Origin of the sequence: Massilia forsythiae (assembly GCF_012849555.1) — a bacterium.
GTDB lineage: Bacteria > Pseudomonadota > Gammaproteobacteria > Burkholderiales > Burkholderiaceae_D > Telluria > Telluria forsythiae.
This window is the reverse complement of sequence record NZ_CP051685.1, coordinates 1,493,254-1,608,596: the sequence shown is the minus strand read 5'-3', so window position 1 is coordinate 1,608,596 and position 115,343 is coordinate 1,493,254. Positions and strand designations below refer to the sequence as shown.

The following is a 115,343-nucleotide window of genomic DNA, read 5'->3' as shown; positions in this document are numbered from 1 at the left end:
TGATCCGCACCCTGGAAGCGCTGGGCGCGCAGGTGCGCTGGGCGTCGTGCAACATCTATTCGACCCAGGACCACGCCGCCGCCGCCATCGCCGCGGTCGGCACGCCGGTGTTCGCGATCAAGGGCGAGACCCTGGACGAGTACTGGGAATATACCCACCGCATCTTCGAATGGCCGGGTAATGAGCATGCCAACATGATCCTGGACGACGGCGGCGATGCGACCCTGCTGCTGCACCTGGGTGTGCGTGCCGAGAAGGACATCGCCGTTCTGGACAAGCCGGGTTCGGAAGAAGAGATCTGCCTGTTCAACGCGATCAAGGGCCGCCTGGCCGTCGATCCGCAGTGGTATTCGAAGCGCCTGCCGGAAATCAAGGGCGTGACCGAGGAAACCACCACCGGCGTGCACCGCCTGTACCAGATGCACCAGGACGGCAAGCTGGCCTTCCCGGCGATCAACGTCAACGACTCCGTCACCAAGTCGAAGTTCGACAACCTGTACGGCTGCCGCGAATCGCTGGTGGACGGCATCAAGCGCGCCACCGACGTCATGGTGGCCGGCAAGATCGCCGTCATCGCCGGCTACGGCGACGTCGGCAAGGGTTCGGCGCAGGCGATGCGCGCGCTGTCGGCGCAAGTCTGGGTCACCGAGATCGACCCGATCTGCGCACTGCAGGCGGCCATGGAAGGCTACCGCGTGGTGACCATGGATTACGCGGCCGAGCATGGCGACATCTTCGTCACCTGCACCGGCAACTACCACGTGATCACCGAAGAGCACATGAAGCGCATGAAGGACCAGGCGATCGTGTGCAACATCGGCCACTTCGACAACGAAATCGAAGTCGCCGCGCTCAAGAAGTACGAGTGGGAAAACATCAAGCCGCAGGTCGACCACGTGATCTTCCCGGATGGCAAGCGCATCATCCTGCTGGCTGAAGGCCGCTTGGTGAACCTGGGTTGCGGTACCGGCCACCCGTCGTACGTGATGAGCTCGTCGTTCGCGAACCAGACCATCGCCCAGATCGAACTGTTCGCCAATACCGGCAACTACCCGGTCGGCGTGTACACGCTGCCGAAGCACCTGGACGAAAAAGTGGCGCGCCTGCAGCTCAAGAAGCTGAACGCCAAGCTGACCGAGCTGACCGACGAGCAAGCCGCCTATATTTCGGTGAGCAAGGCCGGTCCGTATAAGCCGGATCATTACCGTTATTAATCTGGTAATATTTTCGGTTCGTTGGCAGCGCAAGGCGGCGGCATCGCGTCCGCCTTGCGCTGCCGTTCCGGACCATCTTGCGCGGTCCGGTCCAGCCGGCCTGAGCCGGCGTTCCGCCCGGGACGCCGCCGTGAGGGCCGCCGGACCGGCTCGCCTTCACGAAAGATCCACATGCGCTTGCTCGTTACCTGGTTGATCAATGCCGTCGCCCTGATGGCGCTGCCTTACCTGATGCATTCCGTTACCGTCACCAATGTCGGCGCCGCCCTGGTCGCGGCGCTGGTGCTCGGCCTGGTGAACACCCTGATCCGTCCGCTGCTGGTCGTGCTGACCCTGCCGGTGACGGTGGTGTCGCTCGGACTGTTCATCCTGGTGATCAATGCGCTGCTGTTCTGGCTGGTGGCCCAACTGGTCGCGGGTTTCCACGTCGCCGGATTCTGGTCGGCCTTCCTGGCGGCCATCCTGTACAGCATCATTTCGTGGGCGCTTTCCACCTTAATACTGAAAAAAGATGGCGACTCCTGACATCAGCATCGAGTTTTTCCCGCCCAAGACGCCCGAGGGCGCGGAAAAATTACGCACGGCGCGCCAGCAGCTGGCGACGCTCAATCCCAAGTATTTTTCGGTGACCTTCGGCGCCGGCGGCAGCACCCAGCAGGGCACGCTGTCCACCGTGCTCGACATCCAGGCCGAAGGTTTCCAGGGGGCGCCGCACCTGTCGTGCGTGGGCGCCACCCGCGACTCGATCCGTGCCATTCTGCGCGAACTGCATGCGCACGGCATCCGCCGCATCGTCGCCCTGCGCGGCGATCTACCCAGCGGCTATGGCGGCGCCGGCGAATTGCGCTATGCCAGCGACCTGGTCGAATTCATCCGCTTGGAAACCGGCGACTGGTTCCATATCGAGGTCGCGGCTTACCCGGAAATGCATCCGCAGGCGCGCTCGCCGCAGGACGACCTGCAGAACTTCGCGCGCAAGGTGCAGGCCGGCGCGAATGCCGCCATTACCCAGTACTTCTACAACCCGGACGCCTATTTCCAGTTTCTGGACAACGCGGCCAGGATGGGCGTGGACGTGCCGGTCGTGGCCGGCATCATGCCGATCACCAACTACACGCAGCTGATGCGCTTTTCCGAGATGTGCGGCGCCGAAATCCCGCGCTGGATCCGCCTGAAACTGGCCAGCTTCGGCGACGACAGCGCCTCGATCAAGGCCTTCGGCCTGGACGTGGTCAGCAGCCTGTGCGAACGCCTGCTGGCGGGCGGCGCGCCGGGCCTGCATTTCTACAGCATGAACCAGGCGGCGGCCACCACCGCCATCTGCCGGCGCCTGCAGGGTGCCTGACGCATCCGGCCGCGTTGCTGCATCAAGCGGCGCGGTTCAGGTGACGGAACTGGTTTCCGTCACGATCACGTCCAGCGGCACATCGTGCGTCCCGTGCGTGAACACCGCCTGCTGGTTGCTGTAGGCAATCCCGAGCGTATGCGGCCGCGGCGTGGTCTCCAGCGTGCGGTCGTAATAGCCGCCGCCATAACCGAGCCGGTAGTTTTCCGCATTGAATCCCAGGCACGGGATCAAGAGGGCAGGGGGGCGCCCGACGAAGCGCAGCGCGGCCGGCACCTGCACCCCCATCCGGTCCGGGATCATCGCTTCGCCGGGCGTCCATTCCACGAACGCCAGCGGCGCATCGCGCTCCATCACCACCGGCAGGCACAGGCGCAGGCCGGCCCGGTGCAGTTCGGCATAGGCGGCGCGCAAGTCCGGTTCGCCGGCCAGCGGCCAGTACACGCCGAGGCCGTCGACCTGGCGCAGCCGCCACCAGGCCAGCACCTGGGCGCCGATATGCGCATCCCATTGGACCTTGATTGCGGGCTCGAGCACCCCACGTGCCGACTTGAGCGCCTTGCGCAGCGCCGCCTTGGCCGCTTGCCGGCTGGCGGCATCGGCGCCGGCTTCCTGTGACAATTGTTTCGCGCCCGCCACGCTTGCCCTGGAGTCTGGCAGGCCGTCGGGACCGCATGGTATTCTTGATTCGCCGGTCATGGATGATATGAAGCGTACATTGAAAGTTGGTTTGATGTTCCCATCGAAATTGTTTGCCGGCGCCGGCCGGGTCGTCACCGGCATGGCCGCCAGCCTGCTGGCGATCGGCGCCGCACCCGGCGTTGCCGCCCAGCCGGCGTCGGCCGTGGTTCCCGCCGCTGCTGCCCCCGCCGCTGCGACCCCCGCCGCTGCCGCCGTCCCCGTAAATGCCGCCACTGCCGGCGTTCCCGCCGCCGTCGCCGCAGCGCCAGTCACCGCGTCCGGCGTCGCCGTTCTGGCTGCGACGCCCAGCGACATCCTGCGCGAGCAGGACGACTTGTTTGCGCAACTGCGCGAGGCAGCGCGCCAGAACGATGCCAGCCGCGCCATCGCGCTGGCCGACCGCCTGCCGAACTACGCGATCGCCTCGTATGTCGACTATTATCGGCTGAAACCGCGCCTGGGCGACGCCACCAACGAGGAAGTGCTGGCCTTCCTGAAGCGCTACCAGGGCAGCGCCATCGCCGACCGCCTGCGCAACGACTGGCTGCTCGAACTCGGGAGAAAGCGCGACTGGTTCAATTTCGACCGCGAACTGCCGCAATTCGTCCTCAACGACGATTACCAGGTGAAATGCTACGCATTGCTGTCGCGCGCCAGCAGGGGCCAGAACGTGGCGGCCGAGGCGCGCGTCCTGCTCGACAACCCGCCGCAGTACGGCGAAGCCTGCAACGCCCTGGTAGGCCAGCTGGTGCAGTCCGGGCAGTTCAACAATGCCGATACGTTGGCGCAGCTGCGCCTGGCAGGCGAAATGCACGCCACCGGTCCGGCCAAGCGCTCTGCGCTGCTGCTGGGCGCGTCCGACACGCGCGCCGCCCAGGCCGTCGACGTGCCGGCGGTGGCGATGGCGCGCGGCCTGGGCGACAGCCGTGCCGAGCATGAAATCTACCTGGTGGCGATCGGCCGCATGGCGCGCACCAGCATGAAGCTGGCGACGGTGGCGCTGAACAAGAACCTGTCCAAGCTGTCCGCCGAAGAACAGGCGATCGGCTGGTCGAACGTGGCGCTGGCCGCATCCCTGACGCTGGCGCCGGACGCCTGGGATTACTGGCAGCGCGCCGCCGGGGCGCCCCTGTCGCCGTTCCAGGCCGAATGGAAGACCCGCATCGCGCTGCGCCGCGGCGACTGGAAAACGGTGCGCGCCACCATCGACGCCATGCGTCCGGCCCAGCGCGAGGCGCCGGCCTGGCTGTACTGGATGGGACGCGCGCTGCAGGCCGAGGGCCGCCAGGAAGATGCGCAAGCGCTGTTCCGCCGCATCGCCAGCCAGAACAGTTTTTATGGACAGCTGGCGATGGAAGAGCTGGGCATGCAGATCAGCATTCCCGCCAGCGCCGCGGCGCCGAATCCGGCCGAACTGGCGGGAGCGGCGGCCGACCCGGGTTTCAAGCGCGCCCTGAAATTCTTTTCCATGCGCATGCGCTTCGAAGGCACGCGCGAGTGGAACTGGGCGCTGCGCGACTTGTCCGAGCGCCAGTTGCTGGCGGCCGCCGAGTACGCGCGCCAGAACGACATCCTCGACCGCATGGTGAACACCTCGGAGCGCACGCGCACCGAGTTCGACTATACCCAGCGCTTCCCGGCGCCGCACAACGACATCCTGCACCCGACCGCGCAAAGCCTCGGGCTGGACCGGGCCTGGGTGTATGGCCTGATCCGCCAGGAATCGCGCTTCATCACCGACGCCCGCTCCGGGGTCGGGGCGTCCGGCCTGATGCAGGTGATGCCGTCCACCGGCAAGTGGGTGGCGGAAAAGATCGGCCTGGTCGACTACGGACACGGCATGCTCAACGATATCCGCACCAACATCCTGCTCGGCACCAATTACCTGAACATGGTGCTGAACAATGCCGAGGGCTCGCAGGTGCTGGCCACGGCCGCCTACAATGCCGGCCCGGGCCGCTCGCGTACCTGGCGCGGCTTGCTCAACGCGCCCATGGAGGGCGCCGTGTTCGTCGAGACCATTCCGTTCGAGGAAACCCGCAACTACGTGCGCAACGTGATGTCGAACGCGACGAACTATGCCGCGTTGTTCGACAAGCGTCCGCAGTCGCTCAAGGCCCGCCTGGGGACGATCACGCCGCGCGCCAGCGCCACTGGCCTGCCTTGAGGAGAGCGAGCATGCACGAACCGACCGTGGTCCTGATCGGGGGAACCGGCTTCATCGGCAGCCACCTGGCGGCGCGCCTGTCACAGCATTCGGTGAACGTCGTGGTGGCGGCGCGCCACCAGGAGCGCGCCATGCACCTGATGCCGCTGCCCGGTATCGACATCGTCCAGGCCGACGTCCACGACGACGAAGCGCTGCGGCGACTGCTGGCGCGGCCCGGCATCGACGCCGTCATCAACCTGGTCGGCGTCCTGTATGCGCGCCGCGCCAGCCCCTACGGCCCGGAATTCCGGCGCGCCCACGTCGAGCTGCCGCGCCGCATCGCGGCCGCCTGCGCCGCCGCCGGCATCCCGCGCACCCTGCACATGAGCGCGCTGGGCGCCGATGCCGCCGGACCGTCGATGTACCAGCGCTCCAAGGCCGACGGCGAAGCGGCGGCACGCAGCCGGCCCGAGGTCGCGGCCACCATCTTCCGTCCTTCGGTGGTGTTCGGCGAAGACGACAATTTCTTGAACATGTTCGCGCGCCTGCAGCGCCACCTGCCGCTGGTGCCGCTGGCCAGCGCCGGTGCGCGCTTCCAGCCGGTGTACGTCGGCGATGTCGCCGAGGCCTTCGTACGTGCGCTGCTGGATCCCCACACGCGCGGCAAGACGTATGAACTGGGCGGCCCGCGCACCTATACGCTGGGCGAACTGGTGCAATTGGCCGGACGCTACAGCGGCCACGAGCGGCGCGTGCTTCCCTTGCCGGATGCCCTGGCGCGCTTGCAGGCCATGTTCTTCGAGCTGTTGCCCGGCACGCCGCTGATCAGCCGCGACAACCTCGACTCGATGCGTGTGGATAATGTTGTCAATCCGACACAATCAGCCGATCCGGCGCATCAAGCCTTGACAGCGGAAGCGCTCGGAATCAAGCTCACGGCGCTCGAAGCGGTGGCGCCGCAATACCTGGCGCCGCCCGGCGGCCTCGATGTCCTGCGCGCACGCGCCGGACGCTGAGCCGCGCATCCCTTTGCCCACGCCATCGTCCACCTACTTGCCACCCTAGCCACGCCATGCAGACAATCGAACTCGACCCGACGCTCACCCAGACCCTCGACCAGGCGCGCCAGGCCGGCCTGACCCTGGTCATCGGCAACAAGAATTATTCGTCGTGGTCGATGCGGCCGTGGGTGGCGGCGGTGGCGTCCGGCATCCCGTTCACCGAGGTGCGCGTGCTGCTGGATCAGCCGGAAACCTCGGCCAACATCGCGCGCTACTCGGCCGCCGGCCGGGTGCCGGTGCTGCTGGCCGGTGAGATGACGATCTGGGACAGCCTGGCGATCTGCGAGTACCTGGCCGAGCAATTCCCGGATAAACACCTGTGGCCGCAGGACGTGGCTGCGCGCGCGCTGGCGCGTTCGGTGGTGGCCGAGATGCATTCCGGCTATCCGGACCTGCGCACCGCGATGTCGATGAACATCAAGGCGCGCCTGCCGGGCCGCGGGCGCACGCCGGGCGCCCAGGCCGACATCGGCCGCATCTGCGAGGTCTGGGAAGAGTGCCTGGCGCGCTTCGGCCACCACAACTTCCTGTTCGGCGACTTTTGCATCGCCGACGCCTATTTCGCGCCGGTGGTGACGCGCTTTAAAACCTATGGCGTGGCGCTGGCGCCGGCACTGCAGGCGTATTGCGAGCGCGTGCTGGCGCACCCGGCGGTGGCGCGCTGGGTCGACGAAGCGATGCAGGAAACCGAGATCGCCGCCGGCCACGAAGACCAGATGCCGGACTGACGCGCGTGGCAGCGATGCGATCGTACATCGTCGGCGGCGCGGTCCGCGACGACTTGCTGGGATTGCCGGTCAAGGACCGTGACTGGGTCGTGGTCGGCGCCACGCCCGAGCAGATGGTCGCGCAGGGTTTTCGTCCGGTCGGCAAGGATTTTCCGGTGTTCCTGCATCCGCACACGCAGGAAGAGTATGCACTGGCACGCACCGAGCGCAAGACCGCGCCCGGCTACCACGGCTTCGTGTTCCATACCGCGCCCGAGGTCACGCTGGAAGACGACCTGGTGCGGCGCGACCTGACCATCAACGCCATGGCGCGCGCCGAGGACGGCGGCATCGTCGACCCGTACGGCGGCTTGCGGGATCTGCAGGACAAGGTTTTCCGTCACGTCTCCGAGGCATTTGCCGAAGACCCGGTGCGTATCCTGCGCCTGGCGCGCTTCGCCGCGCGCTTCGCCGAATTCACGGTCGCCGCGCCGACCATGGCGCTGATGCGCGCGATGGTCGAGGCGGGAGAGGTCGACGCGCTGGTGCCGGAACGGGTATGGCAGGAACTGGCGCGCGGCTTGATGGAACGCACGCCGTCGCGCATGCTGGCGGTGCTGCGCGATTGCGGCGCGCTGGCGCGCATCCTGCCCGAGCTGGATGCGTCGTCGGACGCGCCGCGGCATGCGCACATCGCCGGCGGCACCCATGTGGCTGGCGCCCGCATGGCGGGCGTGATCGACCGGGCCGCCGCACGTGAGCTGTCCTTGCCGACGCGTTTCGCCGCGCTGATGCAGGCCCTGGATGCCGAGCCGATCCAGGCCGCCTGCAAGCGCCTGCGCGTGCCCAGCGATTGCCGCGATCTCGCCGTGATGACGGCGCGCGAACGCGACACGCTGGCGAACGCGCTGGCATTGCCTGCGGAGAACCTGGTTACCCTGTTCGAACGCTGCGACGGCTTCCGCAAGCCGGAACGTTTTGCGCAGATGCTGCTGGCCGCCGCATGTGAGGCGGCGCAGCCGTCGCACGCGCATGCCTATCCGCAAGGGTCGTACCTGCTGCGCGCCCTGGACGCGGCGCGCGCCGTGAATGCCGGCGAGGTGGCGGCCCGTTGCGCCGACGACAAGGCGAAGATCCCACACGCCGTGCATGCGGCGCGGGTGGCGGCGGTCGAGGCTATCCTGGACGCCATCCGCGACTGAAAGCGGTCCGTGAGCGCTTTGACTCGCCTACCTGGTGCTTTCTACCGGCTCGGCGGGCACCATGTCATCCAATGATTGCGCAAAAAAGACGCTTTCGCCGCAACCTGCACGCATATCCGATCAAGCACAGCCGTCATCCGGGTAATCCATTACAATGACGCGATTGGTGCAGTGCACAAAACAGGTTCGCAAATGACGCAGGACAATCCACTCCGCCGCTGGCTGCACAACCTGGCCGGCAAGAACGGACGCCAGCCGGTCCTGGTCAAGGTACTGGGCGAGCGCGACCGGCGCCGCGTGCTGCGCCACTTCATGGCGCTCGACACCAGCGATCGCCTGCTGCGCTTCGGCAGCATGCTGCCCGACGCCCAGGTCGAAGCCTATGTGGCCAAGCTCGATTTCGCCAACGACATCGTGTTCGGCGTGATCGACCGGCCATTTCACCTGGTCGGCGTCGGCCATCTCGCCTTCAGCGCGCGCGATGCCCATCCCGGCAGCGTGCGCGATACCGACAAGGAAAAGGTCGCGGAGTTCGGCGTGTCGGTGTCGAAGAGCGCGCGCGGGCAGGGCGTCGGCACGCGCCTGTTCGAGCGCGCCGCGATCCACTGCCGCAATGTCGACGTCGATACCCTGTACATGCAATGCCTGGCCTCGAATCGCACCATGATGCATATCGCCCGCAAGGCCGGCATGGAAATCAAGCGCGAATACGGCGAAGCCGACGCCCACCTGCACCTGCCGCCGCCCAGCCCGTCGAGCGTGCTGGCCGAGGCGCTGGAAGAGCAGATCGCCAAGATCGACTACACGGTCAAGGCGAATGCGCGGGCGGCGTTCAAGTTGTTTTCGACGAAGAAGTGACGTTCCGCGAAAACATGCGCGCCGTCGTCCCCGCGAAGGCGGGGACCCATGCTGAGTAAAACGCAGTGGTAACGCTGAGCATTCCGCTACAGTGACCATGCATGGGTCCCCGCCTGCGCGGGGACGACGCTAGGGCATGCGCGCCAGCAGTGCTTCGATCGTCTCCAGCCCCGGCGGCGTCGCGCCGGCGGCCAGGCAGGCCGCCGCGCCGGCTGCGACCGCGAAGCGCAGGTGCGCCAGGCCGTCGCGCCCGGGCGCATGCAGCATGCTCCAGGCCAGCGCCGCTATGCTGGCGTCGCCGGCGCCGACCGTGTCGGCCACCTCGATGCGCGGCGCCGCCACCGACCAGCTTTCCCGTGCCAGGTGCAGCGAAGCGCCGGCCGCGCCCTTGGTGTACAGGTAGCAGGCATCCGGGTTCCAGGCGCGCAGGCGGGCGAAGGCGGCATCGGCGTCATCCGTGCGGAACAGGCCGGTCAAGTCTTCTTCCGATACCTTGATCACGTCGGCCAGCGCCGTCATGCAGCGCAGCGTGGCGTCGTAGCGCTCGTCCATCAAATTGCGGAAATTCGGGTCGTAGCTGATGCGCACGCCCTGCGCCTTGAGCGATTCGGCCAGGGCCACCAGCTTGCCGGCCAGCGGCTGGCGCGCCAGGCTGATGCCGCCGAAGTGCGCCCAGCGGCAGGCCGCGCGCCAGCCGTCCGGCAGGGTATGCGCGTCGAAATGCAGGTCGGCGCTGTCGTCGCCGATGAAGAAATAGCTGGGCGGATCGAGCCGGTGCACGATCGCCAGCAGCGGCGATTTGTCCACGCGCTGCAGCAGGCGCAGGTCGAGGCCGGCGGCGCGGCTTGCCTGCCACAACTGGTCGCCGAACACGTCGCGGCTGACCGCGCCGGCGAAGCCGCTCGGCGTGCCCAATCTCGCCATGGCGCGCGCCACGTTCCAGGTCGAGCCGCCGACCAGGCTGGTCCAGCGCGTCGCGCCTGCACCCGCCGCGCCGGGGTCGACGATCATGTCGGTCAGCGCCTCGCCGGCCGCCACGAACGCCGGAAATTCGCCGGCGGCGCCGTTCTCCGGCGCGCCGCTGCCTGCTGCTTGCTCCATCATTGCCTCGTCCATCGATCACTCGCGTTCATGGATACGTTCACTGGTCGATCACGTTCAGCACCTCGTAGCAGGCGCCCATCGTGTGGTAGTCGACCTTGCCGGCCGGGCTTTTTTCGTCGGTCAGCTTGGCATTGTCCGGCGCCAGGATGCGGTACCAGGCGCCATGATCGTGGTCGACGAAGTGGTTCCAGCTGTAGGTCCACAGCCGGTCGTACCAGTCCCAGTACGCCTTGTCTCCGGTGCGCGCGCCCAGCAGGGCGGCCGCCGCCAGGCTTTCGGCCTGCACCCAGAAATACTTGTCGGCGTCGCAGATGCTGCCATCCGGCGCGAAGCCGTAGTGGATGCCGCCGTGGCGCTCGTCCCAGGCGCTGGACAAGGCCGCGTCGAACAATGCGCGTGCACGCGGCAGCAGCCAGCCGGCATCGTTCTGCAGATGGTCCTTGTGGCGCTCCATGATCAGGAGCAGCTTGGCCCATTCGGTCAGGTGGCCCGGCTGGTAGCCCCAGGGGCGGAAGATGTTGGTCTTGTCGTCGCGGTTGTAGTCGGGGTCGACCGACCAGTCGGCGTGGTAGTGTTCCCACACCAGGTTGCCGTACAGGGCGGCCTGGCGCACCGTGATGTTGTGCGCCAGCGTCTCGGCGCGCTGCAGGTAGCGCACGTCGGCGGTCGCCTCGAAGGCGGCCAGCAAGGCTTCGCAGGCGTGCATGTTGGCGTTCTGGCCGCGGTAGGACGACAACTGCGACCAGTCGGCGCTGGCCTCGTCGGCGTACAGGCCATGCTGCGCTTCCCAGAAATGGCGTTCCATCAGGTCGACTGTTTCGTCGATCCAGGCGCGCGCCTCGTCCACGCCGGCCATCAGCGCATGCGCGTAGGCCAGCAGCACGAAGGCCAGGCCGTAGCAGTGGTTGGTGGCGTCCAGCACGCGCTTTTCGCCTTGCGGCCAATCCAGCAGCCAGGCGTAGCCGCCGCTGGACGGGTCGCGGTGCGCTTCGCGCAGGAAGCGCAGGCCGTGCAGCATGCGTTCGCGGTCGGCCTGTTCACCGAATTGGCGCCAGGCCATGGCGAAGTTGAACACGAAGCGCGTGCTGCTGACCAGGTGGCGCGTGCGGGCGTCGTAGACGCTGCCGTCGTCCTTGTAGAAGTGATAGAAGCCGCCGCTGGGGTCGACGCAGCGCGGGTCGTAGAAGGCGCGGGTATGGCGGATGTGGCGCAGCAGGAAGTCGCGCGATCGGAAATCTGGAAGCATGTTCAACGTCTCTGTAGGGTTGTCGCCGGCCTCGATGGGAGCGGCGTCGTTAAAAACTCATTTGCGCGGCCGGAAATCCTCGCACACGGTGCTGGCGCGCACCACCAGCTCGACCGGCGCCACCTTTTCCAGCGCCGGCTCCTGGGCGCCGCGCAGCAGCAGCTCGACGCCGAGCGCGCCCAGTTGCTTCTTGTCGACGCGCAGCGTGGTCAGGGGGCGGTGGCCCAGCACCGCGCTGGCGATGTCGTCGAAGCCGGCGATGGACAGGTCGTACGGCACGCTCAGGCCGGCTGCCAGCGCGCAGCGCATCGCCACCAGGGCGGCGGCGTCGTTGTAGCAGAACACCGCGTCCGGCGGATGGGGCAGCGACAGCAGCGACTGCATCGCTTCCTGGGCGCCGGTCTCGAAGTCGACGCCGTCGGGCAGGCTGACGTCCAGTCTCGGATCGGCCAGCATGCCGGCCTCGAACAGCGCCTGGCGGTAGCCGCGGTTGCGCTCGCGCACGCTGTAGTGGCTGAGCGAGCCGGAGATCATGGCGATGCGCTCGCGTCCCAGTTGGACCAGGTGCCGGGTGGCGAGGTAGCCGCCCATGTGGTTGTCCGGATTGACGGAACTGTAGCCGCGCAGCTTCATGTCGATCAGCACCAGCGGCTTGCCGCTGGCGCGCAGCGCGGCCAGCAGTTCCGGTTCGAAGAAGCCGGCGCACACGATCGCATCCGGCGCATGCATGCGCAGCTGGTCGTTGACGCCGTCGGCCGGCCCCACCGCCATGAACGACAGCACGATGCCCTGCTTGCGGCAGGCTTCCTCGGCGCCGTGCAGCACCGGCGAATAGAACGGGCTGCTGGCGGCGGTGTTGTGCTGGCGGTGCAGCAGAAAGGCCAGGCGGCGGATGCGCTTGCGGCGCAGCTTGCAAAAGTCGTAGCCGAGCTCGCGTGCGGCGCTCAGCACCATCTGGCGCGTGTGTTCGGTGAGGCCGGGCTCGTTCTTGAGGGCGCGCGAGATGGTGCCGGTGGACACGCCGGCGTGCTTGGCCAGGTCGCGGATGGTGACCGGCGCAGGGTAGTCGGGATTCACGCTGTCTCCGATATTGTTGTGGTCGATGCGCATCGTCAGTGCTGTCGGCGCATGGCAGGCGGTCGTTGCCGCCTTTTTATTGTGCAGTCTTGCATATCGCCATGACAACGGTCAAACCCGTGTTTGCACTTTCGAGCAAGTTTAGCCGGCTTTACTAAACAGCTTATTACGGGTATTGTCCAGAGTGCCACGAAATCGATTTCATGAGCAGGACGGATGAGGATGGCAACTGTTTAGTGGCGCTCGCTAAACTTGGCCAGGAAACAATCCTCCATTTGACCCTGTCAAACTGCTTATGCACAATATTTCGAATAAAAAAGTTGTAATTACACAAAAATTATCAGGAGACACCATGGAACGCGTTTCATCGCCGGCGCTCGCGCCGCTCGACCATGCCCAGCCGGCCAACACCGCCTTTCCGCTGACCGTCGTCACCATCCTGTTCTTCATGTGGGGTCTGCTGACTTCGCTGAACGACGTGCTGATCCCGCACCTGAAGTCGATCTACACGCTGACCTACGTGCAGGCGATGCTGGTGCAGTTCTGTTTCTTCGGCGCCTACGCCATCGTGTCGCTGCCGGCCGGCATGCTGATCCGGCGCATCGGCTACAAGCACGGCGCCGTGACGGGTCTCGCCATCGCCGCGGGCGGCTGCGCGCTGTTCTATCCGGCGGCCACCAGCGGCTACGGCCTGTTCCTGTTCGCCTTCTTCGTGCTGGCCGGCGGCATCACCATCCTGCAGGTGGCGGCCAACCCGTACGTGACGGTGCTGGGTGCGCCGGCCACCGCGTCCAGCCGCCTGAACCTGACGCAAGCCTTCAATTCGCTCGGCACCACGCTGGCGCCGGCGCTGGGCGGCCTCTTGATCCTGTCCGGCACCGTGCTCGGCGCCGACGAACTGGCGCGCCTGCCGGCCGCGCAACAAGTGGTCTACCAGGCGCACCAGGCGGCGGCGGTGCAGGGGCCGTACCTGGTCCTGGCGGCGGCGCTGCTGGGCCTGGCCGTGCTGTTCGCGCTGGTGCGCCTGCCGGCGATCCGCGACGGCGCCGCCGGCGCGGCCGCGGCGGCCGGTTCGCTGTTGCAGCACAAGCACCTGGTGCTGGGCGCGGTCTGCATCTTCGTCTACGTGGGCGCCGAGGTCAGCATCGGCAGCTTCCTGATCAACTTCCTGGGCGAGGCGCGCATCGCCGGCCTGGCGCACGCCGACGCCGCCCTGTACGTCAGCTACTACTGGGGCGGCGCCATGATCGGCCGCTTCGTCGGCTCGCTGGTGATGCGCCGCGTCAGCCCGGGCCGCGCGCTGGCCTGCAACGCCGCGCTGGCGATCCTGCTGGTGCTCACCGCCACCTTCGGCAGCGGCCGCACCGCCATGTGGGCGCTGCTGGCGGTCGGCCTGTGCAATTCGATCATGTTCCCGACCATCTTCAGCATGGCGCTGCACCGCCTCGGTCCGCTGACCGGCCAGGCGTCCGGCGTGCTGTGCATGGCCATCGTCGGCGGCGCCATCGTGCCGTTCGTGCAGGGCGCGCTGGCCGATGCGCTCGGCCTGCAGCCGTCGTTCCTGGTACCGGCCGCGTGCTACGCCTTCGTGCTGTACTTCGGCGCCAGGTATGCGCGCCTGTACTCGCACGGCCCGGCCGCCTGACCGTTTCAACGCCGCCGCGCTCGGGCCATGCCGGCCGCGCGGCGGTTCCACGCCATACCGCCACCACCATCCCAGAACTCGATAGAGAGAGGCACCGTTCCATGCGTTTCCGCCACCAGCACGTCCTGACTTCCGCCGCCGCCGCCATCGCCATGGCCTTCCCCCTGCTCGCCGCCGCCGCGCCCGCCACCCCGCCGGAACCGGCGCAGAAACCCTGGCTCGACCGCGCCCTGGGCGCCGACCAGCGCGCCCAGCTGGCCGTCAAGGCCATGACCCAGGAAGAAAAGCTGCGCTGGGTATTCGCCTACTTCGGCCACGACTTCAACGGCAAGGCAAAGATCGCGGAAGCGCTGCCGCAATCGGCCGGCTACATCCCCGGCACCCCGCGCCTGGGCCTGCCGGCGCTGTTCGAGACCGACGCCGGCCTGGGCGTGGCCTCGCAGGGCGGTCCCAAGGTGCGCGAGCGCACCTCGCTGCCGTCGGGCCTGATGACGGCGTCGAGCTGGGACCCGAAGGTGGCCTACGCCGGCGGCGCCATGATCGGTGCCGAGGCGCGCGCCTCCGGCTTCAACGTGATGCTGGCCGGCGGCGTCAACCTGCTGCGCGAACCGCGCAACGGCCGCAACTTCGAATACGCCGGCGAAGACCCGCTGCTGGCCGGCACCATGGTCGGCAATGCCATCAAGGGCATCGAGTCGAACCACGTGATCTCGACCCTGAAGCACTTCGCGCTGAACGACCAGGAAACCGGCCGCAACGAACTCGATGCGCGCATCGACAAGGCGGCGCACCGCATGTCCGACCTGCTGGCGATGGAAATCGCACTGGAGCAGTCGGACGCCGGTTCGGTGATGTGCTCGTACAACCGGGTGAATGGTCCCTACGCCTGCGAGAACGGCTACCTGCTCAACGACGTGCTGAAGCGCGACTGGGGTTTCAAGGGTTTCGTGATGTCCGACTGGGGCGCCACCCACAGCACCGTGGCTGCCGCGAACAACGGCCTGGACCAGCAGTCCGGCCATGAGTTCGACAAGTCGCCGTACTTCGGCGGCGCGCTGCAGGAAGCGGTCAAAACCGGCGCGGTATCGCAGGCGCGCCTGGACGACATGGTCACGCGCATCGTGCGCACCATGTTCGCCAAGGGCGTGGTCGACCACCCGGTCAAGGAGGGCGGCGCCATCGACGCCGCCAGGAACGTCGCGGTCAGCCGCGCCACCGCGGAAGAGGGCATGGTGCTGCTGAAGAACGACGGCCGCGTGCTGCCGCTGGCGAAGACGGTGCGCACCATCGCCGTCATCGGTGGCCATGCGGACGTCGGCGTGCTGTCCGGCGGCGGTTCCTCGCAGGTGTATCCGGTGGGCGGCATGGCGGTGAAGGGCTTGCTGCCGGCGACCTGGCCGGGCCCGGTGGTGTACCACCCGTCCTCGCCGCTGCGCGCGATCCAGGCGCTGGCGCCGAACGCGAAAGTGGTCTACGACGACGGCACGGATAAAGCGCGCGCCGCACGCGTGGCGGCCCAGGCCGACGTGGCGCTGGTGTTCGCCACCCAGTGGATCGGCGAAGCCAACGATGCCGAATCGCTGGCGCTGCCGGACCGCCAGGACGACCTGATCGCGCAGGTGGCCGGCGCCAACGCGAAAACCGTGGTGGTGCTGGAAAACGGCAGCCCGGTGGCCATGCCGTGGCTGAACAAGGTGCCGGCGGTGCTGGAAGCCTGGTACCCGGGCAGCGGCGGCGGCGACGCCATCGCCAACATCCTGTTCGGCGCGGTGAACCCGTCCGGCCACCTGCCGGCCACGTTCCCGGTCTCGGAGCAGCAGCTGCCGCGGCCGAAGCTGGACGGCGACCCCAAGCAGCCGGAAATGCAGTTCGCCATCGACTACACCGAGGGCGCCACGGTCGGCTACAAATGGTTCGACCAGAAGGGCATCAAGCCGCTGTTCGCGTTCGGCCACGGCCTGTCGTACACGACGTTTGCCTATTCCGGCCTGGGCGCGCAGATGAAGGATGGCCGCCTGCACGTGCGTTTCAAGGTGACCAACACCGGCAGCGTGGCCGGCAAGGACGTGCCGCAGGTGTACGCGTCGCCGCTGGGCGCCAGGTGGGAAGCGCCGAAGCGCCTGGCCGGCTGGGACAAGGTCGCGCTGCAGCCGGGCGAATCGAAGGAAGTCGAGGTGACGGTCGAGCCGCGCGTGCTGGGCATGTTCGACGAAGCCTCGCGCACCTGGCGCATTACCAAAGGCAAGGTCAAGCTGATGCTGGCCGAGGACGCCGCCGGCACCAACGCCAGCAGCGTGACGGTCGACGTGCCGGCCGCCACCCTCGATGCGCGCGGACGCCTGCAGGCCGGCCGCTGATCCATCCTTTTATTCTGGAGCGAACATGAAACACGGGATCGTTTTCGCTGTAACCCCTGCTGTAAAACCTGCTGTAACCTCTGCTGTGAAACCTGCCGCCTTCAAGCCGGCGATCGCGCTGGCGGCGGCCGTCATGGCGGGCGCGCTGGCGGCGGGCAGCGCCGGTGCGGCGCAAAGCGCGCCGCAAGGCATGGCCGCCGCGCCCGACGCCGCCTTCGTCGTCGTGCAAGGCACGCATTTCGTGCGCAACGGCCAGCGCTACTACGTGGCCGGCACTAACCTCTGGTACGGCGGCTACCTGGGCGCGCCGAGCGGCGTCGGCCAGCGCGCGCGCCTGGTCAAGGAACTGGACCGCCTGCAGGCGCTCGGCATCAACAACGTGCGCGTGCTGGCGGTGTCCGAAAAGACCGACATGAAGAGCGCGGTCAGCCCGGCCACGACGAGTGCGCCCGGCCAGTACGACGAGGAATTACTGAAAGGGCTGGATTTCCTGCTGGCCGAACTGGGCAAGCGCGACATGACCGCGGTGCTATACCTGAACAACTTCTGGCAGTGGTCGGGTGGCATGACCCAGTACCTGAACTGGTTCACGGGCAGCGCGGCGCACGACCCCAACGTGAGCAAGGACTACGAGCGCTTCATGGCGGAGAATGCGCGCTTCTACGGCAATGCGAATGCCCAGTCCGAGTACCGGCGCGTGATCGCGCGCATCGTCAAGCGCGTCAACAGCGTCACCGGCAAGGCTTACCGCGACGACCCGGCGCTGATGGCCTGGCAGCTGGCCAACGAGCCGCGTCCCGGCAACGCCAAGGCCGGCAAGGAGCAAAAGGCGGCCTACGTGCGCTGGATCGCCGAGACCGCCGGCTATATCCGCTCGCTCGATGGCAAGCACATGGTCAGCAGCGGCAGCGAAGGCCTGGCCGGTTCGGCCGAGGATGGCCAGCTGTACCTGGACGCGCACCGCACGCCGAACATCGCCTACCTCACGTACCACCTGTGGCCGAAGAACTGGGGCTGGTTCGATTCGAAGCAGCCCGATAAAACCTGGGCCGGCATGATGGACAAGAGCCTGCGCTACCTGAACGTCCACGTCGACTACGCCAAGACCCTGGGCAAGCCGATCGTGCTGGAAGAATTCGGCATGGACCGCGACGGCGCCTCGTTCGACATCGCCGCGCCGACCACGGTGCGCGACCGCTTCTACGGCGAAGTCTTCAAGCTGGTGCAGCAGCGCGCCGCCGCCGGCGACCCGATCGCCGGCTGGAATTTCTGGGCCTGGGGCGGCGCCGGGCGTGCGGCGAATGCCGATTACTGGTGGAAGCCGGGCAACGACTTCGTCGGCGATCCGCCGCAGGAAGAGCAGGGCCTGTATTCGGTGTTCGACAGCGACGCCAGCACCCTCAAACTGATCCAGGCATCGGCCCAGCGCCTGCGCGCCATCGGAGGCAAGCCATGACGGCGAAACGCAGGCTGCACGGCGCTCTGGCCGGGGCGCTGGCCGCCGCACAGCTGGCCTGCATCGGCCTGGCCGCCCCCGGCGCCGCCTGGGCGCAACAGGCCGGCGGCCTGGCCGCCACGCCGCAGATGGGCTGGAACAGCTGGAACAAATTCGCCTGCAACATCGACGAGAAGCTGATCCGCGAGACCGCCGACGCCATGGTCAAGCTCGGCCTCAAGGATGTGGGCTACCAGTACATCAACATCGACGATTGCTGGCACGGCAGCCGCGATGCCGACGGCAACATGCGCCCGGACCCGCAGCGCTTCCCGTCCGGCATGAAAGCGCTGGCCGACTACGTGCACGCGCGCGGCCTGAAGCTCGGCATCTATTCGGACGTCGGTGCCACCACCTGCGGCGGCCGGCCCGGCAGCCGCGGCCACGAATACCAGGATGCGCGCAGCTACGCCGCCTGGGGCATCGACTACGTCAAGTACGACTGGTGCGACAGCAAGGGCTTGAATGCGGTCGGCGCCTACACCACCATGCGCGACGCCATCAAGGCGTCCGGCCGCCCGATGCTGCTCAGCATCTGCGAATGGGGCGAGAACAAGCCGTGGGAATGGGCGCAGGACGTGGGCCAGTCGTGGCGCACCACCGGCGACATCTACCCATGCTGGGATTGCGAGATGAACCATGGTTCCTGGTCCGCCTTGGGGGTGCTGCGCATCCTCGACAAGCAGGCCGGCCTGCGCAAGTACGCCGGTCCCGGCCACTGGAACGATATGGACATGCTCGAAGTCGGCATGGGCATGACCGAAGACGAGGACCGCGCCCACTTCTCGCTGTGGGCCATGCTGAATTCCCCGCTCATCCTCGGCAACGATCTGCGTTCGATGCCGGCCCCGGTACAGGGCATCATCGGCCGGCGCGAGGTCATCGCCATCAACCAGGACCCGCTCGGGGTGCAGGCGCTGCGCTTTTATAACCAGGGGCAGGTCGAGCTGTGGGCCAAGCCGCTGGCGGGCGACGAGTGGGCCGTGATGATCCTGAACCGCGGCGAGGCGCCGCTGCCGTACCGCTGGGACTGGAAGCAGCACCGCATCAGCGACGATCTGAGCAAGCGCGAGGTCGATTTCAATAAAGACACCTGGCGCTGGCAGGATGCCTGGACCGGCAAGCGCGGCGATACGGATAAGCGCCTGGACGTGACGGTGCCGGCGCACGGCGTGGTGCTGTTGCGCCTCAAAAAGGCATAGCGGAATGAGTACCGGCAAACGCCACGCCGCAGGCGCCCGCTTACCGTCCGGACGGCGTTTGGCGCGCGCGGCGCTGGCGCTGCTGGCCGGCGCGGCCGCCATGGCGGCAGCCGCTGCGGCCCTTGCTGCAGCAGCCGATGCCGCTGCGCCAAGCGCCGCCATGGCCAGCATGCGCGCCGACGACGCGCGCGTGCTGCGCATGGGCCGCACTGTCGCCGCCGGGGATGGCGCGTTGCGCTTCGGCTATCCCGGCGTGACGCTGACCGTCGAATTCGAGGGCACCCGCCTGGCGGCCGATCTCGCCGGCGGCGCCGGCAGCCTGCTCGACGTGCGCGTCGACGGCGGCACCCCGTTCACGCTGCGTCCCGGCACCCGGCGGCGCAGCGTGGCGCTGGTCGAACATGCGGCGCCGGGACGGCACCGGGTCGAGCTGCTGCACCGCACCGAGACCTGGCTCGGCGTGGTGACGGTGGCGCGCTTCGCCACCGACGGCCGCTTTCACGCACCGCCGCCGCTGCCCGCGCGCAGCATGCTGGTGCTGGGCGACTCCGTCACCTGCGGCGCCGACATGGAGCGCGGCCCGGGCGACAAGAACGACCCGAGCTGGTGGAACGCCGGCGCTTCCTACGGCATGCTGCTTGGACACGCCCTGGGCGCCCGGGTGCAGCTGGTGTGCCATGGCGGGCGCGGGCTGCTGCGCAGCTGGAACGGCAACACCGACGAATACCAGTTGCCGGCCTTTTACGAACTGGCGATTGCCGACGCCGCCGCACCGGCGCCGTGGCAACAAGCCGATGACCGGGCCGATCTGATCCTGGTGGCGATCGGTACCAACGATTTCAACCAGGGCATTCCCGAGCGCGAAGCCTGGGTCGGCGCCTACGCCGCCTTCGTGCGCCGCCTGCTGCGCGACCATCCGCAGGCGCAGGTCGCGCTCACCGAAGGCGCCATCCTGGACGGCGAAAAAAAGGCGGCGCTCACTGCCTACCTGCGCGAGACGGTGGAACGGGTGGCGGACGCGCGCGTGCACGCGATCCCGTCGCTGCACCATCCGGGCGATGCGCAGGATGCGCATCCGACCACGCCCCAGCACGCGGCCATGGCGCGCGAACTGGCGCCGCACCTGCGCCGCCTGGCCGGCTGGTAAACGGTATAAACAATAAAAAACACCCCGGCGCGGCCATCGCGCCGGGGTGTCGGCCGTGCATCAGTGGGCGGCATCCGGCTATCGGCCAAGCGCTGCGCTTGCCGGCGGATGTCCTCACACCAGCGGCAGCGCCGTGGTTTCCTTGATGCGCTGCAGGGCGAAGCTCGACTTCACGTCCAGCACTGCCGGATGGCGCAGCAGCGTGCTCATCATGAAGCGCGAGAAATGTTCCATGTCTTCCACATGCACGCGCAGCAGGAAATCCATTTCTCCGGTCATCGCATAGCAGGCCACGACTTCGGGCCAGGCCGATACCGCTTGCGCGAACTCGAAGCGCGGCGAGGTCGCCGGCACGCGCGCGTTCGGCGCGCCTTCGCTGTGCTTTTCCAGGCGTACGTTCACATAGGCCAGCAGGCCGAGACCGAGCTTGTCGGGGTCGAGCAGCGCCACGTACTGGCGGATGACGCCGGCTTCCTCGAGCCGCTTGATGCGGCGCAGGCAGGGAGAAGGAGACAGGCTGACGCGTTCGGCCACGTCCTGGTTGGACAGGCGCCCATCCGATTGCAGGATGGACAGGATTTTGCGGTCGGTTTTGTCCAGTTCGATTTTTGACATGAATTCCTCTTGACGATCCGGTGTGCCGCAATTTTATTGCGCAAATCGCGACGTGTGGGGAATTGATTGAAATTTACTGCTTGGTGGGGAGGTCTATACTGGCTCGCATAACGACGCGATACGCGCAAGATAAGACAACGGAGACATGCAATGAACGCACCCCTGGACCCGAGCCAGCTGGAACCGGCACAGCCGCAGCACGACATCACCCTCGACGACAAATGGACGCTCGAGCGCGGCCGCGCCTTCATGACCGGCACGCAGGCGCTGATCCGCCTGCCGATGCTGCAGCGCGAGCGCGATGTCAAGGCCGGCCTGAACACCGCCGGCTACATCAGCGGCTACCGCGGCTCGCCGGTCACGCAGGTCGACCAGACCGCCTGGAAAGCGAAAAAGCACCTGGAAGCGCACCACGTGCACTTTCACCCAGGCATGAACGAAGATCTGGCCGCCACCGCGGTGTGGGGCACCCAGCAGACCAATTTGTTCAAGGACGCCAAATACGACGGCGTGTTCGCCATGTGGTACGGCAAGGGGCCGGGCGTGGACCGTTGCGGCGATGTGTTCAAGCACGGCAACAATGCGGGTTCCGCCAAGCATGGTGGCGTGATCGTGCTGGCCGGCGACGACCATGCCGCCAAGTCCTCGTCCACCGCGCACCAGTCGGACCACATCCTGCACCACGTCGGCATGCCGGTGCTGTTCCCGTCGTCGGTGCAGGAATACATCGACTACGGCCTGCACGCCTGGGCCATGAGCCGCTACAGCGGCCTGTGGGTATCGATGAAGTGCGTCACCGACATCATCGAATCCGGCGCCGTGGTCGACCTCGACCCGGACCGGGTGCAGACGATCATCCCGGCCGACTTCGAGATGCCGCCGGGCGGCCTGAACATCCGCTGGCCGGACGCCGTGCTGGACCAGGAAGTGCGGATGAACAACTATAAATGGTACGCGGCGCTGGCCTACGCGCGCGCCAACAAGCTGAACAAGATCATCTGGGACAGCCCGGCGCCCAAGATCGGCATCATCACCGCCGGCAAGAGTTATCTCGACACGCGCCAGGCGCTGGCCGACCTCGGCATCGACGAGCAGGCGGCGCGCGAGATCGGCTTGCGTGTCTATAAAGTCGGCATGACCTGGCCGCTGGACTCGGTCGGCGTGCACGAATTCGCGCGCGGCCTGGACGAGATCCTGGTGGTCGAGGAAAAGCGGCAGGTGCTGGAATACGCGCTCAAGGAAGAGCTGTACAACCTGCCGGACGGCGAGCGCCCGCGCGTGGTCGGTAAATTCGACGACAGCGGCGAATGGAGCGTCAAGAGCCGTTCCGGCCAGGGCGACTGGCTGCTGCCCGGCACCTACGAACTGAACCCGGCCCAGATCGCGCGGGCCATCGCCTCGCGCATCTCGCATTACTGCGCCGGCCATCCGGTGGCCGAACGCGTGCGCGAACGCATCGCCTTCCTCGAAGCCAAGGAACTGGTGCTGAAGAGCATTCCGGCCAAGGCCAATCCGGACACCGACCGCATCCCCTATTTTTGCTCCGGTTGCCCGCACAACAGCTCGACCAAGGTGCCGGAAGGCTCGCGCGCGCTGGCCGGCATCGGCTGCCATTACATGGTGCTGTGGATGGACCGCGAGACCTCGACCTTTACCCACATGGGCGCGGAAGGCACGACCTGGATCGGGCAAGCGCCGTTCACCGACGAAAAGCACGTGTTCGCCAACCTGGGCGACGGCACCTATTTCCATTCCGGCGTGCTGGCGATCCGCGCCTCGGTGGCGGCCAGGGTCAACATCACCTATAAAATCCTGTACAACGATGCCGTCGCGATGACCGGCGGCCAGACCCACGACGGTCCGCTCGATCCGGGCAAAATCAGCCGCCAGCTGGCGGCCGAGGGCGTCAAGCCCATCGTCGTCGTCACCGACGAACCGGATAAATATCCGGCCGATTATCCGTGGGCCGAGGGCGTGACCGTGCGCCACCGCGCCGACCTGATGGACGTGCAGAGGGAGCTGCGCGAGGTCTCCGGCGTGTCGGCCATGATCTACGACCAGACCTGCGCCTCCGAGAAGCGCCGCCGTCGTAAGGCGAGCGCGAACGGAGCGCTTGCCGGCGGATATCCCGACCCGGCCAAGCGCGCCGTGATCAACGAGGCCGTGTGCGAGGGCTGCGGCGATTGCTCCAAGCAATCGAACTGCCTGTCGGTGGAACCGCTGGAAACGGAACTGGGACGCAAGCGCCAGATCAACCAGTCGTCCTGCAACAAGGATTTTTCCTGCGTCAGCGGGTTTTGCCCGAGCTTCGTCACGGTCGAGGGCGGCGCGCTCAAGAAGCCGAAGAAACCGGCTGCCACGCAAGCCGCGCCGCCGGCGCTGCCGATGCCGCGCATCCCGGCGACGATGGAACCGTTCGGCATCCTGGTGACCGGCATCGGCGGCACCGGCGTGGTGACGGTCGGCCAGATCCTGGCGGTGGCCGCCCACGTCGAAGGCAAGGGCGCGCTGGTACTGGACATGAGCGGCCTGGCGCAGAAGGGCGGCCCGGTGATGTCGCACGTGCGCCTGGCGGACAGGCAGCAAGACCTGCACTCGACCCGCGTCGGCACCGGCAGCGCCGACCTGGTGATCGGCTGCGACCAGATCGTCACCGCCAGCCGCGACGCGCTGTCGCGCATGGGAGAAGGGCGCACCTGGGCCGTGGTGAACGCCAGCGGCGCCACCACCGCCGCCTTCATCAAGAACCCGGACTGGCAATTCCCGGCCGAAGGCTCGCGCGGCGCCATCGTGCAGGCCTGCGGTGCCGGCAACGTCGACTTCATCGACGCCGGCCAGATCGCCACCGGCCTGATGGGCGACGCCATCGCCACCAACATGTTCATGCTGGGCTATGCGTTCCAGAAGGGCCACGTGCCGCTGCGGGAAGCCTCGATCATGAAGGCGATCGAGTTGAACGCGGTGTCGGTGGCCTTCAACAAGGCCGCCTTCGAGTGGGGCCGCACGGCGGCGCACGACCCGGCCGCGGTGGCGCGCCTGACCACGCCGGCCAAGGTGATCGAGTTCAAGCGGCCGCAAGGACTGGACGACCTGATCAAGCGCCGCGTGGAACTGTTGAGCGCTTATCAGAATGCGGATTACGCCGCCGATTACCGCCGCTTCGTCGACGGGGTGCGCGCCATGGAAGGCCGGCTCGGCCAGGGCACGCGCCTGACCGAGGCGGTGGCGCACTACCTGTACAAGCTGATGGCCTACAAGGACGAATACGAAGTGGCGCGCCTGTACACCGATCCGGCCTTCATGGACAAGATCGACGCCATGTTCGAAGGCGACACCACCATCAAGTTCCACCTGGCGCCGCCGCTGTTCGCCAGGAAGGACAAGGACGGCCACCTGGTGAAGCAGGAATTCGGCCCGTGGATGATGAAGGCCTTCAAGGTGCTGGCCAAAATGAAGGGCTTGCGCGGCACCGCGTTCGATCCGTTCGGCCACAGCGCCGAGCGCAAGACCGAACGCGCATTGATCGGCGAATACCGCCGTACGGTCGAGTCGCTGCTGCCGGGCCTGAGCGCGGACCGGCTGGCGCAGGCGGTGGCGATCGCCAGCATCCCGGAAGACATCCGCGGCTACGGCCATGTGAAGGAACGCCACCTGGCGGCGGCCAAGCGCAAGGAAGCGGATTTATTGGCCGCCTTCCACGCGCCGGGAGCGACGCCGCACGCCGCCTGACGGCGCCCCTGTCGCGCCGTTCCAACTGTTACAGTTGGTTGCATTTCGGGCCAAGGCGAGGTCTATAATCGATTGCATGACCTCGCCATTCGCCATCTCGCCGTTCGCCAGCGGTCGTGCGACCGCCGTTTCCCGCCTGGCCGCCTGCGCCGCCGCCGTCCTGCTGAGCGCCTGTGGCGGCGGTGGGGGCGGCTCGTCCGGCAGTGCGTCCGCCGTCGGCACCACGCCGGTCGCCACGACCACGCCGGCCACACCCAGCACGCCGGGCACCACCACGCGCACCCCGGACATCATCCCGACCGATTTCACGAATTACCAGAACCTGTGCGCGGCGCCGCGCACCGGTGTCGACAGCAATGGCCTGACCTACCCGGACCGCCAGGGCACGCTGCTGGACGAGCTGAAATTCCTGCGCGGCTGGGCCGACCGCTACTACCTCTGGTACAACGAAATCCCGAACGATTTCTATATGGCGGATTTCACCAATACGCTGGATTATTTCGCCAAGCTGAAGACCCCGGCCCTGACCGCGTCCGGCAAGCCCAAGGACCAGTTCCATTTCACCTACACCACGGCCGAGTGGAACGCGCTCAGCACGGCCGGCGAGGAAGTCGGCTATGGCGTCACCTGGTCGCGCAGCAGCACCACCGCCCCGCGTACCTGGCTGGCGACGATCGTCGAGCCGGGTTCGCCGGCCGCTGCCGCCGGCATCCGGCGCGGCGACATGCTGACCGCGGTGGACGGCATCGACTTCGTCAACACCAGCGACAAGCCGGGCGTGGCCGCGATCAACGCCGGCCTGTTCCCCGAGCACGCCGGCGAGACCCACAAATTGAGCATCCAGCGCGCCGGCGCCACCTTCGACGTCACCATCAACGCCAGCGTGGTCAGCAGCGCCTCGGTAAAGAGCGCCAAGGTGATCGACACCGCCACCGGCAAGATCGGCTACCTGAGTTTCGAAGACCACAACGCGGTGGCCGAGAAACAGCTGATCGACACGTTCACGACGTTCCGCAACCAGGGCGTGACCGACCTGGTGCTCGACATGCGCTACAACGGCGGCGGCCTGCTCTACATCGCCAGCGAGCTGGGCTACATGATCGCCGGCCCGTCGTCGGCCAGCAAGACGTTCGAGCGTCCGGTGTACAACAGCAAGACCGCGCCGCAGTCGGCGATCCCGTTCCGCAACACGGCCTACGGTTTCGCCTCGCCGAACCCGGTACCGGCAGGGCAGGCGCTGCCTTACCTGAACCTGAAGCACGTCACCGTGCTGACCACGGCGGGCACCTGCTCGGCCAGCGAAGCGGTGATCAACGGCCTGCGCGGCATCGACGTCGACGTCACCATCATCGGCGCCGCCACCTGCGGCAAGCCCTACGGTTTCACGCCGGTCGACAATTGCGGCACCACCTATTTCTCGATCGAGTTCCAGGGCGTCAACGCCAAGGGCTTCGGCGACTACGCCGACGGTTTCGCGCCGACCTGCACCGTGGCCGACGATTTGTCGCACGCGATCGGCGACACCGGCGAGGGCTTGCTGGCCGCGGCGCTGGCCTACCGCACCGGCAACACCTGCCCGACCTCGCGCGCGCGCGCCGTGCCGATGGAACTGGTGCGCTCGCAGGCGAAGGAAATCGCGGTGCTGCCGCGGGTGCGCCAGTAATGTTGCAGTAGCAGTGCGTTACCATGTGAACGGCGCATGCGTATAGCCGTCGTCCCCGCGCAGGCGGGGACCCATGCTGAGCATCAAAAGCCAATACGTCGAAAGCAACGTGAATGCCTTCAAGACGCTGACCCTGGATCCTCAACATGGGTTCCCGCCTGCGCGGGAACGACGGATTCTTTTCACCTGCAGTCTATAATTTCCGGCTCGTATCTTCCCCACCTGCCGGAGCTTCCCCGATGATTCGTTCTGCGTTACTGCTGGCCCTGCTGTCCGCCATTCCCCTGTCGCACGCCGCCCCCGACCTGGTCACCGCGTCGGAGCGCTCCGGCTTCACCGCCACCGGCCGCTACGACGAAGTCGTCAAGCTGTGCGGCGCTTTCCAGCAAGCCTATCCGAAGCAGGTGAAATGCTTCCAGTTCGGCACGACCCCGGAAGGGCGGCCGATGCTGGCGCTGGCGGTGAACGCCGACGGCGTGTTCACGCCCGCGCAGGCGGCCAGGCGCGGCCTGCCGGTGACGCTGATCCAGGGCGGCATCCACGCCGGCGAGATCGACGGCAAGGATGCCGGCTTCCTGGCGCTGCGCGAAATGCTGGAAGGCCGCGTGGCGCCGGGCGTGCTGGGCAAGCAGGTCTTCCTGTTCGTGCCGGTGTTCAACGTCGACGGCCACGAGCGCTTCGCCAAGTGGAACCGTCCCAACCAGCGCGGCCCGGTCGAGATGGGCTGGCGCACCACCGCCCAGAATTTCAACCTGAACCGCGACTACGTGAAAGCCGACGCGCCCGAGATGCAGGCGATGCTGGCCCTGGTCAACGCCTGGGACCCGCTCACCTACGTCGACCTGCACGTCACCGACGGCGCCATGTTCCAGCACGACGTCTCGATCCAGGTCGAGCCGGTGTATTCGGGCGATGCGGCATTCCGCCAGGCCGGCCTGGCGCTGCGCGCCGGCGTGATCGGCGACATCACCAAGCAGGGTTCGTCGCCGCAGTCCTATTACATGTCGTTCAAGGAGACCGACGATCCGGCCTCCGGCTTCGTCGACAGCGTGTCCGAGCCGCGCTTCTCGACCGGCTATTTTCAATTGCGCAACCGCATGGCGATGCTGGTCGAGACCCATTCCTGGAAGGATTACCCGACCCGCGTGCGCGTGACCCACAATGCCGTGGTGTCGGTGCTGCAGCAGGTGGCCCGGCACGGCCAGCAATGGCAGCAGGCGGCGCGCGACGCCGACGACCGGGCCCGGCATTTGGCCGGCCAGCCGGTGGCGCTGACCTATCGCACCACGGACAAGACCACGATGGTCGATTTCCAGGGCTATGCCTATACGCGCACCCTGTCCGACGTGTCCGGCATGCTGATGACGCGCTACGACGAAAGCAAGCCGCAGGTGTGGCACGTGCCGCTGCGCGACGAGGTCGTGGAAGACCTGCGCGTGAACGCGCCGGGCGCCGGCTACGTGGTGCCGGCGGCCTATGCGCAGATGGTGTCCGCCAAGCTGGTCCAGCACGGCATCGCCTACCGCACGCTGGACAAGGCGGTCGGCGCCGCCGATGTCGAAACCTTCCGCGCCGACAAGGCGACGTTCGCGCCTGGTTCCTTCGAATCGCACCAGCGCCTGACGGTACAGGGCAGCTGGAAACAGGAAGCGCGGGCGCTGGCCAAGGGCGCGCTGTTCGTGCCGATCGCGCAACCCAAGGCGCGCCTGGTGATGGCGCTGTTCGAGCCGCAGGCGCCGGATTCGCTGCTGGCCTGGGGCGAATTCAACAACGCCTTCGAGCGCAAGGAGTACATGGAAGAGTACGTGGCCGAGGATGTCGCGCGCGCGCAGATGGCGCGCGATCCGGCGCTGGCCGCCGAGTTCCGCCGCAAGGTCGAGACCGACGCCGCGTTCGCCAAGAACCCGCATGCGCGCCTGGAATTCTTTGCGCGCCGCCATGCTTCGTGGGACGAGCGCCTCAACCTGTATCCGGTGATGCGCGCCAACACGGCATTCTGATCGCCTGGCGCCGCGCGTCTGGTCCGCGCCGGCGTCCGATGGCTGCAACGCCGCACAGCACGGCGGCGGCGCCGGATCGCGCCATCGCAAACCCGCATCGGTTCCGCTGCGCAGCCGCCCAGGGCGGCGCTAGACTGTGTCCATGGTGCGCCGGCGCCGCGTGCATGCCGCATCGACGGCATGCCGCGGATGGCCGGCGCGGCCGCGTCGCTTCGACGCATCGATGGCGCAGCGTCACCTCTTCCCATGCATCGTCTTGCCGATTGGCGCAGCGAATATGTCCGGGATGTCCGGCAAGCCTGGGCGGCGGCGCTGGTGCTGCTGTTTCCGTTGCCGAGCCTGGTGTCCGGCTTCGGGATCGGCCTGGCCGGCTTCCTGTTCCTCGCCACCGCCCTGTGCTGGTGGCGCGCCGGCTGGCGCCTGCTGCGCGCGCACTGGCCACGCACGCGCTGGGTGCTGCTGGCTTTCCTGGTCCATTTCGCCCTGGCCGCGCTGCTGGCGCTCGCCCGCGGCGAGGGCGCCGCGGCGCTGGAGACGCCGGCGCGCATGTGCCTGATGGCGGCCGCCATGCTGGTGGTGCAGGTGGCGCGCCCGGCGCTGCGCGCGCTGTGGCTGGGCGCGGCCGGCGGCGCGCTGGGCGGCCTGGCCTTCGCCGGCTGGCAACGCTTCGCGCCCGGCTGGGCGCAGCCCGGCGGCCTGATGGATCCGAGCATGTTCGGCGACCTGTCGCTGTGCCTGGCCCTGCTGGCGCTGGCCGGCGCCGCCCATGCCGGCACGCCGCTGCTGCGCCGCATCGCCATGGCCGGCGTGGCGGCCGGGCTGGCGGCGTCGCTGCTGGCCGGCAGCGGCGACGCGCGGCCGGCGCTGGCCGCCAGTCCGGCGCCGACGCACCTGCACAACGACGCGCTGCAGGCGCTGGTCACGCGCGGCGTGCCGGGGCTGCTGGCCTGGAGCGCGACCCTGCTGGCGCCGCTGGCTTTTTTCGCGGGACGGCTGCGCCGGACGCGCAGGGGCGGCGCGCAGCGGGCGGCGGCTGTGGCCGGGCTGTCGCTGGTGCTGGCCTACGCCGGTTTCAGCCTGGCGGAGGCGATTTTCCGGTCGATGCAGGCCAGCCTGTTCTACGCATTGACGGTATTCCTGCTGATGGGCTGGTGCCTGAGCAGCGAATACGTCCATCCGGCGCCGGACGAGGGCGCTGCGGCGCGCGTCCGGGGTGCGGGCCTGCGCACGGCGCCGCCGACGGCACGCCGGCGCTAAGAACCTATCTCAGTAGGGAACCGGTCGTTGCTGACGCGCTTGACAAGCGGGTGCTGCGTTGCTCGTCGTTGCATGGCTCGCCATGCGCCTCCTCGTGCCTTGCCCGCGCTTGCCAAGCATCGCCTACGCGCATGTCGTCATCAACTTCCCTCTCCCTACTGGGATAGGTTCTAAGCGGCGTACCAACTGATCTTGCACAACCCCGCGCGATTGCGCTGCAACCGCCGAGCAGCGCGGCGGCTCTGAGTTCATGTGCAGCAGCGCGAGGACAGCGATGAACGGACAGGCGAAGCGATATCCGGCGCAATATCCAGAGCGATATCCGGAACGATACCCGGACCGGCGCCACGTGCGCCGGCCGGCATCATGAATGCGGCCGCCGGCGCGCGCAGCAGCTGCTGCGTCGTCTGCTATCACGACCGGCCGGAACGGATCGAACGGCTGCTGGCCAGCGTCACCACCGGCAGGCCGGGCATGCTGGTGTATGTGATCGACAATTCGCGCACCGATGCCCTGCGTTCGCTGGCGCAGCGCTTCGGCGCGCTGTACCGGCACCAGCCGGACAATCCCGGCTATGCGCGCGCGCACAACGGCGCCTTGCGCGCCGCGGCGGACGCCGGCAGCAGCTACCACCTGGTGCTCAATCCGGACATCCAGCTGCCGCTGGACGGCATCGGCAAGCTGCTGGCCTACATGGAGCAGCATCCCGAGGCGGGCCTGGTGGCGCCGCGCGTGCATTATCCGGACGGCAGCCTGCAGCCGCTGTGCAAGCTGCTGCCGCATCCGCTCGAACTGCTGGTGCGCCGTTTCTTTCCGCTGCTGCACCGCTCCAGCGGGCGGCGGGCACGCTACGAACTGCACGGCAGCGGTTACAGCCGGGTGATGGAGGTGCCGGCCTTGTCCGGCTGCTGCATGCTGATGCGGGTCGAGACGGTGCTGCGCGCCGGCCTGTTCGACGAGCGCTTCTTCCTGTACTTCGAGGATGTCGACCTGTCGCGCCGCATCGGGCGCATCGCGCGCACCGTGTTCGTGCCGCACGTGGCCATCGTGCACGACGACGCGCGCGGTTCGTACCGCAGCTGGCGCCTGTTCTGGCACCACCTGGTGTCGGCCGCGCGCTATTTCAACAAGTGGGGCTGGCTGCGCGACGAGGAGCGCGACCGCATCAATGCGCAGGCGCTGCGCGCCTACGACCAGGCGCGCGGCCGGGCGCAGGGCGCCGGCGCGCCCGGCACCGATTTGGCGCCATGAGCGGCCCCATGCGCAGTGTCAGCAGCGCTGCAGCGGACGGCGCGCGTACCAGCCGAACAGCAGGATCAGCAGGTAGCACACGGCCGGCACCGCCAGGGAAATGCGCAGGCCGGAAGCGTCGGCCACGTAGCCGGTCAGCAGCGGCACGATGGCGCCGCCGACGATGGCCATGCAGATCAGGCCCGAGCCGTCGGCGGCGCGCTCGCCCAGGCCTTCCGAGGCCAGCGTGAAAATGGTGGGAAACATGATGGAATTGACCAGGCCAATGGCCAGCAAGCTCCAGCCCGAGACGGCGCCGCTGCCGGTGCCGGCGACCAGCAGCAGCAGCGCGGCGATGGCGCCGACCGCGGCCAGCACCTTGCCCGGCGAGCACACGCGCAGCACGTAGGCGCCCAGGAAGCGCCCGACCATGGCGCCGCCCCAGTACAGCGGCACGTGCTTGCCGGCAGCTTCCGCGCCCAGTCCCAGCACGTCCGATTGCATCAGGTAGTTCACGATCAGCGAGCCGACCGCGACTTCGGCGCCGACGTACAGGAAGATGCACAGTGCGCCGAAGGCGAAGCGCGGCTGGCGCAGCAGTTGCAGGGCGTCCAGCAAATCGCCCTGGCCGCCGGTGTGTTCGGCCAGGCGGTTGCGGTTCATCCAGACCAGGCCGGCGACGATGGCCAGCGCGATCGCCAGGCCGATATAGGTATGCACCACCACTTGGCTCTCGGCGGCGCGGTAGGCGGCCAGCTCGGCCGCGTTCAAGGCAGTCTGGTCGACGTGGGCGAGCGAGCCCAGGATCAGGATCGCGCCGACGTAGGGGAACACCGTGGTGCCGAGCGAATTGAAGGCTTGCGCGAAGGTCAGGCGGCTGGACGCGGTGGCGGGCGCACCCAGCATCGAGATCAGCGGGTTGGCCACCACCTGCACGATGGTGATGCCGGCGGCCAGCACGAACAGCGCCAGCAGGAAGGTGGCGAACATGCCGGACGACGAGGCCGGGATGAACAGCAGGCAGCCGAGCGTCATGGTCAGCAAACCGGCCACGGCGGTGCGCATGTAGCCGAAGCGGCGCACGATGGCGGCGGCCGGCAGCGAGACGATGAAATAGGCAGCGAAGAAGGCCGATTGCACCAGCATGGCCTGGGCATAGCTGAGGGTGAACAGATCCTTCAGCTTGGGAATGATCACGTCGTTCAGGCTGGTGATGCCGCCGAAGATGAAGAACAGCGCGAACACGAACACGCGCAGGCTGGCGACGTTCGCGGGCGTGGAAGAGGCGGCGCCGGCAGGGGCGGCGGATTGGCCGATTTGCATGAAAGGTCCAGGTAAGTGACGCGATGAGTCGGCCCGGCCAGGCGAACTGCCGAGTCAAGTAGCAATATTACATCGGTTTACCTGGAAAAAGGCAGCTGGTGCCGGGCTCGACACGAAAAATGGAATCGTTTCCATTGCGTCGATGAAACTGAACTACAAAAAGTCGTGCGCTGTTACCGGCAGGCGCACCTTGCATGCGCGGCGCCTGCCGGAAAAGCCCGTGCTTACACGGCTTGCAGCGGAATCGTGCCCGATGGCGTGGACGGCGTCGAGCACGGTTCCTCGTCGAAGGCGATGTCGCCGTCCGGGTTGGCGATGCCGTCGGTGGTCAAGCCCGTGAAACCGAACAGGTCGCGGTCCATCAGGTGCGACGGCACCACCGTCGACAGGGCGGAAAAGATGTTCTCGACGCGGCCCGGGTGCTTCTTTTCCCAGTCGCGCATCAAGGCCTTGATCTGTTTTCTCTGCAGGTTTTCCTGCGAGCCGCACAGGTCGCACGGAATGATCGGGAAGCCTTTCACTTCGGCGTAGCGCTCGGTGTCCGCTTCCTTCACGTAGGCGAGCGGGCGGATCACCATGTGCTTGCCGTCGTCGGACACCAGCTTGGCCGGCATGCCCTTGATCTTCGCGCCGAAGAACATGTTCAGGAAAAAGGTTTCGAGAATATCGTCGCGGTGGTGGCCGAGGGCGATCTTGTTGCAGCCGAGCTCGTCGGCAACGCGGTACAGGATGCCGCGCCGCAGCCTGGAGCAGAGCGAGCACGTGGTCTTGCCTTCCGGGATCAGGCGCTTGACGATGCTGTAGGTGTCCTGGTTCTCGATGTGGTAGGGCACGCCCAGCTTGTCCAGGTAGGCCGGCAATACCTCGGGCGGGAAATTCGGCTGCTTCTGGTCGAGGTTGACGGCCACCAGCTCGAACCCGATCGGTGCGCGCTCGCGCAGCGTCATCAGGATGTCGAGCAGGGCGTAGCTGTCCTTGCCGCCGGACAGGCAGACCATCACCTTGTCGCCATCCTCGATCATGTTGAAATCGCCGATCGCCTGGCCGACCAGGCGGCACAGGCGTTTATGGAGCTTGTTGTTCTCGTAGGCGCGCTTGTCGCCTTGCTTGTCGCCCGATCCGGCCGAGGCGGCCACTGCAACCTCGTCCAGCGCATCGGCGCGCGCCATCGTCACTTCGTTCATGCTTCATCCTTGATCTGGAATACTTCGACGCCGACGCCTTCGCAGTCGGGATACACGTCCGGCTTCATGGTCGACACGCTCGCGGCGCGCACGCGCGGGTGCGCCAGCATCGCCTTGACCACGTCGTCGCACAGGGTTTCCTGCAGCTGCACGTGGCCCTGCGCCATGCGCCTGGCGATGGTGTCGCGCATGAAGTCGTAGTCGACCACTTCGTGCAACTGGTCGTCCTTGGGGGTCGACTGCGCCAGCGGAATGTACAGGTCGACATTGATCAGGACGCGTTGCTCGCCCTTCTTCTCGAAGTCGTGCACGCCGATGTTGATCATGACTTCGTAATTGCGCAGGAACAGCCGGCGGCAATCGCGCAGCTGCGGGTGGGACAGGGCGGACAACATAGGAAACTCCAGGAGACTACTGATTGGTTAAAAACATCACGTCGCGCCGCAGCGGCACCAGGTGCTGGCCGCCGTCGACCAGCAGCGTGGTGCCGGTCAGCGCCGTGGCGCCGGCCGCGTAGCAGACCGCATCGACGATGTCCTGCGGGGTGGACGAGCGGCCCAGCGGCGTCGCCGTGTGCGCCTGTGCAAAGCCGTCCTCGGTCTGGTCGCCCGAGACCATGGTGATGCCGGGCGCCACGCCGACCACGCGCAGCCGCGGCGCCAGCGCCTGGGCCAGCAGCGTGGTGGCGGTGTGCAGCGCCGCCTTCGACAGCGTGTACGACAAAAAATCCGGGTTCAAATTGTACAGTTTCTGGTCCAGCAGGTTGACGACCACGGCCCGGCCATCCGGTGCGGTCAGGGCGTGCAGTTCCTGCGCAAGCAGCAGCGGCGCCGCCACGTTGCACTGCATGTGCGTCGCCAGCAGGCCCGGTGAAAAATCGTCGGGCTTGTCGTATTCGAACAACGAGGCGTTGTTGACGATGCAATCCAGGCGGCCCAACGACTGCAGCACGCGCGCCGGCATGGCGCGCACCGCGGCGCCGTCGGACAGGTCGGCGTGCACGGCCACGGCGCGCCGGCCCAGCGCGTGGATGGCATCCGCCACCTCGTGCGCTTCCTGCTCGGAACGGCGGTAATGGACGGCGACGTCCCAGCCGGCCTGCGCCATGCCGAGCGCGATGGCGCGGCCGATACGGCGGCCGGCGCCGGTCACCAGCGCCACCCGCGCGCCTTGTGGATGATGGGTCGAAGTCGTGTCTGTCATGTCGTCTGGGTTGCGCCTGGGCCGGGAGCGGCGCCAATCTTCGCTACAATGGCCGGATGTCCCTACCCGCACCGAACAGCGACGCGCTGGCCGCGTCCACTGCCCTGCAGCGCCTCATCGCTGCCGAGATCGCCGAACAAGGCGGCGCCATTCCTTTCTCGCGCTTCATGGAGCTGGCGCTGTATGCGCCCGGCCTGGGCTACTACAGCGGCGGCGCGGCCAAGCTCGGCAAGGATGGCGATTTCACCACCGCGCCCGAGATCAGCCCGCTGTACGGCGCCACGCTGGCGCGCGCGGCCGCCGCTATTATGGCGCAAAGTGGTCCCGACATCATCGAATTCGGGGCCGGCACCGGCAAGCTGGCGCACGACGTGCTGGGCGCGCTGGACGCCCTGGGCGTCGCGGTCGAGAGTTATACCATCATCGAATTGTCGGGCGAATTGCGCGCGCGCCAGCAGCAGGCGCTGGCCGCCTTCCCGCAGGTGCGCTGGGTCGACGCCTTGCCGAACGGCTTTCGCGGCGTGGTGCTGGCCAACGAAGTGCTGGACGCGATGCCGGTCGAACTGGCGGTCAAGGACGGCACGCAATGGCGCCGGCGCATGGTCACCGTCGCCGACGGCGCCTTCGCCTTCGTCGACCGCGAAGCGGATGCCGCGCTGCTGGAACAGGTGGCGCGCCAGGTGCCGGGCGCGGACGATTTGCAGGATGGCTACCTGACCGAGTTGCACCCGGTCGCGTCCGGCTTCATGCGCTCGCTGGCCGGCGTGTTCGATGGCGGCAAGGGCGCCGCCATTCTGGTCGACTACGGTTTTCCGGCGCACGAATACTATTTCGACGAGCGCAGCGGCGGCACCCTGATGTGCCATTACCGCCACCATGCGCACCCCGATCCGTTCTATCTGCCCGGCTTGCAGGACATCACCGCGCACGTCGACTTCACCGCGATGGCGTTGGCCGCCCAGGGCGCCGGGCTGGACGTGCTGGCCTACATGAGCCAGGCCCACTTCCTGCTAGCGGCCGGCATCGGCAGCCTGCTGCTGGAAACCGACCCCGAGGATGCGCTGCGCTACCTGCCGCAATCGAAGGCCGTGCAAAAACTGGTGTCGCCGGCCGAGATGGGAGAATTGTTCAAGGTGCTGGTGGTCGGACGCGGCGTCGCGCTCGATCCGGCCATCGGACAAGCGGACCGCAGCCACCGTCTGTAGCATATTGGCATCTTGCATCCAGGATACAAACCCGGCTATGCTGTATCCGGCATGGCGCATGGAAAGGCTGTCGGGACAGGGCATCCACGCGTCGCGATTGCGCTACTATTGAGTGATCGACAAGCCGGCGGCGCCCTGGGCCACGCCGGCAATCCGCGCTGACAGACTGCATCCCCCATGGCCAAGATCCACACCCACTATGACAACCTGAAAGTGTCGCGCCACGCGCCGCAGGAAGTCATTCGCGCGGCCTACAAGGCCTTGAGCCAGAAATACCATCCGGATAAAAACCAGGGCGACGAGCGGGCGGCGCGCATCATGGCGATCGTCAACACCGCCTACAACATCCTGTCGGACCCGGTACGACGCAAGGAACACGACGACTGGATCGCCTCGGAAGAGTGGGAAGTCGAATGGCTGGAAAGCACCCATGGCGACGAGGGGCGCGAACGCACGCGCGCCGATGCGCAATGGGAACCGCGCCAGGTGGCGCCGCCGCCGCGCTGGCGTTTCATTCGCCAGCCGCAATGGTGGGGCGGCATGCTGGCCTGTTTCGCCGGCGGCGCGGCGCTGGTATTCTTCCTGCTCGATCCGCCCAGGGTATTGCCGTCGGCGCTGGCCTGGGGCGGCAAGCCGCCGGCCGCATCGATCAGCGAGAGTACCGACCGCGCCAGCCAGGCACCGGCCGGCCAGCGCGTCGATGCCGGCGCCGACGGCTGGGCGCGCCCGGCCGGCCAATCCGACGCGCCGCCGGATGTCAAAGCGCTGGCCGTGACCCAGCTGGTGGTGCCGCAGCGCGCCCCGGATTGCGATACCGACCTGCAGAGCCAGCTGTCGCCGAACGGCGATCCGTGGCCGGCCCAGTCCGGCTACATCGACGGTTATCCGATCGGCAACCAGGGCGAAGAGATGCAGGTGCTGGTCGACAACAGCGGCAATCCTTCTCCGGTGCTGGTCAAGCTCTACGACCTCGACCGGCACTCCAACGTCCGTCACGCCTACGTGTCCGGCCGTACCAAGTTCCTGATCGACCGCCTGGCGGCCGGCAAGTACGAGGTGCGCTACCAAAACATCCTGGTCGGCGGCGCCCGCGCCGACTGCACCGGCGGCCGCCATTTGTCGCTGAACGAGACTGCGGCGCACGACGCCGGCGGCTGAATCGCACTGGCATGCACCGGCGCGAAACCGGTGTGGTTTTTCGCGACAATTTGCTGAAAAACAGTTTCCGGCAATCAAGTATTTTGTTCGCTGGGCGTAATATACTCGGAAGACATTGCGGGCCGATGCAGCCCGCGGAGCCAACGCAGGCAGAAAAGGCGCACCGGGATATGAACGAACTCGAGGGACTCAACGCACTGATCGTCGAGCCGCACGCCGGCATGCGCGCGATGATCCACAACATGCTGGCGATGTGCGGCTTGACCAGGGTCGACCATGCCGGCAGTTCCAACCAGGCGGTCAAGCACATCGGCGGCAAACACTACGACCTGATCCTGTGCGAATACGCGCTCGAAGGTGGCCAGGACGGCCAGCAATTGCTGGAAGACGTGCGCCACCACAAGCTGATGCGCCTGTCGACCATGTTCTTCATGGTCACGGCCGAAGGCGATTACGGCAAGGTCGTCAGCGCCGCAGAACTCGGTCCCACCGACTATATCCTGAAACCGTTCACGGCCGACCGCCTGCTCGAGCGCATCGCGCGTGCGCTCGACAAGAGAAGCGTGTTCCTGCCGGTGTACCAGTTGATGGAAGCCGGCAACCAGCGCGACGCCATCGATGCCTGCCTGGACGGGGAAGCGCGCCATGTGCGCTACCTGACCGACTTCATGCGCCTGCGCGCCGAGTTGCACATGTTCCTGGGCGAACCGGAGCAGGCCGAGCCGATCTACCGCAAGCTGATCGAGACCAAGGCCATCGCCTGGGCGCGCCTGGGATTGGCCAAGACGCTGTTCCTGCGCGAGCGCTACGGCGACGCCCAGGACATCCTGGAAAACCTGGTCGACACGAATAAAAACTTCGTCGACGCCTACGACTGGCTGGCGCGCACCCACGAGGCGGTCGGCGCGCTGGACAAGGCGCAGGCGGTGCTGACCGAGGCGGTGGGCGTGTCGCCGCACGCGGTGCGGCGCCTGCGCAAGCTGGGAGAAACCGCGCTCGAAGCGGGCGACAACGACACCGCCGAAAAGATCCTGAAGCAGGTCGTGAGCAAGGCCAAATACTCGGAGTTCCGCGATCCGCAAGACCACGTGCGCCTGGTGCAGAGCCTGGTACGCAAGGGCGATCCGGTGCAGGCCGCGGCCGTGATCCGCGACCTCGACAAATCGATGGCGTTCCAGAAGCACACCGGCGTGTGCAGCGCGATCGCCTCCAGCATGGTGCATGAGTACACCGGCAACGAGGCGCGCCTGAACGAAGCCTTGAGCACGGCACTGGCCGGCAGCCGCGACGCGCCCGAGCTGCGCGCCGAACTCAAGCTGGAGCTGGCGCGGGTGGCGATCGAGAACCGCATGGAAGAGGGCGCCGCCGAGGTGGTGCGCGAAGTCATGCGCAATGCCGGCAACAACGCGGCCATGGCGCGCGCGATGGCGGTGTTCGAAAACGCCGGGCACAAGGAACTGGCGCAGAAGCTGGCCGTGGAGAGCCGCCAGCAGGTGGTCGACCTGGTCGCCGGCGGCGCCGCGCGCGCGCGCGAAGGCGATTTCAAGGGCGCGGTAACGCTGATGCAGGAAGCGGCGAATCAATTGCCGGACAACCCGCAGGTGGTGTTCAACGCCGCCCTGGCGGTGCTGAAATGCCTGGACCACGGCGGCTGGGACGAGCGCCTCGGCCAGCAGGCGCTCGGGTATATCGCCGGGGTGCGGCGCCTGGACCCGGTCAACGCCAAGCTGCCGGCGCTGGCGGCGCTGCACCGGCAGATCCTCGACAAGTACGGCAAGGGACCGCGCCGCGTGCACGGCGCGCTCCCGGGCGGCGCCTTCGCTATCGTCGCCGGTGCGGCGCGATGAGCGCGGCCCTGCCGTTCATGCCGGGCGCTACGCCGGGCGTCGCCACGCCGGGCGTCGCCACGCCGGGCGTCGCCACGCCGGGTTTCGCTGCGCCGGGCGCCGCTCCGGAAGGCCGGCGCGTGCGCACCGCGCTGCTGAACAAGGTGTGCGGCGAAGAAGACATGTTCGCCCTCGGCAGCGCGGTCGCGCGCGTGGTCAGCATGGCGTCGTCGGACGACCAGGGCACCCACGATCTGGCCTATTACGTGCTGTCCGACGTGGCGCTGACCCAGCGCATCCTGCGCCTGGCGAATACCGTCAAGTACCGTGCCGGGTCCGGCACCGCGGTCACGACCATTTCGCGCGCCATTGCGCTGCTCGGCTTCGACAACGTCAAGACCACGGCGTTGGCGATGCTGCTGGTCGACACCCTGGGCTGCAGCGAGCACGTCTACAGCGTGCGCGCTGAACTGGAAATCGCCCTGTGCGCCAGCCTGGTTGGCCGCGAGATGGCGCGCCACAGCTTTTATCAGGGCGCCGAGGAAGCGGCGATCGGGGCGCTGTTCAAGAACCTGGGGCCGTTGCTGGTGGCGTCCCACGAGCACGAGCGCTACCGCGAGATCGCGGCGCTGGCCGCCAGCGGCAAGCACACGCTGGCGCAGTCGGCGCAGATGATCCTCGGCTGCAGCTACGACGCCCTGTCGGAAGCGGTGCTGGACGAATGGAAGATCCCGGACGTGATCGCGCGCGCCCAGCGGCCAATGCCGGAGGGGCCGTTGAAGCTGGCGCTGAACCGCGCCGAGTGGATGCGCCAGGTGGCCTCGTTCAGCCTGGATGCGGCGCGCCTGCTGGCGCACGGCGCCGCTGCCGCCGGCGGCGCGGCAGTCCAGGCCTTGCTGGCGCGCTACGGCGGCGCGCTGAACCTGGATGGCGGCCAGCTCGACGAGTTGCTGGGGGTAGCGGCACGCGAACTGGCCGGCCTGTTGCAGAGCATGAACCTGGCGCCGCTGGCGCGCCCGCAGCCGGCAGCGGCGGAGCAAGAAACGGGCGGCCTGCCCGGCGTGCTGCTGCTGGCCGCGCTCGGCGCCGGGGAAGAGCAGGGCGCCTGGCCGAGCGGCAAGCCGCGCAACGCGCGCGCATTGCTGCTGGCAGGGGTGCAGGACGTGACCCAGATGCGCGCCGCCCACCAGGGCGGTGCGCACCAGGGGCAGGTAACGACCTGGTGCGCGCCGTGCTGGAAACGCTGTACACGGCGCTGGGTTTCCGTTTCGCCACGGTGGCGCTGAAAGACGTCAAGGGCGGCCAGTACCGCGCCCGCGCGGCCTTCGGCGCCGACCAGGCGCGGCGCCAGGCCGGCTTCGCCTTCCCGCTACCGTCGCGGCGCGACCTGTTCCACCTGGCCATGGAAAACGACGCCGACCTGATGATCGCCGATGCCGCCGGTCCCAAGATCCGCGACCTGCTGCCGGCATGGCACCGCGAACTGCTGCCGGATGCCAGGAGTTTCATCGTGCTGCCGCTGGTGCTGGGCAAGGTGCAACTGGGTCTGTTCTATGCCGACCGCACCGAGACGGCGCCGGAGGGCGTGCCGCCGGACGAGACCGCCCTGATCAAGGCGCTCAAGGGGCAGGTGCTGGCGGCGCTGCGTAGCGGGAGCTGACGCTTCCATACGGCGGCGGCAGGGCAGGACGCGGACTGGCCCGTTCGCGCCAATCGCGCTTTTTGCGGATCTTTTTTAAATTTCTTGCAGTTCCTGAAAAAACGCCCTTGCGGACTTGCAGTCGGGTCGCTACAATCACGCCCCGAAGCAACGACACAATGTGATCTAGATCAGCAAGCAAGTAGTAATAGCGGATCTAGTTGACAGAAGTTTGTTCCTGCTTCACACTCTGCGGTTCTTCGCGGGTGGGGTGGCCGAGTGGTTAAAGGCAGCAGACTGTAAATCTGCCCTCTCTGAGTACGCTGGTTCGAATCCAGCCCCCACCACCAATTAGCGTGGATCGTGAAGTCGAATCGAATAGAAGTGAGTTGAAGAAGTGCCTCGTGCGGGTGTAGCTCAATGGTAGAGCTGAAGCCTTCCAAGCTTATGACGAGGGTTCGATTCCCTTCACCCGCTCCAGTTTCACATCAGCCCTTGTAGCTCAGTGGTAGAGCACTCCCTTGGTAAGGGAGAGGCCACGTGTTCAATCCACGTCAAGGGCACCAGAATTCAAAACGGCAGTCGCAGCACTTGACCGTCAGGCGTGCCTGGTAATTTCAAACATCGTTAGGTTCTTAGGAGTCAAGAATGGCAAAAGGTAAATTCGAACGGACCAAGCCGCACGTCAACGTCGGCACCATCGGTCACGTTGACCACGGCAAAACCACCCTGACGGCGGCGATCGCTACCGTCCTGTCGAAGAAATTCGGCGGCGAAGCCAAGGCCTACGACCAGATCGACGCGGCTCCGGAAGAAAAAGCACGCGGCATCACCATCAATACCGCCCACGTCGAGTACGAGACCGCAGCGCGCCACTACGCGCACGTCGACTGCCCGGGCCACGCCGACTACATCAAGAACATGATCACCGGTGCCGCCCAGATGGACGGCGCGATCCTGGTGTGCTCGGCCGCCGACGGCCCGATGCCGCAGACCCGCGAGCACATCCTGCTGGCGCGTCAGGTTGGCGTTCCGTACATCATCGTGTTCCTGAACAAGTGCGACCTGGTCGACGACGCGGAACTGCTGGAACTGGTCGAAATGGAAGTGCGCGAGCTGCTCTCGAAGTACGAGTTCCCGGGCGACGACCTGCCGATCATCAAGGGTTCGGCACGTATGGCGCTGGAAGGCGCAGCCGGCGAAATGGGCGAAGAGTGCATCATCCGCCTGGCCGAAGCACTGGACACCTACATCCCGACCCCGGAACGTGCCGTCGACGGTACCTTCCTGATGCCGGTGGAAGACGTGTTCTCGATCTCGGGCCGCGGCACCGTGGTGACCGGCCGTGTCGAGCGTGGCGTGATCAAGGTCGGCGAAGAGATCGAGATCGTCGGTATCGTCGACACCGTCAAGACCACCTGCACCGGCGTGGAAATGTTCCGCAAGCTGCTGGACCAGGGCCAAGCCGGCGACAACGTCGGTCTGCTGCTGCGCGGCACCAAGCGTGAAGACGTCCAGCGCGGCCAGGTCCTGGCCAAGCCGGGCTCGATCAAGCCACACAACCACTTCACCGGCGAGATCTACGTTCTGTCGAAAGACGAAGGCGGCCGTCACACCCCGTTCTTCAACAACTACCGTCCGCAGTTCTACTTCCGTACGACTGACGTGACCGGTTCGATCGAACTGCCGGCCGACAAGGAAATGGTCATGCCGGGCGACAACGTGTCGATCACCGTCAAGCTGATCAGCCCGATCGCGATGGAAGAAGGCCTGCGTTTCGCGATCCGTGAAGGCGGCCGTACCGTCGGCGCCGGCGTGGTTGCCAAGATCATCGCCTAATAAGTAGTACCCGGCCCGTCCTGCCAAGGATGGGCCGCTCCGGGTGGAGCGATTCTGTTCTGCCCAACATCAAGTATTGCGCGAGGTGCACACCTGGCGTATAATGCTCGATTCAACTAGTAGTTGTTGTAGGGGAGTAGCTCAATTGGCAGAGCGTCGGTCTCCAAAACCGAAGGTCGCGGGTTCGATTCCCTCCTCCCCTGCCATCGAATTCGGTGCCAGGCACCCGAAAGTAAAATAAGTATGTCTAATCAATCCGTGCAGACCGTCAGCACCTCGAACGACAAGTTCAAGGTCGCGCTGGCAGTGGTCGCCACGATTGCAGGCGTGGTCGGCTTTTTCATCCTGAAAAGCCAGAACAAACCAACACTGATGTGCGCAGGCGCACTCGTGGCTGGTTTGGTCATTGCCGTCCTGCTGCTGTGGAATTCCACGACCGGGCGTGACTTCCTGAGCTTCGCGAAAGAGTCGGTGCGCGAGACGAAGAAGGTTGTTTGGCCCACCCGCAAGGAAGCGACCCAGATCACCGCCGTGGTGTTCGTGTTCGTTCTGGTGATGGCAATTTTCCTGTGGGGCACGGATAAGATTCTCGAATTCCTGATGTACGACGTGATCCTGGGGTGGAAACAATAATGAGCGATAACGTACAAGATAACGTGCCGGGCGATGCTCCGGCACAAGACGCTGGTGCGCCCCTGAGTGTCCCGGTCAGCAACAAGCGCTGGTACGTCGTGCATGTCTACTCGGGCATGGAAAAGAGTGTGATGCGCGGCCTGACCGACCGCATCGAACGCGGCGGCATGCAAGAGCAGTTCGGCAAGATCCTGGTCCCGACCGAAGAAGTGGTCGAAGTCAAGAATGGCAGCAAATCGGTCACCGAGCGCCGTTTCTTCCCGGGTTATGTGCTGGTCGAGATGGAAATGACCGACGAGACCTGGCACCTCGTGAAGAACACGCCGAAAGTCACCGGTTTCATCGGCGGCAAGAGCAACAAGCCGACCCCGATCCCGGCGCGCGAGATCGACAAGATCATGCAGCAAGTCCAGGAAGGCGTCGAAAAGCCGCGTCCCAAGGTGCTGTACGAAGTGGGCGAGCAGGTGCGGATCAAGGAAGGCCCGTTCACCGACTTCAACGGCAGCGTCGAGGAAGTGAACTACGAAAAATCGAAGGTGCGTGTTTCAGTCACCATCTTCGGCCGCGCGACTCCGGTGGAACTGGAGTTCGGGCAGGTGGAAAAAGTCTAAAACGCCCGATCGGAGCGTCGCAGCAGCAAGGCGGAATCCGGCAAGAGGAGCCCCGCCGGGAGAGTGATGGCACTATCGGGCGGGGCGCTACCACTCAATCGAGATTAGGAGCCAGACATGGCAAAGAAAATCGTCGGTTTTATCAAGCTGCAAGTGGCGGCTGGTAAAGCAAATCCTTCCCCTCCGATCGGCCCGGCACTCGGCCAGCGCGGTCTGAACATCATGGAATTCTGCAAGGCGTTCAACGCCAAGACCCAGGGCATGGAACCGGGCATGCCGATTCCGGTGGTGATCACCGCCTTCGCGGACAAGTCCTTCACCTTCGAGATGAAGACCCCGCCGGCAACCTACCTGATCAAGAAGCTGGCTGGCGTGACCAAGGGTTCGCCGAAGCCGCATACCGACAAGGTCGGCACCCTGACCCGTGCCCAGGCTGAAGAAATCGCAAAAACCAAGCAGCCTGACCTGACCGCTGCCGACATGGATGCCGCCGTGCGCGTCATCGCCGGCTCGGCTCGTTCGATGGGCATCACCGTGGAGGGCATCTAATCATGGCCAAGCTGTCCAAGCGCGTCAAAGAAATGAAAGCCAAAGTGGACCGTAACAAGGTCTACGCCTTCGACAACGCCGTGTCGATCGTCAAGGAATTCGCCACCGCCAAGTTCAACGAGTCGATCGACGTCGCCGTGCAGCTGGGCGTGGATCCGAAGAAGTCGGACCAGGTCGTGCGCGGCTCCGTGGTGCTGCCGGCCGGTACCGGCAAGACCGTGCGCGTCGCCGTGTTCGCCCAGGGCGACAAGGCCGAGCAGGCGAAAGCCGCCGGCGCCGACATCGTCGGCATGGAAGACCTGGCAGAGCGCGTCAAGGCCGGCGACATGCCGTTCGACATCGTGATCGCTTCGCCGGACACCATGCGTATCGTCGGTACCCTGGGCCAGATCCTGGGCCCGCGCGGCCTGATGCCGAACCCGAAGGTCGGCACCGTGACCCCGGACGTGGCTGGCGCCGTCAAGAACGCCAAGGCCGGTCAGGTCCAGTACCGCACCGACAAGGCCGGTATCGTGCACGCCACCATCGGCCGCAAGTCGTTCTCGGACGAACAGCTCAAGACCAACCTGGTCGCGCTGATCGACGCCCTGAACAAGGCCAAACCGGCCACCTCGAAGGGCGTGTACCTGCGCAAGGTCGCTCTGTCGTCGACCATGGGCGCCGGCGTCCGCGTCGACCAGGGTACCCTGGCTGCTTGATGTAATTAAAGTCCCTGTTTTATAGCAGGGCAGATCTTTGGGCTGGCAGCCTCGGCTGCCAGGCAATCAAAGACCGTTGGGCCGAGTGCAGAGGTTGGGCACGAGGTTAATAGATCACACCCAACGCAGATGGCGAACCCGCACAAGTTTTGTAGTCGATGCTGCGTAGTTTAATCAGTTGACTTCTTGACTTCGGACGCCGTGTTCGAACCGATGTGGAGGATTTCCTTCCCATCATTTAAGGAGATTGACCGTGGGTCTTAATCTGAATGACAAAAAGGTCGTCGTCGAAGAAGTTTCCGCAAAAGTAGCAACTGCGCAAACCATCGTCGTCGCCGAGTACCGTGGCATCCAGGTTAGTAACTTGACGAAACTCCGTGCAACCGCTCGTTCGCAGGGCGTCTACCTGCGTGTTCTGAAGAACACGCTGGCACGTCGCGCTGTGGAAGGCACCCAGTTCGCGCCGCTGGCCGACACCATGGTTGGTCCGCTGATCTACTCGATCTCGGACGACGCCGTGGCTGCCGCCAAAGTGATCGCCGACTTCGCCAAGACCAACGACAAGTTGGTGGTGAAGGGTGGTAACTACGCAGGCAAGAACCTGGATGTCGCCGGCGTTACCGCCCTGGCAAGCATCCCGAGCCGCGAAGTCCTCATCGCCCAGCTGCTGGGTGTCATGCAGGCGCCGGTTTCCGGCTTTGCACGTGTTCTGGCTGCAGTCGCAGCACAAAAAGGCGAAGGTTCGGCAGCTCCGGCTGAAGAAACCGCCGCAGCTGAATAAGCTGCAGCCTTTTTTTTCAAGAACTAATCTACATATACAAATATCTGGAGTTTCAAATGGCAATTAGCAAAGAAGAGTTCCTGGACGCAGTTGGCGCAATGTCGGTCATGGAACTGAACGACCTGGTCAAGGCATTCGAAGAAAAGTTCGGCGTGTCGGCAGCTGCAATGTCGGCACCGGCAGCCGGTGGCGGCGCTGCCGCTCCGGCCGCTGAAGAGCAGACCGAGTTCAACGTGGTCCTGACCGAAGTCGGCGCCAACAAGGTCGGCGTCATCAAGGCCGTCCGCGAAATCACCGGCCTGGGCCTGAAGGAAGCCAAAGACGTCGTCGACGGCGCACCGAAGACCGTCAAGGAAGCCCTGCCGAAAGCCGACGCAGAAGCTGCCAAGAAGAAGCTGGAAGACGCTGGCGCCAAGGCCGAGCTCAAGTAATACATATGCAACGGGCGCCGGCAACGGTGCTCCGCGCCGGAGTCAAAGCTTGCAAATCCCCGCCGCAGGGTGGGGTATGCGGCTTTGGCTCTTTTGTCGTCCCTGCAACACAATCGGCACCATCCCTGCAGCAGTAGCCGCAGTCGCAGTACAGCACGCAGTACGGCTTTATCGTAACACAGCAATATCATTTGTTCTTTTCACATCGTCGGAGAGCGGCGAGTGTTGAGGCCTTGCATGTGGTGGCGGTACCACTAGCAATCCCTGAATTCTCATCCTTTCTGTCACTCACGGAGTGTCCATGCACTACTCATTTACTGAGAAGAAGCGCATTCGCAAGTCCTTCGCGAAGCGCGCCAACGTTCACAACGTTCCCTATCTCCTGGCCACTCAGCTCGAGTCCTACGAGAACTTCCTGCAGGCGGACGCGGGTCCCACCGTCCGCAAGAACGAAGGCCTGCAATCCGCTTTCTCCTCGATTTTCCCGATCGTGTCGCACAATGGCTTTGCGCGCCTCGAGTTCCTCTCGTACGTGCTGGGCGACCCCGCGTTTGACGTCAAGGAATGCCAACTGCGCGGCCTGACCTTCGCGTCGCCGCTGCGCGCCAAGGTGCGCCTGGTGATCCTGGACAAGGAATCGCCGACCAAGCCGGTCGTCAAGGAAATGAAAGAGCAGGAAGTGTACATGGGCGAACTGCCGCTCATGACCGCCAACGGCTCGTTCGTCATCAACGGCACCGAGCGCGTGATCGTGTCCCAGCTGCACCGTTCGCCGGGCGTGTTCTTCGAGCACGACCGCGGCAAGACGCACTCGTCGGGCAAGCTGCTGTTCTCGGCACGTATCATTCCTTACCGCGGCTCGTGGCTGGACTTCGAGTTCGACCCGAAGGACGTGCTGTTCTTCCGCGTCGACCGCCGCCGCAAGATGCCGGTGACGATCTTGCTGAAGGCCATCGGCATGACGCCGGAACAGATCCTGGCGAACTTCTTTGTGTTCGACAATTTCAACCTGCGCAACGAAGGCGCGGAACTGGAATTCGTGGCCGAGCGCCTGCGCGGCGAAGTCGCGCGCTTCGACATCGTCGATCCGAAGTCGGGCAAGACCATCGTCACCAAGGACAAGCGCGTCAACGCCAAGAACGTGCGTGACATCGAAAGCGCCGGCATCACCTATATTTCGGTACCGGAAGACTACCTGGTCGGCCGCGTGCTGGCCACCAACGTGGTCGATACCGACACCGGCGAGATCATCGCCAACGCCAACGACGAGCTGACCGACGAGCTGCTGGGCAAGCTGCGCGATGCCAGCATCGACGCCATCCAGACCCTGTACACCAACGACCTGGACCAGGGCGCCTATATCTCGCAGACCCTGCGCACCGACGACACCGCCGACCAGACCGCCGCGCGCGTGGCGATCTACCGCATGATGCGTCCTGGCGAGCCGCCGACCGAAGAGTCGGTGGAAGCGCTGTTCAACGGCCTGTTCTACATGCCGGAACGCTACGACCTGTCGGCAGTCGGCCGCATGAAGTTCAACCGCCGCATCGGCCGTGACGAACTGACCGGCGACATGACCCTGTCGAACGAAGACATCCTGGCCGTGATCAAGATCCTGGTCGAGCTGCGCAATGGCCGCGGCGAAGTCGACGACATCGACCACCTGGGCAACCGCCGCGTGCGTTGCGTGGGCGAACTGGCCGAAAACCAGTTCCGCGCCGGCCTGGTGCGCGTCGAGCGCGCTGTCAAGGAACGCCTGGGCCAGGCCGAAGCCGACAACCTGATGCCGCACGATTTGATCAATTCGAAGCCGATCTCGGCAGCGATCCGCGAATTCTTCGGTTCGTCGCAGCTGTCGCAGTTCATGGACCAGACCAACCCGCTGTCGGAAATCACCCACAAGCGCCGTGTTTCGGCCCTGGGCCCGGGCGGCCTGACGCGCGAACGCGCCGGCTTCGAAGTCCGTGACGTGCACCCGACCCACTACGGCCGCGTGTGCCCGATCGAAACGCCGGAAGGCCCGAACATCGGCCTGATCAACTCGCTGGCACTGTATGCCCGCCTGAACGAATACGGCTTCCTGGAAACCCCGTACCGCAAGGTCGACGATTCCAAGGTCACCGACAAGATCGAATACCTCTCGGCGATCGAAGAGGGCCGCTACATCATCGCCCAGGCGAACGCGACCATCAACGCGGAAGGCCAGCTGAGCGACGAACTGGTGTCGGCGCGCGAAGCCGGCGAAACGATCCTGGTATCGCCGGAGCGCATCCAGTACATGGACGTGGCCCCGGGCCAGGTGGTGTCGGTGGCAGCGTCGCTGATCCCGTTCCTCGAGCACGACGACGCGAACCGTGCACTGATGGGCGCCAACATGCAGCGCCAGGCGGTGCCTTGCCTGCGTCCGGAAAAAGCCTTCGTCGGTACCGGCATCGAGCGCACCGTCGCGGTCGACTCGGGCACCACCGTGCAAGCTACCCGTGGCGGCCTGGTCGACTACGTCGATGCCGGCCGTGTGGTGATCCGTGTCAACGACGACGAGGCGCAAGCCGGTGAAGTCGGCGTCGACATCTACAACCTGATCAAGTACACCCGTTCCAACCAGAACACCAACATCAACCAGCGTCCGATCGTGCAGGTGGGCGACCGCGTCGCACGCGGCGACGTCATCGCCGACGGCGCATCGACCGACCTGGGCGAACTGGCCCTGGGCCAGAACATGCTGGTGGCGTTCATGCCGTGGAACGGCTTGAACTTCGAGGACTCGATCCTCATCTCGGAAAATGTCGTCAAGGACGACCGCTATACCTCGATCCACATCGAGGAACTGTCGGTGGTGGCACGCGACACCAAGCTGGGACCGGAAGAAATCACCCGCGACATCTCGAACCTGGCGGAAAACCAGCTGGCGCGCCTGGACGAGTCGGGCATCGTCTACATCGGCGCCGAAGTGCAGGCCGGCGACGTGCTGGTCGGTAAGGTCACCCCGAAGGGCGAAACCCAGCTGACTCCGGAAGAGAAGCTGCTGCGCGCGATCTTCGGCGAAAAAGCCTCGGACGTGAAAGACACCTCGCTGCGCGTGCCGTCGGGCATGGTCGGTACCGTGATCGACGTGCAAGTGTTCACCCGCGAAGGCATCGTGCGCGACAAGCGCGCCCAGCAGATCATCGACGACGAGCTGAAGCGCTTCCGCCTGGACCTGAACGACCAGCTGCGCATCGTCGAAGGCGACGCGTTCCAGCGCCTGGAGCGTCTGCTGGTCGGTAAAGTCGTCAACGGCGGTCCGAAGAAGCTGTCGAAGGGCGCCGCGATCACCGCCGAGTACCTGGCCGACCTGGACAAGTTCCACTGGTTCGACATCCGCCCGGCCGACGACGAGACCGCCAACGCGCTGGAAGGCATGAAGGAGTCGATCAACGAGAAGCGCCACCAGTTCGACCTGGCCTTCGAAGAGAAGCGCAAGAAGCTGACGCAGGGCGACGAGCTGCAGCCGGGCGTGCAGAAGATGGTCAAGGTCTACCTGGCCGTCAAGCGCCGCCTGCAGTCGGGCGACAAGATGGCGGGCCGCCACGGCAACAAGGGTGTGGTCTCGCGTATCGTGCCGGTGGAAGACATGCCGTTCATGGCCGACGGTACCCCGGCCGACGTGGTGCTGAACCCGCTGGGCGTGCCGTCGCGTATGAACGTCGGTCAGATCCTGGAAACCCACCTGGGTTGGGCAGCGAAGGGCCTGGGCCTGCGCCTGGGCGAGATGATCAAGGCCAAGGCCGAGACCGAACAGCTGCGCGCCTTCCTGGGCAAGATCTACAACGAGACCGGCAAGAAGGAAGACCTGGACAACTTCAGCGACGAGGAAATCGTCTCGCTGGCGAACAACCTCAAGAACGGCGTGCCGTTCGCGACCCCGGTGTTCGACGGTGCGCACGAGCAGGAAATCCGCCGCATGCTGGACCTGGCCTTCCCCGACCCGATCGCGACCCACCTGGGCATGACCCCGTCGAAGAACCAGGTGACCATGCACGACGGCCGCACCGGCGAAGCCTTCGAGCGCAAGGTCACGGTAGGCTACATGCACATGCTGAAGCTGCACCACCTGGTCGACGACAAGATGCACGCGCGTTCGACCGGCCCGTACTCGCTGGTGACGCAGCAGCCGCTGGGCGGTAAAGCCCAGTTCGGCGGCCAGCGCTTCGGTGAGATGGAGGTGTGGGCACTTGAAGCCTACGGCGCGTCCTACGTGCTGCAGGAAATGCTGACCGTGAAGTCGGACGACGTGAATGGCCGTACCAAGGTGTACGAGAACCTGGTCAAGGGCGACCACGTGATCGACGCCGGCATGCCGGAATCGTTCAACGTGCTGGTCAAGGAAATCCGTTCGCTGGGTATCGATATCGACCTCGAGCGCAGCTAAGACGGCAAATCGGTAAAATGGCAGGACCGCCGGCCTTCGGGCCGGTCCGTGACCTCGACGACGTCGCTCCCGCGCAGGCGGGAGCCCAATTTCGGTGGAATCGCCGAAACACCTGGATCCCCGCCTGCGCGGGGATGACGTTTTTCTAGGGATACGGTTCAGCAAGCACCGGCGAAAATCGGTGAGAAGCCGGCGGCGGTAGTAGAAATAAAGAATTCAATCACCCGGAGTGATAAATGAAAGCACTGCTCGATCTATTCAAGCAAGTTCAGCAAAACGAGAGCTTCGACGCCATCAAGATCGGCCTGGCGTCGCCCGAAAAAATCCGTTCGTGGTCGTTCGGCGAAGTCAAGAAGCCGGAAACCATCAACTACCGCACCTTCAAGCCGGAGCGTGACGGCCTGTTCTGCGCCAAGATCTTCGGTCCGATCAAGGACTACGAATGCCTGTGCGGCAAGTACAAGCGCCTGAAGCACCGCGGCGTGATCTGCGAAAAGTGCGGCGTCGAAGTCACGCTGGCCAAGGTGCGCCGCGAGCGCATGGGCCACATCGAGCTGGCCTCGCCGGTCGCCCACATCTGGTTCCTGAAGTCGCTGCCGTCGCGCCTGGGCATGGTCCTGGACATGACCCTGCGCGACATCGAGCGCGTGCTGTACTTTGAAGCGTACGTGGTCACCGACCCGGGCATGACCCCGCTCAAGAAGTCGCAGATCATGTCGGAAGACGACTACGCCGCCAAGTACGAAGAGTACGGCGACGACTTCACCGCCTTCATGGGCGCCGAGGGCATCCGTGAACTGCTGCGCTCGATCGACATCGACCGCGAAGCCGAAGCCCTGCGCGTCGAGCTGAAGGAATCGAAGTCGGAAGCCAAGATCAAGAAGTACGCCAAGCGCCTGAAGGTGCTGGAGGCGTTCCAGCGCTCGGGCATCAAGCCGGACTGGATGATCATGGAAGTGCTGCCGGTGCTGCCGCCGGAACTGCGTCCGCTGGTCCCGCTGGACGGCGGCCGTTTCGCCACGTCCGACCTGAACGACCTGTACCGCCGCGTCATCAACCGTAACAACCGCCTGAAGCGCCTGATGGAACTGCGCGCGCCGGAAATCATCACGCGCAACGAAAAGCGCATGCTGCAGGAAGCGGTCGACTCGCTGCTGGACAACGGCCGTCGCGGCAAGGCGATGACCGGCGCCAACAAGCGTCCGCTGAAGTCGCTGGCTGAGATGATCAAGGGTAAAGGCGGTCGTTTCCGCCAGAACCTGCTGGGCAAGCGCGTCGACTACTCGGGCCGTTCGGTCATCGTGGTCGGTCCGCAGCTGAAACTGCACCAGTGCGGCTTGCCGAAGCTGATGGCCCTGGAACTGTTCAAGCCGTTCATCTTCAACAAGCTGGAACTGATGGGTCTGGCTACCACCATTAAGGCGGCCAAGAAACTGGTCGAGCAGCAGGAACCGGTGGTCTGGGACATCCTGGAAGAAGTCATCAAGGAACACCCGGTCATGCTGAACCGTGCACCGACCCTGCACCGTCTCGGTATCCAGGCGTTCGAGCCGGTCCTGATCGAGGGCAAGGCGATCCAGCTGCACCCGCTGGTGTGCGCGGCGTTCAACGCCGACTTCGACGGCGACCAGATGGCCGTCCACGTGCCGCTGTCGATCGAAGCGCAGATGGAAGCCCGCACCCTGATGCTGGCATCGAACAACATCCTGTTCCCGTCGAACGGCGAACCGTCGATCGTGCCGTCCCAGGATATCGTGCTGGGCCTGTACTACGCATCGCGCGAGGCGATCAACGCCAAGGGCGAGGGCATGCTGTTCCCGGACGTGTCGGAAGTCATCCGCGCGTACGACAACAAGGAAGTCGAGCTGGCGACCCGCATCACCGTGCGTATCGTCGAGCATCCGAAGAACGAACAAGGCGGCTTCGACCGCACCGTGACGCGCTACGAGACCACCGTCGGCCGTGCGATCCTGTCCGAGATCCTGCCGAAAGGCTTGCCGTTCTCGGTGCTGAACCGCTCGCTGAAGAAGAAGGAAATCTCGAAGCTGATCAACACGTCGTTCCGCAAGTGCGGCCTGCGTGCGACCGTCGTGTTCGCGGATAAACTGATGCAGTCGGGCTTCCGCCTGGCGACCCGCGCCGGCATCTCGATCGCCGTGGACGACATGCTGATCCCGGACGTCAAGAAGACCATGATCGCGACCGCCGAAGCGGAAGTGAAGCAGATCGAGCAGCAGTACTCCTCGGGCCTGGTCACCGCCGGCGAGCGCTACAACAAGGTCGTCGACATCTGGGGCAAGACCTCGGACGAAGTCGGCAAGGCGATGATGGACCAGCTGAAAGTCGAGCCGGTCACCAAGCGCGACGGCACGCAAGGCACCCAGGAATCGTTCAACGCGATTTACATGATGGCCGACTCGGGCGCGCGCGGTTCGGCCGCCCAGATCCGCCAGCTGGCCGGTATGCGCGGCCTGATGGCCAAGCCGGACGGCTCGATCATCGAAACGCCGATCACCGCGAACTTCCGCGAAGGCCTGAACGTGTTGCAGTACTTCATCTCGACGCACGGCGCCCGTAAGGGTCTGGCCGACACCGCGCTGAAGACCGCGAACTCGGGTTACCTGACCCGCCGCCTGGTCGACGTGACCCAGGACCTGGTGGTGACCGAAGACGATTGCGGCACCAGCAACGGTACCCACATGAAGGCGATGGTCGAGGGTGGCGAAGTCATCGAGCCGCTGCGCGACCGTATCCTGGGCCGCGTGGCCGGCACCGACATCGTCAATCCGGAAACGCAGGAGACCCTGTACGAAGCCGGCACGCTGCTGGACGAAGACATGGTCGAGGAAATCGAGCGCGTCGGCATCGACGAGGTGAAGGTACGTACCCCGCTGAACTGTGACACCCGCTACGGCCTGTGCGCCAAGTGCTACGGCCGCGACCTGGGCCGCGGCATGCTGGTCAACAGCGGCGAGGCGGTCGGTGTGGTGGCGGCGCAGTCGATCGGCGAGCCGGGCACCCAGCTGACCATGCGTACCTTCCACATCGGTGGTGCGGCGTCGCGTGCGGCGGTGGCCTCGTCGGTGGAAGCCAAGTCGAACGGCACGGTGCGCTTTACCGCGACCATGCGTTACGTGACCAACGGCAAGGGCGCGCAGATCGTGATCTCGCGTTCGGGCGAAGTGCTGATCACCGACGACCACGGCCGCGAGCGCGAGCGCCATAAGGTGCCGTACGGCGCGACCCTGATCGTCAAGGATGGCATGTCGGTCAAGGCCGGCACCGCCCTGGCGACCTGGGACCCGCTGACCCGTCCGATCATCACCGAATACGGCGGCACCATCCGCTTCGAAAACGTGGAAGAGGGCGTGACCGTCGCTCGCCAGGTGGACGACGTGACCGGCCTGTCGACGCTGGTGGCGATCGATCCGAAGCGCCGCGGTTCGGGCAAGACCCTGCGTCCGCAGGTCAAGCTGCTGAACGAAGAGGGCCAGGAAGTCAAGATCGCCGGCACCGAGCACGCCGTGACGATCGGCTTCCAGGTCGGCGCGCTGATCATGGTCAAGGACGGCCAGCAGGCATCGGTGGGTGAAGTGCTGGCACGTATCCCGACCGAATCGCAGAAGACCCGCGATATTACCGGCGGTCTGCCGCGCGTGGCCGAGCTGTTCGAAGCCCGTTCGCCGAAGGATGCCGGCATGCTGGCGGAAGTCACCGGTACGGTGGCGTTCGGCAAGGAGACCAAGGGTAAGCAGCGCCTGGAAATCACCGACATGGACGGCAACAAGCACGAGTTCCTGATCACCAAGGACAAGCAAGTGCTGGTGCACGACGGCCAGGTGGTGAACAAGGGCGAGATGATCGTGGACGGCCCGGCCGATCCGCAAGACATCCTGCGCCTGCTGGGCATTGAAGCGCTGGCCCGCTACATCGTCGACGAAGTGCAGGACGTGTACCGCTTGCAGGGCGTGAAGATCAACGACAAGCACATCGAGGTGATCGTGCGCCAGATGCTGCGCCGCGTGCAGATCGTCGACGCCGGCGACACCGACTACATCGTCGGCGAGCAGGTGGAGCGTTCGGAACTGCTGGAAGAGAACGACCGCATGAACGCCGTCGCGAAACTGCCGGCACAGTACGAAAACGTGCTGCTGGGTATTACCAAGGCATCGCTGTCGACCGACTCGTTCATCTCGGCCGCATCGTTCCAGGAAACCACCCGCGTGCTGACCGAAGCGGCGATCATGGGCAAGCGCGACGGCCTGCGCGGCCTGAAGGAAAACGTCATCGTCGGCCGCCTAATCCCGGGCGGCACCGGCCTGGCATTCCACCGCGCGCGCAAGGAAAAAGAGGCGTGGGAAGCGGAAGAGCGCCAGAACCTGCTGCAGCAGGAAAAGGCCAACATGGCTGCCGAACTGCAGGCGATGGAAGACCAGCAGCAGGCGGCGCATGCCGAGCAGCATCATGGCGATGGCGAGTAATCGCTGAAGCTCGTAGCCTGACCGGCTGACGAAAACGGCACCCTGCGGGGTGCCGTTTTTTTTGCCATCGCATCCCGTTCGCCCTCATCCGTTGTCATGTAATACACTGACCCGGCTTGACTATTCCACCCTGAAAGGAGATGCCATGAAACTCCGTACCACCGCCGCACTGCTCGCCTGCATCTGCGCCACCGCCGGCGCCTCGGCACAGACTGCCACGCAATCCACCACGCCCTCCACCGACAAGCTGCAAGCCCCGATGACCCTGGTCGACGCCAAGGGCACCGGTAAGATGATCGGCACGGTCACGATCACCGAATCGAAGACCGGCTTGGTGTTCACGCCATCGCTGCGCGACCTGCCGCCGGGTCCGCACGGTTTCCACGTGCATGAGACCGGCAATTGCGGCGCCAACGAAAAGGATGGCAAGCCGGTCGCGGCCGGCGCGGCCGGCGGCCACTACGATCCGCAAGCCACCAAGCACCACGGCTCGCCGACCGGTGACGGCCACCTGGGCGACCTGCCGCCGCTGATGGTGGCGGAAAATGGCGGCGCGGGCACGGCAGTGACGGCGCCGCGCATGACCAAGCTGGCCGACGTGAAGGGCAAGGCGCTGATGGTGCATGCCGGCGGCGACAATTTCTCCGACAAGCCGGCGCCGCTCGGCGGTGGCGGGGCGCGCATCGCCTGCGGCATCATCCAGTAAGCGCCGCTGCCGGCGCGTCCAGGCCGGTCGAGCGGCAGCCGCGGCGGCTGAATGAATGCCGTGGCTGCCGCTTGTCCTCAGGCAATGCGCTGCCTGCATGGCATGCGATCCATACCCCGATTCCTGCGATCGGGGTGGTTGTTTTTGCCACATCGTGTGTAATGACGGCAAGATATTTCCGTTTGATCATAATGAGGTGCGCTATCATGTGTAGTTGAACAACCATTGTTCAACTTCCACACGACACCATGCCCTGGCCCTTCGATCTCCCTGCGCTTGATGCCGCATCGATGCCGCCCGCGGGCGACATGGAACGGCGGATGCGCTCGCATCCATGGGAGACCACCGGCCTCGGACCCGTCCAGGACTGGCCGCACGGCCTGAAAGCGGCGCTGCGCCTGCTGCTCGATTGCCGCATGCCGATGCTGCTGCTGTGGGGGCGGGAATACACCCAGTTGTTCAACGATGCCTTCGTGCCGATCCTGGGCGACAAGCAGGAGCGCGCGCTCGGTGCCGGCCTGTGCGCCACCGCGAACGGCATCTGGCGCCAGGTCGAACCGCTGTTGACGCAGGTATGGGACGGCGAATCGATCCGGCGCGACGACATGGCCCTGGTGATCGACCGCCACGGCGCCAACGAGACCGGCTATTTCTCCTTTTCGCACAGCCCGCTGTACGACGATGCCGGCCGGGTCGGCGGCATCCTGGTGACACTGGTCGAGACCACGGAAAAGGTGCGCGCCGAGCAGGCGCTGCGCGAGGAAACGCGGGTGCTGGAACGCATGAAGCGCGCCTGCGAACCGCTGGCCTCGACGCTCGAGCTGGACCAGCTCTTGGGTCGCGTCAGCGACGCCGCCACCGAACTGGCCGGCGCCGAATTCGGCGCCTTTTTTTACAACGGCAAGGACGACGACGGCGACGACTACCTGCTGTACATGCTGTCCGGCGCGCCGCGCGAGGCCTTCGCCGACCTCGACCAGCCGCGCATGAGCGCATTGTTCGCGTCCCTGTTCGCCGGCGGGGCGCCGGTGCGCAGCAGCGACATCGGCTGCGACGCGCGCTTCGCCGGCACCGCGCTGCGCCGCGGCCTGCCGCTGCAGCACGCGCCCCTGCATCGTCTACGGTTCGGGCACCTGCCGGTGCGCAGCTGCCTGGCGGCGCCGGTGGTATCGCGTTCGGGCGAGGTGATCGGCGGACTGCTGTTCGGCCACGCGCAGCCGGCCATGTTCGGCGCGCGCACCGAGGAGCTGGTCGGCGCCTTTGCCGTGCAGGCCGCGATCGCCATCGACAACGCGCGCCTGTACGACATCGCCCAGCGCGCGGTGCACGAGCGCGAACAGATCCTGTCGAGCGAACGCGCCGCGCGCGCCGAGGCCGAGCGCCACAACAAGATGAAGGACGAGTTCCTGGCCATGCTGGCGCACGAGCTGCGCAACCCGCTGGCGCCGATCACCAGCGCGGCCCAGTTGCTGCGCCTGCCGGAGCTGAACGAGTCCTTGCGCGTCAAGGCCAGCAACATCATCTCGCGCCAGGTGCGCCACATGACGGAACTGGTCGACGACCTGCTCGACGTGTCGCGCGTGACGCGCGGCCTGGTGAAACTGGACAGCGAGATCCTCGACCTGAACAAGATCGCCATCGCCGCGATGGAACAGGCGCGCCCGCACCTGGAGGAGCGCCGCCACACGCTGTCGGTGGCGCTGGCGCCTAGCCCGGTGCCGGTCGAGGGTGACCGCACGCGCCTGGTGCAGGTGCTGGTCAACCTGCTCAACAATTCGGCCAAGTACACCCCGGCCGGTGGCCAGGTGTCGCTCAGCCTGACCTGCGACGGCGCCATGGCGGCGCTGGCGGTGCGCGACAACGGCAGCGGCATCGACCCGCACCTGCTGCCGCACGTGTTCGACCTGTTCACCCAGGCCGAGCGCACGCCGGACCGCTCGCAGGGCGGCCTCGGCATCGGGCTGGCGCTGGTCAAAAGCATCGTGCGCATGCACAAGGGGCAGGTAACGGCGCACAGCGACGGCGCGCGCCAGGGCACGACGATGACGGTGGTGCTGCCGCTGGCGGATGCCGAGGTGGGACAGGTGGCGCGTTCGGGCGAGGGCGCCGGTGGTGTGCGGCCGCTGGTCGTCACCGTCGTCGACGACAATGCCGATGCCGGCCAGTCGCTGGCGGTGCTGCTGCGCGCGCACGGGCACACCGTGCACGTGTACGAGGACGGGGCGTCGACGCTGGCGGCGGTCGACGGCGGTACGCAAGTGTTCATCCTCGACATCGGCCTGCCCGACATGACCGGCTACGAACTGGCGCGCCGCCTGCACCGCCAGCCGGCGCATGCGAACGCGGTGCTGGTGGCGCTGACCGGCTACGGCCAGCCGCGCGACCGCGAGTTGTCGCGCCAGGCGGGGTTCGGGTATCACCTGGTCAAGCCGGTGGAGATCGGCAAGCTGACGCAGATCCTGGAAGAGGTGAGGCAGGAATAGACGTCGAAAAGCCGTCGTCCCCGCGAAGGCGGGGACCCATACGCAGCATCAGGATTCGATACATGGGAAGCAGCTCGAACGCTTCAAATACCGACTTCGGACACTCGGCATGGGGTAAAGAATGCCAGTGGCATTCTTTACCCTGCGCGGGGGCGCCGGTGCTTGCGTATCAGGCGATGAACAAATTTATTTCGCTGCGCGTACCTTGCCGAACTGGTCGCCCGCCTTCCATGCCGGCATCGCCGGCGCATCCGCCACCATGCGGCCCAGGTTCAGCGTGAACTGCGCCTGCTGCACCATCCCGGCCAGGTCCCAGCTCGGGTCGTATTCGTCGCTGACCTGGTGATAGCGGTCGTTGTAGGCGCGCGCCTTGGCGTCGTTGGCGGCTTTATCCTTGGCCCAATCGTGGCCGCCCTCGATCGAGAACGCCGGCACGCCGGCCTTGGCGAAGCTGAAGTGGTCGCTGCGGAAGTAGCCGCCGGAGAGGTCCGGGCGCATCGGCGCCACCGCCAGGTGCATCGCTTGCGCGGTGGTGGCGGCCATCGCGCCCAGGCCGGTGCGCTCGCTGCCCTGTACGCCGATGTCGCGCGCGGCGGCGACGAAGTTCAGGCTGTCCAGGTTCAGCGCGGCCGCCGTCTTGTCCAGCGGCCACAGCGGTTTCGCCGCGTAGGCCGCGCTGCCCAGCAAGCCCTGCTCCTCGGCCGCCACCCACAGGAACAACTGGCTGCGCTTGGCCGGATGGCGCACCGCTTCCTGCGCCATCGCCAGCAGGCCGGCGCTGCCGGAGGCGTTGTCGACGGCGCCGTTGAAGATCGTATCGCCGCCCTTGCCGCCATCGTCCTGCTTGCCGAGGTGGTCCCAGTGCGCGCTGTAGATCACCGCTTCGTCCTTCAGTGCCGGGTCGGTGCCGGGCACCACGCCGGCCACGTTGAATTGCTCGATGGCGCGCACCGCGGCGCGGGTCTGCCCTTTTACGCGCGCATTCAGCGCCACGGGTTTGAACGACTTGTCCTCGGCGGCGGCGCGCAGGCGATCGAGGTCCTGGCCGCCGGCGGCGAACAGGGCGCGCGCGCTGGCCTCGGTCATCCAGCCCTGCATGCCGGTGCCGAGGTCGGCGTCGGCCAATTGAAAACGCTCGGCGGTCCAGCTGTTGTAGACCACGCTCCAGCCGTACGAGGCCGAGGCGTCGGTATGGACCAGCAGCACGCCGGCGGCGCCGCGGCGTGCGGCTTCCTCGAATTTGTAGGTCCAGCGGCCATAGTAGGTCAAGCCCTTGCCATTGAAACGGTTCGGCTCGGCCGCGGTCGGCATCGGGTCGTTGACCAGCATGACCAGCACCTTGCCCTTGACGTCGACACCCTTGTAGTCGTCCCAGCCGCCTTCTTCCGGCGCCGCGATGCCGTAGCCGACGAAGACCAGTTGCGCATCCATGTCGTGCACCGCTTGCGCATCGCCCGGCGCCCACACCCAGTCCTTGCCGAAGGCCAGCGGCAGTGCCTGGCCACCGGCGACCACGGCCACCGAGCTGTCCTGCGGCTGCGCCTTGACGCCGGCGATCTTGACGCTCTGGCGGTAGCTGCTGCCGTTGGCGGGACGCAGGCCGATCGCCAGCGCCTGGTTTTCCAGGTAGGCGACGGTGAGGTCGGCGCCGCGCTGGCCGGTGCCGCGGCCCTCGAACAGGTCGGACGACAGCATCGCCATGTGGGCGCGCAGCGGCGTCTCCTGGACGATGGCCTGGCCGGCATCGTGGGCGGAAGCGGAGCGAGGGGCGGCGCCGGTTGCGGCGGGCATGGCGGCGAAGGCCATCGCCAGGCTGGCGGCGATGGTCGAGGAAACGATCTTGTACATGGAGTCCTGCTGCGCTAGGGAGTAATCGGAAGCGGGCGGTGGCCGCCCGGATGCGCGAGCATTGTATTGCATCCCTCGCGGGATTACTGGCCGCGAAACGCCAGTATGTCGGCCGCCACCGTGGTGCCTGTTTGCGGCAGCAGCGCCGGCAGGTCGGCGGCGCGCGCCGGCAAGTACCGCATCGGCAAGCCCGGGATATGCTCCTGGACGTACACCGTGAACGCCGGATCGCCCAGCAGGTCGAAGGCGAAACGCAGCTCGCGCTCGCCCATGCCGTGCAGCGTCATCTTCCAGCCGCGGTGGCGGCGGTCGGTCAACAGGCGGCCGTTGACGCTGCTGCGCAGCGTGTCGGCGCCGATCAGCGTCAGCGTCAGTTCCGGCGCGCCGTTCTTCGAGCGCAGCAGGAACTCCACGTGGCGCAGCGCGCCGGGGCGCTGGTCCTTCTCGATCGTCAGGCAGGGGTAGGCGATGGCATCGATGCGCGGCGCCGCCGCCTGCCACAGTGGCGAGCCGCCGGCGAAGGTATAGGGCATCGGCAGCGGCGCGCGCGAGGTCGGGAACACCTGTTTCGTCCAGGCGTCCAGCGCCTGCGGCGGATGCAGCCAGAACGCGCGCCAGGTGAGCGCATCCTTCAGGTACAGCAGCTTGTTCGGCGCCGGCAGCGCCGGCCAGGCCGGGCTGGCCGCATACGCCATGCCGATGCAGGCGGCGCTGCCCAGCAGCAGCGGGCCGGCCAGCAGCGGGCCGGCCAGAAGCGGGGCGCCGGCGCGCAGGCGCGCATCCAGCTCGGCCAGCAGCGGGCCGCACAGCGCCGGCGCGAAGCACAGCAGCACGCACGGCACCACCAGCCATTGCGGCGACAGGTAAGCGATGCCCTCGTAGGCCGCCGGCAGGATCAGGGCCAAGGCCGGCAGCGCGGCCGCCGCCGGCAACGCCACACGCGCCGTCCGGACCCACCGCGGCGGCCAGGCCTGCACGCGCCGCGATGCCGGCACCAGCCAGGCCGCCTGCGCCGCCAGCAGCGGCCAGGCCAGCACGTAACTGGCACCCGGCGCGAACCGGCAGCACAGCAGCAGGAACAGGTTGGCGACGACGATCGCGCCCAGCGCCGTCACCGCCGCTGTCAAGCGCGCCTGCATCCGGCGCTGCAGCAGCAGGAACAGCGCCGCCGGCATCGACAGGAAGGCCAGCAGTTGCCAGCGCACGCCGTCGTCCGCCACCAGCACGCCGACGTCGTAGCGCGCGCGCAGTCCGGCCATCGCGTCGCGGCACAGGAAAGTGAGGAATACCGCCAGCGCGGCCATGAACAGGAAGCCGAAGGCGCCGTGCACGATGTCCGTGCCGGCAATGCCTTGGCGCCGCACGGCGCGGTGGCAGGCCAGGGCCGTCAGCAGCGTCGCCAGCAGCGCCAGCGGCCACGCCAGCGCGAGCGGATAGTGGAGCGTGCCCAGTACCGGCACGGTAAAGAATACCTGGCCGCGCACCGCTGGAGCCGGCGAAGACGGCAGGGCGGCATTGCCGAAGTGGCGCAGCAGGGCCAGCATGGCATCCCCCTCCTGCTGCAGGGTAGTCCGGGACAGACGCTGCGGGATGTCGTGGCCGGGGCCGCCGAACACGTTGCCGTAGGCGTCGCCGAGCGGCCCGCCGGTGGTGGCGAATTGCAGCACCGAGGCGCCGGATGCGGCCAGGGTATCCCCCGCGGCGCGCTGCGGCAAGGCCTGGTACAGCGCGGCCATGAAGGCGTTGCCGGAGGCCGCGCCCGAGCCCAGTCGCGCCCAGGCATCCATGCTGAACCCGTCGGCGTGGGAAGCGTCGATCAGTTGCAGCGGGCCGCGGTTGCCGGGATTGTCGAAGCGCAGCGCCACGCGCGCGCGCCGCGCCCACGGGTGCGACTGCACCAGGCCGCGCGTGCCCAGCGCCTCGGCGCCGTCGCCGTCGGTGAACACGAACAGCAGGTCGTTGTCGATCGGCGGGCCGGCCTGCAGCACGCGCAGCGCTTCCAGCATGGCGGCGGCGGACAGGGCGCCGTCGGCCGCGCCCAGGGTGTCCTTGCCGGAATCGTAGCGCGCCGCGATCAGGACCGCATCGCGTTCATGGTGGCGCTGGCTGGCGCCGGCCGCGCCGTGGCGCCGCACCACGCCCGGTTTGCGCACCAGCACGTTGTGCACTTCGGCCAGCGTGATGCTGACGTGCGCCATCATGTTCACCGACGACGCCTGCACGGTCTCGGTCTGGATCTCCGGCTCCAGGCCGAGCGCGCGGATCTGCGCGACCAGGTAGGCGCGCGCGGCGGCGTTGGCGTCGCTGCCGACCGGGCGCGGCGCCTGCGCCAGGGCATTTACATGGGCGAAGGCGCGCGCGCCGGAAAAGCCGGAAACGGGCGCGCTGCCGGCAGCCGGCGCCGCGCGCGGCTGCAGGGCCGGCCAGGCCAGCAGGGCGGCCAGCACCAGGTAAGCGGCGCAGCCGGCCAGCGCGGGCGCGACGCGCAGGGAGGATAGAAGGCGCATGGTGTTCCTGTCGATGGATGCCGCGGCCGGCGCGGACGAAAAAAAGCCCGCCTGGCCGAGGAGGGAAAAGCGGGCAAAACGGGTACGGCATCCCCGGAGAGGGCTCCAGGTACGGCCGTGCGATCAGTCGAGCGTCCAGACGTAGGCCAACTGCGCCCATCCCGCTTCCGGCACGCCGTTGCTGGTGGCCGGCTTGAAGCGGCACAGGCTGAGCGCGGCCAGCGCGGCGCGGTCGAGGTCGCGCGAGCCGCTGCCGTGCTCCACGCGCGCCGAGCTCACGCGGCCGTCGGTGCCGACCAGCAGCGCCAGCGTGGTGGTGCCGCTGGCGCCTTCGCGCACGGCGCGCGCCGGGTAGGCGGGCAGGGCGCAGCTGTTGGCGTCGGCCAGCACCGCCGTGCGGATGCGGCCGGCGTCGGCGTCCGGCCTGGCGGCGGCGACCGGCGGCGTGGGCGCTGCCGATTGGACCGGCGTGGCCGGCGGCGGCAGCGGTTCGGCCACCTGCGTGGTCTGCATCGGCGCCGGCTCGGGCGGGGGCACGACGTCGGTCTCGATCTTCGGCACGAAGATCTGGGGCGGCGCCAGTTGTTGCGCCGGTTGCGGCGGTTCGGGCGGTGGCGGCGGCGGTATTCTCGGTTCGGGTCGGATGTCCACCGGGATCGAATCGACGATCTTCTGGACCGAGATCGAGCGCGTGTTCAGGTTGTGGATCAGCAGCGCGCCGACCGCCACGTGCAGTGCGGCGACCACGGTGAACTTGCCGAACTTGCCGCCGCCATCGCGTCGGGTGTGTGAGAACTGCATGGCCATCCTCCTGTTGGTCGTGAAGGGATACGATTCTGAAATTCGCTGGAATCAATATATGCTATTGCCTAGCAATTAGTAAAGCTATTTCATGGTATTCAATGATTCCACCACGAGCCATCGACGATGGCGGTGGGTATGCGTGCATGGCGCCGGCCTGCTCGCTTCCCGGCGGGTTGTATGAAATAATCCCGATATACCCTCGACAAGGTCGGTGCATTGGTATGCCGCGTTACCAAGCAGTGGCAAGCGATGCCGGTTTATATTGGAGAACATAGTGCAGAAACAGCAAAAACCGATCCGCGTGATGCTGGCGGACGACCACCCGATCGTGATGACCGGCTTCGCCATGTCGCTGGGCGCGCAAGGGCTGGAAGTGGTGGGGCAGGCCAAGACCCCGGACGAAGCGGTGGCCATGTACGCCGAACAGAAGCCCGACGTGGCGGTGCTCGACATCCGCTTCGGTACCGAGCTGACCGGGCTGGACGCGGCGAACAACATCATGAAAGCCGATCCGCAGGCGAAGATCGTGTTCCTCAGCCAGTTCGACCAGGACAGCCTGATCAAGGAAACCTACCGCCTGGGCGCGCACGCCTTCGTCACCAAGGATTGCGACCCGGCCGACCTGGCCGAGGCGGTGCGCCAGGCGCACGTGGGCAAGCTGTACTTCCTGCCGCAGATCGCCGAGCGCCTGGCCAGCCTCGCGGTGCGCGGTGACGTCTCGCCGCAATCGCAGCTCGACGAGCGCAGCCTGGAAATCTTCAGGCTGATGGCCGAGGGCCTGACCAACAACGAGATCGCCGAGCGCCTGAACCTGTCGACCAAGACGATCAGCAACGTCAGCCAGGCAGTGAAGGAAAAGCTGGGGGTGCACCGGCAGGCGTACATCACCAAGCTGGCGGTGAAACACGGGTTGATCCAGCCTTGAGCCTCGCAGGCCGATAGCGCATCCGTGGGACGCGCACCAACCCCGTCGTCCCCGCGCAGGCGGGGACCCATGCAGTGCATGCGTGCCTGCAGCGCCGCCATGCATCGATTGGCAGCCACCGCACTGATCCTGGCCACCACCGGCTTGTCGGCCCACGCCGCCAGGCCCGAACCCGTGCAAGGCTTCCGCTTCCAGATCGTCACCGCCGACGACAGCGCCCTCACGCGCCGCATCGCCGAGGATTTATATAAACGCCTGGCGCCGATCTTCACCGTGTTCCGCACCGAGCTGGCCCAGCGCCGGCGCATGCTGTACGTGGCGATCGGCCCGGCCGCGCTGCGCGACGTGGCCGCGCGCCGCTGCGATTGCGTGGTGATTTCCGCCTTTACGTCGAGCCAGGTGTTTCGCGCGATCGCCGCGGGGGCGGCACCGGCGTCTGCGGCGGCGCAGACGCCGGCGCAGCTCCCCGTCATGACCGCCGTCTACGCCGAACCGGCCCCCGGCGACCAGCTGCGCCTGGCCGCGCTGCTGTACCGCCGTCCGGTGCGCGTGGCCGCCATCCTCGGCGCCGACACCGCCTTCTTGAAACCGCAACTGGCGGCGGACAAGGTCGTCGTGCTGGACGCGGAACCGGACGGCGACATCAACCGCATGCTCAACCAGATCGCCCAGACCGAAGTGCTGCTGGCGCTGCCCGACGCGGCGGTCTACAACGCCGAGAACTTCCGCAACATCCTGCTCTCGACCTACCGCCACAAGCAGGGCGTGATCGGCTTCTCGGCCGACATGGTGCGCGCCGGCGCGCTGGCCAGCACCTATTCCGAGGTCGAGGACATCAACGCGCAAGTGGCCGAGATCGCGGGCGCCTACGTGGCCGGCGGCGAGCTGGCGCCGCCGCAATTCCCGCGCTATTTCCGTACCGTGGTCAACGACGGCGTGGCGCGCTCGCTCGACGTGACGGTGGACGCCGCCGCACGCCGCTTTGCGCACACGGCGCCGGCCAGCCGTGCCGATCTTTCTGCGCCGGATCGCCAAGCCAACTCGCCTGCGCCCGGGCAGCCGGCGCCGCACCAGCCATGACGCCGTCGCGCATCTCCTGGGCCTGGCTGCGCTTCTGGCGCAACTGGAGCATCGGCCTGCGCATGGCCTTCATTACCATGCTGCCGGTGACGCTGCTGTTTTCTGCCTTCGTCGGCTATTCCTGGTATTCGCACCGCGCGCAAGTCGACGAGGAACTGGCCGAGCGCGGGCGCATCCTGGCGCGCGCGCTGGCCGAGACCAGCGAATACAATGTCATCTCCGGCAACCTGGCGGATTTGCGCCTGACCATCAACGGCCTGGTGCAGTCGGACCGCAGCATCTACCGCATCGACGTGGTCGACGCCAACGGCCGCAACGCGGTCAGCGCGTTGTCCGAGCACCCGATCGAGGCCGAGCCGAAGCGCTACGAGGCGCCGATCCGCAAGCAGGTGGTGTGGATCAACCTGTTCTCGGACAACGGCACGCCGCACGTCTCGGCCTCCAGCGACACCCGCCCGCCGACCTTAACCACCGAGGTGGTCGGCAGCGTGCGCGTGACCATGTCGCCCACCAACATGCTGGCCAAGCAGCTGCGGCGCTTCCGCGTCGAGCTGGCGCTGGCGGCGCTGGCGCTGGCCGCCAGCGGCGCGCTCGGCTTCATCCTGGCGCGCAGCCTGACGGTGCCGCTGCGCGAGGCGATCGCGGTGCTGCGCCGCATCCGCGGCGGCAACGTGCGGGTGCAGCTGCCGGTCACCAGCGGCGGCGAGATCGGCGAACTGCAAGCGTCGATCGGCGAGATGTCGGTGGCGCTCGACCGTTCCACGCAAGACCTGGAAAACAAGGTGGCCGAGCGCACGCGCGACCTGCTGGCCTCGCGCAACGAGGCGCTGCGCGCCGACGCCGACAAGAGAAAATTGATCCAGAAGGTCAACAGCATCATCGAGGATGAAAGGAAGAGCATCGCCATCGAGATCCACGACGAGCTGAACGCGTCCTTGATCGCGGTGCGGCTGGAATCGCAGACCATCCAGCACCTGGCCGCGCGCGCCCAGCCGGGCCAGGAAGTCGAGCAGATCGGCGCCAAGGCCCAGGCCATCACCAGGCTGGCGCTCGACCTGTACGCCAACGGCCGCCGCCTGGTGCGGCGCCTGCGGCCCGAGGTGCTGGACATGCTCGGCCTGCACGGCGCGGTCGAGGAGATGGTCAACCACTACCGCAGCGCCGGCGTGCATTTCGAGTTCCATTCCGAGGGCGATTTCTCCAGGATCGGCAACGAGCTGGCCATCTCCGCCTACCGCATCGTGCAGGAAGCGCTGTCGAACATCATGAAGCATGCCGGCGCCGGTTTCGCGCGCGTCAGCCTGGTGCTGTCCGAGCGCGACCACGCGCTGCAGATCGAGGTGCAGGACGACGGCGAGGGCTTCGATCCGGCCGTGGCCTCCGAGGGCATCGGCATCATCGGCATGCGCGAGCGCGTGTTCGCGCTGGACGGCAGCCTGCACGTGGAATCGCGTCCCGGCGCCGGCACGCTGGTGGCGATCGCGCTGCCGTTGACGGCGCCGGACGCGGCGTAGACACGGCGGCGCGGCGCCGATACCATGCCGACGCCGCGCCCAAAGTGCGCTACATTAGCGGCCTTGGCCTCACCCTCTCACAGCACACACCATGTCCACCGAAATGACCACCCCCTTCGAGCGGGGCAACCAGAACCAGACCACCACCTGGGCCGACTGCATCGCCTGGTACGAAACGCTCGCGCGCGATTTTCCGGGCGTGCTGCGCTTCGCCCAGGTCGGCACCTCCGACGCCGGCGTGCCGATCCATGCCGGCGTGGTCTCCGCGGACGGCGTGTTCGAGCGCGACGCCATCAAGGCCGCCGCGCGGCCGGTGTTCTTCAACAATAACGGCATCCACCCGGGCGAACCGGAAGGCGTGGACGCCTGCATGGCGCTGGTACGCGACTTCTGCCTGGAGCCGCAACGCCTGGCCGCGCTGGGCAAGACGGTGTTCCTGTTCGTCCCGCTGTACAACGTCGACGGCGCCTTCAACCGGAATGACACCTCGCGCGTGAACCAGGACGGCCCGGAACGGTTCGGCTTCCGCGGCAACAGCCGCCACCTCGACCTGAACCGCGACTTCGTCAAGTGCGACACGCTCGCCGCCCAAGTCTTCAACAAGCTGTTCGCGGCCTGGAGCCCGGACGTGATGGTCGACACCCACACCTCCAACGGCGCCGACTACGCCTACACCATGACGCTGATCCACACCCAGGCCGACAAGCTGGGCGGAGAGCTCGGCGCCTTTTTGCGCGACACCATGCTGCCGGCCATGTACGCCGGCATGGACGCGCGCGGCTGGCCGACCTGCCCGTACGTGAATCCTGTCAAGGACAGTCCGGACCAGGGCATCGCCGAGTTCCTGGAAACCGCGCGCTTCTCGACCGGCTACGCCGCCCTGCACGACACCATCGGCTTCATGCCCGAGACGCACATGCTGAAACCCTTCGCCGACCGCTATCACTCGATGCGCGCGCTGGTCGAGACCGCGCTCGATTTCACGGTGGCGCACGGCGACCGGATCGTGGCGCTGCGGCGCGCCGCCAAGCAGTCCGGCCGCATGCGCGCCCAGTGGCCGATCCACTGGGCGATGGACGAAGCGAATCCGTCCAGCTTCCGCTTCAAGGGTTACGAAGCCAGGTACAAACCGAGCCTGCTGGGCGACTACCAGCGCCTGTGGTACGACCGCAGCGCGCCGTTCGAGCGCGACATCCCGTACTTCAACCGCTTCCCGGCCGACATCGTGGTGCCGGCGCCGCGCGCCTACGTGGTGCCGCAGCAGTGGCGCGAGGTCGTCGAGCGCCTGCAGTGGAACGGCGTGCGACTGGAGCGCGTGGAAAACGAGCGCGAGCAGGAAGTGGGCTGCTACCACGTGGCGTCCGTAACGCCGCGCGGGAACGCCTACGAGGGCCACATGTTCCACGACGACGTCCGTCTGGAAAAGCGCCGCGCCGTGGCGACGCTGCGCGCCGGCGACTGGATCGTACCGCTGGACCAGGACAACGCGCGCTACGCGGTCGAGACGCTGGAACCGCTGGCACACGACAGCCTGTTTCGCTGGGGTTTCTTCAACAGCGTACTGGAAAAGAAGGAAGCGTATTCGGACTACGTGTTCGAGGACGAGGCGAGCCGCCTCTTGGCGTCCGAGCCGGAACTGGCGGCGCAATTCGCCGCATGGAAGGCGGCCAACCCGGCACTGCTGAAGGAGCAGGGCGCGGTGCTCGACTTCATCTTCGCCAACTGCACGCGCTACCGCGAGCCGGAGTGGCGCCGCTATCCGGTGTTCATGCTCGACTGATCGCACTACTGAGCGCATCACTGAAATCATTCAGGAGAAGGGGAGACAATGCATAACAAGATCATCGCGGCGCAACTGGCCGCCTGCGGCTGGCTGGCGCTGGCGGCCAACGTGCCGGCGCACGCGGCGCCGGTCGACGGCCAAGCCTATTTCGCGCAGAACTGCGCCAGCTGCCACACCGTGGACGCCGGCATGGGCTCGCGCGCCGGTCCCGGCCTGTACAACGTGGTCGGCCGCCGCGCCGGCTCGCTGGCCGGCTACAACTACACCGACGCGCTGGCCAAGGCCGGCGCCGCCGGCAAGACCTGGACGCGCGAACAGCTCGACGTGTTCCTGCGCGACCCCAACAAGGACGTGCCGGGCACCGCGATGCCGATCGGGATCGCCGACGCCGCACCGCGCGCGGCCGTGATCGACTACCTGGCGGCGCAAAGCGGGAAGGGCGCGGCGCCGGCGAAGAGCGCGGCGGCCGGCGCGACTGCCGGCAACGGCGCCAGGAGCGGCGCCTGGACCGACGACAAGCCGGGCGACCTGCACCGCATCACCGTCGACGACCTGCTGCAGCCGTACGCCAGCGACAGCGCCGGCAACGGCCCGAAGGTGGCCAGGCGGCCCGACGGCGCGCTGCCGGCCGTGCCCAGGGGCTTCAAGGTGAGCGTGTTCGCCGGCGATACCGGCAAGGCGCGCCTGGCGCTGCGCGCGCCCAACGGCGACATCATCCTGTCCGAAGCCGCCAGCGGCGAAGTGCGCATCCTGCGCCCGTCCCAGGACGGCAGCAAGGCCGCCAGCACCAGCGTGTTCGCGAGCGGCCTGTCGCGCCCCTACGGCCTGGCGTTGTGGCCGTCCGGCGCCAATCCGAAGTACCTGTACGTGGCCAACGTGAACTCGGTGGTGCGCATCCCGTACGGCGTGGGCGACCTGAAAGCGCAGGGCGCGCCGGAGACCATCGTCGAGAAGATCGCCGATACCGGCGGCGGCCACGTCACGCGCACGCTGGCGTTCTCGAAGGACGACAAGACGCTGTTCCTGTCGGTCGGCTCGGCCACCAACGTCGCCGCCGGCATCGGCCCCAAGCCGCCGCAGCCGCTGGCGCAGTGGGAAGCCCGGCACGGCCTGGGCGCCGCCTGGGGAGAGGAAACCAGCCGCGCCGCCGTGCTGGCCTTCGACCCGGACGGCAAGAACCGCCGCCCGTTCGCCAACGGCTTGCGCAACTGCGTCGGCATGCTGGTGCACCCCGGCACCGGCGACCTGTTCTGCAACGTCAACGAGCGCGACGAACTAGGCGACAACCTGCCGCCCGACTACGTCACGCGCGTGAAACAGGGCGGTTTCTATGGCTGGCCGTGGTACTACCTGGGCGCGCACGAAGACCCGCGTTTGAAGGGCATCCGTCCGGATTTGCGCGACAAGGTGACCGTGCCGGACACGCTGATCCAGGCGCACTCGGCGCCGCTGGGCATGACGGTCTACCAGGCCCCGGCCGGCGCCAAAAATGCATTCCCGAAGGAGTACGAGGGCGACATCTTCGTGGCCTTGCACGGCTCGTGGAACCGCGGCATCCGCACCGGCTACAAGGTGGTGCGCGTGACGATGAAGAACGGCGTGCCGACCGGCCAGTACCAGGACTTCATGACCGGCATGGTGCTGAGCGACCGCGACGTCTGGGGCCGCCCGGCGGCGGTGACGGTGGCGGCCGACGGCGCGTTGCTGGTGGTCGACGATGCCGGCGGCGTGGTGTGGCGGATCGCGCCGGATCGGTGATGCATCATGTGTCGGCAGTCACTCGCGTCAATTCGAACTGGATACTCAGCATGGGTCCCCGCCTCCGCGCACTGCTGTACAAGATAATATTGCTGGCCTAAAGACCGTCGTCCCCGCGAAGGCGGGGACCCATGCTGAGTGCCAAAAGTTGGTATTTTTAAAGCATTCTGGTTGCTTCTGGGTACCAAATTCTCTAGCTCGGCATGGAGGGGATAATGCCAGTGGCATTATCCCCGCCTTCGCGGGGACGACGAGTTGTTAGCTAGGAATGATTTTTACGTTACTGCTAGCAACAAAACCCGCTTAAGGCAGAGATAACGCTTATCTTGGACAGCAGTATGCCTCCGCGGGGACGACGTCGTTTTCCTGAGCGTGCCCTGCTTGGTCATTTGCTTTCGGCGATCCAGCGGTCGACCTTCTTTTCCAGCAGCGCCAGCGGCAGTGTCCCTTCGCCCAGCACGATCTCGTGGAACTTGGGCAGGCTGAACTTCGGTCCCAGCGCGGCCTCGGCGCGGCGGCGCAGTTCCTGGATTTTCAGGGCGCCGACCTTGTAGCCCAGCGCCTGGCCCGGCCACGCCATGTAGCGCTCGGTCTCGCTGCGCCCGGTCGCTTCCGGATAGCCCAGCGTCGTGCGCATGTACTGGATCGATTGCTCGCGCGTCCAGCCCTTCGCATGCATGCCGGTGTCGACCACCAGGCGCACCGCGCGCAGCATCTCGTCGTTCAGGTGGCCGAAGTAATCCTCCGGCTTGTCGAACAGGCCCATCTCCTTGCCGAGCGTCTCGGCATACAGCGCCCAGCCTTCGGTGAAGGCGTTATTGAAGTAGAACTTGCGGAAGGTCGGCAAGCCCAGTTCCTGCGTCAGCGCGATGTGGAAGTGGTGGCCCGGCTGGCCCTCGTGCAGGAACAGCGTGACCATGCCGGTGTCGCCATACTGCGCCGGGTCGTTCACCACCGACCAGAACACGCCCGGACGCGAGCCGTCGACGGCCGGCGGCGTGTAGTGGTCGGACGCGGTGGCGCGCGTCAGTTCCGGTTCCAGGCGGATGTCGAGCGGGGTCTTCGGCCGCAGCGAGAACAGCGCCGGCAGCTTGGCGTTGAGCGTCGTGTTCAGCTTGCGGAACACGTCGACGATCTCGCCCTCGGTCTTGAACGGCTTGTATTTCGCCTGTTCCGACACCCAGGTCGGCAGCCCGGCCGCCGGACCGGTGTAGCCCATCTGCGGGCCGATGCGCGCGTACTCTCCCTGGATGCGCGCCACTTCCTCCAGGCCGATCTGGTGGATCTGTTCCGGCTGCAGGCTGGTCGTGGTCTGGCTGGCCACGCGCGCCAGGTACCAGTCCATCCCCTGCGGCAGCGCGCTCCAGCCGGTGCTGGTACGGCAGGCCGGCAGGTACTCGTGTTCCAGGAAGTCGGCCAGGCGCTTGATGGCCGGGTTGACCTTGTTGCCGATGGTGTTGCGGTAGGCGGCGCCCAGGCGCGCCTTGTCCGCCGCCGTGAAGGCGCCCGGGAAGTGCTTGACCGGCGTGTAATAGATGCTGTCTTCGGCGCTGGCCGCGACCAGCTGCTTGAACTGGGGCAGGGCCGAGGTCATCACCGCCTTCGGCAGCGTCACGCCGCGTTTCACTCCCTCGCGCATGTCGGCGATGGCCTGGTCGATCCACGGGCCGAGCTGTTCCAGGCGGCGCAGGTAGGCCTGATAATCCTTGGGCGTGGCCAGCGGCTGCGCGCCCTGGCCGCTGGCATAGTTGGCCAGGTCGACCGGGATGCTTTCCATCTGGTCCAGCGGCAGCAGGTGTTCCGGAAAGGCTTCGAAGCGCAGCGTGCTGGCGAGGTCGAAGTCGAGGATGTCCCAGCTGGTCCGGTCGCGCTGTGACAAGCCTTCGCGCGGGATCGCGTGCAGGCGCTTGACGAATTCCTTGTACAAGGCGAACTGGCGCGCGCGCACCTTGGGGTCGATCGCCATGCCGATCTGGTCGGAAAAGCGCGGGTCGCCGGCTTCGCTGGCGGCGATCGGGTTGAAACGCGCCTGCGCGTCCCAGTATTCGTCGCCCAGCCGGTTCAGTTGCTGCGCGGCGGCGCTGGCGGCAGTGCTGGCCTTTGCGGGGGATTGCGCTGCGGCGCCGGCCGGCGCGCAGGCGATGAGGCAGGCGGCGGCGAGCGCGCCCAGCTTGATGATGTGGTTCATGTGTCGTCCATCGGATGAAAAAATGCGGGCGGCCCAAGGATACCCCTGGGGTCGCCCGCCGCCCAGTCTTTACGATGGGTTTCAGTAGCTCGCCAGCGGCGCCAGTTGCCCGCCCTTGAAGGTATACACCGTCACCGCGGTCTTTTTCAGGTTGCCGCTCGGGTCGTAGCCGTAGGTGCCGGCCACGCCCTGGTAGCTGGTGCCGTGCAGCGCGCGGCCGACGGCGGCGGCGTCGACCGCGCCGGCGTTCTTGATGGCCTGGCCGATGAACATGGTCTGGTCATAGAATGCCGGGGCGTACACGTCCGGGTCGCGCTTGAAGCGCGCCTTGTATTTCGCCTTGAAGGCGGCGCCGCCGGCCTGCTTGTCCAGCATAGCGCCGGCCTGGGCGCACAGGACGTTGGCGCCGACCGCGTCGCCGCCCAGATTGGCCATCTCCGGGCTGCACAGGGTGTCGCCGCCGAGCAGGCGCACGCCGGACATGCCGAGCTGGATCATCTGGCGCGCCATCGGGGCGCCCTGCGGCGCATAGCCGCCGAAGAAGATGGCGTCGACCTTCTTGGCGCGCAGCGTGGTGAGAATCGTGGCGAAGTCGCTGCTCTTGTCGCTGGTGAATTCGCGTCCGGCCACGCTCAGGCCGGAGGCGCGCGCCTGGCGTGCGAATTCGTCGGCGATGCCCTGGCCGAAGGCGGAGCGGTCGTCGATCACGGCGACGGTCTTGATTTTCAATTCCCTGGCGGCGTAGGACGCCATCGAGGCGCCGACCTGGGTGTCGCTGGCGACGATGCGGAACACGTTCGGGTAGCGCGACTGCGTGATCTTCGGGTTGGTGCCGACCGTCGACATCAGGATGCCGGCGCTGTCGTACACGCGCGAGGCCGGGATCGCCACGCCCGAGTTGTACGGTCCCAGCACGAACTTGACGCCGGCGTCGGCGAATTTCTGCGCCACGTTGACGCCGGCCTTGGGGTCGCCCTGGTCGTCTTCCGACTGCAGTTCGAAGCGTAATACCTTGCCGCCCGCCTTGATCTTCTGCGCGTTGAGGTCCTCGACCGCGAGGCGCACGCCATTCTCGTTGTCCTTGCCGGCAAAGGCGTTGGCGCCGGTCAGCGGGCCGCTCAAGCCGATGCGCACCGGCTGCTCCTGGGCCAGCGCGGCGTGCGACAGCAGGGCGGCGGCGAGGAGCAGCGGGGCGGTGGTGATGGTCGATGGCATTGCCTTGTCTCCGTTAGGTTCGAACGGGCGCCATCATCGCACGATTGCCGGGAGGTGGAAATAGATCGCCGGCCAGCCGGTGCCGGCAGCAGCGTCAGGCGGGGAGGCCGTGCGAGATCAGGTCGAGCGGCAGCGCGGTGGTGTACTTGATCTGCTCCATCGAGAACGCCGAGGAGACGCCGGCCAGCTGCGCGGTCTTGATCAGTTTTTTATAAAAGCGGTCGTAGCCGCCGATGTCGGTGGTGACCACCTTCAGCAGGTAATCGACGTCGCCGCTCATGCGGTGGAATTCCAGCACCTCGGGCAGCGCCACCACGGCCGAGGCGAAGCGCTCCAGCCATTTTTCGTCGTGTTCCTTGGTGCGCACGCTAACAAACACGGTCACCGGCAGGCCGACCTTCTGGCGGTTCACGATGCTGACCCGGCTCTCGATGTAGCCTTCTTCCTCGAGGCGCTTGACGCGCTTCCAGCAGGGCGTGCTGGACAAGCCCACCTTTTCGCTCAACCCGGAAATCGACAGCGTGGCGTCCGCCTGCAATGCCGCCAGAATCGCACAATCGTATTTGTCGAGTGAATTCATTTTTATTCCCTGCAAATATGAAAATATTCGTTCCACGCGAGAACAAGATGCACATAACTTTAGTACGTCTTGTTCGGGTTGAGTCCGTAACATATTACTCAACTATCGCCGCTGCGGCGCATATTTTTTGGACTTTTGGCAATTATTTCACCATGCAGGACATCTATCTCGACGCCAACGCGACTTCTCCCGTGCTGCCGGCCGCCATCGACGCCGCTATCGACGCGATGGCAAGCTGCTTCGGCAATCCCAGCAGCAGCCACGCCGGCGGCCTGCGCGCGCGCCGCATCCTCGACAGCGCGCGTGAGCGTGCGCGCCGGGTACTAGGGGCGCCGTTCGGCCGGGTGCTGTTCAACAGCGGCGCCACCGAAGGCATCCAGACCGCCGTGCTGTCGGCCCTGTGCGCGCTGCGCGAGCGGCGCCTGGCCGGAGAAGCATGCGGCGAGCTGCTGCTGTACGGCGCCACCGAGCACAAGGCGGTGCCGGAAAGCCTGGCGCACTGGAACCGCGTGCTCGGCGCCGGCCTGGCGCTGCAAGCCATCCCGGTCGGTGCCGACGGCCGCCACGACCTGGCCGCGCTGCGCGAACTGGCGCCGCGCGCGGCGATGGTCTGCACCATGGCCGCCAACAACGAGACCGGCGCGGTGTCCGACCTGGACGGCATCGCGCGCGTGCTGGAAGAGAGCGGTTCGCGCGCCCTGTGGATGGTCGATTGCGTGCAGGCGCTCGGCAAGCTGCCGCTGGCCTTGTCCGCCGGCCGCATCGACTATGCGCCGTTTTCCGGCCACAAGCTGCATGCGCCGAAGGGCATCGGCATGCTGTACGTGCGCGAGGGCGCGCCGTTCACGCCGCTGCTCACCGGCGGCGGCCAGGAAGCCGCGCAGCGCTCCGGCACCGAGAACATGGCCGGCATCGCCGCCCTGGGCGCGGTGCTCGCGGCGCTCGAAGAAGGAAGCACCTTCCGCAGCCACGCCGCCATGGCGGCCATGCGCGCGCGCCTGGTGCAGGCGCTGCGCAAGGCATTTCCCGGCATCGTCTTCAACACCCCGGACGAGCACGCGCTGCCGACCACGCTGAACTTCGCCGTGGCGGGCATGCAGTCGCGCGACCTGCTCGACCTGTTCGACGCCGCCGGCGTGCGCGTCAGCGCGGGCTCGGCCTGCTCGGCGGCCAAGGCCGCGCCCAGCTACGTGCTGGAAGCGATGGGCTTGCCGCCGTGGCGCAGCAGCGGCGCCGTGCGCCTGTCCTTCGGGCCGCTGGCGGACGACGCCTTTATCGATGCCGCCTGCGCGCGCATCCGCCGCTGCGGCCAGGTCGCCCAAGCGGCGGCGCACGGCGCGGCGCTGGCGCCCTCGAGCCTGTCGGGCCAGCGCCACGGCGTGCTGCAATTGAGCGGGGAAGGGCGGCACGGCTGGCTGCTGTTCGACCACGATGCCGGCGCCTGCGTGGCGATCGATGCGCCCGCGGGCCAGGAAGCGCGCATCGCCGGCCTGGTGCGCGGCGCCGGCTTGCGGGTGGCGGCGGTGCTGGGCACGGCGGACGATGCCGCCGGCAGGGCTGGACGCGCGGCCCTGCGCGCGGCGCTCGGGCTGGATGCAAGCGCCGGGCCGTTCGGCTGGCCGGAGGAGAGCGCCGCAGTGGCGCTGGCGGATGGGCGCCGCGTGCCCTGCATCGCCCTCGGCGCCCAGGTGCTGGCGCGCGTGGATCGTGGCGACGCCGGCCCTGGCGCCGCGCAAGCGGCCGGCATCGACGGCAGCGCCGGCACCGGTCGTACCTGCTACCTGCTGGGCAGCGCGCAGCGTGACGTCGACGCCGGCAAGGACCGCCTGCCGGCCGCGGCGCTGCGCATGGCCTTCGTCGGCCTGGGCGGCGCGGCTGCCCTGGACGGCATCGGGCCGGCGCGCGCAATGGATGGCGTGATCGTATGCCATGGCGCCGATGCCGGCGGCAGCGCCTGCACACGCCTGGCCGCTGCGGCGGCATCGGCGGCATCGGCCGCAGCACCGGATTGCCGGCCGGCCGCAGCCGAAGGCGCCACCGGCGATCCGGCGCCGCCGGCGCTGCAGCCGGTAGACCTGGCCGCCTTTTTGGCGCGGCACGGCGATGCACTGCTGATCGACGTGCGCGAAGCGATCGAGAGCGAAGCCGGCGCCGCCACCCTGTACGGACGCCGGGCAAGCGCGCTGCCGCTGTCGCGCCTGGCCGAGCACCTGCACCACTTGCTGGCGGCGCCGCAGCGTCCGCTGGTGCTGTTCTGCCGCAGCGGCAACCGCAGCGCCAGGGCGGCGCTGTGCCTGCAGCGTGCCGGGCACGCAAACGCGTGGACGCTGGTGGGCGGGATTGCGTTGGCCGATGACTGTTGAATGACTGACGTAGGGTGGACGCAAACGTCCACCCTACGCGGCGTCTAGCCAGCAGGTAAATTTCCGCATCGCATAACTATGTACGTTAGCGCACAGTCCGGAATCTGATGTTCTTTTAGCATGGAATCATCCGTGCGCCCTCGTTTCCCCGACGTTCCTCTCCCTGGCTGTCTTGCGCCACTCGGCGGTCCGGCTGCGCACGCCACCATCGAGGTTCCTGTTGAACGCACAAAACCACACTCTGCCCGACGCGCCGCGCGCGGGGCAACCCACCCAGCCCGCTCCTCACGTCCCGCGCGGCATGGCCGACGACGCCGCGCCGCTGCGCGCCGAACTGTTTTCCGCCGCCCAGATGGCGGTCCACGGCCGCAAGCTGGCGGCGCGCCACCAGTTGACCACGCAGGCCGGCAGCGACCGCTTGCTGGAACGCCTGGACGAGAACGAACGGATCATCGCCGATGCCTGCATCGGCTTGACCAAGGCGTCCAAGGCTGGCGCCCTGTTGACACCGGCGGCCGACTGGCTCCTCGATAACTATTACCTGATCGAAGAACAGGTGCGCCTGGCGCGCAGCCACCTGCCCAAGGACTACAGCCGCGAGCTGCCCTGCCTGGCCGACGCCGATGCCTGCGGCCATCCGCGCGTGTACCAGCTGGCGCTGGAAGTCATCGCGCACGGCGACGGCCGCCTGGAGCCGGAAAGCCTGGCGCGCTTCGTGGCCGCCTACCAGGAAGGCGCGCCGCTGACGATGGGCGAGCTGTGGGCGATCCCGATCATGCTGCGCCTGGCGCTGATCGAAAACCTGCGCCGCATCGCCGCGCGCCAGGACCTCGCAAGGCGCGAGCGCGAGCTGGCCAACGGCTGGGCCGACCGCATGGTCGACAAGTCCGACGACAAGCCGGGCGATTTGATCCTGCTGGTGGCCGACATGGCGCGCGCGGTGCAGCCGATGGGCTCCAGCTTCGTGGCCGAGCTGACGCGCCGCCTGCAGGGTCGCAGCGGTCCGCTGACCCAGGCGCTGCAATGGATCGGCACGCGCCTGGCCGACGAGGGCCGCACCATCGAGCAAGCGGTGCAGGCGGATATCGGCCAGCAGGCCGCCGACCAGGTGTCGGTGGCCAACAGCATCGGCAGCCAGCGCCTGCTGGACAAGACCGACTGGCGCGAGTTCGTCGAGACCCTGAGCACGGTCGAGCAGACCCTGCGCATGGACCCGGCCGGCGTCTACGGCAAGATGGATTTCGGCACGCGCGACCATTACCGCCACGTGGTGGAGCAGCTGGCGCGCGCCACGCGCAAGAGCGAGATGGAAGTGGCCGCCGAGGCGGTGGCGCTGGCCGGGGAAGGGCGCGCCGCCGCCGCCGTGGAGGGCGCTGCGGATGCGGCGCCGGCCGACGGATCGGCAGCCGCCGCGGCATCGGCCGGCGCATCATCGGCCGCCGCATCATCGGCCGCCGCCCTGGGCGGCCTGCGGCTGCGCCACGTCGGTTACTACCTGGCCGGCGCCGGCCTGGCGCGCCTGGAGCGGCGCCTGAACCTGCAGTCCGGCTTCGTGGGCGCGCTGCGCCGCGCCGGCCGCCGCCGCCCCTTGCTGGCCTACCTGGGCGCGATCGGCGCCTTTACCGCGCTGTTCACCGGCGCCGCCGTGGTGCACGCGGCGCAGGGCGGCGCCGCTGCCGGCCTGCTGTGGACCATCGGCGTGCTCACCGCCATCGGTTCCAGCCAGCTGGCGCTGGCGCTGGTCAACCTGTTGTCGACGCGCCTGGTGTCGCCGAAGCCGCTGGCACGCATGGACTTCAGCGACGGCATTCCGCCGGACGCGCGCGCGGTGGTGGTGGTGCCGTCGCTGCTGTACAGCCGCGACAACGTGGCCACGCTGTGCGACGCCCTCGAGGTGCGCTACCTGGCCAACCGCGACGCCAACCTGCGCTTCTGCCTCTTGACCGACCTGGCCGATGCGCCGCAACAGGACATGCCCGCCGACGCCGCGCTGGTCGAGCAGGCGCGTGCCGCCATCGCCGCGCTCAACGCCAAGTACGGCCACGACCATGCCATCGTGCTGCACGGCGCCGACGGCAGCGAGGTCGAAGAAAGCGTGCGCATCGAACCCTTCCTGCTGCTGCACCGCCCGCGCATGTGGAACGCGAGCGAGGGCGCCTGGATCGGGCGCGAGAGAAAGCGCGGCAAGCTGGAAGACCTGAATGCCTTCCTGCGCGGCGGCGCGCAGGACCGCTTCGCCGTGGTCGAGGGCGCCCTGGAGGGCCTGGACGAGACCCGCTACGTGATCACGCTGGACGCCGATACGCAATTGCCGCGCGATGCCGCGCGCCAGTTCGTGGCGGCGATGGCACACCCCTTGAACCACGCGGTGCTGGACCCGTCCGGCCGCCGCGTGATCGAAGGCTACGGCCTGCTGCAGCCGCGCGTGACCACCTCGCTGCCGCTGGAAAACGCCTCGCGCTACGAGCGCCTGTGCAGCGGCGAGCCGGGCATCGACCCGTACACGCGCGCCGTGTCCGACGTCTACCAGGACCTGTTCGGCGAAGGCTCGTTCACCGGCAAGGGCATCTACGACCTGGACGTGTTCGAGCGCGTGCTGCACGGCGCCCTGCCGGACAACAAGGTGCTGTCGCACGACCTGCTGGAGGGTTCCTACATCCGTTCCGGCCTGCTGAGCGACGCGCAGGTGGTGGAAGCCTACCCGCCGCGCTACAGCGACGACGTCGGCCGCCGCCACCGCTGGATCCGCGGCGACTGGCAGCTGCTCGGCTGGATCGGCGGCCGTGCGCCCGCCCCTGGCGGACGGCGCGTGCCGAACCCGCTGGGCGCGCTGGCGCGCTGGAAGCTGTTCGACAACCTGCGCCGCAGCCTGGTGGCGCCGGTGCTGACTGGCCTGCTGCTGCTGTGCTGGGCGCTGCTGCCGGCGCCGGCATTCTGGAGCGCGGCGATCCTGTCGGTGTTCTTCCTGCCGTTCGCCCTGGGCGCGCTGATCGGCCTGGCCGACAAGCCGCACGACATGGGCTTCGGCCAGCACGGGCAGAACTGGTCGCAGGGCGCGCGCGCCGGCCTCGCCCACGCGGTGCTGAACATGACCTTCCTGCCGCACGAGGCGTACTACAGCGTGGATGCAATCGCGCGCACCGGCTGGCGCATGCTGGTCTCGAAACGCAAGCTGCTGGAATGGCGCGCCTCGGGCACGTCGCGCTCCAGCACCGACATGGAAAGCAACTGGCGCAGCATGTGGTTCGCGCCGGCGTTTGCCGTCGGCAGCGCACTGCTGCTGACCTTCGCCAACCCGCTGGCGCTGTGGGCCGCCGCGCCACTGCTGCTGCTGTGGTTCCTGTCGCCGGTGGTGGCGTGGTGGGTCAGCCTGCCGGTCGAGCGCCCGGCGCCGCAGCTCGGCGCCGGCCAGCAGGAATTCCTGCACAAGCTGGCGCGCCGCACCTGGGCCTTCTTCGAAGACCACGTGACCGCCGAGGAAAACTGGCTCCCGCCCGACAACATGCAGGAACACCCGGTGCAGCGCGTTGCCCAGCGCACCTCGCCGACCAACCTCGGCCTGGCGCTGCTGGCCAACTTCACCGCCTGGGACTTCGGCTACCTCGCCGGCGGCGAACTGCTGCTGCGCACCCGCGCCACCCTCGGCACCATGGGCCGCCTGGAGCGCTACCGCGGCCATTTCTACAACTGGTACGACACGCAGACGCTGGCGCCGCTGCAGCCGGTGTACGTGTCGGCGGTGGACAGCGGCAACCTGGCCGGCCACCTGCTGACCCTGGCCGCCGGCCTGGAGCAACTGGCGGCGCGCCCGGTCGTGTCCAGCCAGCCCTTGCACGGCGTGCGCGACACCCTGCGCGTGGTCGAGGAACATGCAGGCGACGCCGCCCCGGCGGTGAAGGACGCGATCGCCGTCCTGTGGCGCGACCTGTCGCCCGAACAGTGCCGCAACGTCGACACGCTGCCGGGCCTGGGCGATTGCCTGGCCGCCCTGGCGCGCGACGCCGGCGAACTGGCCAACGCCGTGCCGGCCGATGCAGACGATGCCCTGCGCACCTGGACCGGCAAGCTGGCCGCGCAATGCCGCGCCGCCTACGCCGACCTGCTGCACATCGCGCCGTGGATGCGCGCGGTGCAGGAACACGTGATCGATTCCAGCCTGACCCGCATCCCGACGCTGCGCGAGCTGGCCGCGTTCGGCATGAGCGCCCCAAGCGAGGACCTGGCGCCGGACGAGCGCGCGCGCCTGCTGCTGCTGGCCAGGATGGTCGATGAGGGCAGCGCCAACGCGCGTGCCCGCCTGGAAGAAATCGCGCGCCTGGCGCGCATGGCGCGCGAGTTCGCCGCCATGGACTTCACCTTCATGTACAACGACGACAGCGATCTGCTGGCGATCGGCTACAACGTCAGCGAGCGCCGCCTGGACAGCGGCAGCTACGATTTGCTGGCGTCGGAGGCGCGCCTGGCCAGCTTCGTCGGCATCGCCCAGGGCCAGTTCCCGCAGGAGCACTGGTTCGCGCTCGGCCGCCAGCTGTCCCTGGTGGGCGGCGAGCAGGTGCTGCTGTCCTGGAGCGGCTCGATGTTCGAGTACCTGATGCCGCTCTTGGTGATGCCGAGCTACCGCGACACGCTGCTCGACCAGACCTACCACGGCATCATCCACGCCCAGATCGACTACGGCCGCCGCCGCAACACGCCGTGGGGCATCTCGGAATCGGGCTACAACACCGTCGACGCCTCGATGAACTACCAGTACCGCGCCTTCGGCGTGCCCGGCACCGGTGCCAAGCGCGGCCTGGGCGAGGACCTGGTGATCGCGCCGTACGCCACCATGATGGGCCTGATGGTCGAACCGGAACTGGCCTGCGAAAACCTGGAGCGCATGGCCAAGCTCGGCTTCACCGGCCAGTACGGTTTTTACGAAGCGGTCGACTACACTGCGGCGCGCCTGCCGCGCGGCCAGGAATTCGCCGTCGTGCGGTCCTTCATGGTGCACCACCAGGGCATGGGCTTCCTGGCCCTGTCCTACCTGCTGCACGACCGCCCGATGCAGCGCCGCTTCGAGGCCGACCCGCAATTCCAGGCCACGCTGCTGCTGCTGCAGGAGCGCGTGCCGAAGTCGGGCGCGATCGAGCTGGCCAGCGCCGAGGCCGAGGGCATGCGCCAGCCGGCGCCGGAAACCGACAGCGCCACCCGCGTGGTGGCCCAGCCGAACACCGCGCACCCCGAGGTGCAGCTGCTGTCCAACGGCCGCTACCACGTGATGGTGACCAGCAGCGGCGCCGGCTATAGCCGCTGGAAGGACCTGGCCGTGACGCGCTGGCGCGAAGACGCCACCGCCGACGACTGGGGCAACTTCTGCTACGTGCGCGACCTGGACAGCGGCGCCGTCTGGTCGACCGCCTACCAGCCGACCCTGGCCCAGCCCGAGCACTACGAAGTCATCTTCTCGGAAGGCCGCGCCGAATTCCGCCGCCGCGACCATGGCATCGAGCTGCACACCGAGATCGTGGTCTCGCCCGAGGACGACATCGAGCTGCGCCGCACGCGCATCAAGAACACCTCGCAGGTCGAGCGCACCATCGAGCTGACCAGCTACGCCGAAGTGGTGATGGCGCCGCCGGCCGCCGACGCGGCGCACCCGGCGTTCTCCAAGCTGTTCGTGCAGACCGAGATCCTGGCCGGCCGCGGCGCCATCCTGTGCTCGCGCCGCCCGCGCCACAAGGAAGAGCAGCCGCCGTTCCTGTTCAACCTGATGACGGTGCATGGCGTCGATGCGCCGTCCGCACCGGCCTTCGAGACCAGCCGCGCCCAGTTCATCGGCCGCGGCAACCGCAACGTGCTGCCGCAGGCATTGACCGGGCGCGACCAACTGCAGGGCGCGCACGGCTCGGTGCTCGACCCGGTGGCGGCGATCCGCCGCAGCTTCACGCTGGCGCCGGACCAGGAAATCAGCGTCGACGTCATCCTGGGCGCCACCGACACCCGCGAGCAGGCGCTGCACCTGGTCGACAAGTACCAGGACCGCCACCTCACCGACCGCGTGTTCGAGCTGGCCTGGACCCACAGCCAGGTGGTGCTGCGCCAGCTGAACGCCAGCGAAGCCGACGCCCAGCTGTACGGGCGCCTGGCCTCCGGCGTGATCTACCCGAACGCCGCGCTGCGTGCCGAGCCGGCCGTCATCGCGCGCAACGGGCGCGGCCAGTCCGGCCTGTGGGCGTATTCCATTTCGGGCGACCTGCCGATCGTGCTGCTGCAGATCCGCGACGCCGCCAACATCGAGCTGGCGCGCCAGGTGGTGCAGGCGCACGGCTACTGGCGCCTGAAGGGGCTGGTGGTCGATCTGGTGATCTGGTGCGAGGACGCCAGCGGCTACCGCCAGGCGCTGCACGACCAGATCATGAGCATGATCGCCTCCGGCCTGGACGCGCAATCGGTGGACCGCCCGGGCGGCGTGTTCGTGCGCATCGTCGACCAGATCCCGAACGAAGACCGCGTGCTGATGCAGTCGGTGGCGCGCCTGGTGCTGTCCGACGAGCGCGGCAGCCTGGCCGAGCAACTGCGCCGCGCGGCGCTGCAGAAAGTGGCGTTGCCGCCGCTGCTGGCGATCGAGCCGCCGCTGCCGGCGATGCCGGGCACGGCATCCTCGACGACGCCGGCGCCCACTCCCGTGCATATTCCCGTGCCGCAGCCGGCGCCGAGCCTGGTGCTGGACAACGGCATCGGCGGCTTCAGCGCCGACGGCCGCGAATACGTGATCCGCACCGGCGCCGAGCAGCGCACCCCGGCGCCCTGGGTCAACGTGCTGGCCAGCCCGCTGTTCGGCAGCATCGTCTCGGAAGCGGGGCAGGCCTACAGCTGGAACCAGAACGCCCATGAATTCCGCCTGACGCCCTGGGAAAACGACCCGGTGGCCGATCGCGGCGGCGAAGCATTCTATATACGCGACGAGCAGACCGGCACCTATTGGTCGCCGACCGCGCTGCCGGCGCCGTCCGGCGGCGACTACCTCACGCGCCACGGCTTCGGCTACAGCGCCTTCGAGCACACGGCGCACGGCATCCGCAGCGAACTGCTGACCTACGTGGCGCTGGACGACCCGCTGAAATACGTGGTGATCAAGCTGCGCAACGACAGCGCCGCGCGCCGCAAGCTGTCCGTGACCGGCTACGTCGAGTGGGTGCTGGGCGACCTGCGCGACAAGTCCGCGATGCACGTGGTGACGGAGCAAGACCCGGTCAGCGGCGCACTGTTCGCCCGTAATGCCTACAACGCCGATTTCTCGGGCCGGGTGGCGTTCTTCCACCTGGACGCCGAGCACGTGGCCTTTACCTGCGACCGCACCGAGTTCATCGGCCGCAACCGCAGCCTGGCGAATCCGGCCGCGCTGGAACGCGCCGGCCTCTCGGGCCGCAGCGGCGCCGCGCTCGACCCGTGCGCCGCGCTGCAGGCGGCCATCGAACTGCAGCCGGGCGAAGAGCAGGAACTGGTGTTCATGCTGGGCGTGGGCGGCCGCCGCAACCTGGACGCGACCGGCATGGTCCAGCGCCACGGCGGCGCCGGCGTGCCGGCGGCGGATCTCGCCAAGGTGCGCGACTGGTGGGACGAGACCCTGGGCGCGATCCGCGTCGAGACGCCGGAACCGGCGCTGGACGCCATCGCCAACGGCTGGCTGATGTACCAGACCATCGCCTGCCGCATGTGGGCGCGCAGCGGCTACTACCAGTCGGGCGGCGCCTACGGCTTCCGCGACCAGCTGCAGGATGCGATGGCCACCGTGCACACCCGCCCGGAACTGCTGCGCGACCACCTGCTGCTGTTCGCCGGCCACCAGTTCGTCGAGGGCGACGTGCAGCACTGGTGGCACCCGCCCACCGGGCGCGGCGTGCGCACCCACTGCTCGGACGACTACCTGTGGCTGCCGCTGGCGGCGCACCGCTACGTCACCGTCACCGGCGATTGGGCGCTGCTGGACGAAGTCGCGCCCTTCATCGAATCGCGCCAGTTGAAGCAGGAAGAGGAATCGCTGTACGACCTGCCGGCGCAATCGAACGAGCAGGCCAGCCTGTACGAGCACTGCGTGCGCGCGATCCGCCACGCGCTGGACTTCGGCGCGCACGGCCTGCCGCTGATCGGCACCTGCGACTGGAACGACGGCATGGACCGGGTCGGCAACGAAGGGAAGGGGGAAAGCGTGTGGCTCGGCTTCTTCCTGTATGAAGTCTTGCAGCGCTTTGCCGAACTGGCCGACCGCCGCGCCGACTACGGCTTTGCCACCACCTGCCGCAGCGCCGCCCAGGTGCTGTCGCATAACATCGAGGAAAACGCCTGGGACGGCGAATGGTACCGGCGCGCCTACTTCGACGACGGCACGCCGCTCGGCTCGCAGCAGAACGACGAGTGCCAGATCGACTCGATCTCGCAGAGCTGGGGTGTGCTGTCCGGCGCCGCCGACCCCGAGCGCGTCAAAGGCGCGATGGCGGCGGTGGATGCGCGCCTGGTGCGCCGTGACGCAGGCCTGATCCAGCTGCTCGACCCGCCGTTCGACAAGGGTGTGCTGAACCCCGGCTACATCCGCGGCTACGTGCCGGGCGTGCGCGAGAACGGCGGCCAGTACACCCACGCCGCCATCTGGACCGCGATGGCTTTTGCTCGCCTGGGCCAGACCGAGCGCGCCTGGGAACTGTTCGACATGATCAATCCGGTCAACCACGCCGCCAGCCGCGAAGCCTGCGCCGTGTACAAGGCGGAGCCGTACGTGATGACGGCCGACGTGTACGCGGTGACGCCGCACGTGGGCCGCGGCGGCTGGAGCTGGTACACCGGCTCGGCCGGCTGGATGTACCGCCTGGTGGTGGAATCGCTGCTGGGCGTGGAGCGCACCGGCGAACGCCTGGCGCTGGCGCCACAAATGCCCGCGGACTGGACCGGATTCAAGCTGCAGTACCGCTACCGCGGCAGTACCTACGCCATCGACGTGCGCAGGGGCAGCGCGGCGTCGCTGAGCGTGGACGGCGTGGCGCAGGAAGGCGCGTCGATCGCGCTGGTGGACGACGGCCGCCGGCACGAGGTGGTGCTGGTGGTGGCGGATGGCGGCGCGTCCTTGGCGGCTACCGCGCCGCAGGGAAGCGACATCACGGTGGCGAAATGATGGAACCGTCGTGATGAGGTGAGCCTGGACGGGCGGCGGTGGGCGGAACACCATTTCCTATACCGTCCGCCATCGCAGGCGCAGCCGTTTCGAAAGATATTCATTTTTGTCAACTAATTAGTAATTATTTAATTTAGGAATGATCCACGCATCAACGTGGAAATCGATGCAATTGTAAAAATTGCATCATGAAAACCTCATTCCTGTTCGCTTTCTTCCTGTCCCGGCCAGCGCTGCTGGCTGCGGCCAGCCTGCTCACCCTTGCCGCCGGCGCCGCCCCGGTAGTGCCCGGCGCCAGCGCCGGTTCCTCCAGCGGGCCGGCTGCGGTCGTCCAGCACGAACACAGCGAATTCGAAGCCACCCTGCTCGCGCCGTATGCCGGCGACGCCACCAGCCGCGCCCAGCCGGATGCGCGCACCTTCACCTTGTCCTTCGAGTACCCCGGCCTGGCCGCACCACGCGTCGCGCGCTGGCAGCTCGACCTGCTGGCACCTAGCGGCCGCGTGGTCGCCACCTGGCAGGGCGCACTGACACTGACCGGCCAGCCGCTCGACGTGACGGTGCGCTGGCCCGGCCTGGTCGACGGCCGCCCGGCGGCGCCCGGCATCTACCGCGTGCGCATGGGGGCATCCACCGGCAGCGGCGACGCCGCCGAGGACGTCGAGCAATCCTGGGACATCGGCGTCGGCGCCATCCCGGCGCCAGCGTTGCCGGCCTTCCAGCCGCTGCCGACCGGCCATACGGTGCAATCTCCCGATGCCGCACCGGCGCCGTCCGCGCTGCCGTACACCGTCTATTACGGCAACCTGCACAGCCAGACCGGCGACAGCGACGGCGGCGCGCCATTAAGCGAGTGCAAGGGCGCGCAGGAGCCACAGAGCGCGCCCTACGGCCCGGCCGCCGCCTACCCGTACGCGCGCGATCGCGGCCTGGATTTCCTGATGGTGTCCGAGCACAACCACATGTACGACGGCTCGGACGGCACCAAGAGCGACGCCGACCCGGCCAAAGCAAAACGCCTGTACCACGCCGGCCTGCAGACCGCGCGCGACTTCAGCGCCGCCAACCCCGGCTTCTTGGCCCTGTACGGCCTGGAGTGGGGCGTGATCAGCAAGGGCGGCCACCTGAACATCTTCAACACCGACGAACTGCTCGGCTGGGAACAGACCGCCAAGGGCGACCTGCTGGCCGACACCGCCACCGCACGCGGCGACTACGCCGCCCTGTACACGCTGATGCGCCAGCGCGGCTGGGTCGGCCAGTTCAACCACCCGGCCACGGGCGGCCAGTTCGTCATCGACGGCAAGCCGCTGGCCTACACCGCAGATGGCGACGCCGCCATGGCCCTGTGCGAAGTGATGAACAGCGCCGCCTTTTCCAACCGCGACGACGAATCCGAAACCCGGCGCAGCAACTTCGAGCAGGCCTGCAACAAGCTGCTGGAAGCAGGCTACCACGTCGCCTTCAGCAGCAACCAGGACAACCACTGCGCCAACTGGGGCGCCTCGTATTCGAACCGCAGCGCCGTGCTGGTCCCGAACGGCGTGCCGCTCACGCGCGCCAGTTTCCTCGACGCGCTGCGCGCGCGGCGCGTGTTCGCCACCATGGACAAGCACGCGCAATTGGTGCTCACCGCCAACGGCCGCCTGATGGGCGAGCGCTTCGACAACAGCGGCCCGCTGTCGCTGCAGGTGCACTACGCCAGCGACAACGGCCGCCGCGCCGCCTCGGTCGCGCTCATGCAAGGCGTGCCGGGGCGTAACGGCACCGTTACCCCGTTCGCCAAGAACCCCGACACCACCTTTACGCCCACGCCGGGGCCGCATTTCTACTATGCCAAGGTGACGCAGGACGATGGCGCCATCCTGTGGTCGGCGCCGGTGTGGGTGGACCAGCACCAGCCCTGATTGCTTGCACGAGACCTGCCAGGAACTTGAAGATCATGGCGAATACTGCTGAACATTGTCAGCGATAAAAACATGCGATCGCATGGATTTTTTGTTTGTGAGACTGTCTCCTAAAAAAATATATGTCATTGCATACATTCTGTGGATGGGCAGCCTGAGTAGGAATAAAATATATGCCATCACATAGATCGTTACGTGCCCAAATGATCCTCCCTGTTAATTCCGTAGCGGAACTCGGCCTCTTGATTCGCGCCACCCGCCGCGCCCACCGACTGCGGCTGGACGATGTCGCCGGCAGCGCCAACCTGGGTGCGGTATTCGTCGGCGACGTCGAGCGCGGCAAGGAAACCGTCCAGCTGGGGCGTGTCCTGCGGTTGCTGGAAGAACTGGGCATCCAGGTGGCGTTGGACGTGCCTCCGGCTGCCATGGAGGAACTGGAAAAGCTGCGTGCAAAAGGGGTGCGTCCGCCGTCCCGCCGGCGCCGCTCATCGCCAGCCGAAGGCGAATGATGGATGCGCGCGTGCTGGACGTGTTCATCAACGACGTCCAGGTAGGACGTTTGCGGGAAGAGAACGACCTGTGGGCCTTCGACTACGACCCGGCGTGGGTCCAGGCAGCGGACGGATTCGATTTGTCGCCGGCCTTGCCGCGTATGGCGGCGACGCATCGGGACGGCGCGAGTAATCGTCCTGTCCAATGGTATTTCGATAATCTGTTACCGGAAGAAGCATTGCGCAGCGTGCTGGCCAAGGACGCCGCCATTCCGGAAGCGGACGCGTTCGGTTTGCTCGCCTACTACGGCGCCGAATCGGCCGGCTCCCTGGTGCTGCGAGATCCGCAACAGCCTGCCGCGGCCCTGACCGGCTTGCGGCCATTGACGGATCAAACGCTGTCCGATCGGGTTCGCAATCTGCCGCGGGTGCCGCTGAGCCACGACGCCCCCAAGCACATGTCCTTGGCCGGTGCCCAGCACAAGCTTCCCGTCGTGTATCGCAATGGCCGGCTGTACGAACCGCTGCCGGGCGACGTTTCGACGCATATCCTCAAACCGGATCATCCGACGGGAGATTATCCGGCGTCTGTCATCAACGAGTATTTCGTGATGCGCCTGGCCGACAGCCTCGGGTTGCCCGTGCCGAAGGTGCATCGGCACTACTGTCCGCAACCCGTCTACCTGATCGATCGTTTCGACCGGACTGGTCGGCAACGGCGACAACCATCTCAAGAACGTTTCATTCCTGGTGTCGTCTGCCGGTATCGAAATCGCGCCGAGCTACGACCTGCTCAGCACCGCCGTGTATGCCACGGCGGCGATGGCAGGGGAGAGGGCGGCCTGGCCGCAGGTCGAGATGGCGCTACCGCCGCAAGGCGCCAGGTATTTTGGCGACATCACCCGAGCGATGTTGCTGGAATCCGGCGTCCGGCTGGGCCTGGGCAAGGCGACGGTCATGCGTGAACTGACTCGGATGGTCGAGCAGATCAAACCGCAAGCCCAGGCGCTGTACGAGGCCATCGAGATCAAGAACAGCTGTTTGCCGGAAGGGGCGCGAGCGTCCCTTGCCGGGGAATTGCGGCTGCTGCGCTGCATTATCCACATCGTTATTGGCGAGATGACTGCCAGGCTGGGTGCCAAGGTGTAGGCGGCATCCTTCCTTTCCCCGCATCAGCTTAAGTGCTATCCTGCGCTCGCCCATCGCGCGCCGTCCGGCGTGCCCGCCCCACGAGACATCCGAGAGCGCATTCCATGAAACGCATCGCCGCAGCAGTCCTGATCGCCTATTCCGCCGCCGCCGCCCCCCTCGCCAGCACCGCATTCGCCCGGCCCCAAGCGGCGCCGGCCATGCAGTCCGCCGCCGCATCGGCCCCGGTTGCCGACGCCACCCTGGCCGCCGACGTCACCCGCACCATGCAGCTGTTCGACGTGCCGGGCATCGCCATTGCCGTGGTCAAGGACGGTAACGTCGTGGCAGCCCAGGGCTTCGGCGTGCGCAAGCTGGGCGAGCCGGCCAGGGTGGACGGCAAGACGCTGTTCGAGGTCGCGTCGAACTCGAAGGCGTTCACCGCCGCCGCGCTGGCGATGCTGGTCGACGAGGGCAAGCTGGCCTGGGACGATCCGGTCACCAAGCATTTGCCCGATTTCCAGATGTACGACGCCTACGTCACCCACGAGATGACGGTGCGCGACCTGCTCACCCACCGCAGCGGCCTGGGCCTGGGCGCGGGCGACCTGCTGTGGTGGCCGACCACGAATTTCTCGACCGACGAGATCATCCACAAGCTGCGCTTCATCGCGCCCAGCACCAGCTTTCGCAGCAGCTATGCCTACGACAATTTGCTGTACATCGTGGCCGGCAAGATCGTCGCCGCGAAGTCCGGCAAGACCTGGGGAGAAACGATCCGCGAGCGCATCCTGACCCCGGTCGGCATGGCGACCACGACCACCAGCCTGGCGGAAAACGCCGGCAACCCGGACCTGGCCAGCCCGCACAGCAAGATCGACGGCAAGATCGCCGCCGTGAAATCGATGCCGGTGGCGAACGCGGTGGGCGCGGTCGGCATCAACACCAATGCCGAGGACATCGCGCGCTGGATGAACGTGCTGCTGGCCGGCGGCAGCCTGGGCAAGAATGCGGACGGCAAGGAACGCCGCCTGTTCAGCGACAAGCAGGCGCGCGAACTGTGGACCGCGCAGACGCCGATGCGCATCGCCGAGCCAAATCCGAAACTGGCCGGCACCCGCCCCAACTTCGCCGCCTACGGCCTGGGCTTCCAGCTGCGCGACTGGCAAGGAAAACTGCTGGCGCTGCACAGCGGCGCGCTGCAGGGCTTTTATTCGAAGGTGGTGCTGGTGCCGGAAGCGAAACTCGGCATCGCGATTCTCACCAACGCCGAAAGCGGCGGCTCGCTCAACGCGCTGCAGTACCAGCTGCTCGACCGCTACCTGGGCGTGACCGGCGGCCCGGACTGGATCGGCGCGGTGGCGGCTGTGGACCAGGAAAACCACGAGAAGGAGCAGGCGCGACTGGGCAAGACCAGGTCGGCGCGCGCCGCCAGGTCGCAGCCCTCGCTGGCGCGCACGGCCTACGACGGCGACTACCAGGACCCGTGGTACGGCCTCGCCACCATCCGCCACAGCGGCGGCAAGCAACTGCTGACCTTTACGCGCACGCCGGATCTCACCGGCGAGCTGGAGCACTTCCAGCACGACACCTTCATCGTGCGCTGGAAGGAGAGGAATTTCAATGCCGACGCCTACGTGACGTTCTCGCTCAACCCGGACGGCAGCATCGAGCGCATGCGCATGCAGCCGATTTCCACCGAGACCGATTTCAGCTACGACTTCCAGGATTTGAATTTCACGCCGGTGAAGCGTTGAACATTACCAGTTCGAATCGATTGGATTCCAGATAGTTTGTGCTTTATAGATGCTTCTTTATGCGATATAAAGAAACATCTATGATGCTGATCTATTGCTGAGAATGTTCATAGATGATACGTTAGGCTTCATAACGACTCAACTATGCAGCAAGCCGATCATGCCCAAGAAGCTCACCAACACGCAAACCTGGCCAACACTCGTTTTAGAGCGGCTCATCATATGGGGCAGATGTATTCGCACCCAGCGCCTGCGCCAGCGCATCACCGTCGCCGACTTGTCCGCGCGGCTGGGCGTGTCGCGCGCCACCTTGCTGCGCCTCGAAAAAGGCGATCCGGGCGCGGGGGCAGGCGCTTATGTGACGGCCTTTCTTGCATTGGGAATCGCCGATCGCGCGGTGCCGGTATTGCCTGTGGAACTGTGGCAGGGTGAGGTCGGCCACCGCGTCAAGTTGACCCGGCAAGAAAAGGGCGACGAGGATGAATACTTCTAAGCCTTTGTATGTGTACCTGCAACGGCCCGATACCGGCGATTGGGTAACGGTTGGACGCTACAGGAAGGGACGTCGGGTGGTCGCAGTGCCGTACGTGTCCTGCGGTTCGACCGCACCCATCTGCAGCGCCACATGTGCGTGAGCGCCGCCTCCTTGCTGCAGGCGGAATATCCAGGCATTCCACAGACCGATCGCTGCAGTTATCCGCGCCTGGCCGACGAGCTGAAGCTGGCGGGGCTGCCAATGGAAGACCGCGTGGAACTGTTCGGCCGCATGGTATTCAATGCGGTGTGCGGCAACGACGATGACCACGTGCGCAATCACGCGATCGTCTACCGTTCGGACGAGCGCCGCTGGCGGCTCGCGCCGGCTTTCGATGTCGTGCCCAACCCGGTCGAAACGCCGACGCGGCTTTACATGCAGCTGGCGCTGGGACGCTTCGACATTTCCAGGGAGGCGGTACTGGCTGACGCGCATCGCTTTGGATTTGCAGGGCCAGTGGATGCGGCGGACTATCTTGACGCTTTGCTCGGGCGTATCGCGGCCAGCTTCGCCATGGCGACACAGTGTCTCGACCCGGCGTGGAAAAAGATACTCCATGAACGGCTGTCGCAAAACCTTGCCGTTCTCGGTAGACGGTCGGCTGTTTGACCGATTGCCCCGCGAGCCCAAGCACACGAACGGCGCACTCACGGGCCGTCACTGTGGGGCTCTCTCTAATGGAATTCGTCACAGGACCACTTCAGCCCTCTGCCCGCTACGCATCGATAGCAACGGCAAGCAATCTGCATCAGGGCTTGCGAAACACGATCGCATGCTGGATCGGCAACGATTCGATGCTGCGTTCCCACTTCAGGCCATGCGCCGTGGCTTCACGCCGTACCTGCGGCGCGCTCATCTTGTGCAGCGGCTTGATCGCGACTGCCGGATCCTCGGCCCGGTATTCGACGAAGACGACGCGCCCGCCCGGCTTCAGGGCCTCGACGATGCTGTCGAGGACTTCCGAGGGATAGGCGAGCTCGTGGTAGACATCGACCATGATCGCCACGTCGACGCTGGCGGGCGGCAGTTTGACGGTGGTTTCGCTGCCCAGCACCGAGACCACGTTGCGCACGCCGCGCTTTGCCATCTGGCTGTCGAGCAGCCTGATCATTTCCGGCTGCACGTCCACTGCATACACCCGCCCGCCGGGCCCGACCCGTTTCGCCAGCTGCCAGGTGTAGTAGCCGGTGCCGGCGCCGATGTCGGCCACCGTCATGCCGGGCACCAGCGCCAGTTCCCGCAGAAGCAGTTCCGGCCGCTCCTCGTGCGCGCGGCTTTCGCGCTCGAGCCATTGCGCGCCCTCCCATCCCATCACGCCGGCGATTTCGCGGCCCATGTAGCGCTTGCCGATGCCATCCGGGCTGGGCGCCACGCGTTCATAGCGCGTATCGGGGGCCGCTGCCTGTGCCGCGGCATCGAAGCTAGCGGATGACAACAGCATCACAGCCGACAGGCAGGCCAGCAGGATGGGGTGCGTACGGTGAGCGGGTGAGGTGCGGCAATTGCGCGAGCGGGTGCGGTGCATGATCGGTTTCCGTAAGAAGTCGCTGCCTGCAAGGGTACCGGCAGGCTTGCCGTGAATGGCAATGGCCAGTGTAGCGGCGTTGGCTGTCCGGCGCGCGCAGGGTTGATGTTGTACCCCATCCTCACCTTTTTGCAAAAAATTGCATTGGGGAAATTGACATGCTAGAGTTTTGGCTTCAGGCACCAGGCTTGCCGGGTGCGGCAACGAGATCGCAGAAGATGAGAGAACAGCTCAGCCGCATCGCGGCGATGGTCGGTGTGACCGTGCTCGCCACGGGATGCGCCACCCCTTACAGCCCAGTCCCGGTCGCGACCCATTTCCCGACCAGCGAGCAGCAGAAATTGCAGGCTGGCGCGCACTGGACGGCAATTACCGGACACATCGAAAAGCAGTTGCTGCCGGCGCTGAACAACGGCCCGCGCGTGGCGCTATACGTGCAGCCGCTGCAGGGCACGCCCTTTACGCGCGCGGTCGCAGGCCAACTGATGACCTCGCTCGTCAACGACGGCTACGTCGTGGCGAAGACGCCGCGCGATGCCCTGAAGGTCGAGGTCGACACGCAGGTGGTGGCGTTCTCCGGCGATCGCCCGCAATACAAGTACCATGGCGAGCGCTCCGCCCTCGTTGCTGGCGTATGGGCGCTGACGGAAGTGCACCACACCGCCCTCGGGCTTGCCACGGCCGCCATTTTCGCCGACGATGCCTATGCCTGGTTCCGGTCCCAGTTCTCGTCCGGCGACACGCCGAAAACCGAGATCATCGTCACCGTCGCCGTGTCCGACGACCAGCGCTACTACGCGCGCCAGACGTCGGTTTACTATACGGTCGACAGCGACCGCCGGCTGTATGAAACGGCGCCCCTGCGGCCAGCGCAGCCGGTGAAGACGTTCGCGGTCACCGGGGAGGCGAAATGAACTGTGTCAAGAAAGCGCTTGCCGTGTTGCTCGTCCCCGCGATGCTGGCGGCCTGCGCCTACGAGAGGCCGGCCGATGGCGACTACGCTCCGGTGCAGCCAGCCAATCTGGTCGTCGATGCCAACTACGGCGCGGCCGATGCCTTGCTGGCGCAATTGAAAGGCAAGCTGTCCGCCGACAAGCCGCTGATCATGGCGACCATCGTCAACATCGATGCGCTCGAGCAGACCTCGACGCTCGGGCGGCTGGTGTCGGAGCAAGTCTCGACCCGGCTCGCGCAAGGCGGGCTGAAAATGCTTGAAATGAAGCTGCGCAACAGCGTGTACCTGAAACGCAACCAGGGCGAATTGATGCTCACGCGCGAGATCGGCGAGGTAGCGCACACCCACGACGCACAGGCCGTGGTCGTCGGTTCCTACGCCGAGACGCCCGATGCCGTGTTCGTCAACGTCAAGGTCATCCAGCCAACCACCAACTTCGTGTTGGCGGGCCATGACTTCGTGCTGCAAAAAGACGCCACGGTGCGCGCGATGATGCAGCCGGCCGGCCAGGCCCAGCTTCGCTGAGCTTCTTCCAGGCTTCGGATATTGGCGGCGTCCGCCATCCGCAAGCCCGCTCGCCCGCCACCGCATGGCACCCCGGTACCGCCGGCAAACCCCACATTCTCACCGTTTACCTGGTGCATCCAGCACTGCGATGGGGCAGCCGCATCAGCACGGTGCGCCGTGCGCGCCACCCGGCGCCGCTGTTGCATACAGCATAAAAATTGCCTATCCAAAACTTCAACTTGCTGTTACTGTTCAACCGTTTTCTTGTGCAGTTGTTATCGCTCGACGGTGCGCCGCAGTAAAAAATGACAGGCCGAGGCGCCGGGCCGCAGTCCAAACGGGCGCGCCGGCGCCGCAGCCATGCGGGCCGGCGCGCCAACGTCCGATGATGTGATGTTGTTCAGGAGATAGCATGGAACGCCGTACCTTCCTCAACGTCGGCAGCCTGGCCTTCGGGTCGCTGCTGGTTCCCGTGTTCGGGCGCGCGATCGCCGCCGAAGAACTGCTCGCCCCGATGGCGGTGACTGCGAAGAAGGCACTGGCCGACGTCGCCATGAACGCCGCCACCAAGGCCGGCGCCTCGTACTGCGACGTGCGCATCGGCCGCTACCTCAACCAGTACATCATCACGCGCGACCTCAACGTCGAGAACGTGACGAATACCGAATCGGCCGGCGTCGGCGTGCGCGTGATCTGCAACGGCGCCTACGGCTTCGCCGCCACCAGCGACATGAGTGCGGACGGCATCGCCGGCGCGGCGCGCCAGGCGGTGGCGATCGCCAAGGCCAACGCCCGGCTGCAGTCGGAACCGGTGCAGCTGGCGCCCGTGAAAGGCGCGGGCGAGGTGGCCTGGGCCACGCCAGTGGTCAAGGACTGGCGCGCGGTGCCGATCAAGGACAAGGCCGAGCTGCTGATCGCCGCCAACAAGGCCGGCATGGACGCCGGCGCCAACTTCATGCAGTCGATGCTGTTCCAGGTGAACCAGCAAAAGTACTTCGCCTCCACCGACGGTTCCTACATCGACCAGGACTTGCAGCGCCTGTGGGCGCCGCTGTCGGCCACCGCGGTCGACAAGGCCAGCGGCAAGTTCCGTTCGCGCAGCGGCCTGTCGACGCCGGTGGGCATGGGCTACGAATACCTGGACGCGCGCGCCCAGGACAAGATCAAGGCCGCCGGCGGCGTCGCCACGCTGTACACCAAGTCCTACGACATCGTCGAGGATGCACGCGCCGCCGGGCGCGACGCCAAACGCAAGCTGACCGCGAAGTCGGTCGCGCCGGGCAAGTACGACCTGATGCTCTCGCCCGAGCACCTGTTCCTGACCATCCACGAGTCGGTGGGCCACCCGACCGAACTGGATCGCGTGCTCGGCTACGAAGCCAACTACGCCGGCACCAGCTTCGCCACGCTCGACAAATGGCAGAGCAAGAATTTCAAGTACGGCTCGCCCCTGGTGAACATCGTCGCCGACAAGACCACGCCCGGCTCGCTCGGCAACGTCGGCTACGACGACGAAGGCGTCAAGTGCAAGCGCTGGGACATCATCAAGGACGGCATCCTGGTCAACTACCAGGCCACGCGCGACCAGGCCCACATCATCGGCGAAAAGGAATCGCACGGCTGCTCGTACGCAGACAGCTGGAGCAACGTGCAGTTCCAGCGCATGCCCAACGTGTCGCTCCAGGCCGGCAAGAAGGCGCTCAGCCCGGACGAGATGGTCAAGGACATCAAGAAGGGTATCTACATCGTCGGCGACGGCTCGTTCTCGATCGACCAGCAGCGCTACAATTTCCAATTCGGCGGCCAGCTGTTCTACGAGATCAACAACGGCAAGATCGGGCAAATGCTGGAAGACGTCGCCTACCAGTCGAACACCCAGGATTTCTGGAACGCCTGCACGGCGATCTGCGACGAGCGCGACTGGCGCATGGGCGGCTCCTTCTTCGACGGCAAGGGACAGCCGCCGCAGATCAGCATCGTCTCGCACGGTTCTTCCACCGCGCGCTTCAACGGCATCAACGTCATCAACACCGCCCGCAAGATCGGCTAAGGCAGGAACCACGACATGACCATCCTGAACCAGGAACAGACCAAGCGCATCTGCGAGCGCGTCCTCGCCTTGAGCAAAGCCGACGAGTGCATCGTCAGCGTCGGCGGCAGCCGGGAAGGCAACATCCGCTTCGCCCGCAACGCCGTTTCCACCGCCGGCCTGGCCGAGAACACCGCCGTGACCGTGCAGGTGGCCTTCGGCAAGCGCCAGGGCACCGCCAGCATCAACGAGTACGACGACAAGTCGCTGGAAAAAGTGGTGCGCCGCGCCGAGGACCTGGCGCGCCTGGCGCCGGAAAACCCGGAATTCATGCCGGCCGTGGCCAAGCAAGCCTACAAGGAATCGGCCACCTTCAGCGCGAAAACCGCCGCCATCGATCCGGAATTCCGCGCGCAAGCGGCGGCCTACGCGATCGAGGCCTGCCGCAAGAACAAGCTGGTGGCCGCCGGCTTCTTCACCGACAGCACGGCGTTCAGCACCGTGGCCAACTCGAACGGCGTGTTCGGCCACCAGCAGCAGACCGGCCTCGATTTCACCTGCACCGTGCGCACCGAGGACGGGCGCGGTTCGGGCTGGGTCAAGCGCTCGGCGCTGGACGCCAGCCGCTTCGACGCGCGCGAGGCGGCCGACGTGGCCATCGAAAAGGCGCTGCGTTCCGTGGATGCGAAAGCGATCGAGCCGGGCCGCTACACCGTGATCCTGGAGCCGGCGGCGACCTCCGAACTGATCGGCTTCATGATGTCCGGCTTCGATGCGCGCCAGACCGACGAGGGCCGCAGCTTCCTGTCGAAGAAGGGCGGCGCCTCGCGCCTGGGCGATAAACTGTTCGACCAGCAGGTGAACATCTGGACCGACCCGTGGAACCCGGACGTGCCGGTGCTGCCGTGGGACGCCCAGTCCCTGATCGCGCGCGAGCGCGTGGACATCATCAAGGACGGCAAGGTCAACGCGCTGGATTACTCGCAGTATTGGGCCAAGAAGAAGGGCGTGAAGCCGACCGCCACGCCGGGCAACCTGATCATGGCCGGCACGAACAAGTCGACCGCCGAGCTGATCGCCAACACCAAGAAGGGCATCCTGGTCACGCGCACCTGGTACATCCGCCTGGTGGACCCGCAATCGGTGCTGCTGACCGGCCTCACGCGCGACGGCACCTTCTATATCGAGAACGGCAAGATCAAGTACCCGATCAAGAATTTCCGCTTCAACGAAAGCCCGGTCACGATGCTCAACAACATCGAGGAAATCGGCAAGCCGGTGATCATCGGCGGCGACGAGGTGGCGTACCAGATGGCGATTCCGCCGATGAAGGTACGCGATTTCAACTTCACGTCGTTGTCGGATGCGGTGTGAAAAGACGCTTGAAAAATGTCGGCTCAGAGCTTGGTTGCGTACCCTAAAGCCGTCGTCCCCGCGCAGGCGGGGACGACGGGTTTGCTGACGTAGCCAACGTGCAGGCAACACCGATTATTGGACACTCCCCATGGAACGTCGCACCTTCATCAAGATCGGCGCCGGCACCGCCGGCGCCATGCTGGTCCCGGTCTTCGGCAACGCCATCGCCGCCGAGGAACTGCTCAACCCGATGGCTACCAGCGCCAAGAAGGCGCTGGCCGACACCGCCATGGACGCCGCCAGGAAAGCCGGCGCCTCCTACTGCGACGTGCGCATCGGCCGCTACCTGAACCAGTACATCACCACGCGCGACCTGAACGTGCAAGGCGTGACCAACACCGAATCGAGCGGCGTCGGCGTGCGCGTGATCGCCGCCGGCGCCTACGGCTTCGCCGCCACCAACGCCATGACGCCGGATGCGGTCGCCAACGCGGCGCGCCAGGCAGTGGCGATCGCCAAGGCCAATGCCAGGCTGCAGACCGAGCCGGTGGTGCTGGCCCCCGTGAAAGGCGTGGGAGAAGTGGCCTGGGCCACCCCGTTCAAGCGCGACTGGCGCAGCGTGCCGGTCAAGGACAAGGCCGAGATGCTGATCGCCGCCAACAAGGCGGGCCTGGATGCCGGCGCCAGCTTCATGACGGCGAACCTCTTCCAGATCAACCAGCAAAAGTATTTTGCTTCCACCGACGGTTCCTACATCGACCAGGACATCCACCGCCTGTGGGCGCCGATCAACGCCACCGCCGTGGACAAGGCCAGCGGCAAGTTCCGCTCGCGCGCCGGCCTGGCGCCGCCGGTGGGCATGGGCTACGAGTGGTTCGACGTGAAACCCGAGCACAAGGTGCGCGCCGCCGGCGGCGTCGCCACGCTGTACCGGGGCGGCTACGACATCGTCGAGGAGGCAAGGAACGCCGGCCGCCAGGCGCGCGCCAAGCTGAGCGCGAAGAGCGTCGATCCGGGCAAGTACGACCTGGTGCTGGCGCCGGAAAACCTGTTCCTGACGATCCACGAATCGGTGGGACACCCGACCGAGCTGGATCGCGTGCTCGGCTACGAGGCCAACTACGCCGGCACCAGCTTCTGCACGCTGGACAAGTGGGAATCGAAGACGTTCAAGTTCGGATCGCTCATCGTCAACTTCAGCGGCGAAAAGACCACGCCGGGTTCGCTCGGTGCGGTCGGCTACGACGACGAGGGCGTGCCCACGAAACGCTGGGACATCGTCAGGGACGGCGTGCTGGTCAACTACCAGGCCACGCGCGACCAGGCCCACATCATCGGCGAAAAGGAATCGCACGGCTGCTCGTACGCGGACAGCTGGAGCAACGTGCAGTTCCAGCGCATGCCCAACGTGTCGCTGGCGGCGGGAAAGGCACCCTTGACGCCGGACGAGATGGTCAAGGACGTCAAGAAGGGTATTTATATCCTCGGACGCGGCTCCTATTCGATCGACCAGCAGCGCTACAATTTCCAGTTCGGCGGCCAGCTGTACTTCGAGATCAAGGACGGCAAGATCGGCCAGATGCTGGAAGACGTGGCCTACCAGTCGAACACCCAGGATTTCTGGAACGCCTGCACGGCGATCTGCGACGAGCGCGACTGGCGCATGAGCGGCTCCTTCTTCGACGGCAAGGGCCAGCCGAGCCAGGTCAGCGCGGTGTCGCACGGGTCGAGCACCACGCGCTTCAACGGCATCAACGTCATCAACACCGGCCGCAAGATCGCATAGGGGGCGCAGCATGCAGCAACTCGATGAAGACCAATCGCGCCGCATCTGCGAGCGCGTGCTCGGCTTTTCCAAGGCCGACGAATGCAGCGTGGCCATCGCCGGCAGCCGGCAGGGCAACATCCGCTTCGCCCGCAGCGGCGTTTCCACCGCCGGCCTGAACGAGGACCGACGCTTGAGTGTCACGGTCGCCTTCGGCAAACGCCAGGGCACCGCCACCGTCAACGAATTCGACGACAAGTCCTTGGCGCAGGCGGTGCGCCGCGCCGAGGACATCGCGCGGCTGGCGCCGGAAAACCCGGAATACGTGCCGCTGCCGGGCAGGCAGGACTTCAAGGCGAGCGCGGAATACGTGGCCGCCACCGCCGCCATCGACCCGGACTACCGCGCCGAAGCGGCGTCGCACGCGATCCTGGCCGGCCGCCAGAACAAGTTGATTACCGCCGGCTTCTTCACCGACGTCACCGGCTACGAAGCCATCGCCAATTCGAAGGGCGTGTTCGGCCATCGCGCCTATACGAACCTCGGCTTCACCTGCACCGCGCGCACCGAGGATGGCCGCGGCTCGGGCTGGGTGACGCGCTCGGCGGTCGATGCGCAGCGCTTCGACGCGCGCGAGGCGGCCGCCGTCGCGATAGAGAAAGCGCTGCGCTCGGTGGATGCGAAGGCGATCGAGCCGGGCCGCTACACCGTGATCCTGGAGCCGGCGGCGACGTCCGAGATCGTCGGGCGCATGTTCGGCGCCTTCGGCGCACGCCAGGCCGACGAAGGCCGCAGCTTCCTGGCGAAAAAGGGCGGCGGCAATCGCCTGGGCGAGCAGTTGTTCGACCCGCAGGTGAACGTCTGGGCCGACCCGTGGGACAAGGACGTGCCGGTCAGCCCATGGGATGCGCAATCGATGCTGGCGCGCCGGCGCACCGACATCATCAGGAACGGCAAGGTCGCCGCGCTGGATTACTCGCGCTACTGGGCGCAGAAGAACGGCGCGGCGCCGACTGCGCGCCACGGCAACATGATCATGGCCGGCGGGACCAAGTCGCTGGAAGAGCTGGTCGCGGAAACGAAAAAGGGCGTGATCGTCACCCGCACCTGGTACATCCGCATGGTGGATCCGCAATCGCTGCTGCTGACCGGCCTCACGCGCGACGGCACCTTCTATGTCGAGAACGGAAAGATCAAGTACCCGATCAAGAATTTCCGCTTCAACGAAAGCCCGGTCACGATGCTCAACAACGTCGACGCGCTCGGCAAGCCGGTCGTCATCGGCGGCGACGAGGTGCCGTTCCAGATGGTGATTCCGCCGATGCGCATCCGCGATTTCAACTTCACCTCGCTGTCGGACGCGGTGTAAGGGCCGGCTGTCGATGTCCACGTACGACTTTTATTTCACACGCCTGATGTACGACTCCGGCGACTGGGACGTGGACATCCGCATGCCCAGCAATGTGCTCAATTCCCTGGTCGAGTACACCACGCTGCGCGTCGATAAGACCGAACGTGTGATCGCCCTGTCCGACCCGAAGATGCTGGAAGCGCCGTTCTGCTACCTGGCCGGGCACCGGCTGGTGCAGTTCACGTCCGCGGAGCGCAAGAACTTCGAGCGCTACGTCAAAGGCGGCGGCTTCGTGTTCGTGGACGACTGCAACCACGACATCGACGGCCTGTTCGCGAAATCCTTCGAGGCCGAGATGGCGCGCATCTTCGGCGCGTCCGCCATGAAGAAAATCCCCAACACGCACCGCCTGTATTCCAGCTTCTTCAAGTTCGACGGGCCGCCGAACACCGGCGTGGAACTGAACGGCTGGGGCGACGACCTGGTGCACGAATACCTGCGCGCGATCGAGGTGAAAGGGCGCATCGGCGTGCTGTATTCGAACAAGGACTACGGCTGCGAGTGGGACTACGACTTCCGCAACAAGCGTTTCCTGGCGGTCGACAACACGCGCTTTGCAATCAACATCATCCAATACGCGCTGGGCGCTTAGGAGTGGCAGTGGCTGAACGAGAAGTGGCATGGACCGAAAACGACGTTACTGACCTGGCGGCGAAGGTCGACGCGCTCAAGGCGAGCATGGGCCGCGTGATCATCGGCCAGAAGGAGGTGGTCGAGCTGCTGGTGACCTGCCTGCTGGCCGGCGGGCACGCCCTGGTCGAGGGCGTGCCCGGCCTCGGCAAGACGCTGCTGGTGAAATCGCTGGCGCAGGCGACGAACATGGCGTTCCGCCGCGTGCAGTTCACGCCCGACCTGATGCCGACCGATATCGTCGGCACCGAGATCCTGGAAGAAGACGCCGCCACGCGCCAGCGCGTGTTCCGCTTCCAGCAGGGACCGGTGTTCACGCAGGTGCTGCTGGCCGACGAGATCAACCGCGCACCGCCCAAGACGCAATCTGCGCTGCTGGAAGCGATGCAGGAGCGCGCCGTCACCTTCGCCGGCACCACGCACCGCCTGCCGCAGCCGTTCTTCGTGCTGGCCACGCAGAACCCGATCGAGCAGGCCGGCACCTACCCGCTGCCGGAAGCGCAGCTGGACCGCTTCCTGCTGCGCATCGACGTCGGCTACCCGAGCGAAGACGAGGAAATCGCCATGGTGGGCGCCACCACCCGCGCCGGCCTGGGCGACGCGCCGCCGGCGCTGGACGTGCACGACCTGCTGCGCCTGCAGCAGCTGGTGCGCGACATCGAGATCTCGGAGGCGATGCTGCGCTACGCCACGCGCCTGGTGCGCGCGACGCGCCCGGCGGATTCGCCGGTGGAAGCGATCCGCAAGCACATCGGCTGGGGCGCCGGCCCGCGCGCCGGCCAGGCGCTGGTGCTGGCGTCCAAGGCGCGCGCGCTGATGCAGGGCCGCCTGGCGGTCACGCGCGACGACCTCGGTGCGATGCTGCTGCCGGTGCTGGCCCACCGCGTGCTGCGCAACTTCGAGGCAGAGGCGGACGGCGTCGCCATCGCCGACATCCTGGCCGCGCTGCGCGCCGGCGTGCGCGTCGAGTAAGCGGTGGCGGCAGCTTCCGCGCTGGGCGCGCATACCGGCAAGCTCGACCTGGCGGTGCGCCACGTGCTGGCCGGCCTGGGGCACGGCATCCACGCCGGGCGCGAGCGCGGCGCCGGCGTCGAGTTCTCGGAATACCGCGCCTATGTTCCCGGCGACGAGTGGCGCCGCGTCGACTGGAAACTGCTGGCGCGCGCCGACCGCTACTATGTGCGCGAGGCCGAGCGCGACAGCCACGTGGCGGCGTGGCTGGTGCTGGACGCCAGCGTTTCGATGGATGAACCGAGTCGCAGCGTCGACGGTCTCACCAAGCTGGGCTGCGCGCGCCTGCTGCTGGCCTGCGTGGCGGCGCTGGCGCAGCGCCAGGGCGACGCCTTCGGCCTGGTGGTCTGCCAGGGCGAGCGCGCCGAGGTGCTGCCGGCCGCGCGCGGACCGCGCCATTTGCAGCGCGTGCTGGCGCGCCTGGACGGCGTCACGGCCGGCGGTGCGTTGCCCGATGCCGCCGCGCTGCGCGCTGCGCTGCACTTCACGCACGCGTCCGGCCTGGTGTGCGCGGCCGGCGACTGGCTGGACTGGCCGTCGCCGCTGTCGGAAGCCCTCGTTCGCCTGCGCCGCATGCGCCACGACGTACGCCTGCTGTGCCTGCAGACCGAGGCCGAAGTGGCGGGCGGCTTCGATGCGGCGCCGGCCTACCGCGACCCGGAACGGCCGGACGGCGTGTTCCGCTTCGGGCGCGACGTGCGCGCGGCCTACCTGCGCAACCGGGAAGCGCATTTCGGCACGGTAAACGCCGAGTGCCGACGCAACGATGTACCGCTGCTGGCGGCCTGCATCGAGCGCGCGCCGGGCGCCATCCTGCGCGAGTGGCTGCGCACGGCGCAACGCCGGACGGGACGCGCATGAACGCATCGTGGTGGTGGGCGCTGCCGGTATTGCTGCTGCCGGTGCTGTGGCACCGCAGGAAGCGCGAGCAGGACCGCATGGCGCTGCTGGCCACGGCGCGCTTCCTGCCGGCGGCGCAGCCGAGGCAGCTGCGCAGCTGGCGGCTGGACGACTTGCCGCTCCTGCTGCTGCGCTGTTTGCTCTTGCTGGCGCTGGTCGCGCTGCTGGCCGATCCGGTGCCGGCGTGGCGCGGCGATACGGTGCTCGTCGTGCCCGGCGGCGCGGCAAACGGCATGGCGGGTTTCGCGCAGGCGCGGCGCGTCGCCTTGCCCGACCGCGATGCCGCCGCCTGGCTGCACGCGCACGAGCGCGAATTCAAGCCGGACGCGCGCGTGTTGGTGGTCGGCGAGGTCGCCATGCCGGCCACGCTGCCGCGCTTCCGGCGCCAGGTCGAACTGCGTCCGCAGCAGGTAGTGCAGCAGATAGTGCAGCCGGATGCGCAGGCGGGCAGGGCGGATACGCCGCAAACGCCGGCGCGGACTGCGGCGCCGGCCGCTACCGCCATCCACGTCGCCGTGTACAGCGCGCGCGCCACCGACTGGCGCCGCCTGTTCGCCGCGGCTGGCGGCGCGCACCGCTACGTGGTGGACGAGGGCGCCGCCTCCGCTTCCCCGGCCGCCTCCGGCCGGCATGCCGGCGCGCAGGCTGCTGCCGATCTGATCGTGTGGGAACTGCCGCAAGCGCCCCCGCCCGGACTGCGCGCACCGCTGTGGTGGGTCAGCGACACCGCGGGCAACGCGCCCGTCTTCCCCGAGCTGGCCAAGGCGGCCACGCTGGGCGCCTTGCGCTACGCCGACAGCGCGCGCGGCCGCTTGTGGAGCATGGATGCCTGGCCGCTGGCGGATGCCGGCGGCGCACGCACGCTGCTGGAACGCTACGCGCGCCTGCACCTGGCGCCGCCGCCGTTCACCGCGCCGCCGCAACTGCTGCGGGCCGACGCCGCCGCGCCGGCCGGCATATCGGCAAACGCGGCGTCCGGCGCGCTGCGCACCATGCTGGCGCTGGCGCTGGTCGTGCTGTTTGCGCTGGAAAGGATGGCGACCCATGTCCGCCGGCGTTGACGTCGCGCGCACGCTGGCGGCGAAGCTGTTGCGCGCCGCGCAGCTGCGCCGCGCCGGCCTGTGGGTGGCCGGCAGCCTGCCCTGGCTGTTGCTGCGCTCGGGGCCGGGCCTGCTGGCGTGGTCGGCCTTCTGCGCCTGGGACGGCCTGCGCCTGCAGAGAAAAGTGATGCTGGGCTGGCCGGCCTGGATCGACGCCGCCCTGCCGGAGATGGAGGACAGCGCCGGCCTGCTGGCGCAAGCGGACGAGGAGGCGCTGCCACCGCTGGCGCGCCTGCAGCGGCGGCGCCTGCTGGAACGGGTGCAGGCGGCGCTCACGCCGCAGCGGGTGCGCGCCATCGTGCGCGTGCACATGCCGCTGCGCGCGGCCCTGCCGTGGCTGGCGTTTGATCTGGCGCTGGCGGCGCTGGCCTGGGGCGCGGCACTGCTGCCCGGCGCGGGCGCACCCGCCGGCGCGGGAAGGCATATGCAGCCGGCCAGGGCAGCGGTGGCCGCCGCGCCGGCGCCGGCGCAGCTGGTCGTGAAACTGGCGCCGCCGGCCTACACCGGCGTGGCGCCGTCGTCCTCGGCGCCGCGCGACGTGCAGGTGCCGGAGCAGACCGTGGTCGAGTGGTGCTCGAACGATGCCGGCGCCGCGCCGGAAACCGTCGAACTGAGCGACGGCCGGGTGCTGCACCCCGGCGCCGCCTGCGCGCGCTGGACCGCCGCCGAATCGGTATTCTGGCGCTGGCGCGGCGCGCGCTACACCGTCAAGGTGGTGCCCGACACCGCGCCCGAGATCGTCGTCACGCAGCCGAACGAGATGGTCAAGGAACTGGCGCGCGATGCCGCCGGCGCGGCGCTGGCCGTGTCGGTGCGCGACGACTACCGCATCGTGCGCGCCACCCTGCACCTGACGCTGGCGCGCGGCAGCGGAGAGAATATCCGCTTCACCGACCGCGAAATGCCGCTGCCGGCGTCGAGCGACCCGCGCCGGCGCGACTGGTCGAAAACCTGGTCGATCGCCGAACTCGGGATGGAACCGGGCGACGAGTTGTATTTCTTCGTGCGCGCCGCCGACAACGCAATGAAGCCGCATGCGGTGCAGTCGCCGACCTACACGCTGCGCCTGCCGGCGCCGCCGTCGGAGGACGAACAGGACACGTCGGCGCTGCCGATGCTGGTCAAGCCGGAAAGCCTGCGCAGCCAGCGCCAGGTGATCATCGATACCGAACAACTGGTGGCGGACATGCGCGCCAAAAAAATGGGCGCGGCCGAGGTGCGCGAGCGCAGCGAATCGATCGCGTCCGACCAGGCGGTGCTGCGGCGCCGCTACGGCCAGTTCCTGGGCGAGGAATCGACGCTGTTCGGCGCCGGAGAACACGACGAGCACGACGACCATGGCGGGCACGGCAAGCAGGACGTGCTGCACGAATTCGGCCACGCCCACGACCAGGCCGAGAATGCCACCCTGTTCGACGACGCCACCAAGAAGATCCTGCGCCGCGCCCTGGGCGCGATGTGGGAGGCCGAAAAGGCGCTGCGCGCGATCGCGCCGGCCGGCGCATTGCCGCCCGAGCACAAGGCGCTGGACGCGATCAAGCAATTGCAGCAGTCCGAGCGTATCTACCTGCACAAGACCGCGTTCGCGCCGCCGCCGATCAAGGAAGACAAGCGCCTCAGCGGCGACATGGCCGGCACCGCCAGCGTCCGGCGCGAACAGGCGGCAGCGGACGATGCCGTGCCGGCGAGCTTGCGCGCGCTGGCGGCGGCGCTGGCCGGCGACGGCCCCCTGCCGGCGCTGTGGACGCGCACCGCGCACGACTGGGTGCGCGAACGGATCAGGGATGACGCCCAGCGCCTGGCAGCGCAGCGCGCGATCCAGGACGTGGCCGACGGCTGCGCGGCCTGCCGCCCGGTGCTGCGCGCCTGGCTGCGCGCCGGCGTAGGCGAGGCGCCGGTCCTGTTGCAGGCGCGGCCGGCGACCGACACGCCGTTCGACAGGGCCATGCGCGGAGACAGCCGATGACGACGATGACGATGTGGACCGCCATCGGCGCGCTCGCCATCGGCGTGCTCAGCATGGTTGCCTACGCGCGGCGGCGGCGCTGGATCGATGCGCTGCTGGCCGCCGTGGCGGCGCTGGCGCTGGCCGGCCTCGCCGGCGCCGACCTCGTCACGCTGCCGCGCACGGCGGCCGATGCCGCCGGCACGCTGACGCTGGCGCCGGCGGCGTGGGATGCCGGCACGCCGCCCGACCTGAACGGCGTCACTCGCCTGCGCCTGCAGGGCGACGGCTTGCGCGCCGCCCAGTGGCGCGACCTGCCGGCGCTGCCGCTCGACTGGAAACCGCCGGATACGCCGGCGCTGCGTCTCGATTTCCCGTCCGCCGTCGCGCTCGGCCGCATCTTTACCCTGCGCCTGGAGCGCAGCTGGCAGGCGCCGGGCAGGCTGCAGCTGCTGGCCGAGAACGGGCAGGTGCTGGCCGAGGACAAGGGCAGCGGCCCGCTGGCCGTGCAGTGGCTGCCGCCGCTGGCCGAGAACGTGGTGCTGCGGGCGCGCCTGTTCGACGGCGCCGGCAAGATCGTGGACGAGGGGCCGGTGCCGCTGCGCGTGACGGCGCCGCTGCCGCTGCAGGTGCGCGGGCGCTTCGGCGCGCCATCCTTCGACCTGCGCGCGCTGGACGACCTGCTGGCCGGCAGCGGCGCCGTCATCGACTGGCAGGTGGCGCTCGGCAAGGCGTTGTCGCGCAGCGAGACCGCGCGCGCGCCGATGACGCAACCCGACCTGGAGATCGTCGACGCCGCCTGGTTCGAGCATGCCGGCGACGCCGCCCGCGCCGCCGTGCTGGCGCGCGTGGCCGAGGGCGGGCGCCTGCTGGTGCTGGGCGCGAATGCGGCCGATGCCGGCCTGTGGTCGCGCAGCGTCGGATTGCCGCTGCGCCCGCAGCCGGCCGACAGGACCGTCGGCGCGCTGGCGCTGGCCTCCGCCGCCTGGAATCCGAACGAGACCGGCACCTCCGCCGGCGCTGCGGCCGCCTGGTCGGGCGCCGGCGGCATCTGGACGCGCGGCTGGCGCCAAGGCCGCATCGGCTGGCTCGGCGTGGGCGGCTGGCACCGCCTTTCGATCAGCGAGCCGCGCCGGCTGGCGCTGTGGTGGCAGGACGTGCTCGACCGCCTTGACGTACGGCGCCGCCAGGACCTGGCCTGGCTCGATCCGGACGAGATGCCGTTGCCGCGCCAGCGCCTGGCGCTGTGCGCGCGCGGCGACGGACTGGCGCGGACGGATGCGGTGGCGTTCCCGGCCCTGGGGCAGGCATTGCCCTGGCAGCGCCGTGCGGACCTGGTGGACGCCGCCTGCGTGGCGCTGTGGCCGCGCCGGAGCGGCTGGCTGGCCGTACAGGCGCGGCGCGTGCCGCAAAGCGCCGCGGTGCAGGCGGCACGGGAGGGCGCCGGACAGTCAGCGCCCGAGGCGCATGCGGTCTATGTGTACCGCGACGGCGACTGGCCACTGTGGCAGCGCGCCCAGCGCCGCGACGCCACGCTGGCCTATGCCGCGCGCACGCCGGCCCCTGCCACCAGCGCCACCCGCCCGCTGCCGGCGTGGCCGTTCGGCGTGGCCTTCGCGCTGGCCATGCTCGGACTATGGTGGCGCGAACGGCGCTGAGTGGCGCCGAACCGCGCGATTGATCGTTCCCAATCGCGCACTTGCGCTGTGCCAGGACGGCGACGGAAACCCAGGCAGTGCTGTTGTTGCTATCAGGAAAGTGCATGTATATGTGCAGTCTTCCCTGACAACAATGGAGCGGACGGTCATGAACCTGGTGTACGACAACGAAAGAAAACTGTTCAAGCTGATGCTGGCGTGGTCGTTGCTGGTCTGGGGCGCGGTACTGGTCCTGACCGTCGGCCTGGCCCTGGTCTATGCGCTGTTCGCCTTCCTGCTCTACTGCTTCGTGCAATCGGCGCTGATCTCCTACATCAAGGGCAACGGCGTGCGCATCACCGAAGAACAGTTCCCCGACCTGAAGCGCCAGATCGCGGGCTGCTGCCGCAAGCTCGGCCTGGACGAGGAACCGCAAGCCTACCTGCTGCAGATGGGCGGCATGCTGAACGCCTTCGCCACCCGCTTCCTCGGACGCGATTTCCTGGTGCTGTATTCGGACGTGGTCGATGGCCTGGCGGACAATCCGGACGCGCTGAATTTCTATATCGGCCACGAGATCGGCCACATCAAGCGCAAGCACCTGCACTGGGCCACGGTGCTGATGCCGGCCACCGCGCTGCCGCTGATCGGCGCGGCCTATGCGCGCGCCCGCGAGTACACCTGCGACCGCCACGGCCTGGCGGCCTGCGACGATCCGCGCAACGCCGAACACGGCCTGGCGGTGCTGGCGGCCGGCGGCAAGCGCGCCCGGGCGATGAACCACCGCGCCTACGTCGAGCAGGCGCGCCAGACCGAGGGCTTCTGGATGTCCTTCCACGAACTGGTGAACGATTACCCGTGGCTGGTCAAGCGCATGGCGGCGGTGCGCGCGCTGGCGGCCGGACACGAACTGCGCCAGCCGGCGCGCAACAAGCTGGCCGGCCTGCTGGCGCTGTGCGTGCCGCGCATGGGCGTCGGCGGCGGCGCCGGCGCGGTGGTGCCGGTGTTCGTCATCGCCTTGTTCGCGGCGGTCGCGATTCCCGCCTACAAGGGGTACCAGCAGCGCGCGCAGCAGCAAGCCATCGTCCAGGCGATGCAGGACGTCGATACGGCGCTGGCCGCCGCCGATGCCGCCGAACGCACGGCGCAGGAAGAAGGCACGCAGGAGGAAGGGACACAAGGCGAAGCGGCGCCCGCCGACGCCGTCACCCCGCGTGGTCGCGCATCCATTCCTTCAGCCCGTTGACCCAGTTCTTGGCCGGCAGGTTGTGGCGCCGCCGGATGTCGGCGGCGCGCTCGTACAGCTCGGAAAAATCCAGTTGCGGCGCTTCCTTGAAGGCGACCACGACGATGTTGGCGTCGTGCACCTCGGGCAGCCACACCACGGCGTCGAAGGCTTCCTCCATCGCCTGCAGGTTCTTGTCGTAGTTGCCGAACTCGCCGAACACATTGGCGGTCATCACGCCGCCGTCTGCCAGGCAGTCGGCGCAGGCCCGGTAAAACTCGGGGGTGTCCAGCACCGGGCCGCGCGCCTCCTCGTCATACAAATCCACCTGCAGCACGTCGACCGTGCCGTGGTTGAGCGGGTCCATCACGAAGTCGAGCGCATCCATCTCGCGCACCTGCAGGCGCGCGTCGTCGGGCGGCAGGCCGAAGCGCTCGCGGCAGATCGCGATCACGTTCGGGTTCAGCTCGGCCGCCGTCACATGCGCGTCCGGAAAGCGCCGGTAGCAGAACTTGGTCAGCGCGGCGCTGCCCAGGCCGAGCTGGACGATGCGGCGCGGCGCGCGCACGAACAGCATCCACATCATCATCATCTGCACGTACTCCAGCTCGATCGCGTCCGGGCGCGCCAGGCGCATCGCGCCCTGCACCCAGGAGGTGCCGAGGTGGAGCGAGCGCACGCCCTCGAATTCGGTGATGGTGGCGGGCGGGTGGCCGGGCTGGGAAAAGCGGGGATCGGGCGGTGCGGACATGGCGGCATCTTACCAAACGCGCGCAGCCGTGGCGCGGATGATGGCAGACTTGATCGAACGCCAACCCGGGCGCCGCCGCCGCGACTTCCTGCGCCGCGCATGGTCCAACCGTATCCGGGACGGCCACCCCATGAATCCCCAGAAAGGATGTCCTTCATGTCCATGACCATCAACATCAACGGCGCCGACACGCCCGTGCCGGCAGACCCGCGCGTCTCCCTGCTCGACCTGCTGCGCGAACACCTGCACCTGTCCGGCACCAAGAAGGGCTGCAACCAGGGCGCCTGCGGCGCCTGCACCGTGCTGGTGGACGGCGACCGCCGCATCCTGTCGTGCATGGCGCTGGCGGTGCAGTACGCCGGCCACGCCGTCACCACGGTCGAAGGCCTGGCGGCGGACGGCGCATTGCATCCGTTGCAGCAAGCCTTCGTCGAGCACGACGGCTTCCAGTGCGGCTACTGCACGCCGGGGCAGATCTGTTCCGCCATCGGCATGCAGGCCGAGCTGCGGCGCGGCGTGCCCAGCTACGTCACCGGCGACCTGGCTGCGCCATCGATCGCCCTCAGCCACGACGAGCTGCGCGAGCGCATGAGCGGCAACCTGTGCCGCTGCGGCGCCTATAACGGCATCGCCGCCGCGATCGTCGAACACCACGGCAAGGAGGCGCCATGATTCCGTTCACCTATGCGCGCGCCCAGGATGCGCTGGAAGCGGTGCGCCTCGGCGCCCAGGCGCAGGCGGCCTACCTGGGCGGCGGCACCAACCTGGTCGATTTGCTGCGCGAGACCGTGGCGCGCCCGAGCGCGCTGGTCGACGTCAGCGGCTTGAGCAGAGACATCGAGGAGCGTGCGGACGGCAGCCTGCTGGTCGGCGCCGCCGCCACCAACACCGCGCTGGCCGAGCACCGTGCGGTGCGCACCCGCTATCCGCTGCTGGCGCGCGCCATCATGGCCGGCGCCTCGGGCCAGATCCGCAACATGGCGACGGTCGGCGGCAACATCCTGCAGCGCACCCGCTGCACCTATTTCTACGACAACGACGGTTCCCGCTGCAACAAGCGCACGCCGGGGCAGGGCTGCGACGCCGTCGACGGTTTCAACCGCATCCACGCGGTGCTGGGCGCGTCGCCTTCCTGCGTGGCCACCCATCCGTCCGACATGTGCGTGGCGCTGGCCGCGCTGGATGCGATCGTGCACCTGCAGGGCGCGGGCGGCACGCGCACGCTGCCGCTCACCGACCTGCACCGCCTGCCGGAAGACCATCCGGAACGCGACACGGTGCTGGCGCCGGGTGAGCTGATCACCGCCGTCGAGCTGCCGGCGCTGCCGTTCGCCGCGCACTCCACCTACCGCAAGGTGCGCGACCGTTCCAGCTATGCGTTCGCGCTGGTGTCGGTGGCGGCCGCGCTCGACCTCGAGGACGGCATCGTCAAGGACGTGCGCCTGGCGCTGGGCGGGGTCGCCCATAAACCGTGGCGCGCCTGGAAGGCGGAAGCCGCGCTCAAGGGCAAGCCGCTCACCGACGACGCCCTGCGCGCCGCCGCCGCGGCCGAGCTGGCCGGGGCGCAGGCGCTGCGCGACAACGGCTTCAAGATCGAACTGGCGCAGCGCACCATGGTCGCGGTCGTGCGCGGCCTGGCCGGCGCGGCAGCGAAGGCAGCAAACAAGGGAGAGCAGCCATGAACATCGTCCAGGAAACAGCACAGAAAGTCATGAAGAAGGTGGCCGAGCTGGCGCCCGACGCCTGGGTGCCGGGCGGCACGCCGGACCCGCTGGTCGAACGGCGCGACGGCGCGATCGGCACGCCGCGCGCGCGTGTCGACGGCGCCGACAAGGTAAAGGGCCAGGCGCGCTTCGCCGCCGAGATCCCGCTGGAGCGCATGGTGTACGCGGCGCTGGCCTACGCCACCGTGCCCAAAGGGCGCATCGCCAGCCTCGATACCGCGGCGGCGGAAGGCGCGCCCGGCGTGGTGCTGGTGATGAGCCACCGCAACGCGCCGAAGATGAAGCCGGTGCCGATGTTCCTCACCAAGCCGAAGGCGGCCGGGGGCGACAATCTGCCGGTGTTCCAGGACGACGCCGTCCACTGGAACGGCCAGCCGATCGCGCTGGTGCTGGCCGAGACCCAGGAGCAGGCCGACCACGCCGCCTCGCTGGTCGACGCCGCCTACGAGGCCGCGCCGGCGGTGACTTCGCTGGCCGCCGCCAGGGCGCAGGGTACCGAGCCAGGCAGCTTCCAGGGCGAGCCGCTCAAGCTGGAAATCGGCGACGCCGAGGCGGCGCTGGCGGCGGCGCCGTACCGGGTCGACGCCGTCTACCGCACCCCGCGCTACAACCACAACGCGATCGAGCCGCACGCCGCCACCGTGTTCTGGGACGGCGACATGCTGCGCCTGCACGACGCCACCCAGGCGGTGGCGCACACGGCCTGGTCGATGGCGCAGGCGTTCGGCATCGAGGAGGAACAGGTGCACGTGACCTCGCCCTTCGTCGGCGGCGGCTTCGGCGGCAAGGCGCTGTGGCAGCACCAGGTGCTGGCGGCGGCGGCATCGAAACTGGCCGGGCGCCCGGTGCGCATCATGCTGTCGCGCGAGGGCGTGTACCGCGTGGTGGGCGGACGCACGCTGACCGAGCAGCGCGTGGCCATCGGCGCCCGTGCGGACGGGCGCTTCGAGGCGCTGATCCATACCGGCTTGTCGATCATGAGCCCTAACAACGCCATGCCGGAACCCTTCGTCATGCCGGCGCGCTGTACCTACGCCGCCGGCAGCTTCAAGCTGGACGTGGAGACGGCGCAGATGGACATGCTGGCCAACACCTTCATGCGCGCGCCGGGCGAAGCGGTCGGCACCTTCGCGCTGGAATCGGCGGTGGACGAGCTGGCGACGCAGCTGGGTGCCGATCCGGTCGAGCTGCGCGTGCGCAACGAGCCGTCCAAGGACCCGACCACCGGCACGCCGTTCTCGTCGCGCCACCTGGTCGAGGCCTACCGCGCCGGCGCCGAGCGCTTCGGCTGGAAGGAACGCGCCGCCCGGCCGGGCACGCGCACCGTGGTCGAGGATGGCGAGGAGTGGCTGGTCGGCGTCGGCTGCGCCACCGCAACCTATCCGTACTACCGCATGCCGGGCGGCGCCGCGCGCATCACCCTGCACCGGGACGGCCGCGCCCATGTCGACGTGGCGGCCCACGAGATGGGCATGGGCACCGCCACCACCCACGTGATCGTGGTGGCGGACCGCCTCGGCCTGGCGCCGGAACAAGTCAGCGTGGCCTATGGCGATTCGTCCCTGCCCGGCGTGATCCTGGCCGGCGGCTCGCAGCAGACGGCCTCGGTCGGCATGTCGGTGATGGCGGCGCACCGTGAACTGGTGGCCGAGCTGCTGAAGCTGGCGGACAAGGGATCGCCGCTGCACGGCTTGAAGCCGGACCAGGTGCGCGCGCGCGACGGCGGCCTGGCCGGCATCGACGACCCGCAGCGTTTCGACAGCTACACGGCGCTGCTGGCGCGCGCCGGGCGCGACGAACTGGCGGCCGAGGGCAGCGCGCCGCCGCCGCTGGAAACCCAGCACTGGTCGATGCACTCGTTCGGCGCCATCTTCTGCGAGGCGCGCGTGAACGCCGTCACCGGCGAGCCGCGCGTGACGCGCCTGCTGGGCTCCTACGATTGCGGGCGCATCATCAACCCGAAGACGGCGACGAGCCAGTTCCGCGGCGGCATGATCATGGGCATGGGCATGGCGCTGATGGAAGAGACGCAGTTCGACGAGCGCAACGGCCGCATCATGAACCCGAGCCTGGCCGAGTACCACGTGCCGGTACACCTGGACGTGCCCGAGATCGAGGTACTCTGGACCGACATCCCCGACCCGCACGCGCCAATGGGGGCGCACGGCATCGGCGAGATCGGCATCACCGGCACCGCCGCGGCGATCGCCAACGCCATCTACAACGCCTGCGGCAAGCGGGTGCGCGACCTGCCGATCACGCTCGACAAGTTGATGGGGTAATTCTCGATCGGCGGTAGGGTGGACGGCTCGTTCGTCGGGCATCTAGCCCGACTCACTCCACGCGTCCAACCGATGCATGCGTGCGTTGAACGCGTGGACGGCGAAGCCGTCCACCCTACAAAATCAGCGTGACCGCCAATCCGCCGCCCTCGCGGTTGGACAGCATGATGCGCCCCCCATGCGCCTCGGCGATCTCGCGCGCCAGCGCCAGTCCCAGGCCGGTGCCGCTGCGCTTGGTGGAATAGAACGGCACCAGCGCATTGGTCAGCACCGCTTCGCTCATGCCGCTGCCGCGGTCGAGCACGTCGATGCGCGTGATCTCCTTGAGCGGATCGGGCACGCGCCGCACCTGCAGTTCGATGTCTTCGGGACGCGAGCCGGATTCGTGGGCGTTCTTCAGCAGGTTCAATAGCGCCTGCTCCATCTGGGCGACGTCGATGCGCGCCGCTTCGTCCGGCAGCGGCGCCGCCAGCCGGAAGTCCACCTGGGCCGCCAGGCGCGCCACCAGCGCGTCCCAGCGGCAGGCTTCCAGGCGCGGCGCCGGCAGCTTGGCGAAGCGCGCATAGCCGAGAATGAAACTCTCCAGGTGGCGCGTGCGCTCGCCGATGGTGGCCAGGATCTGCGGCAAGCGTTCGGTCTGGCCGCGCTGCACCAGCTGGGCGCCGGAATGGGCGAGCGAGGCCAGCGGCGCCAGCGAATTGTTCAACTCGTGGCTGATCACGCGGATGACCTTTTTCCAGGTCTGCACTTCCTGGCGCCGCAACTCCGCGGTCAGCTGGCGCAGCAGCAGCAGTTCGTGGCGCCGGCCGTTCAGGCTGAACTGGCGGCGCGCCAGGTGGTACACCTCTTCGTCTTCTCCCTCTCCGGCCGAGAACAGGCCGTCGCCGCCGCGCGCCAGCGCCTCGACCAGGGCC

81 protein-coding genes, 4 tRNA genes and 2 pseudogenes (2 of these 87 only partly in view) are annotated in these 115,343 nt (G+C 67.4%); 69 read left to right on the top strand and 18 right to left on the bottom strand.

The genetic code is table 11. The features are described 5' to 3' along the window. The 3 genes from ahcY to metF all read left to right on the top strand — a co-directional run. On the top strand, window positions 1-1,214 hold the 3' portion of the coding sequence (gene ahcY, locus HH212_RS06875) for an adenosylhomocysteinase (RefSeq protein ID WP_169434729.1). The gene continues 205 nt to the left of window position 1, outside the view; the window shows 1,214 of its 1,419 coding nt (coding positions 206-1,419); the start codon falls outside the window, past its left edge; its stop codon occupies window positions 1,212-1,214. 171 nt (window positions 1,215-1,385) lie between these two features. Then, a complete protein-coding gene (locus HH212_RS06870; protein ID WP_169434728.1) occupies window positions 1,386-1,739 on the top strand; it encodes a phage holin family protein in 354 nt (117 codons plus the stop codon). Next, complete coding sequence (metF, locus tag HH212_RS06865) at window positions 1,726-2,559, top strand: methylenetetrahydrofolate reductase [NAD(P)H] (RefSeq protein ID WP_169434727.1); 834 nt, start codon at window positions 1,726-1,728, stop codon at window positions 2,557-2,559. The genes HH212_RS06870 and metF overlap by 14 nt, the downstream gene beginning before the upstream one ends. A 36-nt stretch (window positions 2,560-2,595) precedes the next feature. On the opposite strand, the gene HH212_RS06860 is transcribed toward metF, so the two are convergent. After that, window positions 2,596-3,198 carry a 5-formyltetrahydrofolate cyclo-ligase gene (locus tag HH212_RS06860; RefSeq protein WP_229217613.1) on the bottom strand — a complete coding sequence of 201 codons (603 nt, stop codon included), beginning with the start codon at window positions 3,196-3,198 and terminating at the stop codon, window positions 2,596-2,598. Window positions 3,199-3,292: 94 nt separating this feature from the next. Between HH212_RS06860 and HH212_RS06855 the strand changes: the two genes are divergently transcribed. The 5 genes from HH212_RS06855 (at window position 3,293) to HH212_RS06835 (ending at window position 9,217) form a co-directional block, all read left to right on the top strand. After that, entirely contained in the window at window positions 3,293-5,407 is a 2,115-nt protein-coding gene (locus tag HH212_RS06855; protein WP_229217612.1) for a lytic transglycosylase domain-containing protein, read from the top strand. Between the two features lie 11 nt (window positions 5,408-5,418). After that, window positions 5,419-6,405, top strand: coding sequence for a complex I NDUFA9 subunit family protein (locus HH212_RS06850; protein WP_169434725.1), 987 nt, complete (start codon window positions 5,419-5,421; stop codon window positions 6,403-6,405). 56 nt (window positions 6,406-6,461) lie between these two features. Continuing rightward, on the top strand, window positions 6,462-7,178 hold the full coding sequence (locus HH212_RS06845) for a glutathione S-transferase family protein (RefSeq protein ID WP_169434724.1): 717 nt from the start codon (window positions 6,462-6,464) through the stop codon (window positions 7,176-7,178). Window positions 7,179-7,192: 14 nt separating this feature from the next. Then, window positions 7,193-8,359, top strand: coding sequence for a tRNA nucleotidyltransferase/poly(A) polymerase-related protein (locus HH212_RS06840; protein ID WP_170205310.1), 1,167 nt, complete (start codon window positions 7,193-7,195; stop codon window positions 8,357-8,359). A gap of 192 nt (window positions 8,360-8,551) precedes the next feature. Beyond that, the gene (locus HH212_RS06835; RefSeq protein ID WP_169434723.1) at window positions 8,552-9,217 is read left to right on the top strand and encodes a GNAT family N-acetyltransferase; all 666 of its coding nucleotides are present in this window, start codon (window positions 8,552-8,554) and stop codon (window positions 9,215-9,217) included. 129 nt (window positions 9,218-9,346) lie between these two features. On the opposite strand, the gene HH212_RS06830 is transcribed toward HH212_RS06835, so the two are convergent. From HH212_RS06830 to HH212_RS06820, 3 genes are read right to left on the bottom strand one after another with little or no spacing between them, the layout of a single operon-like run. Next, window positions 9,347-10,318: a carbohydrate kinase family protein gene (locus tag HH212_RS06830; protein ID WP_170205309.1), complete on the bottom strand. Its 972-nt coding sequence runs from the start codon at window positions 10,316-10,318 to the stop codon at window positions 9,347-9,349. Window positions 10,319-10,358: 40 nt separating this feature from the next. Further along, window positions 10,359-11,567, bottom strand: coding sequence for an AGE family epimerase/isomerase (locus tag HH212_RS06825; RefSeq protein WP_169434722.1), 1,209 nt, complete (start codon window positions 11,565-11,567; stop codon window positions 10,359-10,361). A gap of 57 nt (window positions 11,568-11,624) precedes the next feature. Beyond that, window positions 11,625-12,644 (bottom strand): LacI family DNA-binding transcriptional regulator, encoded by a 1,020-nt coding sequence (locus HH212_RS06820; protein ID WP_370663912.1) that lies wholly within the window; start codon window positions 12,642-12,644, stop codon window positions 11,625-11,627. A 352-nt stretch (window positions 12,645-12,996) separates the two neighbouring features. Between HH212_RS06820 and HH212_RS06815 the strand changes: the two genes are divergently transcribed. The 5 genes from HH212_RS06815 (at window position 12,997) to axe2C (ending at window position 20,490) form a co-directional block, all read left to right on the top strand. Next, on the top strand, window positions 12,997-14,289 hold the full coding sequence (locus tag HH212_RS06815; RefSeq protein WP_169434720.1) for a sugar MFS transporter: 1,293 nt from the start codon (window positions 12,997-12,999) through the stop codon (window positions 14,287-14,289). A gap of 101 nt (window positions 14,290-14,390) precedes the next feature. Then, window positions 14,391-16,646, top strand: coding sequence for a glycoside hydrolase family 3 C-terminal domain-containing protein (locus tag HH212_RS06810; RefSeq protein ID WP_169434719.1), 2,256 nt, complete (start codon window positions 14,391-14,393; stop codon window positions 16,644-16,646). A gap of 85 nt (window positions 16,647-16,731) precedes the next feature. Next, the gene (locus HH212_RS06805; protein ID WP_229217611.1) at window positions 16,732-18,102 is read left to right on the top strand and encodes a glycoside hydrolase 5 family protein; all 1,371 of its coding nucleotides are present in this window, start codon (window positions 16,732-16,734) and stop codon (window positions 18,100-18,102) included. Continuing rightward, window positions 18,099-19,343 (top strand): glycoside hydrolase family 27 protein, encoded by a 1,245-nt coding sequence (locus HH212_RS06800; protein ID WP_169434718.1) that lies wholly within the window; start codon window positions 18,099-18,101, stop codon window positions 19,341-19,343. The genes HH212_RS06805 and HH212_RS06800 overlap by 4 nt, the downstream gene beginning before the upstream one ends. 4 nt (window positions 19,344-19,347) lie before the next feature. Beyond that, window positions 19,348-20,490, top strand: coding sequence for a bifunctional acetylxylan esterase/glucomannan deacetylase AxeC2 (axe2C, locus tag HH212_RS06795; protein WP_229217610.1), 1,143 nt, complete (start codon window positions 19,348-19,350; stop codon window positions 20,488-20,490). Between the two features lie 114 nt (window positions 20,491-20,604). Here the strand turns inward: axe2C and HH212_RS06790 are convergent, their stop codons facing one another. Then, on the bottom strand, window positions 20,605-21,105 hold the full coding sequence (locus HH212_RS06790) for an Lrp/AsnC family transcriptional regulator (RefSeq protein WP_169434717.1): 501 nt from the start codon (window positions 21,103-21,105) through the stop codon (window positions 20,605-20,607). Between the two features lie 150 nt (window positions 21,106-21,255). Between HH212_RS06790 and HH212_RS06785 the strand changes: the two genes are divergently transcribed. The 5 genes from HH212_RS06785 (at window position 21,256) to HH212_RS06765 (ending at window position 31,005) form a co-directional block, all read left to right on the top strand. After that, entirely contained in the window at window positions 21,256-24,834 is a 3,579-nt protein-coding gene (locus HH212_RS06785) for an indolepyruvate ferredoxin oxidoreductase family protein (protein ID WP_169434716.1), read from the top strand. A 76-nt stretch (window positions 24,835-24,910) separates the two neighbouring features. Beyond that, window positions 24,911-26,497 (top strand): S41 family peptidase, encoded by a 1,587-nt coding sequence (locus HH212_RS06780; RefSeq protein ID WP_169434715.1) that lies wholly within the window; start codon window positions 24,911-24,913, stop codon window positions 26,495-26,497. A 239-nt stretch (window positions 26,498-26,736) separates the two neighbouring features. Beyond that, complete coding sequence (locus tag HH212_RS06775) at window positions 26,737-28,497, top strand: M14 family metallopeptidase (RefSeq protein ID WP_169434714.1); 1,761 nt, start codon at window positions 26,737-26,739, stop codon at window positions 28,495-28,497. Between the two features lie 246 nt (window positions 28,498-28,743). Continuing rightward, window positions 28,744-29,754: an O-antigen ligase family protein gene (locus HH212_RS06770; protein ID WP_169434713.1), complete on the top strand. Its 1,011-nt coding sequence runs from the start codon at window positions 28,744-28,746 to the stop codon at window positions 29,752-29,754. A gap of 366 nt (window positions 29,755-30,120) precedes the next feature. Further along, window positions 30,121-31,005, top strand: coding sequence for a glycosyltransferase family 2 protein (locus tag HH212_RS06765; protein ID WP_169434712.1), 885 nt, complete (start codon window positions 30,121-30,123; stop codon window positions 31,003-31,005). 18 nt (window positions 31,006-31,023) lie between these two features. Here HH212_RS06765 and HH212_RS06760 read toward each other — a convergent pair whose 3' ends face one another. From HH212_RS06760 to HH212_RS06745, 4 genes are all read right to left on the bottom strand, one after another. Further along, a complete protein-coding gene (locus HH212_RS06760; protein WP_169434711.1) occupies window positions 31,024-32,307 on the bottom strand; it encodes a sugar MFS transporter in 1,284 nt (427 codons plus the stop codon). A gap of 224 nt (window positions 32,308-32,531) precedes the next feature. Beyond that, window positions 32,532-33,491, bottom strand: coding sequence for a tRNA 2-thiocytidine(32) synthetase TtcA (ttcA, locus tag HH212_RS06755; protein WP_169434710.1), 960 nt, complete (start codon window positions 33,489-33,491; stop codon window positions 32,532-32,534). Then, a complete protein-coding gene (locus HH212_RS06750; protein WP_169434709.1) occupies window positions 33,488-33,886 on the bottom strand; it encodes a dihydroneopterin aldolase in 399 nt (132 codons plus the stop codon). Before HH212_RS06750 ends, ttcA begins: the two co-directional genes overlap by 4 nt. A 16-nt stretch (window positions 33,887-33,902) precedes the next feature. Beyond that, window positions 33,903-34,694, bottom strand: a complete 792-nt coding sequence (locus HH212_RS06745; RefSeq protein WP_169434708.1) for an SDR family oxidoreductase — start codon at window positions 34,692-34,694, stop codon at window positions 33,903-33,905. A 56-nt stretch (window positions 34,695-34,750) separates the two neighbouring features. Here HH212_RS06745 and HH212_RS06740 point away from each other — a divergent pair, with 56 nt between their 5' ends. The 20 genes from HH212_RS06740 to HH212_RS06650 all read left to right on the top strand — a co-directional run bounded on the left by HH212_RS06740 (window position 34,751) and on the right by HH212_RS06650 (window position 58,145). After that, the gene (locus HH212_RS06740) at window positions 34,751-35,899 is read left to right on the top strand and encodes a class I SAM-dependent methyltransferase (protein ID WP_169434707.1); all 1,149 of its coding nucleotides are present in this window, start codon (window positions 34,751-34,753) and stop codon (window positions 35,897-35,899) included. Window positions 35,900-36,076: 177 nt separating this feature from the next. Further along, window positions 36,077-37,057, top strand: coding sequence for a J domain-containing protein (locus tag HH212_RS06735; protein ID WP_169434706.1), 981 nt, complete (start codon window positions 36,077-36,079; stop codon window positions 37,055-37,057). 170 nt (window positions 37,058-37,227) lie between these two features. Next, a complete protein-coding gene (locus tag HH212_RS06730; RefSeq protein WP_169434705.1) occupies window positions 37,228-38,904 on the top strand; it encodes a tetratricopeptide repeat-containing response regulator in 1,677 nt (558 codons plus the stop codon). Continuing rightward, a complete protein-coding gene (locus HH212_RS06725; RefSeq protein WP_229217609.1) occupies window positions 38,901-40,169 on the top strand; it encodes an HDOD domain-containing protein in 1,269 nt (422 codons plus the stop codon). Before HH212_RS06730 ends, HH212_RS06725 begins: the two co-directional genes overlap by 4 nt. After that, on the top strand, window positions 40,115-40,543 hold the full coding sequence (locus HH212_RS27245) for a hypothetical protein (protein WP_229217608.1): 429 nt from the start codon (window positions 40,115-40,117) through the stop codon (window positions 40,541-40,543). Before HH212_RS06725 ends, HH212_RS27245 begins: the two co-directional genes overlap by 55 nt. A 244-nt stretch (window positions 40,544-40,787) precedes the next feature. After that, a tRNA-Tyr gene (locus tag HH212_RS06720) sits at window positions 40,788-40,872 on the top strand. 56 nt (window positions 40,873-40,928) lie between these two features. Further along, window positions 40,929-41,002 (top strand) — tRNA-Gly (locus HH212_RS06715). Window positions 41,003-41,013: 11 nt separating this feature from the next. Continuing rightward, window positions 41,014-41,088, top strand: a tRNA-Thr gene (locus HH212_RS06710). A gap of 82 nt (window positions 41,089-41,170) precedes the next feature. Then, the gene (gene tuf, locus HH212_RS06705) at window positions 41,171-42,361 is read left to right on the top strand and encodes an elongation factor Tu (protein WP_169434704.1); all 1,191 of its coding nucleotides are present in this window, start codon (window positions 41,171-41,173) and stop codon (window positions 42,359-42,361) included. Window positions 42,362-42,491: 130 nt separating this feature from the next. Further along, window positions 42,492-42,567: transfer RNA gene (locus HH212_RS06700), tRNA-Trp, on the top strand. Between the two features lie 37 nt (window positions 42,568-42,604). After that, window positions 42,605-42,994 (top strand): preprotein translocase subunit SecE, encoded by a 390-nt coding sequence (gene secE, locus HH212_RS06695; protein ID WP_169434703.1) that lies wholly within the window; start codon window positions 42,605-42,607, stop codon window positions 42,992-42,994. After that, on the top strand, window positions 42,994-43,605 hold the full coding sequence (nusG, locus tag HH212_RS06690; protein WP_169434702.1) for a transcription termination/antitermination protein NusG: 612 nt from the start codon (window positions 42,994-42,996) through the stop codon (window positions 43,603-43,605). The genes secE and nusG overlap by 1 nt, the downstream gene beginning before the upstream one ends. A gap of 117 nt (window positions 43,606-43,722) precedes the next feature. After that, complete coding sequence (rplK, locus tag HH212_RS06685) at window positions 43,723-44,154, top strand: 50S ribosomal protein L11 (protein ID WP_169434701.1); 432 nt, start codon at window positions 43,723-43,725, stop codon at window positions 44,152-44,154. Between the two features lie 2 nt (window positions 44,155-44,156). Next, window positions 44,157-44,852 carry a 50S ribosomal protein L1 gene (rplA, locus tag HH212_RS06680; RefSeq protein WP_169434700.1) on the top strand — a complete coding sequence of 232 codons (696 nt, stop codon included), beginning with the start codon at window positions 44,157-44,159 and terminating at the stop codon, window positions 44,850-44,852. Window positions 44,853-45,105: 253 nt separating this feature from the next. Continuing rightward, on the top strand, window positions 45,106-45,633 hold the full coding sequence (rplJ, locus tag HH212_RS06675) for a 50S ribosomal protein L10 (RefSeq protein ID WP_169434699.1): 528 nt from the start codon (window positions 45,106-45,108) through the stop codon (window positions 45,631-45,633). 56 nt (window positions 45,634-45,689) lie between these two features. Next, window positions 45,690-46,064, top strand: a complete 375-nt coding sequence (gene rplL, locus HH212_RS06670) for a 50S ribosomal protein L7/L12 (RefSeq protein ID WP_036172099.1) — start codon at window positions 45,690-45,692, stop codon at window positions 46,062-46,064. Window positions 46,065-46,365: 301 nt separating this feature from the next. Then, on the top strand, window positions 46,366-50,475 hold the full coding sequence (gene rpoB, locus HH212_RS06665) for a DNA-directed RNA polymerase subunit beta (protein ID WP_169434698.1): 4,110 nt from the start codon (window positions 46,366-46,368) through the stop codon (window positions 50,473-50,475). Window positions 50,476-50,711: 236 nt separating this feature from the next. Then, complete coding sequence (rpoC, locus tag HH212_RS06660; protein ID WP_169434697.1) at window positions 50,712-54,956, top strand: DNA-directed RNA polymerase subunit beta'; 4,245 nt, start codon at window positions 50,712-50,714, stop codon at window positions 54,954-54,956. 145 nt (window positions 54,957-55,101) lie between these two features. Next, window positions 55,102-55,662 (top strand): superoxide dismutase family protein, encoded by a 561-nt coding sequence (gene sodC / locus HH212_RS06655; protein WP_169434696.1) that lies wholly within the window; start codon window positions 55,102-55,104, stop codon window positions 55,660-55,662. 320 nt (window positions 55,663-55,982) lie between these two features. Continuing rightward, window positions 55,983-58,145: a hybrid sensor histidine kinase/response regulator gene (locus HH212_RS06650; protein ID WP_169434695.1), complete on the top strand. Its 2,163-nt coding sequence runs from the start codon at window positions 55,983-55,985 to the stop codon at window positions 58,143-58,145. Between the two features lie 186 nt (window positions 58,146-58,331). On the opposite strand, the gene HH212_RS06645 is transcribed toward HH212_RS06650, so the two are convergent. The 3 genes from HH212_RS06645 to HH212_RS06635 form a co-directional block, all read right to left on the bottom strand. Beyond that, window positions 58,332-59,993, bottom strand: coding sequence for a M28 family peptidase (locus tag HH212_RS06645; protein ID WP_169434694.1), 1,662 nt, complete (start codon window positions 59,991-59,993; stop codon window positions 58,332-58,334). Window positions 59,994-60,076: 83 nt separating this feature from the next. Continuing rightward, on the bottom strand, window positions 60,077-62,500 hold the full coding sequence (locus HH212_RS06640; RefSeq protein WP_169434693.1) for a M28 family peptidase: 2,424 nt from the start codon (window positions 62,498-62,500) through the stop codon (window positions 60,077-60,079). A gap of 123 nt (window positions 62,501-62,623) precedes the next feature. Then, window positions 62,624-63,301 carry an energy transducer TonB gene (locus HH212_RS06635; protein WP_169434692.1) on the bottom strand — a complete coding sequence of 226 codons (678 nt, stop codon included), beginning with the start codon at window positions 63,299-63,301 and terminating at the stop codon, window positions 62,624-62,626. A gap of 277 nt (window positions 63,302-63,578) precedes the next feature. On the opposite strand from HH212_RS06635, the gene HH212_RS06630 reads away from it, so the two are divergent. From HH212_RS06630 to HH212_RS06610, 5 genes are all read left to right on the top strand, one after another. Beyond that, window positions 63,579-64,229: a response regulator gene (locus HH212_RS06630; RefSeq protein ID WP_229217607.1), complete on the top strand. Its 651-nt coding sequence runs from the start codon at window positions 63,579-63,581 to the stop codon at window positions 64,227-64,229. 99 nt (window positions 64,230-64,328) lie between these two features. Beyond that, entirely contained in the window at window positions 64,329-65,309 is a 981-nt protein-coding gene (locus HH212_RS06625) for a type 1 periplasmic-binding domain-containing protein (protein ID WP_211172465.1), read from the top strand. Beyond that, a complete protein-coding gene (locus HH212_RS06620) occupies window positions 65,306-66,823 on the top strand; it encodes a sensor histidine kinase (RefSeq protein ID WP_169434691.1) in 1,518 nt (505 codons plus the stop codon). The genes HH212_RS06625 and HH212_RS06620 overlap by 4 nt, the downstream gene beginning before the upstream one ends. 91 nt (window positions 66,824-66,914) lie before the next feature. Next, a complete protein-coding gene (locus tag HH212_RS06615; RefSeq protein ID WP_169434690.1) occupies window positions 66,915-68,603 on the top strand; it encodes a M14 family zinc carboxypeptidase in 1,689 nt (562 codons plus the stop codon). Window positions 68,604-68,651: 48 nt separating this feature from the next. After that, window positions 68,652-70,364, top strand: coding sequence for a PQQ-dependent sugar dehydrogenase (locus HH212_RS06610; protein WP_169434689.1), 1,713 nt, complete (start codon window positions 68,652-68,654; stop codon window positions 70,362-70,364). 385 nt (window positions 70,365-70,749) lie between these two features. On the opposite strand, the gene HH212_RS06605 is transcribed toward HH212_RS06610, so the two are convergent. The 3 genes from HH212_RS06605 to HH212_RS06595 all read right to left on the bottom strand — a co-directional run bounded on the left by HH212_RS06605 (window position 70,750) and on the right by HH212_RS06595 (window position 74,347). Further along, on the bottom strand, window positions 70,750-72,552 hold the full coding sequence (locus HH212_RS06605) for a DUF885 domain-containing protein (RefSeq protein ID WP_169434688.1): 1,803 nt from the start codon (window positions 72,550-72,552) through the stop codon (window positions 70,750-70,752). A gap of 81 nt (window positions 72,553-72,633) precedes the next feature. Continuing rightward, a complete protein-coding gene (locus HH212_RS06600) occupies window positions 72,634-73,767 on the bottom strand; it encodes a branched-chain amino acid ABC transporter substrate-binding protein (protein ID WP_169434687.1) in 1,134 nt (377 codons plus the stop codon). Window positions 73,768-73,861: 94 nt separating this feature from the next. After that, window positions 73,862-74,347, bottom strand: a complete 486-nt coding sequence (locus HH212_RS06595) for an Lrp/AsnC family transcriptional regulator (RefSeq protein WP_169434686.1) — start codon at window positions 74,345-74,347, stop codon at window positions 73,862-73,864. A 152-nt stretch (window positions 74,348-74,499) separates the two neighbouring features. On the opposite strand from HH212_RS06595, the gene HH212_RS06590 reads away from it, so the two are divergent. The 10 genes and pseudogenes from HH212_RS06590 to HH212_RS06555 all read left to right on the top strand — a co-directional run bounded on the left by HH212_RS06590 (window position 74,500) and on the right by HH212_RS06555 (window position 92,285). Further along, window positions 74,500-76,710 carry an aminotransferase class V-fold PLP-dependent enzyme gene (locus tag HH212_RS06590; RefSeq protein WP_169434685.1) on the top strand — a complete coding sequence of 737 codons (2,211 nt, stop codon included), beginning with the start codon at window positions 74,500-74,502 and terminating at the stop codon, window positions 76,708-76,710. Window positions 76,711-77,011: 301 nt separating this feature from the next. Continuing rightward, a complete protein-coding gene (locus HH212_RS06585) occupies window positions 77,012-85,858 on the top strand; it encodes a glycoside hydrolase family 94 protein (RefSeq protein WP_170205305.1) in 8,847 nt (2,948 codons plus the stop codon). 188 nt (window positions 85,859-86,046) lie between these two features. Then, a complete protein-coding gene (locus HH212_RS06580; RefSeq protein WP_169434684.1) occupies window positions 86,047-87,765 on the top strand; it encodes a CehA/McbA family metallohydrolase in 1,719 nt (572 codons plus the stop codon). Window positions 87,766-87,968: 203 nt separating this feature from the next. Further along, window positions 87,969-88,274, top strand: a complete 306-nt coding sequence (locus HH212_RS06575) for a helix-turn-helix domain-containing protein (RefSeq protein WP_169434683.1) — start codon at window positions 87,969-87,971, stop codon at window positions 88,272-88,274. Then, window positions 88,271-88,915 (top strand): annotated as a pseudogene (locus HH212_RS27695) (HipA N-terminal domain-containing protein); the annotation flags it as partial. The gene HH212_RS06575 and the pseudogene HH212_RS27695, both read left to right, overlap by 4 nt. A gap of 91 nt (window positions 88,916-89,006) precedes the next feature. After that, a pseudogene (locus tag HH212_RS27795) lies at window positions 89,007-89,069 on the top strand (hypothetical protein); the annotation flags it as partial. Window positions 89,070-89,213: 144 nt separating this feature from the next. After that, entirely contained in the window at window positions 89,214-89,405 is a 192-nt protein-coding gene (locus tag HH212_RS27685; RefSeq protein ID WP_308633273.1) for a hypothetical protein, read from the top strand. Between the two features lie 104 nt (window positions 89,406-89,509). Beyond that, on the top strand, window positions 89,510-91,141 hold the full coding sequence (locus tag HH212_RS06565) for a serine hydrolase (protein ID WP_169434682.1): 1,632 nt from the start codon (window positions 89,510-89,512) through the stop codon (window positions 91,139-91,141). A 160-nt stretch (window positions 91,142-91,301) separates the two neighbouring features. Continuing rightward, window positions 91,302-91,634 carry a helix-turn-helix domain-containing protein gene (locus HH212_RS06560; RefSeq protein WP_169434681.1) on the top strand — a complete coding sequence of 111 codons (333 nt, stop codon included), beginning with the start codon at window positions 91,302-91,304 and terminating at the stop codon, window positions 91,632-91,634. A 39-nt stretch (window positions 91,635-91,673) separates the two neighbouring features. After that, on the top strand, window positions 91,674-92,285 hold the full coding sequence (locus HH212_RS06555; RefSeq protein ID WP_169434680.1) for a HipA domain-containing protein: 612 nt from the start codon (window positions 91,674-91,676) through the stop codon (window positions 92,283-92,285). Between the two features lie 139 nt (window positions 92,286-92,424). Here HH212_RS06555 and HH212_RS06550 read toward each other — a convergent pair whose 3' ends face one another. Further along, window positions 92,425-93,201, bottom strand: a complete 777-nt coding sequence (locus tag HH212_RS06550; protein ID WP_229217605.1) for a class I SAM-dependent methyltransferase — start codon at window positions 93,199-93,201, stop codon at window positions 92,425-92,427. A gap of 218 nt (window positions 93,202-93,419) precedes the next feature. On the opposite strand from HH212_RS06550, the gene HH212_RS06545 reads away from it, so the two are divergent. The 13 genes from HH212_RS06545 (at window position 93,420) to HH212_RS06485 (ending at window position 109,693) form a co-directional block, all read left to right on the top strand. After that, the gene (locus HH212_RS06545) at window positions 93,420-94,115 is read left to right on the top strand and encodes a hypothetical protein (RefSeq protein ID WP_169434679.1); all 696 of its coding nucleotides are present in this window, start codon (window positions 93,420-93,422) and stop codon (window positions 94,113-94,115) included. Further along, window positions 94,112-94,681, top strand: coding sequence for a FlgO family outer membrane protein (locus tag HH212_RS06540; RefSeq protein ID WP_169434678.1), 570 nt, complete (start codon window positions 94,112-94,114; stop codon window positions 94,679-94,681). Before HH212_RS06545 ends, HH212_RS06540 begins: the two co-directional genes overlap by 4 nt. A 394-nt stretch (window positions 94,682-95,075) precedes the next feature. Further along, on the top strand, window positions 95,076-96,713 hold the full coding sequence (locus HH212_RS06535; protein ID WP_169434677.1) for a TldD/PmbA family protein: 1,638 nt from the start codon (window positions 95,076-95,078) through the stop codon (window positions 96,711-96,713). A 15-nt stretch (window positions 96,714-96,728) separates the two neighbouring features. Further along, window positions 96,729-98,066, top strand: coding sequence for a TldD/PmbA family protein (locus HH212_RS06530; protein ID WP_169434676.1), 1,338 nt, complete (start codon window positions 96,729-96,731; stop codon window positions 98,064-98,066). 130 nt (window positions 98,067-98,196) lie between these two features. Beyond that, window positions 98,197-99,834, top strand: coding sequence for a TldD/PmbA family protein (locus tag HH212_RS06525; protein ID WP_169434675.1), 1,638 nt, complete (start codon window positions 98,197-98,199; stop codon window positions 99,832-99,834). A gap of 10 nt (window positions 99,835-99,844) precedes the next feature. Continuing rightward, window positions 99,845-101,182, top strand: coding sequence for a TldD/PmbA family protein (locus tag HH212_RS06520; protein ID WP_169434674.1), 1,338 nt, complete (start codon window positions 99,845-99,847; stop codon window positions 101,180-101,182). A 13-nt stretch (window positions 101,183-101,195) separates the two neighbouring features. Then, on the top strand, window positions 101,196-101,816 hold the full coding sequence (locus tag HH212_RS06515; protein ID WP_169434673.1) for a DUF4159 domain-containing protein: 621 nt from the start codon (window positions 101,196-101,198) through the stop codon (window positions 101,814-101,816). Between the two features lie 8 nt (window positions 101,817-101,824). Further along, window positions 101,825-102,826: an AAA family ATPase gene (locus HH212_RS06510; RefSeq protein ID WP_211172464.1), complete on the top strand. Its 1,002-nt coding sequence runs from the start codon at window positions 101,825-101,827 to the stop codon at window positions 102,824-102,826. 3 nt (window positions 102,827-102,829) lie between these two features. After that, window positions 102,830-103,726, top strand: coding sequence for a DUF58 domain-containing protein (locus tag HH212_RS06505; RefSeq protein WP_169434672.1), 897 nt, complete (start codon window positions 102,830-102,832; stop codon window positions 103,724-103,726). Continuing rightward, window positions 103,723-104,826 (top strand): BatA domain-containing protein, encoded by a 1,104-nt coding sequence (locus HH212_RS06500; protein WP_169434671.1) that lies wholly within the window; start codon window positions 103,723-103,725, stop codon window positions 104,824-104,826. The genes HH212_RS06505 and HH212_RS06500 overlap by 4 nt, the downstream gene beginning before the upstream one ends. Beyond that, entirely contained in the window at window positions 104,810-106,831 is a 2,022-nt protein-coding gene (locus HH212_RS06495) for a hypothetical protein (protein WP_169434670.1), read from the top strand. The genes HH212_RS06500 and HH212_RS06495 overlap by 17 nt, the downstream gene beginning before the upstream one ends. After that, the gene (locus HH212_RS06490) at window positions 106,828-108,468 is read left to right on the top strand and encodes a hypothetical protein (RefSeq protein WP_169434669.1); all 1,641 of its coding nucleotides are present in this window, start codon (window positions 106,828-106,830) and stop codon (window positions 108,466-108,468) included. The genes HH212_RS06495 and HH212_RS06490 overlap by 4 nt, the downstream gene beginning before the upstream one ends. 148 nt (window positions 108,469-108,616) lie before the next feature. After that, window positions 108,617-109,693, top strand: coding sequence for a M48 family metallopeptidase (locus HH212_RS06485; RefSeq protein ID WP_169434668.1), 1,077 nt, complete (start codon window positions 108,617-108,619; stop codon window positions 109,691-109,693). On the opposite strand, the gene HH212_RS06480 is transcribed toward HH212_RS06485, so the two are convergent. Then, the gene (locus HH212_RS06480) at window positions 109,653-110,423 is read right to left on the bottom strand and encodes a spermine/spermidine synthase domain-containing protein (RefSeq protein ID WP_169434667.1); all 771 of its coding nucleotides are present in this window, start codon (window positions 110,421-110,423) and stop codon (window positions 109,653-109,655) included. The two genes, HH212_RS06485 and HH212_RS06480, sit on opposite strands and share 41 nt — an antisense overlap. A 156-nt stretch (window positions 110,424-110,579) precedes the next feature. On the opposite strand from HH212_RS06480, the gene HH212_RS06475 reads away from it, so the two are divergent. Genes HH212_RS06475 through HH212_RS06465 form a run of 3 tightly spaced genes read left to right on the top strand, consistent with a single transcriptional unit; the run spans window position 110,580 to window position 114,429 of the window. Beyond that, window positions 110,580-111,095, top strand: coding sequence for a 2Fe-2S iron-sulfur cluster-binding protein (locus tag HH212_RS06475; RefSeq protein WP_229217603.1), 516 nt, complete (start codon window positions 110,580-110,582; stop codon window positions 111,093-111,095). Then, window positions 111,092-112,105, top strand: coding sequence for an FAD binding domain-containing protein (locus HH212_RS06470; protein WP_169434666.1), 1,014 nt, complete (start codon window positions 111,092-111,094; stop codon window positions 112,103-112,105). Before HH212_RS06475 ends, HH212_RS06470 begins: the two co-directional genes overlap by 4 nt. After that, window positions 112,102-114,429: a xanthine dehydrogenase family protein molybdopterin-binding subunit gene (locus HH212_RS06465; RefSeq protein ID WP_211172462.1), complete on the top strand. Its 2,328-nt coding sequence runs from the start codon at window positions 112,102-112,104 to the stop codon at window positions 114,427-114,429. Before HH212_RS06470 ends, HH212_RS06465 begins: the two co-directional genes overlap by 4 nt. A 115-nt stretch (window positions 114,430-114,544) precedes the next feature. On the opposite strand, the gene HH212_RS06460 is transcribed toward HH212_RS06465, so the two are convergent. After that, on the bottom strand, window positions 114,545-115,343 hold the 3' portion of the coding sequence (locus tag HH212_RS06460; RefSeq protein WP_229217602.1) for a sensor histidine kinase. Its footprint extends 734 nt past the window's final position; only the last 799 of its 1,533 coding nucleotides appear in the window; its start codon lies off the right edge, out of view — the gene reads right to left on this strand; its stop codon occupies window positions 114,545-114,547.

Coding starts and splice junctions, on each gene's coding strand:
- HH212_RS06530 (WP_169434676.1), top strand. CDS start 96,729: ATGACCATCCTGAACCAGGAACAGACCAAGCGCATCTGCGAGCGCGTC.
- HH212_RS06615 (WP_169434690.1), top strand. CDS start 66,915: ATGTCCACCGAAATGACCACCCCCTTCGAGCGGGGCAACCAGAACCAG.
- HH212_RS06810 (WP_169434719.1), top strand. CDS start 14,391: ATGCGTTTCCGCCACCAGCACGTCCTGACTTCCGCCGCCGCCGCCATC.
- HH212_RS06855 (WP_229217612.1), top strand. CDS start 3,293: ATGTTCCCATCGAAATTGTTTGCCGGCGCCGGCCGGGTCGTCACCGGC.
- HH212_RS06575 (WP_169434683.1), top strand. CDS start 87,969: ATGATCCTCCCTGTTAATTCCGTAGCGGAACTCGGCCTCTTGATTCGC.
- HH212_RS06750 (WP_169434709.1), bottom strand. CDS start 33,886: ATGTTGTCCGCCCTGTCCCACCCGCAGCTGCGCGATTGCCGCCGGCTG.
- HH212_RS06595 (WP_169434686.1), bottom strand. CDS start 74,347: ATGAATTCACTCGACAAATACGATTGTGCGATTCTGGCGGCATTGCAG.
- HH212_RS06480 (WP_169434667.1), bottom strand. CDS start 110,423: ATGTCCGCACCGCCCGATCCCCGCTTTTCCCAGCCCGGCCACCCGCCC.
- HH212_RS06730 (WP_169434705.1), top strand. CDS start 37,228: ATGAACGAACTCGAGGGACTCAACGCACTGATCGTCGAGCCGCACGCC.
- HH212_RS06870 (WP_169434728.1), top strand. CDS start 1,386: ATGCGCTTGCTCGTTACCTGGTTGATCAATGCCGTCGCCCTGATGGCG.
- HH212_RS06600 (WP_169434687.1), bottom strand. CDS start 73,767: ATGCCATCGACCATCACCACCGCCCCGCTGCTCCTCGCCGCCGCCCTG.
- HH212_RS06830 (WP_170205309.1), bottom strand. CDS start 10,318: ATGGAGCAAGCAGCAGGCAGCGGCGCGCCGGAGAACGGCGCCGCCGGC.
- HH212_RS06620 (WP_169434691.1), top strand. CDS start 65,306: ATGACGCCGTCGCGCATCTCCTGGGCCTGGCTGCGCTTCTGGCGCAAC.
- HH212_RS06545 (WP_169434679.1), top strand. CDS start 93,420: ATGAGAGAACAGCTCAGCCGCATCGCGGCGATGGTCGGTGTGACCGTG.
- HH212_RS06775 (WP_169434714.1), top strand. CDS start 26,737: ATGATTCGTTCTGCGTTACTGCTGGCCCTGCTGTCCGCCATTCCCCTG.
- rplA (WP_169434700.1), top strand. CDS start 44,157: ATGGCCAAGCTGTCCAAGCGCGTCAAAGAAATGAAAGCCAAAGTGGAC.
- HH212_RS06565 (WP_169434682.1), top strand. CDS start 89,510: ATGAAACGCATCGCCGCAGCAGTCCTGATCGCCTATTCCGCCGCCGCC.
- HH212_RS06640 (WP_169434693.1), bottom strand. CDS start 62,500: ATGCGCCTTCTATCCTCCCTGCGCGTCGCGCCCGCGCTGGCCGGCTGC.
- HH212_RS06770 (WP_169434713.1), top strand. CDS start 28,744: ATGCATCGTCTTGCCGATTGGCGCAGCGAATATGTCCGGGATGTCCGG.
- HH212_RS06535 (WP_169434677.1), top strand. CDS start 95,076: ATGGAACGCCGTACCTTCCTCAACGTCGGCAGCCTGGCCTTCGGGTCG.
- HH212_RS06790 (WP_169434717.1), bottom strand. CDS start 21,105: ATGTCAAAAATCGAACTGGACAAAACCGACCGCAAAATCCTGTCCATC.
- HH212_RS06625 (WP_211172465.1), top strand. CDS start 64,329: ATGCATCGATTGGCAGCCACCGCACTGATCCTGGCCACCACCGGCTTG.
- rpoB (WP_169434698.1), top strand. CDS start 46,366: ATGCACTACTCATTTACTGAGAAGAAGCGCATTCGCAAGTCCTTCGCG.
- HH212_RS06485 (WP_169434668.1), top strand. CDS start 108,617: ATGAACCTGGTGTACGACAACGAAAGAAAACTGTTCAAGCTGATGCTG.
- HH212_RS06650 (WP_169434695.1), top strand. CDS start 55,983: ATGCGCTCGCATCCATGGGAGACCACCGGCCTCGGACCCGTCCAGGAC.
- rpoC (WP_169434697.1), top strand. CDS start 50,712: ATGAAAGCACTGCTCGATCTATTCAAGCAAGTTCAGCAAAACGAGAGC.
- HH212_RS06605 (WP_169434688.1), bottom strand. CDS start 72,552: ATGAACCACATCATCAAGCTGGGCGCGCTCGCCGCCGCCTGCCTCATC.
- HH212_RS06785 (WP_169434716.1), top strand. CDS start 21,256: ATGAACGCACCCCTGGACCCGAGCCAGCTGGAACCGGCACAGCCGCAG.
- HH212_RS06725 (WP_229217609.1), top strand. CDS start 38,901: ATGAGCGCGGCCCTGCCGTTCATGCCGGGCGCTACGCCGGGCGTCGCC.
- rplK (WP_169434701.1), top strand. CDS start 43,723: ATGGCAAAGAAAATCGTCGGTTTTATCAAGCTGCAAGTGGCGGCTGGT.
- HH212_RS06580 (WP_169434684.1), top strand. CDS start 86,047: ATGAAAACCTCATTCCTGTTCGCTTTCTTCCTGTCCCGGCCAGCGCTG.
- sodC (WP_169434696.1), top strand. CDS start 55,102: ATGAAACTCCGTACCACCGCCGCACTGCTCGCCTGCATCTGCGCCACC.
- HH212_RS06780 (WP_169434715.1), top strand. CDS start 24,911: ATGACCTCGCCATTCGCCATCTCGCCGTTCGCCAGCGGTCGTGCGACC.
- HH212_RS06835 (WP_169434723.1), top strand. CDS start 8,552: ATGACGCAGGACAATCCACTCCGCCGCTGGCTGCACAACCTGGCCGGC.
- HH212_RS06745 (WP_169434708.1), bottom strand. CDS start 34,694: ATGACAGACACGACTTCGACCCATCATCCACAAGGCGCGCGGGTGGCG.
- nusG (WP_169434702.1), top strand. CDS start 42,994: ATGAGCGATAACGTACAAGATAACGTGCCGGGCGATGCTCCGGCACAA.
- HH212_RS06490 (WP_169434669.1), top strand. CDS start 106,828: ATGACGACGATGACGATGTGGACCGCCATCGGCGCGCTCGCCATCGGC.
- HH212_RS06465 (WP_211172462.1), top strand. CDS start 112,102: ATGAACATCGTCCAGGAAACAGCACAGAAAGTCATGAAGAAGGTGGCC.
- secE (WP_169434703.1), top strand. CDS start 42,605: ATGTCTAATCAATCCGTGCAGACCGTCAGCACCTCGAACGACAAGTTC.
- HH212_RS06550 (WP_229217605.1), bottom strand. CDS start 93,201: ATGCACCGCACCCGCTCGCGCAATTGCCGCACCTCACCCGCTCACCGT.
- HH212_RS06645 (WP_169434694.1), bottom strand. CDS start 59,993: ATGTACAAGATCGTTTCCTCGACCATCGCCGCCAGCCTGGCGATGGCC.
- HH212_RS27685 (WP_308633273.1), top strand. CDS start 89,214: ATGCGTGAACTGACTCGGATGGTCGAGCAGATCAAACCGCAAGCCCAG.
- HH212_RS06840 (WP_170205310.1), top strand. CDS start 7,193: ATGCGATCGTACATCGTCGGCGGCGCGGTCCGCGACGACTTGCTGGGA.
- HH212_RS06470 (WP_169434666.1), top strand. CDS start 111,092: ATGATTCCGTTCACCTATGCGCGCGCCCAGGATGCGCTGGAAGCGGTG.
- HH212_RS06735 (WP_169434706.1), top strand. CDS start 36,077: ATGGCCAAGATCCACACCCACTATGACAACCTGAAAGTGTCGCGCCAC.
- HH212_RS06740 (WP_169434707.1), top strand. CDS start 34,751: ATGTCCCTACCCGCACCGAACAGCGACGCGCTGGCCGCGTCCACTGCC.
- HH212_RS06520 (WP_169434674.1), top strand. CDS start 99,845: ATGCAGCAACTCGATGAAGACCAATCGCGCCGCATCTGCGAGCGCGTG.
- HH212_RS06525 (WP_169434675.1), top strand. CDS start 98,197: ATGGAACGTCGCACCTTCATCAAGATCGGCGCCGGCACCGCCGGCGCC.
- rplL (WP_036172099.1), top strand. CDS start 45,690: ATGGCAATTAGCAAAGAAGAGTTCCTGGACGCAGTTGGCGCAATGTCG.
- HH212_RS06495 (WP_169434670.1), top strand. CDS start 104,810: ATGTCCGCCGGCGTTGACGTCGCGCGCACGCTGGCGGCGAAGCTGTTG.
- HH212_RS06585 (WP_170205305.1), top strand. CDS start 77,012: ATGGCCGACGACGCCGCGCCGCTGCGCGCCGAACTGTTTTCCGCCGCC.
- axe2C (WP_229217610.1), top strand. CDS start 19,348: ATGAGTACCGGCAAACGCCACGCCGCAGGCGCCCGCTTACCGTCCGGA.
- ttcA (WP_169434710.1), bottom strand. CDS start 33,491: ATGAACGAAGTGACGATGGCGCGCGCCGATGCGCTGGACGAGGTTGCA.
- HH212_RS06590 (WP_169434685.1), top strand. CDS start 74,500: ATGCAGGACATCTATCTCGACGCCAACGCGACTTCTCCCGTGCTGCCG.
- HH212_RS06845 (WP_169434724.1), top strand. CDS start 6,462: ATGCAGACAATCGAACTCGACCCGACGCTCACCCAGACCCTCGACCAG.
- HH212_RS06635 (WP_169434692.1), bottom strand. CDS start 63,301: ATGCAGTTCTCACACACCCGACGCGATGGCGGCGGCAAGTTCGGCAAG.
- HH212_RS06825 (WP_169434722.1), bottom strand. CDS start 11,567: ATGCTTCCAGATTTCCGATCGCGCGACTTCCTGCTGCGCCACATCCGC.
- HH212_RS06540 (WP_169434678.1), top strand. CDS start 94,112: ATGAACTGTGTCAAGAAAGCGCTTGCCGTGTTGCTCGTCCCCGCGATG.
- HH212_RS06765 (WP_169434712.1), top strand. CDS start 30,121: ATGAATGCGGCCGCCGGCGCGCGCAGCAGCTGCTGCGTCGTCTGCTAT.
- HH212_RS06850 (WP_169434725.1), top strand. CDS start 5,419: ATGCACGAACCGACCGTGGTCCTGATCGGGGGAACCGGCTTCATCGGC.
- HH212_RS06815 (WP_169434720.1), top strand. CDS start 12,997: ATGGAACGCGTTTCATCGCCGGCGCTCGCGCCGCTCGACCATGCCCAG.
- HH212_RS06500 (WP_169434671.1), top strand. CDS start 103,723: ATGAACGCATCGTGGTGGTGGGCGCTGCCGGTATTGCTGCTGCCGGTG.
- HH212_RS06515 (WP_169434673.1), top strand. CDS start 101,196: ATGTCCACGTACGACTTTTATTTCACACGCCTGATGTACGACTCCGGC.
- HH212_RS06610 (WP_169434689.1), top strand. CDS start 68,652: ATGCATAACAAGATCATCGCGGCGCAACTGGCCGCCTGCGGCTGGCTG.
- HH212_RS06475 (WP_229217603.1), top strand. CDS start 110,580: ATGTCCATGACCATCAACATCAACGGCGCCGACACGCCCGTGCCGGCA.
- HH212_RS06560 (WP_169434681.1), top strand. CDS start 91,302: ATGCCCAAGAAGCTCACCAACACGCAAACCTGGCCAACACTCGTTTTA.
- HH212_RS06760 (WP_169434711.1), bottom strand. CDS start 32,307: ATGCAAATCGGCCAATCCGCCGCCCCTGCCGGCGCCGCCTCTTCCACG.
- HH212_RS06800 (WP_169434718.1), top strand. CDS start 18,099: ATGACGGCGAAACGCAGGCTGCACGGCGCTCTGGCCGGGGCGCTGGCC.
- tuf (WP_169434704.1), top strand. CDS start 41,171: ATGGCAAAAGGTAAATTCGAACGGACCAAGCCGCACGTCAACGTCGGC.
- metF (WP_169434727.1), top strand. CDS start 1,726: ATGGCGACTCCTGACATCAGCATCGAGTTTTTCCCGCCCAAGACGCCC.